Raw genomic sequence first — 115,343 nt, 5'->3', positions numbered from 1 at the left:
TAGGAACCATCATACCCATCCAACAAAATAACACGACAAACAAATAACTGAAGCTTTCCCTCAAATCCAATTTGAAGGCTGCAACAGCAAGAGTGACCAGGAATCCAAATAAGGCAGCAGCCTGCATTGCGCCACCCATCATCGTAGATCCCGATATTGTGGCAACGCCATTGAAAACCGCCCGTACAGCTTCTCCGTTACCAGGGAAAGTAAAGTATTCGACAGCCATCATCTCTCCTTAGAAACGGTTCATCGAATCGAAATTCATGGAGTTATTGGTATCTACAAAGGCTGACCGCCATTGTGTTTCAAACTGCTCCATAGCCCTCATCATGTTTTCTTCGATCTCGATTTTCTTCATTGAATCAATACGTTCTTGATAAATTCTGCTTCGTAATTCACCAAGGTTGGCAAATAATTTTCGAACCGCGTCTCCACTGGCTTCGTCTGTCTTGTTATACATACCCAAGGTTGAGCGTACCTGGCGTTCCGATTGGTCCAAAATATTGGCTACAATATCTACAGCAATGGCATCTAAAACTGCTGTTTTTTTCAGATAGCCAGTTCCAAGGAAGGCATCGGATACAGCCATTTTTAATATAGGTAACTTACTATTATTGACAATGGCTGCGATCTGCTTGCGCGTAGATAAATCCCAACCTTGGTTATTCCTTATTGAAGTCGGAAGTGTTTCAAGGCGTTTATGAATCATGTACCGTAACGAAGGTACTTCAACATTATTCTTCTCAGAACAGTTCTCCATTAATTTCTTTGAACCGTTTCTACATGTCCACATGTCCAGTACGATCTTTTCACGAATTTCACCGCCTGCATTATTTTTACCGTTCAATAAATCTTGGATACTTAAGATTCGAGGTTCAAAACTTTGAATACCTACCCTGTACTTATCTTTGTCTTCATCCTCTCTCGACAGAGGAGTAAAAACAACCGTGCCCAACATGCTGTAGTAGAAGTCCATGTCAAACCCTAATTTAGTACGCTGACCGGTATAATTTTTCATGGCTTCATAAGTCAAATTACCACCGGTAAAGCTGATAGTGTCTTGTGGTTTGCCAGTATTCCGAACTTTATTGGATTCTTTGACTAAATTGTCAGCTGCTTGGCAGTACCATGCTGCTTCGCCACCATCGTCTGCCGAGCCGGAATCAACAGATGCTGCACGGCAGTTTGAGCTGGCCAACGAACCCAATTTCCCCATTACGCCGCCGACAATATCCTGACTCAGTTTGCAACTATTTAAACTGCTTTGATTAACCTGATTGACCAAATCACGAATACCGCCGATTGCGTCTTGAATCATGGGATCAAGGGCTTTAAGTGCTAAGTCGAATGCAACACCGGCCGCATTGTTGCCAAGATTACGGGTAAATTGGATAAACTGTTCTTTACTTGCAAAAGAGAATGAGCCGGCAAAAAAATCTATACCGCCACAACCGGCACTTATTGACGGTAGTTGGATATTGCCGAGACTGACATCAGAGACCGGATTGCGAACATTAATGCTACCACCGGTATAAAGGCTGCCACTTTGACCATGGAATGCGCCTGCCTCAGAATAATTGGCTTCTGCACCCATTGAGTTGAACATGTCAGCCATATTCTTCTCAATGCCGGCACTACTATTAATTGGGAGAGACAGTGATGCCGCTAAACATAGATATTTTGTAGAGGAAACACAAACAGCCAGCACTTTGGCCGGCTTTGGTAATTGAAAGATGTGAAATTTCATAACCGCTCCGATGAAGCGGTTATAGTAGGGGAATCCTTACTATAACCGAGATGAGTTACAGTAAAGACTTGAGATTAAGGAAGCTTTATTTTACCTAAAATATCTGTATTGTCAACCAGTTAATACATTGAAATATAAATATTAAAGGCCCTATATAGGGCCTTTAATTTGATTAATATAATGTTCCGACAGGGCGCGAATACGCTAAAAAACGATCCTCAAGCGTGGTTTGCGCCATTACCCCAAATCCAATAGGTGTAAATTGCTTGGTTTTTGTGTCCATGACGTACATGGCGGGTACAGTAGTAACATTCAACCTTTGTGCAATACCATTGTTCGGTAAAGCACGCGGGAAATGATTAAGGCCACCACCATCAAGACTGACCGGCATAACTTTAATTCCGTATTGGTCGGCAAAGTTTTTCAAGATTGGAGCCATGGTATGACAGTAAGGACAATCTGATTTGAAAACAAACAGAATACCGTTCTCTCCTGCAAGTTTTCTAATTGCCTCAGCCTTTTGTTGCTGACGGTTATGATCATATTGTTGCTGGGCCAGTTGATTGTTCGGACGACCACGTTGGCTGTAATCCAAATTTGGGTTCTGCCAAATTACCCTTTGCCATTGGTCAGTAAACGCCGCAGATTTGTTCATAACGACCTCTTGAAGTTCAATATATCGCTTCAAATTTTGAGGTGTGGGATTCATGACGGCAATTTTACGCGACTCATCCAAATTTTTTTGCAGCATTTCAAATTCTGCAAGTTCATTACGAACCGGAGTGTTTTGAGTCTGGCTTTGTCTAGGCTGTTTGGGCTTTTTGGCATCCGGATACCATAAGAAAGCACGGTTTTCATTTTTCCAAATATCTTGGTCATACCACCCCATACCCTCGGCTGCAGCCTGTAAAAAAGAGGCAGACATGATAATTGAAAGGATAGTTAGGATTAGATTTTTCATGATTTTTATCGCTTATTAGGACAAACTTCCATATCGACTGATTGTGTTGGTGCAAGGCTTTCATATTGCGGTGACGTTTTGAAAGTCAGACGTACTTTATTACAGCCCGGCTTGTTTTTTAATGCCTCTTGCCTGACTGCCTCAATGTAGATAGGCACTTCTTTCTTGAACTGTTTGTGCACCGCAGCAGCAGCCTTCCCACTAAAATGCCCTCTAGCTGAACCATGGCGCATAGCCAAAGCTAGAAGCACGTCCGGCTTTCCATCAGGCAGTGGGATAGACGATTTCACCAACTTCTCGGTTTTGTCTAATGAAATACCGCCATTAAATGTTTCTGCAGCATGCAATGGCCCTACTACCATGCTCATGCAGACTGCAATCAACGTAGTGAGTTTTGATTTATTGATCATAGTAGTTTTTTACCTCGTTTGAACCTTTTTTGATATTTTCAACCGCACCTTCGATAGCATGGTTTGATTGCTTGGAAACATTGGCCATATTTGCGTAAACGTCATCATAAAAACCCGCAAGGTCCATTTGGGAAAAATCGATTTTCTCCAACTCTTGAGCGGTGAAACCTTCACAGCTTGGATTTTCTGGAGTACCCCAGCCTCTTCCTAATTGAGCTTTACCTTGCACGTTTACGATTTTGGTTAATTTGGAGATATAACAGCACTGAGTCTCCATTTTAGTCACACATCCGCCCAGGGCTTTGGAACTACAATATGAACCGATGTAGTGGCACAAATCGGCTTTGCGCTTCATTGCGACCAAGATTTCTTTTTGATCGCATTTCAACCATTGCTGTAATGCCATGATTGCAATGGCAATCGCAAAACTCACCGGGTCGAAAGTAACTACCAACTGACCGCCCTGTATACCGGCTGTAAAACCAAAAGCACTCAGCCCGGTTGGTCCGCCTGCCGCCGCCCCACCTGCTGCTGCCGAAGCACCGGAACCACCAAGACCGGCAGCACTCAATGCAGTCGTCAAAAACTGAGGCGCATTGGTTTGCAACAAAGTATAGGTATAGTGGCTGGCTACGCTGGACAACAGCTGTTTCGCAGCATATTCAGTACCTGCTTGAACAACAAAGTCAATCATTTTTGCTGGGTCAGCGTCTGTTTTACAACAATCACCACCGAAAACACCGTCTAAAGCACCACCTAATTTAATAGAGCATTTATCAGGCTCACCTTTGAAAAACTGCTGTTTCTCTGAATCATAGAACCTTTGGCTTTCCCGAGCCATTTCCATAGCACTTATGGTTCTTGCAAAATCTTGGTCTTTACAGCTTGAGACCTCTCTTGTTGTTTCAGGAGAATCTATACATTCGTACTGTTTATCTCGCGCCTGACATGTACCGTCAGGCAATTTATGCGTACATTTATCTTCAATTAACTTGCAATTTTTATTACGGTCATAAGCACTGCATTCATCGGCATCATCACCGGTCATACATTGCATAGTGCGCTGTTCTTTCCAACATTCGCGTGTGACAGGAACACCATTAATTATTTTGGTGCTTCCGGGCTCTACGCATTCTTTGGATACAACCTTGCATTTTTTATCCTTGGCGTGACAAGATGATTCATCCCATTCTGTCGTTATTGCATGGGTATGCTCCAACTCTTCAACTTTTTCGGGCAGACGGCCATTGTGAAGTGTCTTCAGATTCACATCACAGGAATATTGGTGCGTGTATCGCAAACATTCGCCGGCTTCAGATTTCTCAAGACAGTTCTGACCCTGAACCTCACATTTTGCTTCTGGTTTTTTCAATGGTGCACAATAATCAGCCGGGTCTTTTTCTAAGCACTGATATTCAGCCTTATATTCCCAACAGTCTTTTGTAATCTCTACGCCATTGATATTTTTTGTTGATGGGCCATCCACACAAACATAGGATAGCTTACGACAAACTGCTTCTTCACGAATAGCAGCTGCCGCTGGTGCCGTTACCAACATGAAATGGCTGATAATTACCATAAGAGAAATCAAACGTTTCATCATTTGACCTTCTCCTCATACTCTTTGCAGCCATCCTCCCAAGATTCTGTACAAATCGGATCACAGTATTGATGTACGCTGAAAATCGATGCACTTTCACCACCGCCACCTGCAATAGTACGCGTCCAAATAATGTTATTACCCTCTTTCAGGTATGGACGGATGTCAATGTTCAAGTCTTTCTTCCATGAAGTTTTTCGTTCAGCGATACCAATTTTATTGCCTTTTTCATCATATACAGGGCTGATTGTCCGCCAAATGCCCTGTTTGAAATCTGCATAAAACATCTGATTGTTGTAACTACTATAGACGATAGTGTCATTCACTTTCACAATCAGCCAGTCATCGTATTCAACGCGTCTAAGCGTAAATTCAGAAAGTTTCTTCAGATTTTTGATTTTTACGATGAGTTCGCGGTCATATTGGTTATCTCGAAAATAGTCGTCACCAATCGAACCAAAGGTAAGTTTATGCGTATGCTCGCCCGGAGTTTTGATAAAACTTACTTGCATATCCCCCTGTAAGGTACCTGCTTCAACACCCGCTGTTGTACAATCAGGAGCCTGTTCACACACCACTTTCAATTTTTTACTGCATTGATACTGGTTATTTTGATATTTCGTCTCCAAACATGAGTAATTCCAGTTTGGATCGACTTTAACCTTCAAAGCGGCCTCACATAAGAAGAGTTCTGCACCAGTATATTCACTGCAATGCTTCACGCTTTTAATGGCCGGTACAGTTATTTTCTCTGTCGGACACGCGGTTGATGGAACAGTACCGATACTGCCATCTGCATTGACCGGATATTTCCATTTGTACTTTTCCAGCGTTTCTGCCGGATCGCCGGCGATTTTCTGTGTTCCTGTAACCAGTTTCTCATTTGGAGATACCGTTACATCAGGTCGTTTGGTACGGTTGCCTGCAATCAGGTTTACACCTTCACATTCTTGCCGCAAATACAGATCAGGATTGGCCGGCAGGTTCTTACAGTCATTGAATTTTGCATCGCCGAACTGGGTGGGAAGCGACACCCCCCCGCCATAATATTGCTCGGCCATAGGCACATTGTCCGTATAGCGCGGAGTATATTGGGCAGGTTGCATCATATTATTGACCGTGCCCGAACCCAAACTGCCACCCAACTCACTCGCGTATTGGCCAAAGTCTTCGGCATGGGCCGTTTGATACAAACAGAGCAAGGACAAGATAATTACTGAATACTTCATTTTCTGCCTTCCAGAACGGCTAATTTCGCATTTGCAATATCGGAAAGTTTTTTGTCTTTAGATTCACGGATCAAGTGTTCTAATGCAGCATGTAATGACACATCACCTTTAACGGCAGCATGTTCTGTACACATACCCAATTCTGAATTTACAGCACAACCGTCTAAACCATCTTCGCCATTTCGGGCTATTACCGTAACAGGGACTTCGGTAATACCGTAATGGTCGAAGAGTTCAGGATGAATCAGCATATCGCCTTGTAAAGCCGCAAGTTCTTCAGCCGCCTTAACCGTGGCTTTCAGTGAGTCGTCTTTAAAACCACGGATAACCATTACACCCCCCGCCTTTGCTGTTTCATGGGCAATACGTTTCAAGCTGGCTTCAGGCATTGAAAATGATACGAATACCAACAAATCGGCCTTTTCCGCAGCTTGTCGAGCTTCTTGTGAGGCTGGACGGTATTTTTGTGCAATAGACATCGGATCAGCCTTGATTTTTGCATTACCGTAGTCACGAACATCGGGCACACGGTGCTTGATACCTTCCAACTCCGGGACTTCTGGTTGCTGCCGATTGTCACCGACATTCGGGTTTTGGCCTTGGGTAACTTTACCCATGGTTGTACGCAAACGGTTTCGCGCCGCCTCCACATCAGCATCGGCGTAAGCACTACCCACTCCGGCCAAACCACCTAAAAGACTGAGGACGACACCTCCGGCTACGATTACATTGCGTAAAGACTTGTCCATCACTCTATCTCCTGTCAATCACTCTTAAATTTATATGCACCGCAGCAGTCGCGCTTACGGAAAAGTTGGAAGGCAAACTGATTGCCTTTGTAAGGAAAGGCTTTGCCACTGTCTCTGACTAATGTTGAACGTCCAATAGGGTCGCAACAACGTCCTTTATATTTTCGTGCAGCTACGGGATAGGTCATGGCCATTTTGTAGTTCTGCTTATCCATTACCGGATTGAGTTTGTACCCGCATAAAGCATCCTTTCCTGATGCTCTCCAGGCTACCAAATCCCTGTGCATTTTTGCCTGCATTCTTGCCACCATTAGTTTGGCGGCCTGTACTTCAGAGAAATGGCCGGACATCCATCCTGATAATGGGTAAATCGTTCCGTGGCAACCGGCACACCAATACAATTTACTAAATGGAAAGCCAGTTGCAGCTTTTACACAGTCAGCTGCACAGGCTGCTTGAGCAACCACATTGGCAAAAAGCGCGGAATCAGGAGCTTGATAGACGGCCAATGACGGATATTTCCAAGTAGGATCCAGTTCTGTCATCCAACCAATATCCAAAGTGCCCTCTTCTATACAATCGTTATCCAATAAGGCTTCCAACCAAAACACAACCGGATTCTTGTACCAATGAACTTGGTAAAAGGCATTGTGCTGCTCATGTTGCTCATTCCGGCCACGTTTATGCGCGCCACCAAAAAGTTTTTGAATCTTATTTGATGTATCAGCCTTATCCGCTGTTTCAGACGCATCCACTTTTTGCTTTTTAAGAGAGATACCGCCCAGGCTCACCATACAGAACGGTGTACGCACGACTTCTACCAAGTGTGTCGGCTCCCAAAAGGAAACCGTTACGCCTGCACGGGTAGGCTTACTACACGCACAAAACCAATCATTTGGGGTGGATTTATTGTCTTCCTGATTTGAGTAGTTTAGGTTGATACTTCCGCCAATTTTGATTGGGAACATGCAACTCCAACATATATCGTTTATCGGATTAAGCATCTTCCCTTGGCAGGTTAATTTATTTGAATTTGAAGTAGTAGATACAGCCTCAGCCGCGTGAGACAAAGAGAATGTGGGAAGTAGCAATAATGGAAGCAGTAATTTCAGTGGGGATAAAAAATTTTTCACGGTTTCATGGCCTCTACGCGGAGCCGGTTTCCTTCTTGGGAAACCAAACTTGGGACTTCAGACAGCTGAAAACTTTTGGACATACGTCCTTGTTGGTCGTAATAAACTGCCTGGTCCATTTCTGCTGATAATTCATACCAATCGCCTGCAGTCAGAATAGGCATAAATGATTCACCATATTCCGCTGCAAGTTTCTTGGCTAGATCGATTTGATCGGGTTCTCGGCCATCAAAGAAAAACATTTTGAATGGGATCGGGGCTACTTCCAAAGGTTTAACCACGGTACCGACAGGAGCAATAATTTGGCCGTCTTGGTCATAAATTGTTTCAGTCAGGGTATAACTTGGGTCAAAGTAACGAACAGAGCCTTTGGTTGCCTTCGTTAAACCTTCTACCGGCGGTAAATTTAAGGCAGATCGATTTGTTCTTTCTTGAACTTCTTTCTGCATTGCAGCCAATTGACCACTGTCTTGTTTAGCCTTTAAACGTGCTTCAATTTCGCGAATTGCATGTTTTTCCGCTATTGGGTATGTTGGGCCAATTTTGGCACCGGCTTGTTCACCGGAGTGTGTCGATGCGATTACCCATGATGAAATGCCTGTTGCGAGTATTGCAACCAGTGTTACCGAAGCTATCTTTTTTTTATGGGACATACTCACTCCTAAAAAATGGGGACCGCCTTACCAATAATTTGCCCTGAATGGATTAAACCGGATAACTCGTAGCGACTGTCCAAGCTATCTTTGTGTCCTGTTTTAACCCACATGTACCGTTGGGGAATTTCCCCTTCAAATGGATTGATTGCCAGCTTCATGCCATCTAGGGAGTATTCTTTTGCAGTACCTACCTCTTTACCATCAATGAAAAAAGTACGATTCGTTTTCGTTACATGATTTCCGGGAAGTCCGGCAACCTCTTTGATGACCTGCGTACCGATAGGGTAAAAACCGCCTTGCCATGCAAAGGCCACATAATCGCCCTGCTTCAGATCACTTAGCTTGTTCACATCTTTTTTGATGAGGTAAAGATGATAAGGCAATGAATAGGAAAGATTTAAAGCTAAAGCAAAATGTTGATTGAATACCAACAAGCAGACGACAACGGCTAAAAATGGGGTTGCATATTTTTGACAAAACTCCTGATAAAGACGTTTCAGAACTGCTTTGTTGCTTTCTTTTTGTGCCATTTCCATCATAATTCCAAATATCAACGCGCCGCTTCTTCTTCGGTGACTGGCGTACCTTTACCCTCTTCCATCATCGGTACAGGGGAAGTCTGTTCAACTTGTGGATGTGCAGGTGCCGCAACTACAGCTGTGGCAGGAATACGTTTATCCAACTCTTTCATGATGTCAGCCGTAATATCAACCACCTCTGTGTTCCGTCCTACCAATGCAGATTTGACAAAGATGTTACAGCCGCACTGAGTTACCTTTTCCTCGATAACCTGTTGCAAGGTATTCATTTTTGCTTGATAGTTTTGGAGGATGGCGGCTCGTTGCTGGTCGGAAATTCCATTCTGCAGCCCTTGGTTTTTTGCCTGTTCCTGGTAAGTCATGGAGATACCGGCCAAATCAACAATATGGACTGGTTTCTCATTGGTTTTCATGAAATTCCATACACCCAAACCCAATGCAGCGATAGAAATTGCGCCGATTACAAGGCTGCCCAATGAAACCTCTACACCGTTATCCTCCGGATTCTTTTCCGGAGCGGTATTTGCTGGGTTTTCTTTCTTTTCTTTTGCTTCAGTCATCTTAAAATCCTATCCTCTGCATAATTAGTGGGTTGCAGCCCGGTCCCTTAAAACTGCTTCAATGGCCTCGGCTGTATTCAATCCCTGATTTCTGTAATGGTTCACGGCTTCAACGTCTTCTGCTTTTGAGCTTGAGGCAAGTACGTTGAATGGATCTGAGTACAACCGTCCTACTCCATAACCTATCGGGGTAGAGACAAATATTTCACTGTAGTAGTCAGTTTTGCTCAAAGTTCGGAGAATCTGCATAATTCCATCATTGATTTCAAAAGGTTCTTTCTCTTGAATGGTTTTGAGCGATTTAGCCCCGGTACGCAATTGGAAAACAAAGTCGGCGTTCTCTAACGCTGCTTCAGCTGCCTTGGTCTTGTAGTAGTCATTTGCACCTTGCGTCAGCGTACCGCATGCGCCTTTGTACTTACGGACTCGGCGGTAGCCTTCCTCAATAAAACGAGCAGCTGTACCTGTATCACCCAACAATGCCCAAGCCTCGTCAATCATCATGATTTTGTACTGACTTCGTGACAGATACATACCCTGCATAATGCGGTACATAATCAGCTGCATGATGATCTGTTGCAGATCCGGCTTGGTTTTTAACTCTTCGAGTTCCAGTACAACCAAGTCATTTTTAAATTCGACATTCAATTTCCCATTGAAGTAACTGCCATAGATACCTTCTGAACAGTATGTGTACAGTTGGTCGGCAACGGCCACCATAGACAGATCTCGTTCGCCGGGTTCTCCTCCTTCATTGCTTCCGGTAATCAAACACCTGAGACAGCGTTCTCTTACATGATCAACCGTGCCTTCTTGTCCAAATTCGTACCATACTTCTTCGATAATTCGTTGAAGCTTGGCTTCCTGCTGTTCAGTTAGGGAGCCTGACGGAGAGGCCATCAATGAAAAGATCAGTTTCAACATTTCAATATCTTCATTGATGTCTGTTACCATTTGGAATGGTGGGAAACACAGCCCTGCTTCATAGGTAAATTCGATATATTGACCGCCAATCATTTGGCAGAATTTTTCATACGAACGGCCAACGTCGATAATCCATACCTGAGTTCCCAGCCCCATGTAATTGCGCACAATTTCATTGGCAAAAAATGATTTACCGGAACCGGAAGCACCAATAATGGCGAAGTTATAGTTACCGGCGGGGTTGGCAAATAAGTCGATTCCCATGGCCTGGCCACGCTTACCAAACAAACCGATGACAGGTCTTCCTAAACCGTGCCACTCACCGATAATGGGAGACATACAGACAGCATTGGTCATGGTTTTGGTTGACCATCTTTTCTTACTGTCCAAATATTTTTCAACCTCTTTGTCGATAGCCATTGGGAGGGCAGTCAAATATGATCCCAGTTGAAGATATTGGTCGCGATAAAGACCAAACCCTTGAGACTGCCAAATAGATACCGCCTGGCTTTCTGCCAAGTTGATGTTTTCAGGTCTTTCCCAAATAACAACTTGGTGCAACAAACTCACCAGACCACCACCGCCTTTACCGAATGCTTCAAGGCAAATGTCGTAATCACGTTTGATTTTTGCAGCCTCCGGCATGACTGCGGCCATCTTGGATTCCGCTGTTTGTTTGGCACGAGCGGCCTTTAGTTTTACGGTATTGCTGGAAGTATCATAATCACGCTTGAACATCGCCATGGAAATCAGAAATGGTGATGTGTAATTCATGTTTGCTTCAATGGCATCACCGATCAATGCACCCATATTGGACAGATGAAACTCTTCCGGGTAACGATTGGCCGAATAGCATTGAGCGATCACGCAATCCCCCGCAGCACGGTTGCCAAATCTCAGCCCCGAACCACTATCAAGAACCTTGATAGATGTGCGGGTCTCAATCATTTGTTCACTCAAGAATTTAGTTTCGTCCCAAACAGGATCGATTTCATCTTGTTGGCCAGTAAACATCCTATTAGGATTGAGTAGGAGTGTTGTCCAACCCAATAAATCATTTGCATCCCAAGTATGGTGATAAATCTTCATGGAGATGAGTGCATCACGCATCCGGGCAAGGAGCGAAACGGCCTTACTGACTTCAACCGCATTGTCAGGCGAAATATTCAAATTTACACTGAGGATACAGCGCAGATTTCGTAAGCGAATGGCCGTATTTTCTACTAAGACCTTCTGTGTACCCTTATTCCAAAATTCAGTACGTTTCTTGGCCAAAGTTTCAAATGTGCTCCGCATCGGGTCGTCGATAGGACGTGATGCTTGGACTTGCTCATATTCATTGAAGTAGTTTCTCAGATCAGGGGAGCCGAAAATCTGAACTTGTATGGGCGTTTTTTCAGGAAGCAGCGCATACAGGTTGCCCCACTTACTGATCAGGTCATCACTGCCACCTAAAAATGGGTTGAGTTCAAAAACAAAGCCCATACCCAACGGTTTGTCGCCTTTAACGGACATCAGAGTAAATAACTCTGTTTTGGTATCGTATGCACCATAATTGAGATAGTCGCTCAAATGGTCAAAGTCAGGATCAACAGGGTTGTTGTGTAAGGCTTCCATCGGTTGATCGACATCATCCGAACCAGCTAACCAATTTTTAAATTTTGACAGGACACCCATTACATACCTCTAGCGAGTGGTACCGGGAATACCCGATGTTTCCTGCAGATTAAGATTCACACCAACATCGGGGATACGGTCATTTGTGTTATTTGAATTGGTTGAAGAAGTATCAACCGCACTGTCTGAAGTTTTAGATCCATTCCCCAATAAGCGGATAGGACGGTACTCGTCTATGATCTGTTGCTGATTGTGGGCTATTAACCAATCACCCTGATTCAGAACGACATATGTGAAACTTTGATCATTTAAATCGCCATCCGTATCAAGATATGGAGCAACCCAAATACGAGCAATTTCACTTTGAGAGCGAATAGGCGTACCGGAGGAATAAGCTTGCGTTAACATCAATGTTCGGGCACTTTGATCTGTGTAAGGTTGTCCAACCTGTCTTTTCATGCCGTCTTGTAAAACACCTGCAACAGATGCTTTATAGTTACTGCTTATGGATGCGCAATAAGGATCATCACTGTTCCAAGCATTTGAGCATCGGAATTTTTCACTACCGCCGATACCGGACATGGTTAAGGTTGAACATCCGCTAAGAATCAAAATTGCCGCAGTAATTGATAAGGCTTTCAAACGCATCATTCCGCTCCATTCAACCATTTTTCCAATTCAGCACGCGGCATAGCACCGGATGTACGCCGACCATCTTTATGAATCATGCTTGGAGTACCGCGAACTTTAAGCTGCTCTGCGAGTGCAATATTTTCTGATACAGGGTTTTTACAGTTACCGGCTGCCGGTTCTTTATCCATCAGCATGTAGTTATTCCATGCTTTTTCACGATCTTTACTGCACCAGATACGTTCTGCTTTTGAAATTGCATCAGGGTGGAGGGATTTAATCGGGAACATGAAAACGTATGCGGTATAGTCTGTCATGCCGGCCAATGTTTCTTCCAAACGACGACAGAACGGGCAATCTGGGTCAGAAAAAAGTGCAAATTCACGTTTGCCTTTACCGCCATTGCCTTTAACGATTTTGATGGCGTTTTTGAATGGCAGTTGGGAATAACTTTTTTGTGTTACCGCTGAACGAGACATCTCGGTCAAGTCTTTCTGCTCTTGCATATCGTACAACGCGCCAAAAATGAAATAGCGACCGTTTTCTTGTACATAGGCTATGTTGTCACCCATTGTCACTTCATAAATTGAAGCCATGGGGGTGGCCTTTACTGAAGAAAAGGTGGTATTGGGGTACAACTTGTGCAGAGTGCTTTCAACAGTTTTGACATCGGCAAAGGCCGTCTGAAAAGCTGTGATTGCTGCAATAGTGGCCAAGATTTTCTTTTTCATTGAATCCATCCTATTTAGTTTCGCCGGTATCAATTTCAATACCTTGAGTCAGTACGACATCCACTTGACGGCCTGCATTGACTTCGACCACAGGGAATACCTTGTCGGCAAGTTTGATATAGTAGTCAGCCAGTCTGTCAGCTGCACCACCGATACCCGAAGCAATTCCTGCACGGTATTGATCACTACCTCGAACGGAGGTCGTGCTTCCAAATGCAGTATCACTTGTCACTTTGAATGCTTCGGATACGCCTTTACCCATACCGCTAATAACGCCCGACATCAGTGCATTCGCCAAGAGTTGGCCTTGTTTCGTTACAAGATTGCCTCTAACACCTGTTTTTCCGTCTTCACCGGCAACGTAACCTTTTACTGGCATATCAATGGCTCGGCCATCGGTACCTACACAGCTGAGATTCTGCAATCTGATGTATGCGCGTTCTGAAGATATATCGCCGTAAGCCTGACCGGTAACGAAGCACTCTCTAAAGTTGTATTTAAACCGGTTGGGCAGTTGCGCAAAATCAGTTACGCGCATTAAAACTGGGTGGGGGCTGGCATTTTGTGCTTCACCCCCGGTCGGTGCATCAACCCCACCTAACAGTACAGATCGGAAAAAAGTACCGCTTGGTATATACGAGTCACGCGCCCGAAACTTGCCTTGAGAGACGGAAACTTTTCCGCCGTCTTCAACTACTTCAATATTCATACGCGGAGTTTTTGATTTAACCCACTCCGCTTCTTTTAATTGTGGGGAAACCCGTACATTTTCATTCGGATTTCCGGTATTTACTGCTCCAGTCGTTCCAGGTTGCAGCTCTGCCTCATTCATACTTCCTGAAACAATTCTTCGTTCAATGGGTCTGTCTGCTGCAGGAGATGCCCCATTTGGCAATGTACCTGCCGGAGGTGCTGGGGGGAGTTGGCCGTTATCGCCAATGCCGCTTATTGCTGGCGGCTTGCCTAAACCATCGGGTCCCAGTCCCTTACTTGAGTCAGGATTGCTACCGTTCTCTTTTGCTTGTAACTGCTGAACCATGGTTTCTAATTCGCTGATTTTTCGATTCGCATCTTCAATCTTCGAACTTTCCGTGTTCATCCATAAAGAGTTGTCTGTAATGCCTGCTTGTGGACTTGTAAAATCAGTTTTGAGGATCTGCTGTTTGTTTTGAACCTGTGTGACTTCGGCTGATTTCTTTTTATTGCCTTCAATGACATAAATCGCACTGCCTACAATTGCTGCCATACCGCCTGCAACCATACCTGCAATGGCCAACTGCCGTTTTCGTGCAGCTGAAAGGTTAAATTTGTTTACTTTCACCCTCATCTCAACCTCCCAGACGGCTGATAATAAATACGTCGGTAATTTCTCCGGGTTGTAGAATCTGTTTCCGTACCGCTACCGCCAAAACGCCTTGTCGGTAAAATTCCTGCTCTCTAATTTCAAGTTGTTTGGAACCCAAATTAGTTAATGTGAAAGAAAAACCCTGCATATCGGCGGCGGTGTAACTTCCGGTTTGAACAAACAGCGTGTTTTCCCACAATGGGATGGTTTGGTATTCACGACTGTGATTGATGCCCATATCGCCGCTAGTGCCACTCATCATGGAGGCCATCATTTTTTTGATAGCTCGCACATATTCGGTACTATTCATCGTCACAGGCATAGGACCGCTTTTCGCAGCCAATACTGCTGCTTCATGACGATTCGCACCTGCCACATCGATTACAATGTTGTCACCCTGTTTCGATGTAGGCTTAAGAACCAGCAAGTAGGTCTTACCCTCCTCGCTTACAACAAAAAGATTTGTAGGATTTGAGGTCAAACTTCGAACAAACAGTTGACCTGTTGTCGTATCTTTCTGAAGCTCAAGATCGCCATCCATAAATTTCCATGAGGCAATTCGACCGCCTTCAATAGCGATTCTGCTCAAGTTGCGTTTACTTACTGAAACAACGTGAGGTGTATTTTCTGTTGCAGCCACACGTTGCTCGGCAAAACTAGTGATGGGTCCAGCTACCAATAAGGCAGTAAAGACAATTTTTTTTAATGGTGAACACATATCAATTACCGCCTTTAAATTCTGATGCCGTTTTACTGATTTCTACATCCTCGGTTTTTACTTCGGATTCTTCCTGATTTGCGGGTTCTGCTTTAGTTACGCGCTTTTGAACTTCTTTAATCGATAGTAATTGCAGCGTTCCATAATTATTTTTGAAAGAAATGAGTAGCTCGCGGTCTTTTTGCTCCACTACTGTATTGTTGCGTTTAACCTCAAAAACGCCACGAATGGAAACTGTATTGTCTGAAGTGTCTGCCGTTGCTTCTGTCGCACTAAAAGTGGTGCTGACATTATTTTTCTTAACCCATAAGGCATTTAAAGACAGTTCCTTTTCCAAGGCATCTTTATAATCAGGAGCAACGATTTTTAATAATTGGCTGTTTTGATAATCAACTGTTTTAGGGGTTACATTTAAGAGAAGATAGGCTGCATAGGGAGCCATTTCTTCAAGATATTCTTTTGAAAAAGCGATGTTTGATACAGTCATTGAACGCCGGATTTCCGGAGGAGTCAGCGTTGTTTGAACAACAGTACCTTTGAAGAGTACCGTCGCAGACAAAAATAGATTGGCAGTTATAGACATACCCAAAACTACCCAAAAAAAGACCTTGATGCCGGTTCTTACCGCTAATTCACTCAACATATACTCAGTCTTCAATTTAGAAACTCCCGTTTATTTGTTTCAGGTATCCGTTTGTTTTTTTCATTAATGGGTAGGTACCAATAAAGAACATGCAAAAAGAACCATTGATGCTTGCCCGACTTCAACTTTCCCCATCGCCATGCGATAAAAAGACTAAGCGACATGGAAATGAAAAAGTGACGAGAGACAATACCTATACCGAATCCGGACATAAATAAGATGAATACGTCCAAATCCCAAATAAATGCTTTCTTGGGATCGTCTATCGATACTGGAACTCGAAAATCTCTCATCACTTCCCTTTTTCGGTTTGATTAAACAATCAAGGTGAACATACCTTTAATGATGCCCGGGCCCAATGTTGCGGCCAGGCCAACACCCAAGCCGACGATACATGGCATGATGGTTTGTTTCATCAGACCTACGGCCAAACCGATCAAGAATGCAGTCAAGCCCAAAGCCATACCCAGATAGCCTTCAGACCAGCCTGATACCATGTCAGCCAAGCCTTTAAATTCAGCGCCGGTTGTAGCGGCCATTGCCAAATTAGTGGTCAAAGCCAATGCAATCACGGCTGCGTATTTTGCTACTTTAGTTTGTTTGATATTCATAAAGAACCTCATATATAGAGCTTGTATCGCCAAGCTTTTGCGTCCGATCATTCTTTACCAAGTGATTACAACAGTTCGTGTGTCATCACTATTGCAGCAGGCAGGGGAACTGGCAGTTCGAATTTTTGCGGAGACATTATGTTTCCTTAGCCATTTACCGATCACTGCTGCCCGTTGTTTAGCCAAACGTCTATTAATTGCAGTATTTCGGCCTCCGATACTGTCAGCCCATCCGCGTAAATAAACCGTCTGAGTTTTTTTCAATTTAGGCAGAACACGTTTGAGCGTTCTCACGCCCTCCGCACCGAGGTGTGAACTACCTAAATTGAAAAACACCCTGATCTCATCTTGTTGAAAACTGCTTTCTGTATGAGCATAAACCGGCTGTTCCGCCAAAACTTTGCGTTCAAATCCTGAACACTCTTCATTACGGCAAAAAACAAATTCGCCCAGTTGATTTTGTTCCACTGTATAAGTTGCGTCTTGAGGCAGCTCGACCACGTCCTGTTTTGGGGCGGCACAGGCTGTCAGAATCATTGTGGAAGCTACGAAGAGCGTGTTTTTAATCGTTTCCAATTTTGATATACCTTATTTGCGTACGTCATTCTTGCGCGATAGCATGCCCGACCTTTAAGTTTGGTACATGCAGCGTTATAAGCACCAACCGCTTCCCAAGATTTGCCATGTTGACGATAACTATTTGCCAATATCCATGCACCAATGTGTACATTTGTGCATGGATTCCATACATCTGCTTCTGTTAAACCGAATTTTTTGTGAAGTACGGGTAGCCATGAACGGTTGATACCCATCAAGCCAATATCGGCTGTATGACTTTCAATATTCGGTCTGAAAGAGCTTTCTGTTAATGCGATCGATTCCAACATATCGGGATCGATACCATATTTGTTGCCGGCTTCCCGATAACAAAAAGCATCTGCTCCTGTAGATGCGAGTACCAAAACACCTGGTACGACGAACTGTAAAAGTATGGCCCTTAATCTCATGTCTTTACTGTCGTTGTATGTAGGCACTGATTTTTACCTAGAATCGACAAGTTTTGTTAAATCAAAAGAAATTAACTAAATTATTTAGAAATATTTTTTTATAAAATAATTGTGATATAATTAAAGTTTACGCTCAAAATAATAGAAACCACCCTACTACAACCTATTGATATTAAAAGGAATGCCACAAGGGTAAAGGCTCTTATCCAAAAGCCAAAAGGCCGTCTGCTAAAAAAATCGCAGACGGCCTTTTTTAAAAGCTGTAACGGTAAAGCAACAGCCTTAATGGTTAAAGAAAAAGGTTTAAGGGAAAAGGATAAAAGTTAAAGGTAAAACAAAGACCTGCATGTCAAAATGCAGGTCTTTGTTTATTAAAAGGGTCGTAATTATACGCTAAAAACTCTGTTTTGTGACAATTCTAATTAAAATAACCTTTTTTACTTTGATTTTTGACATAGTAACTTTTTTTGATTATATGAATGGTTTAACAACTCTGACTTTTTAATCAAAATGAATGAAACAGATCTTTCCAAGCTTCTTGGTGTCGTAAATCGCTTTACAAATATCAATAAAAACTGGTCTTGCGTATTGTTGTTCTGGATGCAGCGTGCTACCGGTTATCTGGAAATGATGACTCTCGATGACGATGAAAATACGGCAACCTTCCTTATCGAGAAGCTGGATAAACTTTTAGATCCATTGCCGGAAGATATAAATGACACGGTTTTTGCAGACGCTTTGGCCGATGACTTTGAAATCTTATTTCTCATGGCTCAATACGGTTCAGAATACTGGAATTCGCTAAAAGAAAGTTTTGGTGAATTTTGTATTAGACATACTACGTTACCCAATCAATTGATTGCTGATATACCACATGCAAAAAAAGAAGAAGTCAGCATGTGGCTAAAATCTTTGCTTAAAGCATCATGAAAACAAGCCTTATCACATTAGCATCCTCGCTAATGCTTATCGGTGGCTCAATGCTATACCTGATAAATACCAAAAAAAGTGCTGAACCCGCATCACATAATGATGAGGGTTCCCATCGCGATCAGAATATAGTCAATGACCGATTTCGCATTTTAAAAGCGCATGAACTGATTCAGGTGCTCGACTTAAGCCCTCAAATTTCCGGTATTAAGATGAATTTAGGGTTGTCGGATGAAAACTGGAGTAAGGATGCCCTTCCCTTTTTGGAAAAATATATAGCCTTTGTTCAAAGGCTTCCCGCCAGTGAGTCTCATCACCATGCAGGTGATGGTGGTTTAGTCCGCCATACACTCGATGTAGCTGCACTGGCCCTAGTCGCATCGACATCTCAATCATGGCCGCCTAATGCCAAAACGGAGGAAATAGCAAAAAAAACCGCGGCCTGGCGTTATGGAATCATGTGCGCAGCCCTACTCCATGATGTTGGTAAAACTGTGACTGGATTTCAAGTTGAGCTGTTTGATTCAGGTACCAGCCTTGAAAAATTGCTATGGTTGCCTGATGCAGGTTCGATGGCTGAAAGCGGTAAGCTTTATTATCGTGTCGAATTTCCTGATGCAAAGTCTGCTTACAGCACACATGCCGAAATCGCTTGGACATTCTTTCAAGCTTTGGTTCCTTCGCATGTCAGACAATGGCTTGCTACAACCGATCCAAATTTAATGATTACCTTGAGAAATTATCTGAGTGGGAAAAAAGATGGTAGTCCTCTTGAACAGTTAATAAAAAATGCTGATATGACTTCGGTTTCACGGGATTTACGAAGTGGCAGCCGTCAACGCTTTTCAACTGCCAAGCGTAAACCATTTATTGAAACGATTATGGAAACATTGAAGGAAATGTTATCCGACAGAGGGGTCCATTTCAGCATCGCAACGACTGCCGGTGGTGACCTGTTCCGCAAGGGTGATCGTATCTATTTGATGTCAAAAAATGTACCTGACTACATCCGGCAGTATTTGAGAAAAAATCAACATCCTGCTGCAGGGTCATTTCCAACTGATAACCAAAGGATATTTGACACATTATTTGAGTACCGTGCCGTCATTCCGCCGGAAAACGATCCTCACAGGGCAATTACCCATATAGAGGTTGAGTTTACCCGCATGGACGGTGAAAAGGTTCGCAATATATTCAGTGTACTTTGTTTCAATGCTAAAACCTTGTATCCGGATGGAGATTATCCGGCTGAGTTCTTAGGCAATCTTTCTGAAGTTGCCGCCAAAAAAGAAATAGCAGATGTTGTAGATTCAGAGGATAAAACATCGATTAAGACACAAGATATTGAAGTTAAGCCAGCCAACACCAAAGACAAAATGGATTTTTTGTCTATTCAACCGGAAATGACAGAACAGCATTCCCTGCCTGAAATAAATCAAACTGAGACAGCAAACTCTGCTTTTGATAGTAGCAAGAACACACCTGCTCCAGAGGAAAATAGATCTAGTGATACAGAAAATGCTGAAAACCCAAATAAACCGGATTACAGCTCAATTGATAACTTAATCGAAAACTTTAACCTGATAGAACCTGATTCAGAACAAACAGAACAAACCAATACGGAAGCTGAGACAGCAGTAAATGCCGATAGCCCGATTCAGGAAAATATAAGCGTGGAAGTTGAAACTGAGACAGTAGCCAAACCTCACACTGAGGTTAAAGAAACTGAGACAGATAAAACTCCAAAAACAATTAAATCGGGTACCAAAGCAGGCCGCAAAAAACTGGCCGACCTTTTCTCAGACGATCGTAAACCTGTTGAGAAAACAGCTGATCCTGAATCAGAACATGGACAGATTAAAACAACTGAGACAGTAACCCATCAAATTGATACTGAAGCAGTTTCATTGCCTGAATCTGAATCAGCACAAAATGGTATGCGTGAACTGGAGCAGCTAAGACTAAAAGAACCTACATCTAGTCCACGTCCAGTTCAAGTCATGGATGACTCTCAAGGTTTAGATAGCCTTGCAAGCGGAGCGAAGAATATGGCCGAACTCGAAGCCTTAGTTTCTGAACGTAATTTGAAAAAGCAATCAGAAACAGAGTCAACCGAAATAGTCGAGGATTCAGTCAAAGCCAAACATATGGAAGCCAGAGACCGTGGTATGCAGTTTTTACGATGGCTGGCAGATGGATTAGGAGACGGCAGCATAGCTGTCAATAGAAGTGGTGCAACAGTCCACTTTATTGAACAGGGAATGCTGTTGGTTACGCCAGCCGTATTTAGAGATTACGCCGGCGGCGTGTTCAATAAATCTGATACGGAAAGCCTAGGCCCTCTTACACAAAAAGGCTTTGAAGCTTTGAGGTTGCATGCAAGGACGAAAAAAAGCTCATTGCATAGGGTTCTAACGACAAATGGTAGCAATCGCAGACTCTTCTATTGCTACCTTATCCCTGAACATAATATCAAACATATCATACAGCCAGGTTCAAGACCTCAGAATAATACCGATATTAAATTGGATGAATCCGACTTATTAGTAATGGAACAAAAATGAGTGCCCACTTCCCTGAAAACGTTTATCGATCACCCTATGAATGGATCAGTGTAGCCGCATACTCCACCACAGCGGTTTCAGTAGCACATTTGCCTGTACCTCCGGTAATTGCTTATGGCAGTTTAGCCATTTTTTCGGTGGTTTCAGTCAAACGCGCGTTATCAGCATTACGCATTATGCGTTTCCGGAAAAATATCCGGAAGTTGCCCTATTATGCCCTTACCGCTGATGAAATTCCTTCTTCTGATAAAGCACTTTTTCTTGGGAAAGGGTTTAGATGGACACAAACACATACCCAACGTCTTTTTATGGTTCGCCAGCCTGAGAATGACGGACTTCGTAATCCCTCTAAACTCTATAAGGCAGCGAGAAAACATGAGATTGAGACAATGGGTACAGACTGGATTTCCCGCATAACTCGGAAATCAGCATGGTGGAATCCGGTTGCTCCCTTACCTCCGGTGGGCGGTTCTCCTGAATTACATGGCATTGAAATTGATGAAGATGATATTTGGGAAGATTTAGGGGAACGCGTTGGCCACAAGGTTGTATTGGGCACAACCCGCGTTGGTAAAACCCGACTATGTGAAACCATGATCGTTCAGGATATTCGGCGGGGTGATGTAACGATCGCCTTTGACCCCAAAGGCGATGCTGACCTGATGACTCGAATGTATGTCGAATCGCAAAAATCAAACAGGCCATTTTATATGTTCCATTTGGGTTTCCCCGAGTACAGTTGCCGGTACAACCCAATCGGGGATTATGGTCGTATTACGGAGGTGGCGACAAGGATTGCGAACCAACTGCCCTCTGAAGGTCAGTCTGCTGCCTTCCGGGATTTTGTTTGGCGTTTCGTCAACGTTTTAACGAAAACCATGGAAGGTTTATCCATTAAACCAAGCTATGAAAATATCTATAAGTCTGCTGCAAATGTAGATGAACTTGCGGGGGATTACTTTAAAAAGATATTGGATAAGCATCACCCTGGTTGGGAGAAAGACTTCGACAATTTTGATATGCCGGAGTCGGAAGCAAAAAGCGCAGTCAAGACAGGGCGCAACTTGGACACAATGAAGCTCGGTTCATTCTTGAAGGCCAAAAAGCACAACGAACCTCTTATTGACGCATTGGGTGGTATTTTGTCCAATGACAGATCCTATTTTGAGAAGCTAGTCAGCTCTCTGTATCCATTACTGGAGAAACTGACGACTGGCGAAGTTGCCAAGCTTATAAGCCCGGATACAGAGGATTTGTCAGATCCAAGAATCATTATGGACTGGCGCAAAGTTATGGAATCGAATGCTGTCGTCTATATTGGATTGGATTCCCTATCTGATGCCGAAGTTGCAGCAGCCGTAGGTAATGCGATGTTTGCTGACTTAACCTCTCTTGCAGGTCAGATCTATAAATTTGGCCATGGGGTTGGACAGAGTGGAAAAACTCAGAAAAGAAAAGTCTCAATTCATGCAGACGAATTCAATGAATTAATCGGTGACGAATTTATTCCGTTATTGAATAAGGCCGGTGGTGCCGGCTATCAAGTGACGGTTTATACACAAACATGGAAAGACGTTGAAGCCAAAATTGGCTCCCCGGCTAAAGCAGGTCAAATTGGTGGCAACTTGAATACGATGATTATGCTTAGGGTGAAAACCGTCGAAACAGCAGAGATGCTGACTAATCAGTTACCGGAAGTCAAAATCATGACCAGCACCTTGGTATCAAGGGCTGGAGATGTTGCTTATCCGGATAGTCACGAAGATTTCAGCAGTGGAAACGAAGACAGGATTGGTGCTGAGACAGTTCCTATGTTAACGCCCGCTGATTTAACCCAATTACCAAAGGGTCAAGCTTTCGCGCTTATTGAAGGTGGCCAGTTATATAAAATTCGGCTTCCCTTACCCAAAAAGGACAAGCTTGAGAAAATTCCAGCACATATTGGTGAAATGGCGGCTGAGATGCGCGAAGTTTACAGACTAAGCCAGCCTTCGGCTGAAGAAAACGCATTTACGGAAGGAAGTAGTTATGCCGTCTAATACAAGCGCATGGTACATGAACTCATTGCCTTTAAAGTTCTTATTCCTCCCGTTTAAAGCTGCTTATACCTTATTTTTGATTGTGTTGCTTATCTTTGGTAGTTCGATGTTGACTCAAAACTATTTTGGTACCGGTAATCTCTTGGAAGATGAAATCAAATGGTCTGAGTCTGTTGGCCATGATGCGTTTCCAGGAAAAGAGGTTGGAGATACTATCAATCTGCAAATTGCCAGACTAAGTTACAAGGGGCTGAAAACCGTATTTTTTGACCTGACATTAGTCAATGAATCTCTGAAGGCTAAGTCAGAGGCGGATTTCGGCTATAAATTCAAAAATTACTTAGCTCCCCGTATGAAATACCTACAACAATTTGATGCTACATTGAAGGTTATATCATTACGTTTGGGGAACTTGGCATTGTTTGTAGGTATTGCGGCAATCTTTGCAATCCCGGTTTTGATAGATGGGTTAGTGATGAGAGCTATCAGACAGGAAAATGCCTCACGGGAGAGTGCCGGAATTTATCACCGGGCAAAATACTGGAGAACAGGAATTATTTGGTTGGGGTGCATGATTTATATGTGTATTCCTATATCAATTTCGCCCTACTTGCTCTCTTTGCCTTTGATAGCGGCAATTTGGATGATTTTCATGCAAGCCAAATATCTTAAAAAGTATCTTTAGGATTCCAGTGGAACCTATGTGGTGCCTTTTTAAGGTCTTTACGTAAGGAACTAATATCATGACTATAGTATTTTTGTATTGAAGAAACATTCTTGTACCCCATCATAGTTTGTACTGCCCTAACATCGTTGGAAGCAATCAAATAATTATATACACAAATTTTTCTCAAAGTTCTTGGAGTAATGGGTTGCCTTAAAACTCCCAGTATTGAGGTTGTGACAACTTTAGAAATTTCATTCCTCGTAACTGCAGTACCATTTCTCTTGGTAAATAATGGGAATTTCGTATTTAAACCATTTGGCATTTCATAGTGATGAGGTAATAATTTGAGATATTTCTCTAAGTAATAGGTACTTACATAATCAAGATACACAATTCTTGGTCTCTTGAACCTGTTATCAAGATGAAGTGCTTGTTCATGCTGAATGAAATTTCGAATTTGTAATCTGGATAATTCACAATTTCTTAAACCTGCATGATATATCAGATCTAAAATGCACCAATTTCTAAGATGCACAACATCATGCTCATTTTTAGGTGTTTGTACAGAAATTTGACACATAGGAATTAAATTTACCATGCTATCAGGCATCTTGAAATATTTTACTTTTTGGGAAGATACCTTTAAATTTCTTGTAAAACAGAACCAATTTCTAAAACAGTGCCAACTTGCAATATACTGATTTAACGATGATACTTCTCTTCGTTTAATTGAACTTTTATTGAGTGAGCGATGATATAAAAATAGCGTCTTTTTAAACACATCAGGGTCACAAAGTACAATTAAATCCCTGTAACCCAATGATTGTAAGATATGCCCGTATATTTGAAGTTTGTGCTGATACAACTTGATTGTTGAAATGGCATATTTTTTAGAACGCAAATATCTCGTAAATTCTGAGAAGATCAAATTATATTGTTTACTGCTTTCAGAGGACATCTACTTTAAACCCTCGTTACCTGTCAAAATTGATGCTCTCTTAGTGTTATAATGTATAAAGAAGTTGCTAAAGTTTGAAAAGTATTTGCAAAATACTTAAATTTCGAGTATTATATGAATGCAATATTTTATGATTAACTACTAGTTAATAAACAGGAATAAACAACAGCGATTGTTAGGTATAGGGAAAAACTACATAATTTATATTATGTTAAATTCATAATGCTAGTATTTCAGCCTGCCAACTCCTGTTTCTCTTAATTCTACAATTACTTACAGAATTCAAAAATAAAAAGGCCGTCTGAAAGGTTTTTCAGACAGCCCGAGACCTTTGAAAATTCCCCAAAATCCCCTAAATTCCCACCAAGACATTTAGGGGATTTCTCATGAGCACCTTCTTCCAGCAAACCGCACAAGCCATGATTGCCAAACACATCGACCGTTTCCCACTATTGAAGTTGGATCAAGTGATTGATTGGCAACCGATCGAACAATACCTGAATCGTCAAAAAACCCGTTACCTCCGAGACCACCGCGGCCGTCCCGCCTATCCCCTGTTGTCCATGTTCAAAGCCGTCCTGCTCGGACAATGGCACAGCCTCTCCGATCCCGAACTCGAACATAGCCTTATCACCCGCATCGACTTCAACCTGTTTTGCCGTTTTGACGAACTGAGCATTACCGATTACAGCACCTTATGCCGCTACCGCAACTGGCTGGCGCAAGACGACCCCCTGTCCGGATTGCTGGAACTGATTAACTGCCAACTGGCCGAAAAAAACCTAAAAGTAGAGAAAGCATCCGCCGCCGTCATTGACGCCACCATTATTCAGACCGCCGGCAGCAAACAGCGTCAGGCCATAGAAGTCGATGAGGAAGGACAAGTCAGCGGCCAAACCACGCCGAGTAAAGATAAAGATGCCCGTTGGATAAAGAAAAACGGCCTCTACAAACTCGGTTACAAACAACATACCTGTACCGACGCGTCACACGTGGTCGTGTTCGCCGCCCGTACCCACGCCGACGACGCTTATCTGACTGAAATTTTGGAAAAAGAAGACCAAGACGGGCCAAATTTAAAGCCGGCGGCGATGGCGCACGCCGCACCTTCTTGGGCATTCACCGCAACCAGTTCCAAGACGAAGCCGAATGGCTCGCCAAACAAGTGCACATCAACATGGGCTTCGCTCTGTTCGCCGCCACCGCGCTGGGCATCGACGCGGTGCCGATGGAGGGCGCGGATATGGCGGTCTTGAACGAAGAATTCGGCTTGACCGAAAAAGGCTATACCACCGTGGCTGTGGTGTCCTTCGGCTACCGCGCGAGCGATGATTTTAATGCGGAACTGCCGAAATCGCGGCTGGCGGTGGACGTGGTTTTTTCTAAGGCGTGAGTTGTAGTAGGAAAGGTCGTCTGAAAGACAAAAGTGCGGTCGGTTTGGCAAACGTTTTTTGCCACCAACCGTGCTTTTGGGTAATGGGAAATAGTGAGAAAGGTCGTCTGAAAATCTGCTTTCAGACGACCTTTTGATTTGTAAATTACTAAAAGTTATACGCTCAATGCCTACACCGCACGGCTAAAATTGCCGAGCTTGACGACTTGGGTAAGGGCGTAGAGATCGTTGAAGTTGCGTTTGGTTATAATAATGCTCTAAATTATGTATATCATTTTGATGTTTTGCTTAAATCTACTGTCTTGCCATCATTTTTAATTAAGGTTCGATGTTGATTTATATGATCTTGTACATATGCCAATGTTTCATCCATTGAATTAATACTAAATGTTGAAACATGGTTAGGAAATGTTTGATATTTTATGTAGTACCCTGCAATAGCAATACATTTTCCATTTACTTCTAAAAATCCATTTGCTAATGAAATGTTATCTTCAATAATTTCAGATGAATCTTTTGATAACTTACCTTCCAGTTCGAGTAAAGAATATTTATCCCCATCAGAAATAATGAATATTTCATTATTCCACCCTGATAGTTCAAAATCGGCTTTAGGCTCTTCAAGAAACTTAGGTATAAACTCCAGTATTTTACAAGGTAACATCATCTTAGAATTAAAAATTATTTCTCTAACAAGTGGTGTACCGTCATCTAACGTCCAATCTCCAATTTCTGGCTTTCTAATGGTTAACAAACCGATTCCATGAACTTTAGCTTGGGTTTCCGCACCACTTTGGTAGCCTGTTTTCGTGGCAAAAATACCCATTAATCCTGGAATACTAGCAACTTTCGTAACAAATGCATCAATCTTATCTATGGATATAGCTGTTGCATAATCTTTACATTCAATAACATTTTTATAGAGTACGCCGCCGTATTTAAATTCCCAATAAATATCAAATTGTCTCTGATTACCAAAACGATCGGTTAGTATTTTATTATGCGTAACTTCTACTGTTTCTCTGCTATCTATATTGACTAAAATTTGTTGTACATCACGAACAAATTTCTCATATTCAACACCTGTATTTTTCATATTTCATTCCTATATATTTGATATTAATTAAAAACCGTTGATACCCCATACAACGGCACATTCACCACCCAATCCTCTGCCCGATAATCCGACATGGAAGCCCGCACCGCCAAGTTCGGCTGATATTGTTCCACATAAGATTTCAAACTTTTCGCCCGCAGGTTTTCTTCGGCTTTCACTTCAATCGGGATCACGTCCTGCCCTCTCTGTACCACAAAATCCACTTCCGCCGTGCCTTTTTCCGTTGCCCAGTAAAAAATCGGGTTGGGCTGTCCGGCTTGCAGTTGTTGAAGCACATATTGCTCGGTCAATGCGCCTTTAAATTCGGTAAACAGGCGGGTCGGTTCAAGCAGCGTGGTAGGGTCAAGTTGGCTTTTTGCGCCAAGCAAGCCCACATCTAGGCAATAGAGTTTGAAGATGTTTTCCTGATAGCCTGACAGCGGCAGATGCGGTTTTTTGATGCGGTAAACGGGGTAAACCAGCCCGCTGTCTTTGAGCCATTGCAGGGCGAGTTCGTAATCTTTGAAGCGCGCGCCTTTTTGCATATCAGAAAGCACGAATTTTTTGTTTTCCTTAGCCAGCTGCTGCGGCAGGGCGTTCCACAGCGCACGCACGCGCATCACAAGGCGCGGATCGTCAATGTGTTTGGAAAAATCATATTCATACGCCAGCAGCAGATTTTGCTGCACCGAGCGCACCGCCTGTACGTCTTGCGTATCGGCAAAAGTCTGCACCGCCTCGGGCATACCGCCGACAAAATAATATTGGCGCAGGCGGTCGATGTATTTGGTTTTCATCGCCGCAATCAACGCCCAATCTTGCGAGCGCAACAGGTCGTACAGCGGCTTCTCGTCCAGCGCCAGCAGAAATTCGCCGAAATCCATCGGATACATCGGCAAAAATTCAACCTTGCCCACAGGGAACGACACGCCCTGATGCAACGCCACGCCGAGCAGCGAACCGGCGGCGATAATCGGCAAGTGCGGTGCTTTTTCGTAAAAATATTTCAGCGCGGTCAGGGCTTGCGGTACTGCCTGAATTTCGTCAAAAATCAACAGGGTATTGTCGGCGTTAATGCTCACACCCGCCTCGATGGACAAGCCGAGCAGCAGGCGGTTGATGTCAAAATCGCCGCCAAACAGGGCTTGCATCTGCGGATTGTTGTCAAAATTGATATAGGCGACTTGTTCAAATTCCGCCGCGCCAAAGGTTTTCATCACCCAAGTTTTGCCCACTTGGCGCGCGCCTTGAATAATCAGCGGCTTGCGATTGGGTTTGCGTTTCCATTGGGAAAGGGATTGAAGAATATGGCGTTGCATAGGCTGCTCCTTTTCGGTTTTTGGTTGGAATTATAGTGAGGGAAGATACATTTTTCCAACGAAAAAATGCTAGATATCACATTTTTACAAAGGAAGTTTGGATTTGAAGTGCGGTTGGTTTAGGAAAAGTTTTTCCGCTGTATCGTGGCAGCCTGAAAAGCGGGGCGACAAAAATGCCCGCAAATCCCACCGCATTTTTTCCCGTTTAACCCTTTGTTTCCATAAATTGTTTTCACCCGATTGGTTGCCGTGTTGCGGTTTTTGGGCTATGGTTTTCCTTATTTTCGGCTTGTCAATGAACGGAGAATCAGGTGATCGAATTCAACAACGTCAGCAAACATTACGTCGGCCGCGCCGCGCTGGATAAGGTGTCGCTGGCGATCGGCTGCGGCGAATTTTTTGTGCTGGTGGGGCGCAGCGGCAGCGGGTGGGGATTCTGCGGGCGATTGCCGCCGAACCGGAAATGTTGCTGATGGACGTGCCGTTTTCCGCGCTCGACCCGATTTCTCGCCGCCAGTTGCAGGAGTTGGTGAAAACCCTGCAGCGGCAGCTTCAACTGACGGTGGTGTTTGTTACCCATGATATGAAGGAAGCGCTACTGCTTGCCGACAAAATCTGTATTTTGAATCAAGGCAAAATCGTGTGTGTCGATACGCCCGAGGCAATCCATACGCATACCGCCGATCCGTTGATTGCCGGTTTGTTTGCCGGGGAGAACGGCGATGAATGAACTATGGCAAACCTTGATGTTGCTGTTGCTGGCTACTTTGAATTTGGCGAGACAGGGACAGTTGTTGGTTAAATGAAAAATCGTGCGGCTTAAAGGCGTGATAAAACGGACATGGTTTCAGGTCGTCTAAAAATTACATTTGGAAATTCAAACTGATGAAGATAAACCCTAAAAACGGCAGCATCAGCCTGCCGGATGGCAACATTATTAGCGCACGAACCACGCTTGATGACTGGATTGCATGCTTCCCAAAATCCAGCCCGAATCATCTGTAAGCGGGAATAACATTTTTCGGTTTGTCATTTACCAAACAGTCCGAACAATACACCCTTACCGCCCAGTTCGAGCAGCAACGGCTGGAGCGCTTATCCATATTCTTCTGCCCGATAGGCGAGGACAACAGCTGGACAGCATGGTCGGAGGAACGTGAATTGCAACGCAGAAAACAATTTGATCGATGGCTGGATAAGCAGCTGGGCGATGCCCCTTGCGCCATTGAAACATCGGCAGCAGGCAAATGCCGTCGATTTGCATGGGGCAATGCGGGTGCGTATTACTACAATAAAGACGGCAGTACAATGATTGTCCTCAGTTATCGCTGAACGCCTTACAAAGGACACCTCATGCACTACCAATCGCTCAACGCCGCGCTGGAACAATACAGCGGCAACCTGACCCCCATCCCGCCTCCCCCAACAGCCTCGCCCTGCATATCGACCGTCAAATGCAAGGTCGTCTGAAACTCCACACCACCCGACGGCATTAGCCTCAGCCTGACTTATCAGAACGAACCCGTGTTCTGGTTGTTCTTCAGCCACGATTTATACGACGTTTACCTCGTCCGCAGCTACGCCGAAAGCTGGCAGGCATACCAGCCCGTCGGGCACATCGGCAGCCGCGTAAACGAACGCATCGCCCTCCAACCCACCGCAGAGCAAGGCCTGCTGTGGAACAAATATTTCATCGAACAACTCGCCGCCCAAAACGCAGGACTGCTCGGCATCGGCGAATGGCACTTCGACTACCGCCCCGCCCAATCTCTGCCGCCGCGATGGGGCGAATGCCGGCACGACACCGCTGTAGTACAACCCGAAACCGATGAAAACTACTTTCAATGGCTGTTTTCAGGCAGCCGTTTCGACGCATTGGACAACAATTTCTACACCCAAGCCGAACGCTTCATCGCCCTGAAAACCCACCACGCCGAAGACGACCGTCTGAAATATTGGCGTAAACGCGCACGGCAAAACCAACTGCCGCCCGTCTTGGTGTACGAACTCACCGCTCTGTCCGACTGCTGGCTGATTTTAGACGGACACCTGCGCCTCGCCGCCGCGCTTGCCGAAGGGCAACTGCCGCCCCTGATTACCATCCAAACCACCACCGCCCGACACAGCCCGCAAACCGCCGCCGAACACGAAACCGCAAAAGCCGCCGCCCTGTCGCAATACGAAAAAATCGCCCAACAAACCGACAACAATCCTCAAGCCTTAAACGCCGTCAGCCAGCACATCGTCCACGCTTTCGATACCCGCCCCTACCTGCTACACACCACTCGCGCCGCCGCCGACATCGCCCCCAAAACCTGGTTGCAGCAACTGCAAACCTACGCCGCGCAACATGGTTTCGCCGAAGAATTTGAACGCATTTGGACAACGGAATCATGGCCGATGAAACGGGTAGGCGCTTTTCAGGTCGTCTGAAACCAAGTTTTACCGCAGCCAAAAGACCGTCAGAAAGCCCAAAAGCAGCCTGCACCCCGCCACTTGCTGTAACCGCATGATATCTCTAAACTACCCCCTCCCCACTCTTAAAGAACCACCCACGAAACCCAAACTATCCACGCTTGCCATCTCCACCCTTCTTGCCGCCTGCTCTGCCGTTCCGCATCATAACGAGCAAGCGAAAGCCCTGCTGGACGAAGGCATTGCCCTGTATCAAAAACAGGATTACCAACACGCCAAGCCCTACTTTGAACAGGCACAGCAGGCGGGGCATATGAAAGCGCCGCGCTATCTGGGCTTGATGTATCTGAACGGCGAAGGCGTCGCCCAAAATGTGCAAACCGCTTTCGCCTACTTCACGCAGGCTGCCTAAGCGGGCGACATTACCGGGCAATACTGGCTGGGCTATTGCTACGAAAACGGCGTCGGCACGGCAAAAGACATGACCCAAGCCGTGCACTGGTATCAAAAATCCGCCGCACGCGGCGACCATAATAGTGTTCGGGATTGTCGCCGAAGACGACTACGTCGCCATGTTGTTCATGCTGTTCGAAGGCATACCAGATACCCTCTTCTTCACACAGACGGTTGATAAAGTTGAAGTCGCTTTCGAGATACTGGGTGACATACTCGCGTACGCTGTAGGTCCGGCTCTTTTGGAAACGGTAGTCGACACCGGAGAAGCCGTGGTGTTTGAAGACGGCGGCAACGATGTCGGGGATGGTTTGGTGTTGAAACAGTCGGGAAGTTTGGAAATGTTTTAAAGCCGCGAAGCGCGGCTCTAAAACAAAGCGGTAAACGGTTTCATCCTTGGATACCGACAACTTCTCGCATGAGGTGATAATGCCCTGCCTTTGCTTCGCCGGCGGGTCGTCTGAAGCAGACCAGAATACCCCGGCTACTTCCGACAGTAAGCCTTCCTACGGACAAATCTCAAATGCTGCGCGCTGATTTAGGTAGGAAGACAGCGGCAGCGAAGAATCGGTCGAGGTGGCAGTAATTTCAACCCGGTAAGCGGTATTGACCGCTTCGGATGCGCTGAAGGAGCGGACTGAAAGTGACGGAGAGAAACGGGCGAAGGTAAGGTGGTAGGATTGACGGGCGGTCATAAGGGTAATATCCGACTGACGATGAACCCTGTATGGTAACGGGGATGATGCCGATGGTAAAGCAAATGGATGAATGGGGAAAAGGCCGCCTGAACGGTTGAAATAAGGGATAAAGAGACATTTTACCCCGCCCTATTCCACCATCCAGGGAAAAAATGGTAAATTAAGCAGCCACATTTCTCTTAAAAACCATTGATTTTATACTAAAAATTGGAGTACTATACGGAATCATTTAAGATTAACTAATAGTAAACAAACAGGAATAAACAACGGCGATTGTTAGGTATAGGGAAAAACTACATAATTTATATTATGTTAAATTCATAATGCTAGTATTTTAGCCTGCTAACTCCTGTTTTGCTCAATAGTTCAATCACTTACAGAATTCAAAAGTAAAAGGTCGTCTGAAATTTTTCAGACGGCCTTTTATTTATATCTCCCAGTCTTTTCTCAGCAAATCCTTTATTGTTTTGATCGGCTGCTAATCAATTACCTACTCCAACTTTAACAATGGAAAGTGAGCAATCTATTCAATCAGTTTATGCCACACCAACGCTATACGTTTCGCCCTTGCTGTCCGCTTGGCCGACAATGGCAGCAACGGCAGCAGCCAAGCCGTTGCGCGTCATGTATTTTTGCGGAATTTCTTGGGCATTTTGTGTCAAGGTATAGGCATTATCTTCGCCATCGGCAAGGCCGCAGGGGCGCAAAATGGTCCAATTCAAACCGCTTTGTTTGAGATAGATTTCGGCTTCTGTTTTTGCACGGACGGCTTCGCCGAGTGCCTGTTTGAACGGCTCGCTCATTATGTCCCATTGTTCGCCGCAGCCCATGCTGGTAATCAGTACAAAGCGGGCTTGCGGATTGGCGGCTTTCGTAGCGGCAATGATGTTGATATTGCCCAGCGCATCACTGCGGATGCCCTCTTCGTTTTTGCCGCCGACAAAACTGATCACGGTATCGGGACGGTATTGTGCCAACGCTTTATCGAGTGCATCGGCATCAAGCGCATCGGCGACGATGGTTTGAATATTGTGTTCGGCAAAAAAGCTGTCTTCAGACGGCTTTCTCAATACGGCGACGATATCGGCTGAATTGGTCAATGTACGGATATAGGCGCGGCCGGATGGGCCGTTGGCTCCGAAGATAAGCTGCATGTTTAGGGCTCCTTTGCATGGTAGATGTTTGTTATTAGAAAATCCGCTCCTCTATGCGGCGAGGAACGGATTATCAGGCCGTCTGAAACTGTTTAAGTAGCATCAAACAGTTTGCGCATGGCTTCGATTTGATGTTGTTTCAACTCGCCTGCCTCATCGCGGCCGACGAAGATTTTGAACATGGCGCCGCCGTTGCGGTTGATAAAGTTGAGCGAGCAAGTGGCTTTACCCATGAACGGACGTTCCAAAAGGTAGATGGATGCGCAGTTTTCATAGTAGATATGACCGTGTACGCCGCCATCGGTTTCGGGATGGTCAAAATTGTAGAAACCGCGGCCGACTTTGCCGTTAGGCAGTTTGCCGCTGACTTCGACGATGGCATCGGGGGTGTGGGCGATGAAGGTAACGGATTCATTCCATGCGGCGATGGCTTGGAGGATTTCGACAATGCGGCTGCCTTCGGTTTGACGCACGTTCTCTTCAGGCAGGCAGCGGATAACGTCTTCAAAACTGCATTGGTTTTGCGCGGCCAGCATTTCCAGCACTTGGCCGGGATTTTTTTCCAATGATTGGCGCAACATGGTTTGTTGTTCGGCTGAAAGTTTTTGCATGGTTTGATCCTTTTCTTGAGTCGGAAGAGTGAGCATGAGTTTGCGGATAAGAGTGGGCGACCAATAACGGCCGCTGGTATTCAAACGGATCAGGCCGTCTGAATCGGGTTCTTTAAAAAGCTGCATTTCCTGCCATTGGGCAATCAGCTTTTGCGCTGCTTTGTTGCCGTCAAACAATGATGGATTCAGACGGCCTGTTTCAATATCGTGCTGGACTTTGCTGAGAAGTGCTTTATTTGGGCTATGACCGCTCATAAATGCGATGTTTTTCTCGCCTTTCGGCGTGGCGAGATAGCTCTCCAAATCGCCCTGCACCTGATAGCTGAAACCGCCGAAGTTACCGCCTGCGCCGGAGCCGAACGCCAAACAGGAAATATCGGATTTGATCAGGGTATTGTAGCGGTTGCGTTCGCCGCGGCCGGGATAGGCGAAGTGGCTGTTACTGACCTGTTCCCAGCCTTTTTCCAGCAGTGTTTCAACCGTGTAGGCATATTGGTCTGCCTGAATATCGAAACCCGGCGGTGTCGGAAATGCGCCTTTTTCAATCATGCGGTTGATGGGCAGCATGGGATAAAGGTTGAACGCATACGTATCCAAACCGGACAGAGGCAGCTCAGCGGCACGGGCAATATCGTTTTGCCAAACTTCATCGGTTTGATTGGGCAGGCCGAACATCAAATCAGCCACAATCACGGCATCGAGTTCGCACAATTTTGCCAAATATTCAAACGCCTCGTCGCCGCTGTGTTTACGGCCGAGACGGCGGCGGATGGCGGTATTGAAGGTTTGCACGCCGATGGAAATGCGGTTGGCCCCTGCTTTGAGACAAGCCTGTGCTTTTTCTAAATCGAAATGGCTCATGCGCCCTTCGATGGTGAACTCGCAGTCTTCGGCAAGCGGCAGATATTGGTAGCAGGCACGAATCAGGCGGACGAGGTCTTCCGTAAGCAACGCGGTCGGCGTACCGCCCCCGAAATAAACGGCTCGGATTTTGCCCTTGCCTGTACGGACTTCGGCTTCAGCGGCCATTTCTTCGATAATTTTGTCGGTGTACACGCTGCTTTGGCTGTCCTTCCACGCATTACGGTAGAAGCCGCAAAAAACGCAATGGTTGGCGCAAAATGGAATATGCAGATAAGCAAGCGCGTCCATATCGGCGGCATGGGGAAGCTTTTTCTTCCAAATGTTCTGCCACTGGGGACGCGGCATTGGAACGCCGCCCCAAACGGGCATTAATGCCTGACGCTCGGGAAATGCCTTGGGTGCGGATTGTCTTGGAGTCCAAACAAGCTGCTGTACCATGATAATGATAAACAAAAGTTATTGGTAAGATTTATATATTAAATAATCATTATCATTTTCTTGTCAATATTTTTTGTAATTAAAAATTAGTATTATTTTAACACATTGTATTCTATAAATAATTAAATGTATTTCTATTTGATGAAAATCGGCATGTTACTTGGGCAATGCACAAAATTTGGTGCTTCAAGTCGGGAATATCGTCCCATCTCGTTTCATTTTCGAGCAATACAATAAATTTTATTTATCGTTTTTCAGACGGCCTTTAGGCGCTCAGCTTCTGAAATAAAACCCTGCTTCATCTTCGCAACGGCGTATCTGCCAACCGTAAACCGATTCAAGCAAATCAGGGCGCATCACTTCGCCCACCTTGCCTGATGCAACGACTTTTCCCTTATTCATCAAAATAATATGTTCCGCATAACGCGCAGCGAGGTTTAAATCGTGTAATACCATTATTGATGAGGCACGGCTTGAATGCCCGACCAAATACTGCATCAGGCGGTGTTGGTGGCGGATATCGAGATGGTTGCACGGTTCGTCCAAAAGCAAGACCGGCGCGTTTTGCAACAGGGCGCGGATGATGTTGGCGCGTTGTTGCTCGCCGCCTGATAGCTTGCCGATGCGCTTATCCGCCAATACCGTCAAATCAAAATAATCGAGCAACTCGTCCGCCCATTCATGGTTCAGACGGCCTTTTTGTACGAATGATGCCAACGCAATGTATTCGCGTACGCTCATCGGCATATTGTAACGGCCATGCTGCCCGACCCATGCCACCTTGCCCGCGCGGATTTGCGGCGCAACGGCTTCATTAAAAAGCGTGATTTCCCCCTGCCCTGTTTGCCTGATTAAGGCCCGCAGCAAAGTGGATTTGCCCGCACCATTCGGACCGATAATGACGGTCATGCCGGAAGGTATATCCAGTTGATCGATTTCAAGCAGGGTTTTGTCTTGGACGCGGACGGAAAGATTACGAATTTGAAATAAGGTGTGCATGGCAAAAGATATGGGGCAATGAAGTTTCAGACGGCCTGTTTAGGCATCAACGGTTTTTCAAAGGCTTGATAAACAAATACATAAAAAACGGTCCGCCCAATAAGGCAATCACGATACCAACCGGCAAATCGACAGGGTATGTCAGCCAGCGCGCCGCGCCGTCCACCACCATTAAAAACACTGCGCCCAACCAAGCCGACAGCGCAATCAGTTTGCGGCGGCTGCCGCCGACGGTTTGCGCCAGCACATTGGGGATCATAATGCCTAGAAAACCGATGATGCCCGAAAGCGATACCGCTGCCCCCGTCATCAATGCTGCACCGATTACGGTTTGCACACGCAATGCCCCAACTGATACACCCATACTGGCAGCCGTGTCTTCGCCCGTCATCAAAACGTCCAGCCGCCTGCCTGCCGACAGCAAAATCAGAAAACCGGGCAACATGACCGCGATTGCCGTTACAGGCGATGAGAAACCGGCTTCAGCAAGGCTGCCCGACAGCCATGTGGTCGCGCTGCGCAATACCAAATCGTCAGATAAAAACAAAATCATGCTGACCACCGCGCCCGAAAACGCGCTCAACACAAAACCCAATACCAGCAATCCCAAAGTACCGCCGCCGAGCAGCTTGTGCACTGCCAAAATCAGCAGGCACACACCCAATGCACCGAGAAAAGCCGCCGCCGGTACACCCATCGCGCCACCGCCCAGAGCCAATAACACAATTACGCCCAAGGCCGCCCCGCCCGACGTCCCGATCAAACTCGGATCAGCCAGCGGGTTTTCAAATAAAGCCTGCAATGCCGCACCCGAAGCAGACAAACCGGCCCCGACCAAAAGCGCGGTATAGATGCGCGGTAAACGGATTTGACGAACGGTTTCATCCATCGCCAGCGGCGACTCCCACGCGCCAAAACCGATGCCGCAGCACAAATAAACGGCGGCGGCAGTAAGCAGCAGGCAGAGGATAAGGATATGCGGTTTCATGACATCATACGGTTTAATCGGATTGAGGAACGGTTTCAGACGGCCTTTTTAAGACAGCCGTTTTGCTCCTCAACAAGAAGGAACACATCAAGGCCGTCTGAAAACAAAAATCGGGTAGGCTTTTCAAAACAGGCGCGTTTATTTCGCCAAACCGTGCAAACGCTGAATCACTTGCGGCGTATCCAGCCCGTAACGGAACATATCGTTGGCCTTCCACAAATAAATCTTGCCGTTTTTTGCGGCAGGCGAGTCGGCGATTTCGGGGCGTGCGGCAAAGGTTTTGACGTTTCCTATCATGGCGGTGTTGTGGTCGGCAATAATGATGATGTCAGGTTTGGCCGCAATCCATGCCTCACGCGTCATCGGTTTGAGGCCGTCAATGGCGGCTGCGGCATTGATACCGCCGGCGCGGCGGATGATTTCGTCGGCGGCAGTATTCTTGCCCGATACGATGCGCCCGTCGTAGCTGAAGAGGTAGCTTTTGCCGCTGGAAGGCTGCTGTTTCATATCCGCCTGCCACTTGCTGGCCAACTTGTCCGCCTGCGCGCTTTTGCCGATAAGCTGACCAATGTTGCGGATACTTTGCGGATAGGCGGCGATGCTATCGTCGGGTGCAACATTGACGGCTTTAATGCCTGCTTTTTGCAGGTGGGCAAAAATATCGGCAGGCTGCGCCATCCATGAACCGATGGCGATGTCGGGTTTGGCGGCCACAATCGGTTCAACCGTCAGACGGCGATGAATGCCGATACTGGGCTTGTTTTTCAACGCCGGATTTTGAACGGTCTGATCGCGGCCGACGATTTCGTCCAATGCGCCAAGCGCGGCAACGATGTCTGCCGTATCGGGGGTTAACACGACGATGCGTTGCGCGTGTGCAGTGCCGGCCAACGAAATAAACGCGGAAAGCAGAAGGAGTTTGAGTTTCATTGTTTTTCCTTGTCGAATGCTTTCAGACGGCCTGCTCGCTTTCTCAGGCCGTCTGAAAACGGTTGAATCACATTAGAACTTCAGTTGTACGGTCGCGGCGAAATTGCGGCCGCTTTCGGTGTACAAGTCCATCACACTGGTACGGCTTATGCCGGCAACGTCGGCGTGCTGCCAGTATTTTTTATTGCCGACGTTGTAGATGTTTGCGCCTATTTCAAGGTTTTTAAACGGCTTGTACCACGCGCCGACATCCCATACGCCATAACCCGGCGCTTGGAAAACAGTCTCGCTGCTGACGCGGCTGTGTTTTTTCGACCAACGCAGCTTGGTGCCGACACCCCATTTTTCCTGCGTGTAATCCAAACCTAAAACGCCGTTGAGCGGATAAGCAGAATCCAGCGGCGTGCCGTCCTGCTGCTTGCCGCGCATCCAAGCGATGCTGCCGGATACCTGCCAGCCCGGCAGGAATTTGTAGGCGGCAGAGGCTTCTGCGCCGTAGGTTTTGACCCTATCCAGGTTTTGATATTGGTACTGGATAATCGGGCGGCCGCCTATGATGGAAGTGCCGACTTCAGTGCGGTCGATGAAGTTGCGGTAACGGTTGTAGAACGCGGTAACTTGCGCGCGGGCGCGTTCGTTTTTGAACTTCATCCCCAGTTCGAAGCTGTTGGAGCGTTCAGATTTGAGATTCGCATTCGGGATGACGGCATAGCCGTAGGTCGTGTTGGCAAACGCCATGGTCGCGCTGTCAAACGGCGGCGTGCGGAAGCCTTGGGAATAAGTAGCAAAACCGGTGAACTGCTCACCCATCGGTACGCTCAGACGCAGACTGGGCGTGAGTGCGGAATCGCTGAAACGTGTCGCTGTTCCGCTGGGGTTGGCATTGAGATAGGCTTGGTCGGTCGAAGTGTTCAGCTTGTCTTTTTCGTAACGCAGGGCCGGGGTCAGGACGATGCCGTTACCGAAAGTCAGGCTGTCTTGTGCGTAAACGCTAAACGTTTTGCGCTTACTATCGGGGAAAGTTTTATTCGGATAGGTGCTGCCTGCATAGATTTTGCTGACGGCGCCGGTCAGGTTGTCCACTGTCAGGCTGTCACGCGGACGGGCGGTCTCGGCGTGTTTATATTCTGCGCCGGCAACGACGGTTTGTTTGACCGCGCCATCAAATTCCCACACGCCTCGCCCGTTCAGTCCGCGTATGGTCTGATTGAAACCGTAGTCGGAATAACGGGTCGAGTTACCTAATAGACGCGCGCCCATGCGCGTCATGCTGACATCGACGGCATCGTCTTCTGTACGCAGTTTTTGCTGATAGGCAGTCAGGTTGGCTTCTTTCAGACGGCCTTCGCCAGTGTAGCGGTAGCCTGCTTCGATACGTTGACGGCGGATGCGGTCTCGGGCGTTGCTCTCAGATGTTGCGATGGATACCGGCCCGCGTGATTGCGAACCCAAGCCGTTTGCCAATACTGTATCGTTGGCGTGGTAATACTGTTCGTACAAAGTTTCAAAGCGGTGGTGTTCGTTGCCGATATTGCCTTTCGCCAAGATATTGTAGGCATTGTTTTTCTGCGGGTTGGTAGCAGTACGTGCAGTCGAGTAGCTGGTATCGCTGCCCATGTTTTCGGTTTCATGACCTTGACGGCGCGTCAGCATCAGCAGACCTTCGGCGTTTTCATGGAAACCTGCCACAGTCGCAGTAACCCCATGGCTGCGGTCGCGGCTTCGGTAACCGTGTTTCAACCCAAAATAACCGCGTTTGCCTTCATCGACGAAATCACTTGGAGAAAGCGTCACCATGTTCACCACGCCGCCGAGCGCATCGCTGCCGTAGAGCACGGAATAAGGTCCTTTGACAATATCGACCTGCTTGAGCGTGTCGCTTTCGACCATATCGCGTCCCGAAATCGCACCATTGGAGCCGCCGCCTGCATAAGATTCGGGAATGCGCACACCGTCCACCATCATCAAAATGCGGTTGCCGTCTATGCCTCGGATATTGATACCGGCATGACCGCGGCGGTTGTTGTCAGACGGCACGCTGACGCCGGATTCATACATTACAATATCGTCCAAATTCTGCGCCGAGGCTTGATTCAAGGTTTTGCGTCCAATAACCGACACATTCGGCGCGGCTTTATCCAAGGTTTGCGCATTGCGGTCGGCCGTAACCACCACAGGCTCTATTTCTGCCTGAGCCACCGGCATCTGAGCCGCATATAACTGTCCGGAAAAAACCGCCCCTACTACACAGGCAATCGCTTTCTTTTTCATTACATAACCTTATTATTCGAATAAAAATGGTTTTCATTTATAAAACAAATAGGCGGTTTTTGCAAGTTTAGAAACCGTAAGACAGCACTAACAACCATTTCGAATCGCAAAATATAGTATGACGCAGCTAAATCAGTAATTCATGAACCAGGGGCAAAGTGCCCGACCTCGTCAGCGTAGAAAACCCATCCGCCGTCTTTGACCAAAAATCTCACATCGGCAATTGGGAAGCCGACACCTTCATCGGCAAAAATCAGAAAAGCGCATCGCCGAAAAAACATTTAGCTTATGAAACGCCAAGTATTTTATTTTTAAATCTGTTCCAACCACTGGTGCCCGAGTGTTGCATTTGAAATCCGAATCAAAAGCTATCTGAAATTTTCAAACAAGTTTTTATTTGTCCCTCTTATCCCTCATCCTTCTATCTACTTCAAACTCAAAAAACATTTCCATATTATTAAAAATTAGTTAGAATTTCACAAAATTATAAATAATAATCAAACTTATTTGTATTATTTTAGTCAGAGTGTAATCGCATCTATTCGGTCTGTCTTGTTCAGACGACCTTACCAATCAAGTTATATGGATACATTCTATGCAACCGATCAAAGTTACCACCCTCTCCGCCTGCATCGCCGCCATTGGTTTTGCACCTACCGTTTATGCTGCAGATAATTCGACAGTTATTCTCGATACCATCACTGTCAAAGGCACGCGCAATAAAGACGAAATCGGTAAAAACCGGGTTTATACCCGCGAAATCGTCAATCTTTACAAAGGCAAAAACGAAGTTGAAACCTTCAAAGGCAACACCGTATCCGACCTTTTAAGCGGTATGTCCGGCGTGTACAGCGGCGACGCGCGCAACAGCGGCGCGCTGGATCCCAATATACGCGGCGTGCAGGGGCAGGGACGGATTCCCGTTACCATCGACGGCACCGAGCAGGCGATTACCGTCTGGCGCGGCTACGCAGGCGCAAACAACCGCAACTACGTCGACCCCAACATCATCAGCAGCGTTTCCATCGAAAAAGGCCCTTCGTTCAGCCGTGATATGAAAAGCGGCATAGGCGGCTCCGTCGCCCTGAAAACCATCGATGCCGACGATATTGTCCCCGAAGGGCAGAAATACGGATTTGAAGTGAAGGCGGAAGCTGCCAACAATTCCATCAAAAGGCGTGAGAATGCTTATGAACATTCAGTCGATTATCGAACCTTGCCTGTTCCCGCAGTAGCGACGGGCGGTATTTGGCGTTCGTTTTTTGACGATACCGACCGAATCGACCAGCGTTTCAACGGACGCAATAAATTTGGTGAGGATAAAGCCTACCGCATCGCCGCTGCCACCAAGCAGGACAATTTCGATGCCATGCTCGCCTATGCCTACCGCAGTAAAGGCAATTATTTTTCCGGCAAAAAAGGGGCGGAACGCTACGGCTATATCGGTCCTTGGACACAAGAAACTTTAGACGAATTGAAACGTCGTCAAGAAGAAGCCGCTGCCAAGGGTGAGAAATTTTTCGGCAGTGAAAACATGCTGGGCGCACCCGATATTTCAAAAATCGGACTTTTTTATCATCCGGGCGGGGAAGTCAGCAATACCTCGCTCGAAACCAAATCATGGGTAGGTAAAACCACCTTCCGTCTGCCGAACCGCCAAACGCTCAAATTCGGCCTGCGCCATACCGATTCCACGTTCGGCGAAATCATGCCTTCGCGCATTATCGGCCCCATCAGTTGGGATGCGTCCGTCCTCAACAAAATCGCTGAATGGCCGCAGGCATGGGTAAAACAGCGTTCCTACAATATCGACTATTCGTGGAAGCCCGAGGGCAGCCGTTGGATAGATTTCGATGCCACGCTTTGGACAACGCGCACCAAATCCAAAACCAATACCGCAGGCGGCTCACCCGGCGATACCGTTTATGAGGACAACAAATTTCAAATAGCATGGGACGAATACGACAGATGGCAGAAATACACTCCCGCAGAGCGGCAGGAATTGCTGGATGCAGGAATAGAAGCCCCCAAACCGCCCAAACCTGAAACGCCCAATACCAACGGCAGGTTCAACACTATCGAAGGCAACGCCTATTACGCCCGTAACAACCGGACAGGCTTTCAATTCTCCAACCGTATGAAATTGAGCGACAAACTGTCGTTGACCTTGATGGGCGATTTTCAAAATGAAAAACTGACGTCGCGCAATGATTTTTCAGACGAGCTGGAGCGGGGAGGATACGACAAATATCGTGAAGAACTCGAAAACAGCACCATCAGGGCAAATTATGAATTGAACCAATATGGCGTACCTCGAAACGGCAAGCGGCGAGAATACAATCTGGGCTTCAATTTCCACTACGAACCGTTCCGCTGGCTGACGTTGACGGCGGGCGGACGGTACACGAATTTCCAGCTTCAGGACAAAAGCAAACGCTTGGAAAGCGGTAAGAACAAATATGGTCACCCGCTGGAAATGAACAGGGGGATAAAATATTCGGTCGGCAGGGTTGCCACGCCGCAAGAATACGCGGATTACAAGGCAATTGACGATGCTTTGGCAAATGGCAGTCTTGATTATGCTTTATATATGGCGGATGAATATTCAGAACAAAGAAAAAAACATGAACAAATTAGCCTGTCTTCGTTTCAAGTCAATTCACAATTTATTCCGACTTTGACAGTTGATCGCGAAAAATGGGTCAATCCTAATGAAAAGGTGGATTTCTATTGGTTGAAAGACGATAAAGGCCGTCTGAATATGCAGGATCATCCCCTTACCAACGGCAGCATTCCTGATTTGCACACCAAAGTCCCCAATCCTGTATATGACCCGTCTATTCCGGACAGTCCGCAATTTGTACCTAAATACTACGCAGCCAGTGCAAGTGTTTACACAACGCCAATGACCGAAGCCGAAAGGCAGAGGGCAATGAAGCAGAAAGGCAGCGGTTGGGTACCCGCATTTTCTGCCACTGTCAATTTTACTGATTACAGCCGCGCCTATTTGCGCTATACCGAAACCCTGCGCTACCCCAGCATTTTTGAAGGGACTTACGGCTTTTCTACCGCCGCCGGCTCATTCAACCGCATGGGCTATGGCTGGCGGCCCGAACACGCCAAAAACTGGGAAGTCGGCTACATCCATGATTTGACGGGGCTGTTACCGAAAATGAAAAAAGCGGATTTCCGCATTAACTACTTCCATAACAAGACCAAAAACGTTATCGACAGGGACGACAATCTCGAATTCGAACAATTCGACAGACAAATCCGCAGTGGTGTCGAGCTGTCCACCCGCTTCGATACCGGACGCGTCTTCGGCAGCCTGAACGTATTCCGCAGCCTGAAAAACAAAATGTGCGACGAAAATTTCCCTTGGACATCCGCAACAGAGGGCATGGTTGATTCAAGCTATTTTGTGCAAAACGGTAAGACTATGAATCGTCCTGTCTGCAACCACGGCGGCTTGACCGATTCGGGCTATCTGGCAAGCGCGCTTCAACCTCGTTGGTCGATTGATGCCGAATTGGGCAGCCGTTTCCTTGCCAACAGGCTGGAAACAGGTGTGCGCCTTCATTACCACAGCCGTGTCTATGAAAACCGCAATGATGCATGGCAAGCCTTCTATGACACATTCAACCAATATATGGGAAGTAACCACAAGCCCCAGCATAACGATATGCGCTGGCAGCCTGTTGCGGTATGGGATGCCTACCTGCGTTATAAAATCGGCAAGAACCTGACTGCCGAGCTTGTGGGCAGCAACCTGACCAACCGCTACTACCTCGACCCGATGAGCCGTTCTTACCTGCCTGCACCGGGCAGAACCATCAGGATAGGGATTACGGGCAAGTTCTAAAATAGTTTCTAAATACAATTATCAAAACTCTGATATTGGTGAAGTGCAAATTTTCAGAAATGATAATAATTCATGTTTCTATTTCCTAAAAATAGGAATATACTTACCTTACTTTTCCAAGAGGGCGGATTTGTAAGTTCGATTCAGATTCTTCTTGAGAAAGTTCGTTGATTTTGTAAAACTTTATTTTGGAGTGAATTATGAAACTCGTAAAAACCGTTGCGGTATTGAGTGTTGCGTTTGCCGCTTCTTCTGTGTTTGCACTGCCTGAAGGTTTTCAAGCCAACCCGACTGGTGCGACGACCAAATCGATTCAAGTCGAAGGGGTAAAGCATATTGGTGTTACTCTTGAAAACGAAGGCGATCATAAAGGTAAAGCTGCAATTTTTGTCAGTGATACCAAGGCTGTTCCATCAAATCCCAAGAAAGGACTTGCCAATAACAAGCCCGTCTCTTTTGCCAAAATCGATGAAACGGCAAATAAATTCTTTGTCAAAACGTTCGCTCACGGCATTTTGGGTAAAGACAAAAACGACGTTACCGTTGCCAACCTTTATCAGATGAAAGGTATTCTTTGGGACAATATTCCAAGAATGCCCGACCATTCCCATTTAGGCCGTTTATCTTATTCCAAAGTCGGTAATATGGATGTTTACTTCGGCGACTGGTCTGCCGTTCCTTCCGGTGCGGCTGTCGGTACCAAAGGCACGAATTACACCGCCTTCTACAGCGGCACGGGTCGAACCACCAATCTGCCGACCACGGGTACTGCCACTTATACAGTTAAGGGTATCAACCAATATCATACGCAAAATACAGCCCTCTTAAACGGTACGCTGAAAGCCGATTTCGGTAAGCGGACGCTGAACGGCGAAATGAATCGTACAGGTTTGAATGTCGCCATCAACAATGCCACGATTAATACGGCGCAGGCTTCATTTGAAGGTAAAGCTACGGCAAACAAAGTGGCCGGTACGACCCGTGGTCATTTCTTCGGCAACCAAGGCGCAGCGATTGCGGGTGTGGCTGAGTTTGATCGAAACCCTGCCTATAACACTGCCTTTGGCGGTACGAAAACCGGCAAATAATGAATCATAATGCGATAAGGTGGACGGTTTTTGTCGTTTCCCATTCCGTCCGCCTATAAAACACAAATCATCGACACACAATGCACATCGTACAGGGCCGTTCGGAAATATCGGGCTTCGCAATGCGTTTAAGCCGGTATTTTCCGAACGGCCCGTGAGCTTGAAGGCGTGATGTTTCGATGGGCTTGAGAAGCTCATTTTCAGACGACCCGTCATTCAAATAAAAAATGCTCTTGCCCGGTAAAGATGAAATGTCAGTTTTTCTTTGAAAAGGTCGTCTGAAAAACAAAGCCGTCCGACACACAGGAAAGAATTTTATGAAACGTCTTTTATTCCTTCCCCTTTTTATCAGCCTGCTGCCCCACGCGTTTGCCGACGACAGGGAAGACCGCTTCATGCAGCTCAAACAGGGAACGGAACTCCGCCGCGCGCAGCAGGAAAGGAACGAAGCGGACAATACGGCGGTTGAGTTCGGCGCGGGAGAAGTGCAGGACGGCAAAGATTTGGCGTTGTCGCTGATGAAGGCGGTCAACGCGCAAAACGAAGAGGAAACGGCGCGGCTGTTGGACATTTACCGCCGTCAGGATGATTACGACCCCGATATAGTGCTGTTTGCCGAGGCCAATCAGGCGGTGTTCCGCGACGATTTGAAGGCCGCGCTGGCGAAATACCGCGAGCTTTACCGCAAGAATCCCGAATTTCTGCGCGGCCGCCTGGATTTGGCGCGGCTGCTGTTTATAGACAAACAAAACAAAGAATCGACGGCATTGTTTGACGGCATCGATATTCCCGAAGTGCCCGCCGTCAATGAGAAAATCAAAGTGTTTGCCGACGCTTTGAAGAAACGCGATGCGTGGAGCGGCTCGGTTTCGTTCGGCGCGGGTTACGACACCAACTTAAACCAGTCGTCGGGCGCGACGGTTGTCCGCAATCAGACAAGCTGCGGTTTCGATTCGAACGGGCAGCCGATTCTGGACGATGCCGGAATGCTGTCCTGCCGCAACGAACAGCTTGACGCCTACGCGCCCGATGCGTTGAAAAACCGGATGTGGGTATATGAAGCCAACTTGAGCAGACGCATTTCACTCAACGGCCACCACGGTCTGCAACTGGGCGGCTACGCATGGGGCCGGCTCTATCCCGGCAACAAAGAATACGGCGAACACAATATCAACGTCAGCCCCGCCTACAGTTTTCAGAACAAAGACCATTCCTTCAGTGTCGGCCCGCAGGTGCAATACGAATGGTCGGGCGGCAAACTGCGCGACAGCAGCGCCGGCATCAGCACGGCATACAGCCGCACCTTTTCTGACCAAGCCTCGCTGGGCGTGCAGCTCGACCACAAATACGACCGCTACCGCGGCGAATTAAAACATTTCAACGGCCCGCAGACGCTTCTGTTCACCACCGCCATCTACGCCCTGCCGAAAGACTGGCTGATATTCGGCGGCTACGACTATCTACGCAAAAACAGCCGCGAAAAAGTGGATTCCTACCGTCGACACGGCCTGCGCGCGGGTATCAACAAACGTTTTGAATCCGGTATCGACGCTACCTTTCAGGCAATCTGGCGCAAAACAGCCTATCAGGACTACCATGCCTGGCTGGAAACCCGCCGTCATGATTTCGAACGCACCTATCAGTTGGACATCAAATTCGATCGCCCTTTCCTTCGCGGCATCACGCCCGTTTTCAGCATCAAACACACCGACAACAAAAGCTCGTCCTGGCTAAATCGTTATAAACGGAATGAATTTCTAATTAAAATAGAACATAGGTTTTGAAATTAAAGGTCGGCCAGATGAGATCTTGTAAGATTATTATTTTATATTCATAATGTAATTAACTTGCAAATTTCTTACAGTTTAACTTATCAGCTTGCCAAAAAAAATTTGCAAAATAGGCCGTCTGGACTTAATGTTTCAGACGGCCTTTGCAGTATAGATTAGCTATCCCCTACGCTTTCTTGTTTCACAAGAGTTTGATGGTACTTGGTATTCTTATACCTCCCCCTATTCCACTACTCAATAAGTTAGGTAGTAGAGGTAAGGTAAAATTAAGTGGCCAAATTTCTCTTAAAACATATTGATTTGATACTAAAAATTGGAGTACTATGAGCACACTCTCTAGAGTATCATTAATTCTTATTTGACATATAGGAACAAAACAGCGGAATTTGTAGAAGAATAGGGAAAAGGAAATTAATTTATATTATGTTAAATTAATAATGCTAGTATTTTAGTCTATCAATTCCTGTTTTTCTTAATTCTACAATCACTTACAATATTCAAAAACAAAAAGGCCGTCTGAAAGGTTTTTCTGTTTTCAGACGGCCTCTTAGCTCAAACCTTGAAAACCGCATGCGTGCGTTCCGCACACATCCTACTTGTTGAGTTTAAATTTCATATAGGCTACGGCTTGCTGCGCCGCTTCAAAACCACCCGCCGCACCCTGTACAACCAAGCGTGGCAAACCGCCGAAACACAAGGCGCATTCGACAGCCTGTTTTTCAATTCAGACGGCATCCTGTTCGAAGGCGGCAGAAGCAACGTGTTCGTCAAATACCAAGGGCAATGGCTCACCCCGTCTCTGGATTTGGACATCCTCAACGGCGTCATGCGCCAAGCCGTGTTGCAGCATCCGCAAACCTACTTGGGCGCGGACACCGTCATCGAAACGCACATCACCCGCGACATACTGGAACACGCCGAAGAAATCCGCCTCTCCAACGCCTTAAGGAGCGTGTTTGAGGCGGATTTGGTCGTTAAAGAATAAAATTATTTCCTGAAAACGGATAAAGCCGACAGGCGGAGTATTCGTGAAACGGGTTATATGTCTGAAACTTGAGTGTTCACAAACATGCGCACGACTTTACCCTCATAACGCTGGTTCAACCACGCCTGTAAACGTTCGCGATCTTTGGCAGGCAAAGGCTCCTTAAATTCGAGCGAAACCACGACAATATCGTCATGTTCGCCTGTCCCCGGTTTAGTGTTTTTGCCGCTTTCAGACTGCTCGGAAACAGGGGTTGCTTGCGCTTTCTCCCAAACCAAGCCGCGTCCGACAACGATTTTTTCCGCTTCGGGATATTGGGCTTTTATTTCCTTAAGTACCGCAGCATCGTCAGCACCGGCGGTATCGGCAGTTTTGCCCGCAAGCACGGTATCGATGTAGGCTTGCTGCTCTTTCAGCTCGTTTTGCAACTGCACCGGGTTGTTTCGGTTTGCCAGCAATTCTTCGATTTTGGCATCGTCCCCTCCCGCATAGACCACGTTGACCTTCGGCTCTTTCACCCCCGACGCGTTAAGGCTTTTCACCAGCAAGACGGAAATTTTCTCGGCATTGCCCGTTCCATTGACAATCAGACCGACTTTATTTTCTCTGTGGTTCAACACCTTACGCAGCACGAAAAAACCTTCCTGTTGCTGCGCAGTGGCAATGGCGGCATTGGCTTTGGTGTTGAAGATCTCCTGACGCACCAGTCCTGATGCCATATAGCCGCTCGGAATCATCACAGCCAACACGACGGTGGTAATAATGATGCTTTGCAACCGGCGTTTGGATTCCGTTACCAACCCCCTGCGCGGCAGCTTGAGCAGCTTGGTAAACAACAAGGTCGCAAAAGCGATGAACACGCAGTTGATGGCAAAAAGATATGAAGCACCGAGAAAGTAGTGCCAGTTGCCATGTGCCAGTCCGTAGCCCGCAGTACACAGGGGCGGCATCAATGCGGTAGCAATCGCCACTCCCGGTATGGCATTGCCTCCCTCTTTTCGGGTCAGCGCCACAATACCCGCACTACCGCCGAAGAAGGCAATCAACACATCCCAAAGGGTCGGCTGAGTACGCGCCAAAAGCTCGCTTTGCGCCTCTTTAAGCGGGGTTAACAGGAAATACAACGTAGCGGTAATCAAGCTGATGACGACGAATATAATAATATTGCGCACGGCTTGACGGATCAGCGCAGTATCCCCTACCGCCAAACCGTAACCCATACCTACAATCGGTCCCATCAACGGCGAAATCAACATCGCGCCGATCACTACCGCCGTGCTGTTCATATTCAGACCGATACTCGCCACGGCAATGGCAAACATCAATACCCACATATTGGTTCCGGACACCCGAGTATTGGCGCGGATGACGGCATCAATTTTATCGGGATGGGCCTGGTCATGCGAAAGATTGAACACATCTTGCAGCCTGGTCATGGCCCCACTGTCTTCTTTTGGCTGGTTTTCTTGTTCTTCTTGGTTTTTAATGTTTTCTTGGTCTTGCACTTTCATCCTTAAATCAATCTTAACGATTATCTCTGAATATTTAATTAACTGGGATTTCGAATACTGATAATTATGCTTGATAACTAAGTTCAAATCTGATTAAACAGATACCTTGCAGAATATTAAATATTAGCAGATACTTTGCAGAAAATATTAGCATATATCCGAAAACGCTGACAACGCCTAGCCTGAGACCTTTGCAAAATTCCCCCAAATCCCCTAAATTCCTACTAAGACATTTAGGGGATTTTTCATGAGCACCTTCTTCCGGCAAACCGCACAAGCCATGATTGCCAAACACATCGACCGTTTCCCACTATTGAAGTTGAATCAGGTGATTGATTGGCAACCGATCGAACAATACCTGAATCGTCAAAAAAACCGTTACCTTCGAGACCACCGCGGCCGTCCCGCCTATCCCCTGTTGTCCATGTTCAAAGCCGTCCTGCTCGGACAATGACACAGCCTCTCCGATCCCGAACTCGAACACAGCCTCATCACCCGCATCGATTTCAACCTGTTTTGCCGTTTTGACGAACTGAGCATCCCCGATTACAGCACCTTATGCCGCTACCGCAACTGGCTGGCGCAAGACAACACCCTGTCCGAACTGCTGGAACTGATCAACCGCCAACTGACCGAAAAAGGCTTAAAAGTAGAGAAAGCATCCGCCGCCGTCATTGATGCCACCATTATTCAGACTGCCGGCAGCAAACAGCGTCAGGCCATAGAAGTCGATGAAGAAGGACAAGTCAGTGGCCAAACCACACCGAGTAAAGATAAAGATGCCCACTGGACAAAGAAAAACGGCCTCTACAAACTTGGTTACAAACAACATACCCGCACCGATTCTGAAATCGCTTTCAGACGGCCTTACCGCATTCGGATGTTCGTCGTTTGCATTATTTGCAATGTTGTTTTATCATCAATAATACATTGATTATGTTGCGTATTTTAGTAATTTATTGTTTTTAAAAGGTATTTAAATGAAGAAAAAAATGCTGCTTTTAACCTTGCTGGTCTCGGCAACAGTGGTGGCGAAGCCGGTAAATAGTGGAAAAATAGCCCATCATCAAACCGTGTCGTGCGGCAATCAGGTTTATGTACAATCATCAGGCGGCGCAGTGTTAAAGGAAAAGCCCGATGCCCGTTCGAAAACGGTAATGCAGTTAAGAAACACCCAATATCTCTGTGTGGTTGGCAATGTGGCTGAATCAAACGGCTGGACGCTGGTGAAAAAAGTGCCTCCGGCAGCGGGTGCGGGCTGTGAAGATGCAGGCGCGAAAGAATGCTTGAAAATGGCAGATTTTCCAAGCAAATGGCAGGTAAAGAAACCGTCAGGCAGCCAATGCCGTCTGACGACTTCGTTTGACGAGGGCGGGCAGCTTGTTGTAACCGCCAGCGGTGTATGTGCAACCGGCTGGGTTAAAACAAAGGCTGTCCGTTTTTTTGCAGATTAATTTTTTAACACTGCATAAAAGGAATTGAAATGTCTGAAATTCAAGAACGGCAGAATCAACGGATTATTGATTATGCTGATTTTTGGATCTCAAACATCAACAGGGCCTGCTGAAGTAGTGATGACAGGAAATTCTTATTGGGATTAAAAAAACTATTTTTCACGGTGCATTACGGCCTAAAGAAAACTTTATTAAACCTGAGATGGCGCCGGATGTTGGAAAAAATGAATCAGAATCCCAATCTGAATATGAAAAAATTCGTTCGATGATCAATGGGTTAATGAATGATAAGGATGGTTCGTACACCAAGCAGCTTTTAGCAGAAAACCAAGATATTGTTGATAAATTCAACAAACGTGTACAGGAGGGTTTGGCACAACAGACACCATCGTTTTCGAACCAAGAGACTCAAATTGCACAACAGGAAACGGAATACCAGAGTTATTCGCGTAGCTGATGAAGATCTGATTTTGAATAACTATATTTGATTCAACACAAATGCAAAAAAGGCCGTCTGAACCCGCTTTCAGACGGCCTTTAACCCAACACAAGGAGCCAAAAAATGAACCCGCGTTACGCCCCGATGTTTGCGCCGTATACCCTGAACAACGGCGTGGCAATCAAAAACCGCTTTGTCGTCGCGCCGCTGACGATTTACGAATCCGATGCCAACGGTGGGCTGACCGACGCCGCCCGTAATTTCTGGCGCGACCGTTTTCGCGGCTTCGGGCTGTTTGTGATGCCGTTTACCAATGTGCATCCGACCGGCATCTCGGTTTTCCGTCGCTCAACGCTTTTGACGCAAGCCACCTACCCACCCTGCGCGAATACACAGCCATTTCGCACGAACAAGGCGCGAAAATCGTCGCCCAAATCGCCCACGCGGGCAGCCGTGCCAATCCGCTGATGACGCGCGGACTCGGCGCCGTCGCCCCCAGCGCTTACGGGCGCGTGCGCGAAATGAGCAGCGACGAAGTGGCGCAAATGGTGCAGCACTTTGCCCATGCCGCCGAACTCGCGCTCGACGCAGGCTTGGACGGCGTAGAAATCCACGGCGATGCCTTCGGCCTGCAAAGCAGTAACGGCTTCATTTTTTGTTGGAACGGATTGATTTCAATCTGATTGGCTTGCGGCATGACCTTATTGAATAGCCCCAAATCCACCGCGCGCACGGGCGAAAAATTGCTCACGCCGATGGCGCGGATTTTGCCGGCCGCCTGATATTCTTCCAGCGCGCGCCATGTGCCGTAGCTGTCGCCATAAGGCTGGTGAATCAGCACCATATCGATGTAATCCAAATTCAGACGACCCAATGAACGATCCAGCGACGCTTTGGCGGCTTCATAGCCGAAATTTTCCACCCAAATTTTGGTGGTAATGAACAATTCCTCGCGCGCCACGCCGCTGTTTTTTATTCCCAAACCGACTTCGGTTTCATTCATATAAGCCTGCGCAGTGTCGATATGGCGGTAGCCTGCTTTAATAGCCGCAATCACGGCTTGTTCGGTTTCTGCGGGTGGAATCTGGAATACGCCGAAACCGAGTGCGGGAATTTGTACGCCGTTGTTTAATGTGATGTTTTGCATGATGTCGTCTCCTGTTTGTTCTCATGAAGGGTTGCCATTTTAGTCCATGTTTTTATTGAAATAAATTAGGTTTGGTTTTATGATGTAGTGAATTAAATTCACTAATCAACCAAAACGGGGCGGAAAATGCAGAACTTTAACGAGCTGAATTATTTTTTGACGCTGGCGCAAACACAGAGCTTTATGAAAGCGGGGCAACTTTTGGGAATTTCTTCTTCGGCATTGAGCCACAGCATGAAAAATTTGGAAACACGGCTGAACCTGCGCCTGCTCAACCGCACCACACGCAATGTGTCGCTGACTGAAGCAGGACAGCAGCTTTTTGAGCAGCTTTCCCCGCTGTATCAAGCGATTAACAACGAAGTTGATGCGTTGAACGATTTTCTGAGCACGCCATCGGGACTGATTCGTATCAATGCCCCTGCGGTGGCAGCGGAAGCGGTGTTGTATCCGAAATTAAAGCCGATTTTGAACCGATACCCGAAAATCCGTTTGGAAATCGTGGTGGACAACCGCTGGGCGGACATTGTGAAAGAAGGGTTTGATATGGGCGTGCGGCTGGGCAACGATGTGGCGAAAGAAATGATTGCCGTGCCGATTTCTGAGCCGCTTAAAATGGTGCTGGTTGCCTCACCCGATTATCTAGCACAACACGGTTCGCCGAAAAATATTGACGATTTGCAGCAGCACCGCCTGATTGGCACGAAGCTCTCCGCCGCACACGGCATAGAGATGCAATGGAAATTCAAAGACAAAAAAGAGCGGATGACGTTCACGCCCAAATCGCAGTTTTCCATCAATAACCATCTGCGCCTGCAAGCCGTTTCAGACGGCCTCGGCATCGCGTGGGTGCCGTACCTCAACGTGGCGGACGCAGTTCAGTCGGGGCGATTGGTCGAGCTGCTGCCCGAATACGCGATGACTTACGATCCGCTTTACCTCTATTACCCTAGCCGTCGTGGGCATTCTAATGTATTTAAGTTGATCATGGATGCGCTAAAAGTAAAAGCCGCCTAATAATGGAGGCAGCATTTGCATCACAAATTAGCCCCCCTACCCTTACCTATTTCAAAAGTTGAAGGTACTGGGTATGTTAGCCTATTCCACTCTTTGGCAATTAAGTGGTAGAGTTGCAGTATTATTAAGCAACCAAAATTCTCTTAAAACCTATTGATTATATACTAAAAATTGGAGTACTATGAGCATACTCTCTAGAGTATCATTAATTCTCATTTGACATATAGGAACAATAAGCGGAATTTGTAGAAGAATAGGGAAAAGGAAATTAATTTATATTATGTTAAATTAATAATAGTGATATTTAATCCTAGCTTACCAATCTAATTTGTATCTTTTAATTTTTTATTTCTAGTCTCTACCAAAGAATATACAAGTCAGTTTTTATGCGGCTCAACTGGCGTGCAGCGAAAAAACGCTGGGGACACTCTGCCTTGCCCAAAGCGGGCTGTCTGCCAAAACCGTCATCACTGACCGCCTGCTGCTGGAAGCCAAACGTTTATTGATTCATACGCCGCAATCCGTCAAACAAATCGCCTTGCAACTGGGTTTTGAAGAAGCCACGCACTTCAATAAATTTTTTAAGAAACAACAACACATCACACCAAAAGTATTTCGGGAAAATTATTTGGCAACCTATGGTACAACTTAAATGAAGATTTGATGAAAAAGGCCGTCTGAAATGATCGTTTCAGACGGCCTTTTTTATGGCAAAGAGCGGTCAAATTTCAAAGCATTTTTAATTTGCCCGCCTGTTTTATCTAAACTCAGCAGTTTTCTCCAGCAAAAACTCAATCACCGCCTGCACTTTTCTCGCTCGTTGGCTATGTTGCAAATAATAAAGATAAATCGGTGGATACTGTCGCCAATGTTTTTGTAGCACGGGGATGAAATCTGCTTGGTCTGGTTGCTGTTTCATATTATGGGTAAAAATTCTACCTATTCCCAAACCTTGGCGGGTGGCATCTAGTAACACTTCCGGATCGTTACAAAGCAACGGCGCATCCATTTCTATGGCGATATCTTGACCATTTTGTGTGATAACCATAGGCTCAATTTTGTTGGATGAGATAAAACGATAGCCGATAAGTTTATGAGCTGACAAATCTCTAGGCGTTTTGGGTATGCCATATTGTTTTTCATAGCTTTGGCTGATGTACAAGCCTTCTTTCACTTCATTTACCAACTTACGTGCAACCATCCCTTCATCCAATTGATTGCCGAAGCGAATACCCAAATCGATGCCATCCTCAATCAGGTGCGAAAGTCCGTCATTAAGTGAAATTTCCAATTGAATTTGTGGATAGCGTTGATGAAATTCTCTCAAATGTGGTCGCAATAGTAATTGATACATCACTCGCGCCATGGTAATCCGCACGGTGCCGCTCACTTGCTCACCAAAATTCTGCACTTCTTCAAATGCTTGGTGCAACGTTGCCATAGCTTGCTCGGTACGCTCCAGTAGCTGCCTACCTGCATCTGTCAATTGAATATTACGCGTTGTGCGGTGGAACAGCGGCACACCGATTTTCTGTTCCAGCAGTTTCAAAGACTGGCTCGCCGAAGGCACCGCAATTTCCAATTTGCGTGCTGCCACTGAAATACTGCCTTCTTGGGCGATGGTTTGGAAAACGTTGAGCTGACCGTAGAATGAATTATCAATCATTAGATTTTACCTAAAAGTTATTTAGAGATTATGCGTCTAATCATAACAATTTTTCTACGTATAATACACCTCATCAACAAGCGGTAAGGTTTCTTACCAATTTTACAAAACCATTATCCCAGTATTTATAAAGAGGTAAAACAACATGAAAAACGTATTAATTGTTTCAGGTCATCCGGAGTTGAACACATCTATTGCTAACCAAACCATTTTGAGCGAAGTGGCACAAGCTTTGCCCGAAGCTGAAATCCGCCGTTTGGATACGCTGTATCCCAATTATCAATTTGATATCGAAGCAGAACAATCTGCGATTTTAAAAGCCGATGTGATTGTGTTCCAATTTCCATTTTCTTGGTATTCCGTGCCAGGCTTGATGAAATTGTGGATTGATAAAGTGTTCGTTCACGGTTTTGCGCACGGCTCGACTGCAAAAATCGGCGGTAAAAAATTGATTATTTCATTCACGACTGGCGCACCAGAAGCAGTGTATCAAAAAGACGGTTTCTTCAAACACACTGTTGAAGATTACCTACCACAGTTTGAAACCTTTGCGACTTTATGTGGTTTAGATTATCAAACGCCTATTTACACTTGTGGCATCAGTTATGTCGGTCGTGATGAAGCCGCGATCAAAGCCCAACAGGAACAAGCCCGTGAACATGCAGCGCGTTTGATTGCTCAAATTAAAGCCATTGCAGCCTAATTGTTAACCCTTTTATTTATTATCAAGGAGAAATTATGTACATCATCGACATTACTGTAAACGAAGACATTACCCCCGAACAACACGAGGAACTATTTCCAAAACATGCCGCATGGTTTGCCAAATACCATCAAGCCGGCAATTTTCTGATTATTGGTCCATTTACTGAACGTGAACGTGCCGGTGTGATTATCGCACAAACGCAAGATCGCGCAGAGTTAGAGCATATTTTGGCGGAAGACTCGTACTATCCAAACTTGGCGACTTATGTGATTAGTGAATTTACACCGAAAATGGTGGCTACAAATATTGAGCAATTCAAAGCCTAAGCGAAAAAGATGAAAAAATTGACCGCACTTTTAGGAGTTATCATGGCATTAAACACACAAGCTGCCTATCAGGCTCATCGCGAAACCCCACATTTTAAAGACTATTTGAAACAAACCGACAAGATGATTGCCGATAAACACTAGACCGCTATTCAGATAGCCTATTTAGGCAATCAAGGTCAATTACACTTTATCCGTTAATTAAGGAGGATATTATGCAAAACATAGCAAACAAAGTTGTCATCATCACTGGCGCATCTAGCGGACTGGGTGCTGAAACCGCTCGCCATTTGGTACAAGCTGGGGCAAAAGTCATCTTAGGGGCGCGCAGTCTAGATCGTTTGCATGCCCTTGCCGATGAGTTAAGTCTTTCCCACGATCATTGTGTACAAATGGATGTCACCAAATTAGACGAGGTACAAACCTTGGCGCAGCGAGCATTAGATCTATACGGGCGTATTGATGTATTGCTCAACAACGCCGGCGTCATGCCACTTTCCTTGTTGGAAGAATTGAAAGTGGATGAATGGAATCAAATGATCAACATCAATATCAAGGGCGTCTTACATGGCATTGCAGCTGTTTTACCGACCATGAAAACACAAAAGAGCGGTCAGATCATCAATGTTTCTTCCGTAGCCGGACACGTTTGGGGGCCATTATGTGCTGTTTATTCTGCGACCAAAACCGCGGTACGCGCTATTTCGGAAAGCCTACGCAAGGAAGTTAAACCTTACAATTTGCGCACTACTATTCTCTGCCCGGGTGCAGTTGAAAGCGAATTAAAACATGGCAGCAGCTCTGAAATGGCTAGCGGCGCAATGGAGAACTTCTATGCTCACAATGAGATTCCTGCATCTAGCTTTGCCCGAACAGTCCTGTTCGCAATCAGTCAACCTGAAGAAGTGGACATAAATGAAATCATCTTCCGCCCTACTCGCCAGGAAGTTTGATAACTGTTTGAAATAAAAAAGGTGAGCAAGAATGCTCACCTTCTAAACTAATATTCCCCCAATTAACCGAATACTTTTTCCAAGTGTGCTTGGTAATCGGCTAAGTATTGTTCTACTTGTGGGTTTTTAATCACATCGTTACATCAGCTTGATTACTGTTTTCAGCTACTGGGTTCCCTACTCTTCGTTGGCATTTGTTTGCTCCTCACTCTATTTAACTATATTGACAAACTTCTTCTCAAAGAAGGTGAAGGTACTTGAGACAGTAAAAGCTCTATCCCCTATTCCAATCTTTGACAATTAAGTGGTAGTATCGAGAAACTGTACATCACTCCCGCCAACACCCATGAGTGCAAACACCTGTCGCCTTTGTTGGAAGGCATTACCGAACGACCATCTATTCCGACAAAGGTTATGACAGTGAGGAAAACCGGCAACATCTGAAAGAGCATCAGCTGTTAGACGGCATTATGCGCAAAGCCCACCGCAACCGTCCGCTGACGGAAGCGCAAACCAAACGTAACCGATATTTGTCGAAGACCCGTTATGTGGTCGAACAAAGCTTCGGTACGCTGTACCGTAAATTCCGCTACGCCCGGGCAGCCTATTTTGGTCTGCTCAAAGTGAGTGCGCAAAGCCATCTGAAGGCGATGTGTTTAAACCTGTTGAAAGCGGCTAACAGGCTAAGTGTGCCTGTTGCCGCCTAAAAGGCGGCCCGGATGTCTGATTATCAGGTATCCGGGGAGGATTAAGGGGGTATTTGGGTAGAATCAGTGGATACTTGGAACGAAAATAGCCGAAAAACCTGTGTTTGGATTTCGGCCGTCGGGGAAAAAGAATTTTGCAAAGATCTCAAGCTGTTTATAAAAAAATCTCCTAAATATTCTCAATGATAATTTAGGAGACTCTTATAAAGGTTTTAGGCCAAAAATATATATTTTTAAACCCTTTATCAAGTTTTGATAGGGTTAAAATCAATACCCGTGATATAACGTTGTCCAGAATGAGCCTTAATATGTACTACAATATCAATGGTTTGCCTGAGTAGATTCTTAATAACTTCAAACTCTAAACCACTTCCTTCAGGTGATGCCTTCACCATTAGTGCCAGCTGATCCCAAGTCTGTTCAGTACTACCAGCATGACAACTTGTAATAGATCCTGGGTGTCCAGATGCACAATTTCGAATAAAATAAAACGATTCGTCTCCTCGTAACTCGGCCAGAATAATTCTATCTGGTTTCATACGTAAACAGGACTCCATGCAACTTTTTGCTGTGATATTTGAACTACCTTGTCCACCTTTTGAGTAAAGTAAATGAACTACATTCTCATGTGGAATAAATAGCTCCCTAGCATCTTCAATACTGATTAGTCTCTCGCTTAAAGGAATGTGGTTAACTAACGCTTTCATGAAAGTAGTCTTACCACTACCAGTTGCACCTGAAACAACTATATTTTTTTTATACTCAACGGCTTTTTTAAAAAATTCCTCGTAATTCCGATTATTTTTCAGTTCAACTAATTCCTTATCTTGAGGCGACAATTCTCTATTTAATTCAATAATCTGACTAAAGAAACCATCTTTGCTATACTGGCTTAAGCTCTTAGTATGTTTTGATGGTAGACGGATTGTAATTGAAGCTTTTCCTGCATCACAGGCAGGAGGAATCACAAATTGAGCCCGTTGGCCTGTTGGAAATGTTAATGACACCATTGGCTCTGCTTCTGTAATTCGTTGACCAGTATTACTTTCATTAACAACAGCTGTACAGAACTGACGTGCCCTATCAAAGTTTAGCGTATCTACTTCTACCTTTTTCCAACCTTGAGAAGTCTCAAGAAATACCTCTCCCGGCCTATTAATACAAATTTCCGTAACATCAGGATCTTTCAGGAAAGAGGTAATTCCCAATACTTCGTATTGATAATCTAAGAAATCTGCTGAAATTGTTGAGTTTAATTCATCCATGTTTAAAATAAGTTTATTCAAAAATTTAATTACAATATATTTGAACCTTAGGTGTGTTTTTCATTTTAGCCTAAGAAATACTCAGCCCTCTGGCTTGTGTTAACTGCTTTTGTTGTGTTTCTAATTCAAATTGCTGAGCTGTTACCTGTACCTTTATAAGACTTTCTTCTATCGGTGTAACTGCAGCTTTTTGCATATCCACAGAAGCAGTTCTTAATTCAGGAGCCTTATCACCAATAAGAATATGCCCATTTTCTTTAATATTTTAGAGATGCACCTCTCATCTTGTTTGCGTACCCTTCAGCAGCCAGTGCCATAGCAATATTATCTAAGCTTCTTTCATCGTAGATAATATCTTTTTTATTACAGAATTCAGTAAAAATTTTTTTACTCTGCTGATAGATATTTTGGGCATTTTGTGGGATTGCTTCCAAATTCAAAGGCTGATTAGTGTACATATCATCCCCATTGCTAGGAGCTGGAGCATGAGCCATGTTGGTATTCCGAGGTTGACGCAAAATCTTAATACCATCTATTCCCGTAGCAGAATGTACTCTAATAACATCATTATATTGGCCTGTTTTTTGTTCTTTTAAATGAATTCCTAAATCACCATTTTTGAAATTTTCAATTTTAAGACCATTTACATCTAATGTCCCTGTATTTCTATCCCATTCATATACCATTCTAGCACTACGGTAAACGAAACGGTTTGGTTGAGATAAATCACGTACACCACCCTGTAATATATGGCCATTTAATAACACTTCACCCTTGCCGTCTGAATCTCGGATAATATCTAAATTATCAGCACGATATTTGTCATGTCCTTTACCACCAAATAATTTATCTCTTCCGGAATTACCGGCTAAAACATCATTACCATTACCACCAATTAATACATCATTACCACTACCGCCTAATAAAATGTCATTTTGATTAGTACCTTTTAGAATATCATCACCGGCATCTCCATACATATATGCACCACTTTTTAAATAAGTCTTAGATCTGCCTATTAATAAACTATCACGACTATATGATCCATCAGCAACGACTTTATTGTTACCCTTATTTCCAAAAGTGTCATAATTTGCCATATGTTTAACAAATACTTGTTTATCTTCCGGCCTTAAGAATGCCTCAGAAAAGTCTTTGGCAAAATTGGTACGGGTATTCAGAAAGTAATAAATATCCTTTTCATAATAACTCAATCCAATCGATTCATTTTCTTCTGAATTTGGACGCATACCATACATATTTTGGCGAGCAATCAAATCCTTAACTTGCTCAAAAGATTTACCCTTGATATAAGGATAAAGATCACCGCTAATTTTAGTACTATAGGCACTTCCATTATTTCGCTCTTCATAAGCAATCATACGTGCTTCATTAAAGATTGCCTCTGCTTCTCCATAGCCTCGTGCTTGAGCATAAGCTTTAGCAGTATTATAATAACTCGCTGATTTAGCCTGATATTTACCCAATGCATGTCCTATTTCATGGGCTACTGCTGTAGCAGTAGTATACTTTGAACCTGGAAAATAGATATTTCTATCTTTAGAGTTATAGTATGCATTACTCTTGCTATCTTTAGCTTCGAAAAAACCTTGTCCGTTACTGCTAAACTGATTAATCTGTCTAACCAGCTCATAATCTGCCTTTATCCTGTCCAATTCTGACATAGTGGAGTTGAACCGTTTATTATGAAAACCTAATATTCTTAATTGAGTTTCTGCTTTTTCGTTTAATTTAGTCATTATATATTAGTCTCTGTATCAATAACCCATCGGACTCATTTCTGTATTACTATAAAAAGTAAATGCTGTAATTGCTCCAGAACCGTTGTTTGCTGCAATTATTTCACGACCATTTTCACGCCAGTAGTAATCAACCAGCTCTTTAATCGGGTCAGTTTCACGTCGTGGATAATAATCTCCATACTCAGGAGGCATTTCTTTCTCCTTAGGCTTTGGTAAAAAATCAGGAAATCTATTTTCAGGAAAAATACTTATTTTTTCTTTGAAATATTGTTTGGTCGGTAAAATAATGAAACTGGTTTTATATGAGGTATGACGTACTGCCACATATAATCCAATAGGGGAAGTAAAATTTTCGAAATGATTATTAACATGTCCTTCAACAACTGGAATTTGCCAAATATCTTCTAATTCTAGCGCATACATTGCATACAGGCAGTCATCTTTAAAAGCCGTATCATACATCTGCTTGATTAGATCATCCCGATTTTCCACTTTGTGCAACATACTTCGGCAACGATTGCGCACTTGTTCCATAGTTATTTCTTTTTGTATATTCTGCATCTTGGAAGAATCCTTAATATTTTTATTACTAATCTGCGGAGTACAAGAAGTTACCAAGCATACAGTTAATATGGCTGTAATCGCTGATAGTTTCATATAAATTCCTTTTTTGTCATTCTGCACATTTCATTTTCAGACGGCCTTGGACTTTGATTACTATTACCGTTTTTCTTTTAACGAGGCAACTTTCACTGCCCCCATCAGCCGTTTAGTAAATGTTCCATCTTGGTAATAACGGATTTTCCCCACTTGCGCTGGATGTGACATACCTTCGTAAAGGATAATTTCCTTATCTTGGCTCATTGCCTTTAACTCTTGCGGCAACATCAATGCGCGACGTTCTTCGCTTTCCGATACACTACGTTCGCGTCCGCGGCTGACATTTTTTCTTTTCACTGTGGTATAACCCAGCATTTCGGAGTACTCGTTTGCATCCTGCTGTTCTCTAGGAGTATAGATGATTTGCAAAGCATGGTTAGTGATAATGGTACGTGCATATTCTTTGCCATAGACAGCATCCAGCTGGGCAACTGATTGGATAATCGGAAATAGGCGAATGTTGTAACCTGCCATATAGCTGACGGAATGGGCAATAATTTCAACTTTACCAATACTTGTGAATTCATCCATCAGCAGCATACATTGATGTTTCAAATCTGGGTTGTCCTGAGGCAGCTCTTTCGTATTCTGGTTGATAAGTTGAGAGAAAAATAGGTTGACAATGACCCTTGATTCAGCAAGTTTATTGGGAAGAATGCCGATATAGATGGTCATTTTCTTTTTACGTACGTCAGTCAACAGAAAATCATCAGCTGAAGTAGCGGAATCAATGACGGGATTAATCCATGGGTTTAAAGGTTCTTTAAACGTACCCATGATAGAACCAAAGGTTTCTTTTTCCTGAGAGATTAAACCGGAAAAAGCAGTTTTTGTAGCCTCACTGAGATATGGTTGTTGTGATAAAGATGTAAAATACTCCTTAAGCTCTGTTCCATTACCTGATGAAAGGCGATATATTTTCCCTAATGTACAAGCTGGCTCATTTTCTTTGCCCTCCACAGAAAAGTCAGCCATTGCTTCATGCTCATCAAAACAATAAAGTGAAAACGCCAAAAACGCATTTCTTGCCTGCGCTACCCAGAACTTATCACGGCTATCTCCATCAGGATATAGCATTGCAGCTATCGACATTAAATCCGATACTCGCTGGTCAGGATCAGAAGAAACATAGGTAAACGGATTCCAACGGTGTGTCCTTCCATCTTCGGCAAACGGGTTGAACAAATAGACTTCCTGACCTAATACTTCTTTGCGGTAGCCGCTAGTCAAATTGAAGTTCTCCTGTTTGATGTCCAAAACAACTACCGATCCTTTATAACTTAACAGGTTCGGAATAACGATACCGACACCTTTACCCGAACGTGTTGGAGCCGCTAATAAGGCGAATTGCTGGCCATTGTAATGTAATAATTTACCGTTGTATTTACCAACAACAATTGAGGTATCCGTCTGTTTAAAAAATCCAGCTTTTGACAAATCAGCCATTCCGGCAAATCGTGCCTCCCCATGAAGACTCTGAGAGGCAGTACGCCAAATAGGAATTAAACCAATCAGACCAATCAAAAAGGTTAAACCAAATCCAACAATTCCTGAAGTTTTAATCTGTAACGAGTATTTGGCAACTTGAGGAATATCTAATGTATTATAGTATTTAAACCATGTTGTGAGCAGCAAAGGGGTTTTATCTAAGCCTAACCATTGTAGTAGGATAAAACCTGATAAATAACAACCCAATAACAAAGAGATTAATAATAGAAATACCGTGACAATAGATTTGTTTTTTAGAGTCATTATAATACCTATAAGTTAAATAATTGAATTATTTTGAATTTTTATTTGAGATGTAAATCTTCAGATAGTTTTTAGTATCTTGCATTTAAGAAAGACTATTCTTAGATCACCGACCGAATTCTTATGCTATCTTCTCTATACAAACTCTTAGATTCTCATTTAATCATAGAGAGTTATCGACAGCAGCATGATGAAGATTTTCCATAATTCCTCCTTATTATGAGGCCTAATAATTAGGCCGTCTGAAAAAATAGACGGCCTTTTATGGTTACTGCATTACCGAACTGAAATCAATATCCTGGGCAGTATAAATATTAATCAAAGTACCTTGATTTATTGTTACTGTATTAGGACGAGCATTATTTCGTTCAAGTTGATTGATAGCCTGTTGTTTCAATGTATTGGCTGTCTCACTTTCAAAAGGATTAGTACTAGTTGATGTCATAGTTGTAACCGTTTGTCCTTGTGGACCATATTCAGTAGCAGTATATTTAAAAGCATCTGAAATCATACTAATCAATAAAGCCGATGCTAAACGTGATCCCCAGTGAGACTTAAATTTACCGACATGACCTGCTGCACCAAGATTATCTACTCCAGGAGATTCCAGTGTTACATCGATACCATCGGGTGTTATAACTCGATTCCAGATAATCTCCATCCGTGGACCAGTAGGGTTACTGGAGCCATATTGCCCCATTACTTTTGAACCTTTCGGCAATAAGAGATATTTTCCACTTGCAGAATATACAGGTTCAGTAATGATACAAGATGTAAATCCTTTTACCTCAGAAATAATTTTAGTTTCTAATACACAACGCAAATAAGTCCCTTGTTGAAGCAACTTATCCCTATTATGCATATAACGGACAGCATTAGCCTGAGCTGTACTTACTCCTGACTCTTTTTGAGCAGCCTCCCCGTCCTGAACAAATGCAGAATTCATATTAGCATACATATCTCCTGCTGGAATAATCGGCTGTATAGGAACATTAGGAGTTGTTGGAGTTGATGGAGTTATAGGTGGCAAGGTCTCCACTACTGGTGGAGTAGTTACATCTATTGTTTTTGTATTCGATGTATTATCCGTTTCTAATTCGGGATTTTTGTCTTCTGCTAAATCAATTGAAGGGGGTTCCGTCACTTGAGGATCTGGAGCAGGTAAATCTGGTACAGTAACTACCTGAGGGCGTTCTGGAGGGGGAGCTTCATCAGGACCACTAAATTGATGATAGGCAAATGCCCCTAGTCCAGCTAACCCAAAACCTGCAGCTACAATAAACGCAATAGCTTTTTTGTTGACTGTACGGTCAACAGGAGCATTTAGCTGAGGAGCATTCTCCTCAAGTCCCGCCAATTGTTCTTGTTCGTATTGGCTTGAATATAAATTTTGTGATGATTCACTATCTTTGTGATGTTCATTATTTAGCTTATCAGACATTCTTAATTCCTTTTTAATCCAACTACATCATTTCCATGTCTCAAAACTAAGAATGGATAAGTCCCATGGACAATAACTACATTACCTTCAACATTACTGTTTAAGACAAACTCAGCTCCTTTCTCTGATTTTCTGCCATAAACAGCAGGAAAATCACCTGTGAACTTGCCCTTATTCAAATGGACATAGGTAAATCTGCCATCATCATAGACTTTTAAAGGAACTAGCCAACGAGATTTTTCATTTGCAGCCACATCATAATTAGTATTATAGATTTTAGAAGAATCATATTTCAGGCTATAGCCAGCCAAAGTACTAGCACGAAGACTGAAATCCGTAGAATCGGGATATCTGAATTTAACTTGATAATTTACCCCTTTGTCTGAAGCTTCTGACAAATTGCCAACAACATTCTTCAAAACCTTAAGCTCAAAAATATATTGGTGAGCCTGAGTACGAACAATAAGATTAGTATCAACTGCATCAGCCTTTGGACGCAGATAAAATACATTTTCTCTACGTACCAAATCCCATCCACCACTTAGGCCTGCACCAAAATCTTTAACCTTTTCACGAGAATCAAGTTCAATTTGTGTGACTACGCCTTGTGCCGTATGAACGGGATAAGTTGTATTTTCTTGAAACGTATACTCTTGAATAGCTGCAGCATAGACGCTTCCTTGCAACAAACACGATGCTGCCGTTGCTAAAAATATTTTTCTTAACATTATTGATTTCCACTTTCAACAGATATAGGAGAAGCATTAGGAACATCATTATCTACAGATGTAGGAGCTTCTAACTGGGGCTGGGGTACACTTTGTACTTGTTGCTGAGCCTGGCTTTCAGATGATGTTCCTGCAGAAAGATAATCCGAAGATAAATCTTGAACAGGTGATTCACTAGCATCAGGATCAACACGATAAGACAATACCTGAAATCCCAGGGGATTTTTTAACCTATACTTTTCATCCATCTTCAAATTGCTATTATAAGTATAGGTCAGAGTAGCAACATTGCTATCCATAAATCTTGATATGCCAGTACTCTTATTTAATAAAAATCTTTGGAATCTTACTGTTGCGCTAGCATCGCGACCATCGGCCTTTCCACTATTATTAAGGACGATACTCAAAATCTTAACGCGAATTGACTGAGCAGACCCATAAAGATTAAATGGGCTATTCGGATTACTTTTATTCATCAGATTGCGATAGCTGTCAGATACCCCTGCAACCGACATAGAATAAACTGTAGCCCAGTCATTATCATAAATAATCTGACTATCAAAAGATTCTCTAGCAATAATAAAGTGAGAAATATTACTCTTATTTACTGCTTCATTTTTAGTAATATCTAAATTATTCCAATCACCGGCTAGTTTAGCAACAGTAGCTTGTCCCGTATAGACATCAGCCATAACAAGATAAGGTTCTTTTTCTTTCAGCGGCAAAATATAAAATAATCCGCCAAGTAGACACAAAGAAGAGAAGGTAGAAATACCGGCAACAATCCATGCCCTTTTCTCACTTTTTTTGCGGATATCGACCAAGGTCGTTTCAAAATCCAAAGATCTTTTTACAGCCTTTTGGATATTGCCATCAGTAGTATTTTTACTTGATTTGAACATATATTTCCATTTTAATCTTGAGTTTTTACATCAGCTTTTGCTGATCTCTCATGTTTTTTCTTCCCACTGTTTTTCACAGCAACATCCATTTTCTTATGCGCCATAATGACACCATTTTGAACATAGAAAACCATCCCTTTATCTTCATAAAGTTTAGATAATTCACTCAAAGCATTATCAAGCTCGGTATTTCGTATTGTTGATACTTTCTTATACAAAGTAAAATCAAGCGTATGGTCATAAACAACAGGCATCTTTGCCTCTTCTCCCCAACGCTCCAACAAACCTTTTACAGTTGTATCAAGTTGTGTTACTTGATAAACATGAGGTTTGACAAGCAGAATCTCAGTTACCTGATCAGGTAGTTCATTTAATGGCTTCCATGAACTTGGGAAATCTGGAGCAGACTGATTTGCACAACCTGCCATTAGCGCGCCCACACTAGCAGACAGCAACAGCGTTCTTAAAAGAAACATACATAGCACCTTATAAAACAACTTAAGTTACAACCAAAGCGTCTTAATTAAAAATGAAGAAAAGACAATTCATGTTTGGTTATTTTTATTGGTTAAAATCTTGTTAATTATTTTAATCTGTGCTAAATTTCACGTCAATACAAATTCATATTTTCATCTCAACATCATGTTTTTTTCCTGCGCCGACTTAGCTGTTCCGCATGATATTATGCATCATGTCGTGAGAGTTGAATCCTCAGGCAACCCATACGCCATAGGTGTTGTAGGCGGACGCTTACAAAGACAGCCTAAAAATTTGGCTGAAGCAGTCGCTACTGCTAAAATGTTGGAACAAAAGGGATTTAACTTCTCCTTAGGATTAGCTCAAGTTAACCGATACAATTTAAAAAAATACGGGTTGCATTCCTACGAACATGCATTCCAGGTGTGCCCAAACGTCAAAGCAGGCTCGCACATATTGCGAGAATGCTACAATCGTGCAAAAGACTGGGGTAAATCTTTCAGCTGTTATTATTCCGGTAACTTTGTAACCGGTTATAAGCATGGCTATGTGCAAAAAATTTTTTCATCCATGGGGAAAGGGAGAGCAATCCCACAAAATGCCATTCCAGTCATCAGCAATACTGTGAATACCTCTCGCCCTATGGGACAAATGACAGCGCAACAAACTAACCGCCCAAATTTGACAGTTACCGCTAATCCACAACCATACTCGGCCACTGTCTCTAAAAACCAACATTCCTTACAAGATAATAGTACTGCACAAGCGAAAAGCAATACTTATAAAGATAGCGCAGCAGTCTTTTAGATAGTTTTTTTTCCACATCAACCTGTAATAAACATAGGAAATTTCAAATGAAAAACACTCAGATTCAAAAAAAATCCCGCTTTACCGCTGAAAACGTTGCTACAGCAGCATTTGTTGCTGCAGCATTTTTAGCACCAACTGTAGGTATGGCAGCCGATGATTTTACTTCAGCTTCCGGTGGCGCCTGTAAATTCATTAAAAACATCCATACCGTATTGAACTTAATGTCCGTTGCTGTTGTAACCATCGCCATTATCTTTGCCGGTTACCAAATTGCTTTTGCACACAAACGCATTTCTGACGTCGCTCCTATTTTAATTGGTGGCGTACTGATTGGTGCGGCCGGCCAAATCGCAAAAATGCTGGTTGGCAATGCAGACTCTTGCTCTGCCGGTACAACATCAGCAATGCTCCAAGTATTGCAATTTTTTGCCTAATTAACACCATGCAGAAAAACATCGTTTTTCGAGGATGTACGCGTCCGGCAACCTTTCTCGGTGTACCTTATATACCTTTCTTTATAGGAGCCGGCTCAGGATTATTGATGGGAATGTACTTCAATATGTTTTTTTTATTGACCATTCCCTTCATCATCCTGATTATGAGGCAGATGGCCAAGCGGGATGATATGATTTTTCGTTTTCTCGGTTTACGTCTGAAATTTAGACTTAAAGCCAGAAACCGAGAGGAGTTTCCTGATACGTGGTGCTTCTCGCCTAATGAATACCGTAACAATCCTCCCAAACAATGACAACAAAACATCCGGCAGACATCTTTGTCTGTCGGACGATTTCAACACAAAAAACAAATAAAATGTTTACTCCTGACGCATCAATCAGTCAATTCGTATCCCTCTCCACCCATGTTTCCCCAACCATTGTTAAAACCACTGGTGGGGACTACCTGACAACATGGCATCTATCCGGCCTTCCTTTTGTGGGTCGAGAAGAATGGGAGCTCGAACACAAACACAACACATTTAATCGTTTACTCCAATCCTTACGCGCTCCGGACTATGTCAATGTTGCCTTCTGGGTACATGACATTCGCCGCCACCGCGGCATCGATTTGCGCCCAAAATTCCAAGAGTCTTTTAATCAAAGCCTCTCCGACCGCTATTTTTCCCGACTTTCTAAAGAAAAGCTCATGAACAACGAGCTTTACTTGACCATGATTTACCGCCCCGTTGTTGACGGCAAAAAGTTTGTTGATAAATCAGGCAATATCGATCGTCTGAAGGCCGAACAGGAACAAGCTATCGGTACGCTAAATGAATTAGCAACCAACCTTGAAGCCGTCCTCAAAGACTACCACCCCTACCGACTCGGTATGTACGAAGGCAAAAACGGTACTGTATTCTCAGAAACACTCGAACTTTTCGGTTACATCCTTAACCGTGTAAACGAGCCGGTTCCCGTACTGCCCGCTCCTGTTTACAACTACTTACCCCTTAGCAGACATCTTTTCTCTGCCAAAACCGGTGACTATATCGTCCGTACCCCTGAAGGTAAAAATCACTACGGTGCCATACTCAACCTTAAAGAATACCCTGACGGTACCTATCCCGGCGTGCTTAACGGGCTCAAATATTTGGATGTCGAATACGTTATCACTCATAGTTTCAGCCCCATGAGCCGATACGACGCCATGAAAACCCTTGAGCGTACCCGTGGCATGATGATCTCTTCCGGCGATAAATCCTTTACCCAAATTGCAGAACTTGATCATGCAATGGACCAACTCGCATCCGGCAATTTCGTTCTTGGAGGCTACCACTTCAGTCTTGCTATCTATGCCGACAGCCAAGAGCAGCTTTCCCAAAACATTGCCGCCGCCCGAGCAGAGCTTTCCAATGCAGGTTTTGTAACAACAAAAGAGGACTTGGCCGTCTGCGCCGCATATTATGCCCAGCTTCCGGGTAACTGGAACTACCGCACCCGCATCGCCAATCTCTCATCGTTAAATTTCTTGGGTCTCTGCCCACTACACAATTTTGCCGCCGGCAAACGTGAGGGCAACCCATGGGGGCAATGCGTTACCGTTCTTCAGACGACCAATGGCCAGCCCTACTACTTCAACTTCCATGCAACCCTCGAAGGCGAAGATTCCGAAGGAGAAAAAGCCATTGCCAATACTATGGTTATTGGTAAGTCCGGTACAGGTAAAACAGCCCTTATCAACTTCCTCCTTAGCCAGGTACAAAAATACGATCCCAAACCCACTATCTTTTTCTTCGATAAAGACCGTGGTGCCGAAATTTTTGTCAGAGCCTGCGGCGGTGCCTATATGGCACTGGAAAGCGGCCAACCTACCGGCTTTAACCCTTTCCAATGCGAAAATACAGAGGCAAATGTCCAATTCCTTTGCGGCCTTATGAAACAACTGGGAGGCAAAGCGCACTACTCTGCCGCAGAAGACGACGACGTCCTGCGCGCCGTTCGAGCCATGCTCGATACTCCGCTGGCGCTGCGCAGCATTTCCAACTTCCAAAAATCTCTGCCCAATACAGGCGATGACTCCCTCTATGCCAATATCCGCAAATGGACCCGTGGAAACAGCCTTGGCTGGGTTTTTGATAACCCTCAGGACAAAATCGACTTCAGCGGAGCCAATATTATCGGCTTCGACTACACCGATGTGATTGAAAACCCACAGGTACGCGATCCAGTCATCGGCTACCTTATCCATCGAATGGAAGAGCTTATCGATGGCCGCCGCTTCATCTACATCATGGACGAATTCTGGAAAATCCTTGATGGCGAAGGCGGTTTGAAAGAGTTTGCCAAAAACAAACAAAAAACCATCCGTAAGCAAAACGGTATGGGTATCTTCGCTACCCAGTCACCGGAAGACGCCCTCAAAAGCGATATTTCCGCCGCACTGATTGAGCAGACAGCTACCATGATACTGCTGCCGAATCCGAATGCAGATAAAAAAGACTATATCGACGGCTTGAAACTGACCGACTCAGAGTTTCAAGTAGTCAAAGGCCTGGATGAGCGTAGCCGCTGCTTCTTGGTCAAACAAGGTCATGCGTCAGCTGTTTGCCAGCTTAATCTGCGCGGATTTGACGACGAATTGGCTGTCATCTCCGCCAGTACCGACAACATCGACATCATGGACGGCATTATCAAGAAAACAGCCGAACGCCTTGGCATTAGCATCGATGCAGTGAAGCCAGAAGATTGGTTGCAGACCTTCTACGATGAGCGTAAGGGTTCCGGCAAGAAGTCGGCTGCTAATGTGATGCGTAATGCAGATTAGACCGCTTTGAAATGAATACAAAGCAAATAGGGGCATCTGAAAATAATAGATTTTCTAACAACCCTTAATACGAAAAACTTGGATATTCGAAATTAATTGAATCAAAGAAAGATAAAAAATGAAAATTGGAATGAAAAAACTGGCAGCTGTTCTAGTGTGCGCCGGAATGTTGGGAAGTTCGCCTGCGATGGCCGGCGGCTTTCCCGTATTTGATGGGGCAGCCTTAGGTCAAATGATCAAAGACGGTATAGAAAAGTTTATTCACTATAAAAAAATCTATGATCACTATAATAAGGAATACGAACAATGGAAAGAGCAATTTGACAGCCAAATTCGTGGTCCACTTTCTTCTGTTCAGCAAATAGATTCGATCAAAGAAATGTCAAATGAGGAAATTTTGCAGATTTTGAATAAACGCATCCAACAGTGTAATAGTCTAGTCAATGAAAAATCCAAAAATCTGTGTATTACCTCCATTCAAATCGACAATCAGAAGATCAAACTTTATTTTGCTACCGAAGACCGTATCTCGCAAAATATGAAAAGACTAGATGCAACATTAAAGAATTATGAAAGAGTCAGTTCAAAAAACAATAACGGTAAAAATTCAGGTGTTCTCCAAACCATAGAGTCCGACATTCGCAACCAAATGTTGAACATCAACAATATCGTCAAAATCAACGAGCATCAGATCAAATTGTTGGATGCTAAACAAGAAATGATTCAGAAGGCTCGCACTGCCGTAACACAAGAGCAACTCCAAGGTTCTTTTTCAGTAAGAGGGATGGCAGCAAAAGCCGTTGTTCATGCTGCTATTGTCACTACACTAAAAAGCCAGGCAGGAGACTATAAAACTAAAGCTGAAGGTCTTCGAAAAGGATCCTCAAATTCTTCAAATAAAGCATTTTACCGATAACAGAAAAAGATTAACACTATGGATCAATTTATCAGTGGCGTTGGCGAATTAGCCATCTATACCAGTATCCGCGACTACATCTATGCTCGCATAGAATTTTTAACAGAACACCTACTTTCCAAAAACCTCAGTATGGCTTTGTCTTTGGTCTTAGCTCTACTTACCCTTTGGATCATGGTTCAAGGTTATCTGATTGCAACCGGTAGAAGCCAAGAAGGGCTTAAAGGGTTTGCATTTGGTTTGGGTAAAGCCTATTTTATTGTCTTTGTCGCCTTGGGCGTTGCCTCAAGCAGTAATTTTGCCATAAGAACACTGACCGATACGACAGCAGATACCCTATCTGAAATTATGCGTGGCGACAATAAAATTGGGGCAGCCTGTCTGACTCAATCGACCGACAGCTTTGTTGGCTGTAAAATCGACCAAAACCTTACTGTTGCCCAATCCATTATGGGCATGTTGAGCAGAATCGATACCGCAGGTGATCCAAACATTTTCACCCAACTCAATCAGGCAAAATGGTTTGCCGGTGTCGGTACGGCCGGACCTGGCGTAGTAGCAGGAACCATGCTGATCGTATTCCGCATCGCCATGGCTCTCTTTATCGGCTTTGCGCCTATCTTTATTTTATGCCTTCTGTTCAAAAAAACAGCACCCCTGTTTCAAAAATGGCTATACTATGGGCTGGCAACCATCTTTTCAGGGGTTATGCTCGGTGTAATGTCAGATATTGCCATGGACTTAGTTTCCAATGTCGGTACCAGTCTTTTTCTCTCAAAAGAGGCTATGCAGTTTGTGACTACTAAAGAAACCCTTGTGGGCCTTGCCGATACAGCTACCCAGCAGTTGGGTTTGGGACTGATTCTCTCGACTTTGTTGATTGTGGTGCCGCCTATGGCGGGGATGTGGTTTAATGGCGTGATGGGCAGCTTCAGTGGTTATAACCCGGCAGAACGTTGGAATAACCCAAATAATGGACAACCGAGTACGATGCCAGGGCATAATGCACCTCCTCAGATTAATTCTACTCAGCAGCAAATAGGAAATAATACTGACTTAAATACTAGTATACCTCAGGGTAACTGGCAATCTGGTAACACAGTCTCAAATACAAATGTAGTTAAGACACAAGGACAATCTACATTAGGAATAGCCACTGGTAGCAAAGATCCGAAGAATCCAATAAATTGAGGAACAAATATATCATGAAGAAAGCAATTTTTATTCTTTGTATGGGCTTGTTTCCCATGTTTTCTTTTGCCTGTTCTCCAGGTGTAGGCGGTGGCCCCTCTGGAGATCCCCACTGTATGGCTCCCATTTTGGCAAATGACCCATACTACAACGGTTCCATGAATCAACAACAAACTCCAGTTATTGTTCATATCCCTTCTAAATATGGTGCCGTGGCAATGAATATGGATACTGGCTATGCAAGCGGTGTATTAAATCAGGACTCTTTGTCTAAAGCAAAGAAAGCGGCTTTGACTCAATGTAGACAAGGAAACCCAAAGGCTTCTTGCAGAGTAGCTTCTTGGGTTAGAAACGGTTGTATTGCTGCTGCGAGAGGCCAGATAATTAATAACCCAACTCAATGGACGTCTTTTTTTGCAGGAAAAGACAAGGGATTGGCGGAAGCTGCTGCATTGGCCAAATGTAAAGCTGATCCCAAAGTAAGAGATTGTCAAGTTTATTTACCTGAAGGCTGCTCGCTTCCCTAATATCTAAAATCTCAAGGGCCGTCTGAAATTCCGGACGGCTCGTATTAGAATATTGAATTTTACCCATTTCCACTTAAAGAAAATATTATGAAAACCCCATTCTCCTTATTGCTTGCAGTGGCATTGGTACCTTCCTTTGCCTTTGCGGAATTCTCTGCCGATTCTTTTAACCCCGTAAAAATCAACAGCGATGAAGAACGCCTGGCCTGCGAAGCTATTATGTGCTTATCTTCGCCAAATAGCTCTCCCAGCCAATGCGAACCTTCTCTCCGCAAATACTATTCGATCAAGTTTAAACACGGGCATGATACTTTGACCGCCCGTCGCAACTTCCTCAAAAAATGTCCGGTTTCCAATAATCAGGATGTTTCTAAAATGATTAATACATTGGTAAGATAATTACTTTATATTTTAAAGGCCGTCTGTTATTCAGACGGCCTTTTCTCTTACAAAGAGATTTTGTAAGTTACCTTCAAACCTACTCCCTATTTTGCTCAATTATTTACATTCAAAACTTACAGGCTTAATCTGATCTTTGTCGATATCAAGGCTTTTATGTAGATATAAAATGCCGTCTGAAACAACTTGGCACCATCTGCAAAGTGGATCGAACAAATGCTTTGTTCTGATTTTTCTCTTTTTACCCCACCAAAACCGACGTCATACTAAGCGAGCCTGCAATCAGCTTATCGTTGAAAAACGTAATGTCATCTTGCGGTTCGCGCAATGCCATGATGTACAGCAAGGGCAAGTAATGATCCGGTGTTGGCACGGAAAGCTCGGCTTTTTCTCCTAGCTGCTGATAATGCACCAAGGTTTCATCATCTCGTGTTGCAATCGCTTGATTGACCGTTTCTCGAAATGCAAACGCCCATTCATACCCCGCACCGATTTGATCGATATGTTCCCAGCTTATCGCCCTTAGATTATGCACAATATTGCCGCTGCCGATAATCAGCACACCTTGTTCGCGCAAGGCAGATAATTTTTTCGCCAAATTGAAATGCCATTCTGCCGACTGCAAACGGTTAAGGCTAAGTTGCACCACAGGAATATCGGCATTGGGATAAAGAAATTTCAATACTGCCCAAGCGCCATGATCAAAGCCACGCGTTGGGTTCAACTCGACCTTTTCCGGCTGTAATAACGACCGCACTTGCGCCGCCAGCTCAGGCGAACCGGGCGCAGGATATTGCACTTGACTGAGTTCATCTGGAAAGCCGTAGAAATCGTAAATCATTTTAGGATGCGCGCCTGAAGTTACCTGCAAACGGCTGCTGTACCAATGCGCTGAAATCATCAAAATAGCTTTTGGTTTGGCAAACCTTTGCGTAATTAGGCTGAAATTCTGATTGAACAGGTTTTCTTTATCCAACACATTCATCGGGCTGCCATGCCCGACAAACAATACAGGCATTTTTTTCATGATTTACTCCTCGCTATCTAATACGGCAGATTGTACGGATAAATTTTTATTCAAAAAATACCGGTTTACGAACAACATCTTTTCCTCATAAGAAATCATGACTGATAAGGTCTAGAGATTCTGAGAGGATATATAGAAAAAAGGTTGATTCAAAAGGCCGTCTGAACATTTTTACTTCATACGCTAAAATTTCTTTATTTCTGTATTGACAGAAATAAAAGATAAAAATAGAATACCATCACTATGAAACTAAATCCGACCACTGAAAAATTTATCCTCCATTGGGGCGAAATGGGTACCAAATGGGGGGTCAACCGTACCGTTGCGCAAATCCATGCCCTGCTCTATATCTTGGGCAGGCCGATGAATGCCGAGGAAATTACCGAAACGCTCGGCGTAGCGCGCTCCAATGTCAGCAACAGTATTAAAGAGTTGCAAAACCTGAGACTGGTACATACCGTGCATATCTTGGGCGATAGGCGCGATCATTTTGAAACTTCGGATGATGTCTGGACTTTGTTCCGCACCATTGCTGAAGTGCGTATGCAGCGCGAAATCGAACCGACGCGGCAATTTTTGCAAAGCCTGATCGACAGCCCTGAATTTAGCCAGGAAAATGAAACCGCCAAGCAGCGAATCCGACAAACCCATGATTTCATCAATACGCTGACCATATGGGCAAATGAAATGCTGAAGCTATCCACTTCAACCATGGTAAAAATCTTGAAAGTCGGCGCAGGAATACAAAAATTTTTCCGTTGATGGTGATGGGCATCTGCTCAAAAAATACTGCCTATGCTATTTAGAAATATGAAAACATGCTCATGTCAGTTTTACATGGGCATGTATAAATAAAATTTTTTACCCTACTATTTCTCTTTTGACAGAAATTTTAGAAATAAAAGATTAAATAGGCTTAACTGATGAAATAGGAACTCGGTATGCTCGATAACATTAAACGCCCTCCTCCTGCCTACTTGTCTTACTCGATGGGGCTGCTATGGCTCTGGAGCGGTACCCAACCTCTGTTTTTCATGCCTGAAATGTCATTGGATTTGCTGCATTCGGTCGGTATTCCCAATCCGTTGCAATGGCCTACATTAATCGCCGCTTCTCTGCTGGACATTGGTTTTGCTTTTTTATGCTTCAGCCGCCTTCGTTCCCATTCCTCAGTATGGCTGCTGCAATTGATAACCGTCGCGGCATACAGCCTGATTATTGCCTTCAGGCTGCCCGAAATGTGGGCGCATCCGTTTGCACCCTTGGTAAAAAACCTGCCGATTATGGCTACTTTGTTTTTTCTGTATCAATCCGTAGGAGATAAAAAATGAACACCTATTTAATCGTTAAAACCCTGCACATCATCTCGGCTACCTTAATGGTCGGCACCGGTTTTGGTACAGCGTTTTACCTCTTTTGGGCAAACCGCAGCGGTTCGGTCGCCGCGCAGTCGGTGGTCTCGCATTGGGTCATCAAAGCGGATTGGTGGTTTACGACACCCGCCGTCATTTTCCAACCCTTGTCCGGTTTATGGATGCTGTACGAACGCGGCTATACTGTTTCCACCATGCTGGAACAAAATTGGGTATGGATGACGCTCGGTTTATACATCCTTGCAGGCATTTGCTGGCTGCCCGTTGTCTGGCTGCAAGTCCGTATGGCAAAGATTGCCGAAAAAGCGCATAAAGAAAACACAGACACCATTCCTGAGCCCTATTGGCGTTATGCCAGACGTTGGGAATTGCTGGGCTATCCCGCCTTTTGCGCCACTATCGTGATCTACTTCCTGATGGTGATGAAACCGATTTAAAGATTTTCAGACGACCTCAACAACATAAAGAAAAAACCATGAATATCATTATTTTCGGAGGCAGCGGCTTCATCGGCAGGCGTACCATTCAAATTCTCAAAGAACAAGGTTATCAAGTTTGCACGCCCGACCGCCGCGCCTTCGACTTTCTTCATCCCAATGAAACAGCCGCCCGCCGTTTATTAGAGGGGCAAGACGTCCTTATCAACTGCATCGGCATCATGAGCCGTCATGCCGAAATACTCGAAACCGTACACCACCACACGCCCAAACAGCTCGCCGTATGGGCGAAAGCAGCAGGAGTAAAACGCTGGGGGCAACTATCCGCACTGAGTGCCGACCCATCTCAATCCATCAACTTTGTCGGCAGCAAAGGACGTGGAGATGATGCCGTTGCCCAAAGCGGCATACCGATTGCCATAGCCAGACCATCCGTCGTTTACGGGCGCGGAGGAACCAGCTGCGAACTGTTCATCAAATTAGCCCGCCTCCCTTTGCTTCCCCTGCCGGAAGGCGGCCGCTTTCATTTGCAGCCCGTCCATCTTGCCGATGTTGCCGAAGGCTTGGCAAAACTTGCCGCCCAAACCGACACTGACCACAGCATCATCAATATGACAGGCAGCCAAACCCTGACCTTGGCGGAATACCTGACCACCCTCCGCCAAACCCTGCACCACAAACCGCCGCAACACATCCTACCCGTTCCCCTGCGCCTGATTAACCCAGCATTGCCGTTGGCCAATCTCCTCAGCAACGGCATCATCAGCCGCGACAGCTTTTCCCTGCTCAAGCAGGGTTCATGCGCCGATTATTCTGATTTTGCAGCTTTATTGGGAAGAGAACCTTTGGCGGCTGAAAACTTTGCCGACTGCCTATAAATCGGCTGATAACTGTTTAACCTTAAAATCAAGAAAGAAAGGCCGTCTGTTGTTCAGACGGCCTATTCAGACATTGCTATTGACAGGTTTTAGCATTAATAAAGGTATGTTATAAGTTTCCATTTAGGAATTTGGCACATCGGCAAAAACACTATGCCGTTTCGTGCAAACTTGATTGTCTTTAGACACACAGTAAGCATAAACAAAAAATGAAAAAAGGTGGGCAAATGCCCACCTTCCAAACCCATATTCTGCAATTAGCCAAACACTTTTTCCAAGTGGGCTTGGTAGTCTGCCAAGTATTTTTCAACTTGTGGATTTTTAATCACATCATTACATAAGAATGTCGGCAGACGGGTCAGGCCGATGAACTCGTTGAGTTTGTGGAAATGCATGTATAACACATCCACGCCTTTTCCTTCGAAGAAGTCGCCTTCGCGGGTAAACGCTTCAATCGGCGCATTCCAAGTAAGTGAAAGCATGTGTTTTTTGCCTTGTAACAAACCGCCAGTGCCATAGCCTTCGGTTGGATTGACACGATGACGACCATCACTATGGTAAAGTTTGCCGTGTCCGGCGGTTAATACTTCGTCTATGTATTTTTTCACTGTCCAAGGTTCGTGCATCCACCAACCTGGCATCTGCCAAATCACAGCGTCCATCCACAAGAATTTTTCGATTTCTGCTTCAACGTCATAGCCAGCATCAATCACAGTTTCTTTTACATTGTGTCCAAGCGCTGTCAAAACTTCTTTCGCTTTTTTATGAAGTGTATGATTTAACTCACCATGCGAATGTCCGAAATCTTTACCGCCGTCTAGTAATAAAATATTCATTTGACTCTCCTAAACCAGGCAATTCTAACAAAGGGGGGGCTGCTATTATGCCGTTTTAGCCTTTATTTTGAAAGTGTGGCCGTCTGAACATCTTAAGCCATGCAACGTAAAATCAGAATATCCCGTGAATTTTTTCGGTCAACTGTTTTACGAGGATTTGTTCGTAGATAATTTGGACTTAGGCAGAATAAATGACCTAAAAGAAACAGCCGATAGGGAAAAGCCAAAGTTTATTTTAACGAGAAACGTATCATTCTTCCGAATACACGGATTGAATAATTTATAAGGGGACTGATTACTAGATAGTTATTACCTATTGAAAGATTTTAACCATCATCAAGTGGCGTATTCCTATCTGAATATTAGTCCCCTTACTGACCCAACTACAAAGGCTGAGCCAAATCGTTTTCCGTGTTGTAGCTGATAAAATCCTGCTCATGAGGGAAAGGAACGACCCGTGCGCGTTGCTGCTGCAACCAGCCGCGTATGCTGCGCATTCCTGAATAAAGGTATGGCACGGTACTTTGCAGGATTTGCGGACGGATAAACATCACGCTGTAATGCGGTCTGGCCGGGGTTTCAACGTAAAATGCATTGCACAACGGCGTGCGTTTGGCGATGGTCTCAAACTGGGAAACCAAGTTTTCAGGCAGGCGGGGCATATCGCAGGAGACGATAAGCAGCCAGTCTGCAGTAGCAATTTGCAAATCGTTGGCGGCGGTACACAAGGCGGCTAAAGGGCCGTAATGTTGCCATTGGCGCGCATCGGAGAAAACGTGTGCGCTGCGTTGGGCGTAGGATTCGAGATTGCGGTTGGCACTGATGGCGATATGGCTGACTTGCGGGCGGATTTTTTCGATAACGTGGTCTATCAAGGCTTTGTTGTGCCACTGCACCAACCCTTTATCGACACCTCCCATCCGGCTTCCCTGCCCGCCGGCCAATATCAGTGCAAAAATTTTCATTTTGGTAGTCCTTTGCAAAGCAGAGTGTGTAAGTGTTATTCGCGATGTTGTTTTATGGAATAAGTTTTTAAGGCTTCAGGCCGTCTGAAACCTGATTTTGTGATTTAATTCACTTAAGATGAATTTTATCATAACATGATTTTACATTAAACCCCTGTTTTTTCTTATCATAACCATACAATTATTTTAGACAGGTTGTTTATAGGCCGAAAGAATGATATTTTTATAAGATTATCGGATTAGTCTTCCTGCGTGCTTTATGCGTTTATTCTCCGGATCTTCAGACGGCCTGAGTTTGTCCTCGCGTTTAAAACTACTGACCGTGTTATGGGTCGGCTCGGCTTTTTTATCGATTGCCTTTACCCTGCTGCTTTCTTGGCGTTTGGAAAGCGCGGCCAAAACGATTGAAGATGCGGGCAGCTTGAAAATGCAGGTGTATCGTTTGGCTTATATGGCAAGCGTCCGTACGCCCAATGCGCAAATTGACAACCAAATCAAAGAATTTGAACGTACGCTGGCCAATGTAACGCAAAGCGATGCCATTCATCCGCTGATTCCGTCACAAATGCCGTTGGCTTACGATTTGATCCAATCGATGCTGTTGATCGATTGGGAATCCAACATCAAGCCTTCTTTGCAACATTACGAGCGGCCGACCCAAATCGGCCTGTACCGTTTTGCCGGCAATATCGAGCTGTTTTTACAGGCAATGGAAAACGCCAACGAGCAAAATACTTTGTGGCTGCGCCGTTTTCAAATGGCGATGATGCTGATGATTTTAGTGGCTGCCGGCTTGATGATTGTTTGGCATTATTCGTGGATCATCCGGCCGCTGGAAAAACTGCGCGACGGAGTGGAAACCATCAGCGAAGGCCGTTTCGGGGTTCAAATCGATACAGACCAAATTCGTGAATTCGCCCAAGTCAGCAAGGGTTTCAACCAAATGAGCCGCCGTCTGAAAACGCTTTATACGGATTTGGAAGGACAGGTTGCCCAACAAACCCAAGACTTGGCCCGGCAAAACCGTGACTTGACCCTGCTCTACCAGACTACGCGCAACCTGCACCAAACCTTTACGCCGCAACAGGCCGCAGAAGAATTTTTGGCTCAGATTCTTCCGGCGTTTTCCGCCTTGGGCGGTACGGTATATCTTTCCGATGAAGAACGCAAACGCTCTGACTTGGCGGCAAGTGTCGGTGAAACCAAAGAGGGAAATCGTGTAGAATTCCCAATCGTTTACCAAGACGAACAGCTCGGCGTATTGGCCCTGTATTTTTCAGACGGCCAGATGCCCAATGAGCAAGATGAAAAATTGTTGCAGACTTTAAGCGGGCAGCTGGGGATTTCCATCGCCAACAACCGCATGGAACAAGAACGCCGCCTGCTTGCCGTCTTGCAGGAACGCAACTTGATTGCACAAGGTTTGCATGACAGCATTGCACAAGCCCTGACCTTTTTGAATTTGCAGGTGCAAATGCTGGAAAGCGCGTTTGCTTCAAACCAACGCGAGCAGGCTGAAGAAAACATCAGCTTCATTAAAGACGGCGTGCAGGAATGCTATGAAGACGTCCGCGAGCTGCTGATGAATTTCCGCACCAAAATCAGCAATAAAGATTTTCCTGAAGCGGTAGAATCGCTGCTGGCGCGTTTTGAACGGCAAACCGGTATCCCGGTTGATTTAAAATGGCAGGACGACGGACAGGCATTGAATTATGATGAACACTTACAAATCATCTTCATCTTGCAGGAAAGCCTGTCCAACATCCGGAAACACGCGCGTGCGCAGCATGTCAGTGTCGAAATTGCCAACCACGGCGATTTTGTCATGAAGATTCAGGACGACGGCGCAGGCTTTAATCAAGAACACTTATCAAACCGGCCTTCAGGCGAACATGTCGGCTTGGGCATTATGCAGGAACGTGCCCAACGGATTAACGCACAATTGGCCATTACATCGCAGATTGGGCAAGGTACGGCAGTGATGCTGACTTTGCCGCAACAAATGAGAACAGCATCATGACAATTAAAATTACTCTTATTGACGACCACACCCTGTTTCGCAGCGGCATCAAAGCCCTGCTCTCCCGCCAGCCCGATTTTGAAGTCGTCGGCGAAGCTTCAGACGGCCTGGCCGGCGTAAAAATGGTCGAACAGCTCAAGCCTGATGTAGTTTTGCTGGACTTGGATATGCCGGTTATGAACGGACGCGAAGCCCTGGCTCAAATTTTGAGCATCAATCCGCAGCTGACAGTCATCATGCTGACTGTTTCCGAAGACAGCGACGACTTGACCGAATGTATGCGTATGGGTGCAAAAGGCTTTTTGCTGAAAAACATCAACGCCGACTTCCTCTTGGAAAGCATCCGAAAAGCTGTCGACGGAGACAATGTATTCTCCCCTGAAATGACCAGCCGCTTGGTGCAATCGCTGATTTCCCCTTCTCCTTCCCGCTCCGACCACCTGCTGGCGCAGCTGACCCCGCGCGAAATGGAAATCTTGGGCTACCTTGCCGCCGGACACAGCAATAAAATCATTGCCCGCCATTTAAACTTGGCTGAATCTACCGTCAAAGTGCATGTTCAAAACCTATTGCGCAAGCTGAATCTAAGCAGCCGCGTTCAAGCTGCGGTTTATGCGGTGCAACATAAAGTACCGCAACCGGAATTGTCTTAAAAAGGCCGTCTGAAACTGAAACCTTGTTGTAGAAAGGTTTCAGATAAAGCGTTTATTCGCTATAATCACGCCGGTTTGTAAGCAGGGTTGTCTGATTTTTTCAGACGGCCTTTTTATTTGATTTCTCACTGATTTAAAACGATATGTCCGAAAACATTCCAGAAAATACGCCTGAAAATACCGTTCCTGAAGAACACAAACGCAGCATCCGCAGTTTCGTTTTGCGCCAAGGCCATATGACCGCAGCCCAACAGCGCGCCATCGATACGATGTGGCCGCAATTCGGTGTGGACTTCCAAGAAGCCCCTTTGGATTTGAACCGCACTTTTGGACGGGACAACCCTAAAGTTTTGGAAATCGGTTTCGGTATGGGTGTCGCAACGGTGGAAATCGCCAAACGTCTGCCTGATACCGACTTTTTAGCGATTGATGTTCACGGCCCGGGCGTCGGTAATATCTTGAAGCTGATTGAGGAAGAACACATTTCCAATATCCGCGTGATGCGTCATGATGCGGTGGAAGTGGTGGAAAAAATGCTGGAAGACAATTCTTTAGACGGTATTCATATTTTCTTCCCCGACCCTTGGCACAAAAAACGCCACAATAAACGCCGCTTGGTACAAGTGCCGTTTGTTGAAAAGCTGCTGCCCAAACTCAAAAGCGGCGGCTATGTCCATATGGCGACCGATTGGGAAGAATACGCCGTGCAAATGCTGGAGGTTTTGAGCAGTTTCGATACTTTGCAAAACACGGCTGCCGATTACGCCCCTACGCCTGATTATCGTCCTGAAACCAAGTTTGAAGCCCGAGGCAAGCGATTGGGTCATGGCGTTTGGGACTTGGTGTTCCGCAAAAAATAATCCAAAACTTAAAACACAAGGCCGTCTGAAAAATTTCAGACGGCCTTTTATCTTACCGATTAAGCCAAGAAAAGTTTATAGGCCGGATTGTCGGTTTCTTCTTTATAGACATAACCCAAGCTATCTAAGAAGTCGGCAAAAGCCTCATTGTCGCTTTCCGGCACATCGATACCGACCAAAATACGGCCATAGTCTGCGCCATGGTTGCGGTAATGGAACAAAGTAATATTCCACTCGGCACGCATATGGTTCAAGAAACGGGACAACGCACCCGGGCGCTCAGGAAATTCAAAGCTGACCAAACGTTCGTTGGCTACTTTTTCCGTACGGCCGCCGACCATGTAACGGATATGGATTTTGGCGATTTCATCATTGGTCAAATCGACATTGGGCAGGCCTGCTTCAGTCAGTTGTGCGCTGATGACGGCTAAGTCTTGCGCACCGGCGGTTTGCAAGCCGACAAAAATATGCGCATTTTTATCGCTGCCGTAGCGATAGTTAAACTCAGTAATGTTCCGGCTTCCCAACAAATTGATAAACTTCAGGAAGCTGCCCTTTTCTTCGGGAATGGTAACGGCGAAAATGCCTTCGTTGCCCTCGCCCAGCTCACTGCGCTCCGAAACGTGGCGTAAGCGGTGGAAGTTCATATTGGCGCCGCTGGTGACGGCAACCAGGTTTTGACCTTGGATATTGTTTTTCGCAACGTAAGCCTTCAGACCGGCAAGTGCCAATGCGCCAGCAGGCTCGGTAATGCTGCGCGTATCGTCAAAAATATCTTTAATTGCGCCGCACAACATATCCGTATTAACCGTAATAATCTCGTCCAGCAGCTCTTTACACAGGCGGAAGGTTTCATCACCGACAACCTTGACCGCCGTGCCGTCTGAAAACAGGCCGACATCTTTCAAATGTACGATTTCCCCTGCTTCTACCGATTGCTTCATACAGCAAGAGTCATCGGTTTGCACGCCAATCACTTTAATCTCAGGGCAAACCTGTTTGATAAATGCCGCTACGCCTGCTGCCAAACCGCCGCCGCCAATCGGAACAAAAATTGCATTGATATTGCGGTGTTGACGGAGGATTTCCATACCGATGGTTCCCTGGCCGGCAATCACATCCGGATCATCAAACGGCGCGATATAAGTCAGCTTTTCCTTTTCAGCCAACTCCATCGCATAATCATAGGCATCATTGTAAGACACGCCTTTCAATACCACTTCGCCACCGCGGCTCTTGACCGCGTCAATTTTAATTTTGGGCGTTGTTTCCGGCATCACGATGACGGCGCGGCAACCTAAATATTGCGCCGACAAAGCCACACCCTGCGCATGGTTGCCCGCGCTGGCAGCAATCACGCCGCAATCCAAGGCTTCTTTAGGCAGCTTCGCCATTTTGTTGTACGCACCACGGATTTTGAACGAAAACACCGGCTGCAAATCTTCGCGCTTGAGCAAAACCTGATTGTTCAGACGGCCTGACAGACTGCGCGCCAAGTCCAAAGGCGTTTCTATGGCTACATCATAAACGGAAGCGGTCAAAATACGGGTCAGATAATCGGAAAGAGGAAGAGGATGGTTCATGGTATTCAGTGTTTGAAAATAAATTGTCATTCGGCCGAATCGGCCTAAGGAAAAAGTTAAAACCATACCCCTGAGGCCGTCTGAAGGCAAGAAAAATCTTAGCAAATCCTGAATGAAACGGTATAATGTCCGCTTACTATCTATTTAGTATGCCAAACTGTTTACTCAATAACAGTATCCACCCATATTCAAATCTACAAACAATGATGAAAAAAACGCTACTTAGCTTAATTTTTGCTGCCCTCCTGAATACCCACGCCCTTGCCGCCGACCCGGTTGCCTCCGCACCTGCCGTACAAGGCGAGGCACAGCCGCAGCCATTGTTGCACAGCATCAACAGTCCGACAACGCCTCCGGAAATCGCGGCGACTGCCTACATCGTTACCGACCTGCACAGCAAGCAAACCTTGGCATCCAACAATGCTGACGCGCCTATCGAACCTGCCGCGTTGACGCAAATGATGACTGCCTACCTTGCCTTTAAAGCATTAGAAAACGGTACACTTGAAGCAAGCCAAATGCTGACAGTTTCAAACGTCGGCTGGAAAGTCGAAGGTTCGCGCATGTTCCTCGATCCTAAAGTTCCTGTCAGCGTCAGCTCCTTGATTAAGGGTACAACCATCCAATCGGCCAACGATGCCGCCATTACTCTTGCCGAAGCCATTGGCAACGGCTCTATCGACGAATTCGTCAAACAAATGAACGAAGAAGCCAAACGCTTGGGCATGAAGCACACCCACTTCAACAATCCGACCGGCATTTCTTCTAACGGCCATGTTTCAACCGTTGGCGACCTAGCCATTTTGGCAGCCGCACTGATCAACGACTATCCGAAATACTATCCTTTGTTTGCAAACAAATCTTTCAAATACAATAATATCGAGCAGCCTAACCGCAATCTTCTGCTCTATCGCGACAGCAGTATCGACGGTTTGAAAACCGGCTATTCTGAAGGCGCAGGCTATCACCTTGCCGCTTCCAGCAAACGCAACAACCGCCGCATCGTTTCCATCCTTGCCGGTGCCGAATCCACCGAAGCGCGCGCCAGTGAAAGCAGCAAACTGCTCAACTGGGCGTTGCAGGCATTTGATACGCCCAAACTTTATAACGGCGGAGAAGTAATTTCCCAAGTCAAAGTTTACAAAGGCAGCACCAAAGCCGTAGACATCGGCTTCTTGGACGATGTTTACATTACCATCCCCCACGATACCGGCAAAAACGTCAAACCAATCTTAGAAACACTTCAGCCCGTTCTCGCCCCAATTGAAAAAGGCCAAGTATTGGGCAAACTGAAAGTCATGAAAGACGGCAAAGTCATTGCCGAAAAAGACGTCGTCGCCCTGACCGGCGTGGAAGAAGGCAGCTGGTTGCGCCGTATGTGGGACGCGATTGTGTTGTGGTTTAAAGGTTTATTCAGTTAATCCTTCCTAAACAATCAACCATAACAAGATAAGCCACAAAAAGGCCGTCTGAAATCTGTTTTCCAGTTTTCAGACGGCCTTTATTTAGCCTAAAAAACAGCTAATTAAATGATTCCAGCGTTGGCGACAGATGCTGCGTCATCGTGAACATCAGCCGTATTGACAGACGAGTAGCTCATGCGCTCAGTGTGCGTATTGACAGCTGACAAATTACTGATATTGCCGTTGCCTGACAATCTACCCATCAAATCTTGCAGGCTCAATGTACCTTCATCGAAACGGAAGGTGTCAATCACAGCATCAGTTTTACCGGAAACGAATTGGTCATTGATGGTAATGCTGTCCCCTTCTGATCCCTTGATGGTAATTTTCCAATCAGTATTGCCTCGAACATCGGTGGTAACATCAATGTGCAGGTCATTAACAGAGATATTTTGGCCGAATTGCAACGCATTATGTTCGCCCACATTATCGACAATCGTATCCTTACCTTCTCCAAGGCTGAAAACATAAGTATCGGCACCCTTGCCACCTACCAAGTAATCGGTTCCTTGTCCGCCGAATAAAACATCGTCGCCATCACCCCCATTCAAACGGTCATCGCCACTTTCTCCCCATAAGGTATCGTTGCCATTACCTCCATGTACAGAATCATTGCCCATACCACCATTAAGACGATCGTCTCCATCATAGCCGAAAATGACATCATCACCTGAATCACCGTTAATCGTATCATGGCCCAAACCGCCTCTGATCCGGTCATTACCATCGCCGCCGCTGACAAGAGCATGGCTGCTGTCCGTAATGGTTATGATGTTATCCTCCCCTAAATGAAGCGAGGCTTGGGTATGACTGTGATCATCTACTTCCGCTACATTTTTTGCAGAATTATTTTCTGCTACCGAAAGGCTGTGATTATTTTCGATGGTCAATGTAGTCTCGTTTACAGACTCCGGAATATTACCTTCTTTAGGATTACGGGTTTTGGTAATTTCTTGCTCGGAAAGATTATTCACAATAGTGTTATTTTCAATTTTGATATTGTTGAGTTCTCCCAAAATATCTTTTTTGGGAGTAGCATAATCCCTACCTTCTTCCAAATCGATAGAACCTTTAACACGGCCATATGTGTCGGCATTAGTCCCGTTGTTTACCAGTAAGTTATCGTGAACGGAAATACCCGTATCATTGAAATCAAAATTATGGCTGTTTTTGAATACAGTGTTTAAGCGTACGCCACCCCAATTGGCATTATCTTTGATAAGGTTATTGGCTACTTCATGACCTTTACCGCCAAAGATACCAATACCGGCCGCACGCCAGCCTAATTCAACGGTATTATTCAAAAAGCGGTTATTTTCAGCAACATGGGCATTGGTATTCTCATGATGACTTGACCATGTTGCTAAGCCATCATCACCATTACCGCGGATATTGGAATTGATAACAGTGGAATTGCTGGTACCTTGTGCAAAGTTAACGCCGTCTGCAAAGTTATTGCGAATAGTAGCATTGGAGATAGTCAAACCATCAGTGTAATTTAAAGGTTTGTTTTTAGAATAATCCCCAATCCATACGCCAGCTTCAAAATGTTCGATTTTGATATCGTGAATAGAAGAGCCAGTACCTAAAGTGCCGGATATCCCTTTATAATTGGCTTTCTCATCATGTCTTGAATTTAGATTTGAATCCATAGAGAGATTGCCCAAATCTATATCTTTACTACCAGGTTCAAAAGTAATACCACCGCCACCGCTCGCATAACCCTTATCATCGTATTTAGCAGCTTCTGTATTCAAAAAATGTAACTTAGTGTGCCATTGCCCTGCACCGGTAATCTTAATGCCATCAGGAACATAAAGAGAAATCGGTCGTGAAAAATCAAATTGACCTTCAGGAATGTAAACAGATTTTTTAGACGCTTTTGCAGATTCAATCGCAGCCATAAATGCTTGGTAATCATCCGAGCCGTCATTGGCGACTGCGCCGAAATCAGTAATGCTGACACTGTTTTCAGGCTGTCTAATGGCGTCCGGTGCCTTTTCCAAGTCAACCAAGTCAATGCCTACAGGCGTGCTGTCGATATTAGTGATGGTAACCTTATCCCCTACCTTGATATTGGCCTCTTTAAATAATTGGCTGACTTCGTCAAATTGGAAGCGGGCAAGCCTATCTGCCGCGGGTGTATCATGAACTTTAATATCGTCATTCGGATGATATGTATAGTTATCCAAATATTGCCAGTTAGATTTGGAAGACAAATCCAAAGTACCGATCACTGTATTATTGACTTTAACTTCTACTTTACCGCTTTCACCGTCAGGAACGGTATAACGGACGGTTACGGCATTGGCATCTGCTTGTGCAATAAATGAAACAGATGCATTAGTCGGCAAATCAACATATGCCTGACCGCTTGCTTCACGGGCAGTTGCGTGTTCTGCCTCTGAAGAAGGGGCATTTTTAACAACACCGTTTTTCAGTTCACCTTGTTCTGCCTCATAAGTCGTATAGCCAAGTTTGGCACCATATTGAGAAGCATTGGGTACTGCTGTTTTAATGTTTACCATTTAATATATTCCTTCAAAAATATCATAATATTGAGTTATTATTTTGCAAAAAAGCTTTTATTAGTCATAATTTTGGCATAAAAGTTCAATATACTATTGTTTAATTTTGAAAAGAAAATGCCGTCTGAAAATATAGAAATTTTCAGACGGCATCTCAATGCCTCATTAGATTGTGGGTAAAGATTTAAGCCAAACCTTTTTTCTCCAGATAGCTTTCGTAATCGCCCAAGTAGTGTTCATATCCGCCTTTGCCATCCAATTCAATGATTTGGGTAGCCAGTGAAGATACAAACTGACGGTCGTGCGATACGAAAATCAGCGTGCCGTTGTATTTTTCCAGCGCCATGTTCAAGGATTCGATGCTTTCCATGTCCATGTGGTTGGTCGGTTCGTCCATGACCAAGACATTGGGTTTCAACAGCAACAGTTTGCCGTAAAGCATACGGCCTTTTTCACCGCCGGAGAGAACCTTCACTTTTTTCACGACATCGTTGCTGCCGAAGAGCAAGCGGCCCAAAGTGCCGCGGATGACTTGTTCGTCATCGCCTTCCTGGCCCCATTGACGCATCCATTCAGTCAAATCCATATCAACGTCGAAGTCGTTTTCATGGTCTTGCGGATAGTAGCCGACACTGGCTTTTTCCGCCCATTTGATGGTGCCTTCGTCCGGCAACAGGCCGTCTGAATATTCGGGGTTGTACGCGCCGGCCAAAAGTTTCAGCAAGGTAGATTTACCTGCGCCGTTCGGGCCGATGATGGCGAGGCGTTGGCCTGCTTCAAGGATAAAGTTCAGGTTTTTAAACAACTGGGTTTCAAAACGTTTGGCCAGTTTTTCAACTTCCACAGCCTGACGGTGCAACTTGGCTTTTTCATCGGCTTCAAAACGGATATACGGGTTTTGACGGGTAGAAGGTTTGACTTCGACCATTTCCGATTTGATTTTGTCTGCTTGTTTCAGACGGCTGGTTGCCTGACGGGCTTTGGATTTGTTCGCAGAGAAGCGGGCGACAAACTCTTGCAGCTCTTGCAGTTTCTCTTTGGCTTTGGCGTTGTCTTTCAGGGCGCGCTCACGCGATTGGGCGGAAGCGAGCATATAGTCGTCGTAGTTGCCCGGATAGATGGTGATGGTGTTGTAGTCCAAATCCGCCATGTGGGTGCAGACTTCGTTCAAAAAGTGACGGTCGTGCGAAATAATAATCATGGTGGAATCGTATTGGTTCAACACGCCTTCCAACCAGCGGATGGTATTGATGTCCAAGTTATTGGTCGGTTCGTCCAAGAGCAATACATCAGGTTTGGAGAACAGGGCTTGCGCCAGTAATACACGCAGCTTGAAGCCCGGGGCAACTTCCGCCATGGTCGCATTGTGCAAATCTTCGGAAATACCCACGCCGCTCAACAATTCGGCAGCGCGCGCTTCGGCGGTGTAGCCGTCGTATTCGGCGAACTTGGCTTCCAGTTCGGCGGCTTTCATGTAGTCGTCTTCGGTAGCTTCGGGATTGGCGTAAATCGCATCGCGCTCGGTCATCGCCGCCCACATTTCCGTATGACCCATCATCACCACGTCCAGCACGCGCATGTCTTCGTAGGCAAACTGGTCTTGGCGCAATTTACCCAAACGCACGCCGTTTTCAATCGCGACTTCGCCGGCAGTCTGTTCCAAATCGCCACCGAGGATTTTCATGAAGGTGGATTTGCCTGAGCCGTTGGCGCCGATCAAGCCGTAACGGTTGCCTTCGCCGAATTTGACGGATACGTTTTCAAACAGCGGCTTTGCGCCGAACTGCATGGTGATGCCGTTGGTAGAAATCATTATTCGTAAAACCTTTATAAATAGAATGTTATAATCGGACGCGATTGTAGCATATTTTTGCAAAGACCTCAGGATTGAGGCCATGGCAAATGTGCCCAATACCCGATGCAAGATGAAAACAGGCAACGCTTCACGCAAAAATGCGTTGTAGGCAGCCTTTCAGGCCGTCTGAAACGGAGAAACGATATGGAAACGCACAAAATCTATTACGCCGTGATTATTTTGGTATGCGCCGCCTCCATGCTGCTCAGCCCGTTTTTCTATATCCGCCGCACGCGTTCTGGCACTGAATTGCGGCGCGCGCCCAGACAGTGGAAACCCATACTCTTCGCCAACATCCTCATGATTGCAGCTTTGTTTGTTTGGTGGAAATGGTTTTAAGGAAAAATAAAAAATGAACAAAATTTGGATCAGCACATTACTGCTCGCTTTGACAACTGCGGTTTCTGCCGCGCCTATTTTTGAATGTACCGATTCTGCCGGCCGCAAAGTCTATACCCAAGCCGGCGGCAAAAACTGCAAAGCCAGCAATATCGGCAAACCGTCCGTATATACTTCTGCGCCTGTTTCAACACCGGCAACGCCGACTTCCCCAAGCGAAGCCGAGCAGGCGGAAGAAGCTGTCGCCCCGGTCAATCCGGCTGATGTCGGTGCGGCCAAGCGTGCTTTGGATACCGCCAAGAAAAATTTGGAAGAAGGCAAAAAAGTGCGTTATGGCAATGAACGCAACTATGCCCGCTATCTCGAACGGATCAAGGGTTTGGAAAAAGCCGTCCGCTCGGCTCAGGAAAACTATGACGCAGCACAACGCCAGCCTGCATATCAAGATCCTGTTGCCTATTGATATTTACCACACCAGCAAGGCCGTCTGAAATTTGGTTTTCAGACGGCCTTTTCATCTTTTCAATATAACAAAATCGTCTTTATACCTAACAAAGCATTCTTTCCAGTTTTCAGACGGCCTTGTTAAAGTAAGCGTGTATTAAATTCTGACGGTTGCCATTATGTTGTTACTCAAAACGCCTTCTGTATTGCCAGGTTTCAAACTCAGCCTGGGTTTGACGGTTTTATGCCTGTCGCTTTTGGTGGTTTTGCCGTTTGCCATGATGGCGGCCAAAGCGGCAGAAATCGGCTGGAGCGGATTTTGGAACACGATTACCGAACCCAATGTCTTGGCGGCCGTCTGGCTGAGCTTGCGGATGTCGTTTTATGCAATGTTGACCAATATCGTGTTCGGTACATTGGTTGCTTGGGTATTGGTGCGCTATGAATTTCCGGGCAAAGGGTTGGTAAACGCTTTGGTCGATTTGCCGTTTGCGCTGCCAACAGCGGTAACAGGCATTGCGTTGGCAACCCTATATGCGCCCAATGGCTGGATAGGTCGTTTTTTCGAGCCTTTGGGCATCAAAATCGCCTTTACGCCTACCGGCATCTGGATTGCGCTGATCGTCGTCAGCCTGCCCTTTATCGTCCGCGCCGTGCAGCCGGTATTGGAAGAATTGTCGGGCGAGTATGAAGAAGCGGCGGCAACTTTGGGCGCAAGCCGTTGGACTACGTTCCGCCACGTCCTTTTGCCTGAAATCACACCGGCCCTGTTGACCGGTGCAGGCATGATGTTTGCCCGCTCTACCGGCGAATACGGCTCGGTCATCTTTATCGCAGGCAATATTCCGATGGTGTCTGAAATCCTGCCCTTGATTATTACCGGCAAACTGGAGCAATACGATGCTCAGGGCGCGTCTGCCGTTGCTCTGTTTATGCTGATGATTTCGTTTGTCATCCTGCTGATTTTAAACATTATACAATGGACTTTAAGCCGCCGCGCCGGAGCGAGGGTTTAACAAACAACAGGCCGTCAGAAACATCAAGCAAACATTTTTCAGACGGCCAAAACAGATACAAGAATAAATCGAGACTACCCTACCATGAAAACCCATTCCACCAATCCAAACTTGAGCGAACCGCGTTGGCTGCGCGCATTGCTGACCGCTACCGCCTTGGGCTTTCTGCTGCTGATGCTGGTCGTGCCTTTGGTTGCCGTATTCTATGAAGCCTTAAAAGGCGGTTGGGATTTATACCTGCAATCTCTGACCGATCCCGAAGCATGGTCTGCCATCAAATTAACGCTGATTACCGCGCTGATTGTCGTTCCCGTCAATGCCGTATTGGGCGTGGCGATGGCGTGGCTGCTGACCCGTTTCGACTTCCGCGGTAAGCAGTTGCTGACCACCCTGCTCGATTTGCCGTTTTCCGTATCGCCCGTGGTGGCCGGTTTGATGTTCGTCCTATTGTTCGGTGCGCACACGGCATTGGGCGGCTGGCTCGAAGCGCAAGGCATACAGATTATCTTCGCCATTCCCGGCATTATTTTGGCGACGTTGTTCGTTACCTTCCCCTTTGTTGCGCGCGAAATCATTCCGTTAATGCAGGCGCAGGGCGACAGTGAAGAACAGGCTGCCTTGATACTCGGCGCAAACGGCTGGCAGATGTTTTGGCGCGTTACCCTGCCCAACATTAAATGGGCGCTGCTCTACGGCATCATCCTCACCAACGCCCGCGCGATGGGCGAGTTTGGCGCGGTCAGCGTGGTATCGGGGCACATTCGCGGCGAAACCAACACCATCCCGCTTTTGGTCGAAATCTTCTACAACGAATACAACTTCACCGGCGCATTCGCCCTCTCCGGCGTATTGGCACTTTTAGCCTTGGCCACCTTGCTGGTGCAAAACATCATTACCAAATTACAAGATAAAAAACTCGCCGCCGCCGAAAGGAACGCAGCATGAGCATCACTATTCAAAACTTAAACAAACACTTCGGCAGTTTCCACGCGCTGAAAAACATCAACCTCAACGTCCCCACCGGCAAACTCGTTTCCCTGCTCGGCCCTTCCGGCTGCGGCAAAACCACGCTCCTGCGCATCATCGCCGGACTGGAAAACGCCGATGACGGCAACATCCTCTTTGACGGCCAAGACGTCACCGCCAAGCATGTGCGCGAGCGCAAAGTCGGTTTCGTGTTCCAACACTACGCCCTCTTCCGCCACATGAACGTGTTTGACAACGTCGCCTTCGGTTTGACCGTATTGCCCAAGTCCGAACGTCCGTCCAAAGAACAAATCCGCACCAAAGTCGAAGAATTGCTCAAACTCGTGCAGCTCTCCCACCTCGCCAAATCCTATCCGCACCAGCTCTCCGGCGGCCAACGCCAACGCATCGCCCTCGCCCGCGCCCTTGCGGTCGAACCCAAACTCCTGCTCTTGGACGAACCCTTCGGTGCGCTGGATGCCAAAGTGCGCAAAGAATTGCGTACCTGGCTGCGCGACATTCATCACAACTTAGGCGTAACCAGCATTCTGGTGACGCACGACCAAGAAGAAGCCCTCGAAGTTTCCGATGAAATCGTCGTCATGAACCACGGCCAAATCGAACAAACCGGCAGCGCCGAAGCCATTTACCGCAAACCAGAAAACGCCTTTGTTACCGAGTTCCTCGGCGAAACCGATGCATTTGAAGGACGCATCGAAAAAGGCATTTGGCATTACCACGGTTTCGAATGGAAATTGGACGCACAATACAAATGGCAGGAACAAACCGCCATCGGCTATATCCGCCCGCACGAATGGCAGCTTGCCGCCGAAAACGAAACGCCGATGATTCGTGCCAAAATCGAAAAAATCCACGCCGTCGGGGCATTGACGCATATTCTGGTGAAACACGACAAACAAGACGTGCATATCACGCTGGCAGGCAGCGATGCCGCGCATTACCAAATCGCCGAAGGCAAAGAATTAAATCTGATTCCGAAACAGGTTTATGTCTTTTCTCAAAACGAGCTGATTGAATATTCGATTTGAGACCAAATCATAAGGCCGTCTGAAAATCTGCTTTCAGACGGCCTTTCAGCTTATTTAAACCTGCCAATCAATCGGCTCTAAACCATTTGCCTGCAAATAAGCGTTTGCCTGCGAAAAATGTTTGCAGCCAAAAAAGCCGTGATATGCCGACAAGGGCGAAGGATGCGGCGCGGTCAGCACCAAATGACGGTTGCGGTCGATAAACGCGCCTTTCTTCTGCGCATGGCTGCCCCACAGCATAAAGACCAAATGCTCGCGCTCCTTATCCAATTGTCGGATGACTTCATCGGTAAATGCCTCCCAACCGAAGGTCGCATGAGAATGCGCCACACCGGCACGGACAGTCAACACCGTGTTCAACAGCAACACGCCCTGTTCCGCCCAATGCTGCAAATAGCCGTGTTGCGGAATCTGAAAACCTTCAATATCCGTCGCCAGCTCTTTATAAATATTGACCAGCGACGGCGGCACCGCAATTTCAGGCTGGACGGAAAACGCCAAACCATGCGCCTGCCCCGCGCCGTGATACGGGTCTTGCCCCAAAATCACTACTTTTACATTTCCGAATTCAGTCGTCCGAAAGGCATTGAATACATCACGCTCAGGCGGATAAACGGTTATCCCCGCCTGCCTTTCATGGCGCACCTTCTCCAAAATCGTTTGAAAATACGCCTTTTCTTTTTCCGCACCAATCGCCTCGTGCCAAGTTTGCATTATTTGCCGCTCCGTATTTGAATGGGCTTATTATAAAGGATATGCCGCATAACGATATGGTTTGTTGCCGCCACCGGACTGAAGATTATCGACAGCAACAAGCCTAAAGCGTCATAATAGCATTCTGAATCAGGCCGTCTGAAAACCCAATACGGCTTTTCAGACGGCCTTTTTATATCGTTCGATTTTTATATGAATACACAAACCATCCAAACCTATCTTGTCGGCGGCGCCGTCCGCGACCATCTTTTAGGCCTGCCCGTCAAAGACCGCGATTGGGTAGTCGTCGGTGCAGATGCGCAAACCATGTTGGCTCAAGGCTATCAACCTGTCGGCAAGGATTTTCCCGTCTTTCTCCATCCAGACAGCCATGAAGAATACGCCCTCGCCCGTACCGAGCGCAAAACCGCCAAAGGCTATGCCGGATTCAGTTTTCATGCCGATAAAGACGTTACGCTGGAACAAGACCTGATGCGCCGCGACCTGACCATCAATGCCATGGCTCAGGATTCAGACGGCACGATCATCGATCCCTTTGGCGGACAACAAGACTTGGCGGCCGGTATCCTGCGCCACGTTTCGCCTGCCTTTGCCGAAGACCCCGTGCGGATTTTGCGTATTGCCCGTTTTGCTGCGCGTTATGGTTTTCAAATTGCCGATGAAACCATGTCGCTGATGCGGAAAATGGTAGAAAATGGCGAAGCGGATGCCTTGATTGCCGAACGCGTCTGGCAGGAATTGGCCAAAGGTTTAATGGAGAAAAACCCGCGCAAAATGATTGAAGTTTTGCGCGAATGCGGCGCACTCAAAGTCTTGCTGCCCGAGCTTGACGCCCTTTTCGGCGTACCGCAACGCGCCGACTATCATCCCGAAATCGACAGCGGTATCCATACGCTGATGGTTGTACAACGGGCCGCCGAAATGAATCTGTCCCTCGCCGAACGCTATGCCGCCCTATTACACGACTTGGGCAAGGCAAAAACACCGGCCGATATCCTGCCGAAACACTACGAACACGACATCAACGGCGTCGAACCCGTCCGCGAAGTCAATCAACGCCTGCGCGCGCCCAAACACTGCGCCGAGCTTGCCGAACTCGTCTGCCGCTGGCACATCATGTTCCACCAAGTCGGGCAGTTCAAAAGCAAAACCATTTTGAATGTTTTGAAAAAAACCGACGCATTCCGCCGCCCCGAACGTTTTCAGACGGCCTTAAACGTCTGCGTGGCCGACAAACAAGGCCGTCTGAATCTTGAAGATACCCCCTATCCGCAACGCGAACACTGGCTGGCTTTACTTGAGGCCGCCAGCAAAGTAGATGCAGGCAAAATTGCCGCCGAGTGCCGCGCGCAAGGAAAAGCGCACCTTATCGCCGAACAAATTGATCATGCCCGCTTAGCGCAAATTACACCGCTGCAAAAAGCGTATCAGGCTGAAAAAATAGGAAGCTATTGATGGTATCTTCGCGTTATAAAATCAAACAAACACCAAGTAAAATTACCTTGTTAGCAAAAATTATACGAAACCGACTCAAACTTCTATTAACTTGTAGAGACCTTGTAATCTTACTATTGATATTGGCAAACATTCCAAATTTAAACTTTGAATCAGCATTTAATATCATACTCCTTATATTTTTGGGTCTGCTTTTTTGCCAAGGTGTTTATGACTTACTGTGGCAACTTTTTGGACAAGAACATATTCATGTTCATGTTCAAAATGGGATACTTTCACATCAATTCACGCTATTTGGATTGGGAAAAGGTAAAAAATTTTCACTCGTAGAAATATCGCAATGGCAGCCACATGAGAACTATGCAAATACAGAAAACACTAAAATCACACTACGTAATTATTTGAGCCAGAGAAGAAATAAATCCACCATCTCCAGCCCCTTACGAAAACCAAATAGCAAACAAGGTGCATGGTCATTTGTTTATCATGGAGAAACCATACACATCGGTGAATTTTTTTATAGCGAAGACTACCAAGCAATTAACTCGAAATTAAACAGCTTAATGCCAAAAAAAGCCAAAACAGAGACACTTTTCAAACCAGAAAACGACCTTTAAAACAATCACCACAATATCCGCTATAATCCTCATCTTGACCATCTTATTTCAACAATAAAAATCATGACCATCCAGACCGATTTACTTCACAAAAAAATCAGCAATGAAGATTATCAACGCCTCATTGTCAAACACAGCGAATCTTTCAGCGACGGCGAAATCCGCCTATTGAATGAGATTTTGGAGAAATTTGAATTCGATGTCGTACAGGAACAAGCATTGGCGCAAGCGGTGATGCAGCAGGTGCGCTTTGACCCCAACGCCTACCATATCGACAGCGACGACGAAGACACCACAGGCATCTGCCCCCACTGCATCAATCCGCCCATGCCGCCCCTGCGCGATTATCTGGTTTGGCGCGAAACACGCGGCTAAAAATTTTCCTAATCGATTTTGATAAGTTACTAACCATTCGCTATCGAATAAGGCCGTCTGAACAGGTGTCATCGTTACATCTGTTCAGACGGCCTTTTGTAAATAAATGTTCACAATTAGGATAAATCAGTATAATCTGCGCCGTTTGAATTTTCTTCGGAGCTTTTATGAATCAGCTTAAAACGGCGGTAGCCGGTGCGCAGATTTTGTTTGTCGCATTCGGTGCTATGGTGCTTGTGCCGCTTCTGACGGGACTGAACCCGGCTTTGGCGTTATTGGGTGCAGGCTTGGGCACTTTGTTGTTCCAATTGGTTACCAAACGTAAAGTGCCGATTTTCCTCGGCTCTTCTTTTGCCTTTATTGCACCGATTATCTACTCCATCGGCGAATGGGGCCTGCCTTCTACCATGTTCGGCCTGTTTGCGGCCGGCTTCATGTACTTCGTCTTTGCCGCGCTGATTAGATGGCGCGGTCTGGATGCGGTACACAAGCTGTTGCCACCCGTGGTTATCGGCCCGGTGATTATGGTAATCGGCTTGTCCGTGGCCGCCGCAGCCAGCAGCATGGCAATGGGTCAATCAGGCGGCAAGCAGATCATCGACTATATCGATTCGCTGATTCTGTCCGGCTTTACCTTTGCGGTAACCGTCATCGTTTCTGTCTTCGGCAGCAAAATGATGAAGCTGATTCCGATTCTGATCGGCGTGGCTTCCGGCTATGTGTTGGCTTTAATCATGGGCTTGGTCGATACCGGCGCCATCATCAACGCTCCTTGGTTTGCCGTCCCTCATTTTGAAACGCCTCAAGTCAACTGGCAGGCTGCCTTGTTTATGCTGCCCGTTGCTATCGCCCCAGCCATCGAACACATCGGCGGCATCATGGCCATCGGCAATGTAACTGGCAAAAACTACACCAAAGACCCGGGCTTAGATAAAACCCTCGCCGGCGACGGCTTGGGCGTATGCGTGGCCGGTTTGATCGGCGGCCCTCCTGTAACCACTTACGGCGAAGTAACCGGCGCGGTGATGATTACCAAAAACAGCAACCCCGTCATCATGACTTGGGCGGCAATTTTTGCGATTTGCATGGCGTTTTTCGGTAAATTCAACGCGTTTTTGGCTTCGATCCCCATGCCGGTTATGGGCGGTATTATGTTGCTGCTGTTCGGTACTATCGCTTCTTTGGGCATCAAAACATTGATTGATGCGAAAGTCGATTTGATGCAGCCGAAAAACCTGGTTATCGTCAGCTCCGTATTGACGACTGGCATCGGCGGCATGATTATCAAAGTAGGTACTTTGAGCTTCGCCGGTGTAGGTTTATGCGCCGTATTGGCCATTATCCTGAACTGTGTTTTGCCCAATACAAAATCAGAAGAAGCATAAATAGTTTGCTCATAAACTCAAAGGCCGTCTGAAAATGAGATTTCAGACGGCCTTTTGATCATTACGCTTTATACAATGAAAAATGCCGGAGACTCAATCATCTCCGGCATTTTTGAATAAGGTGGCGAGCCGAACCCCCGGCACTGGCTCATCAGAGTGGGCTGCTGGCTTCCGCCCCTGACCCGGTGTTCCGAATTACCATGCGGGGAGACCCGCCATAGAAGAAACGCATTATAGCGGTTTTACAGAAAAACTCAAGCGATAAAATCTGTCAGGCCGTCTGAAAACCAGTTACACGTCAAGATTGTAAACAATATGTTTCAATTAGAAATCATTCCCATTGAAATGTTTATTGTCTTTTGCATTGAAAAATATCGAAAATTACACTACATTAACACTTCATGCCATCAAGAAGAAATCGTATTTTTCAGACGGCCTTTAATATAAAAACATTATACCTATCAACGGAACTCAACCATGACCACGACTACCGCCCCGCAGCGTATTCGGGAAATTCCCTACAACTATACTTCCTACACCGACCGCGAAATCATCATCCGACTTTTAGGCAACGAAGCATGGCAAATTTTACAAGACCTGCGAGGCCAACGTAAAACAGGACGTTCGGCGCGGATGTTGTTTGAAGTGTTGGGTGATATTTGGGTGGTCGTGCGCAATCCGTATCTGGTCGATGATTTGCTGGAGCACCCGAAACGCCGCGCCGCGCTGGTGCGGGAAATGCGCCACCGGTTGAACGAAATCCGCAAACGCCGCGACGACAATCCGCAAGTCGATGTCTTGGTGGCGGAGGCGGAAAAGGCGGTCGAGCGTTTTGACGGCAGCTTTGACGAAACGCGCCAAAAGCGGCGGCAGATTTTGGAACGTTTGAGCAAAATCACCAAGCCGCACAATATTATGTTTGACGGATTGGCTCGCGTAACGCACGTTACCGATGCGACCGACTGGCGCGTGGAGTATCCGTTTGTCGTCGTCAATCCTGATACCGAGGCAGAAATTGCGCCTTTGGTGCGCGCCTTAATCGAGCTGGATTTGGTCATTATCCCGCGCGGCGGCGGCACGGGTTATACCGGCGGCGCCGTACCTCTGGATGCAAACAGCGCGGTCATCAATACGGAAAAACTGGACAAGCATCGCGGCGTGGAATTTGTCGAACTAGCGGGTTTAAACGGCAAACATCCGATTATCCATTGCGGCGCGGGCGTGGTAACGCGGCGGGTGGAAGAAACCGCGCATCAGGCGGGTTTGGTGTTCGCCGTCGATCCGACTTCGGCCGATGCGTCCTGCGTGGGCGGCAATGTGGCGATGAACGCGGGCGGCAAAAAAGCCGTGCTGTGGGGGACGGCGCTGGACAACCTTGCCTACTGGCAGATGGTCAACCCGCAGGGCGAATGGCTGCGCATCGAGCGCGTGCGCCACAATTTTGGCAAAATCCACGACGAAGAAACTGCCGTATTCGACGTGCACACGTTAGATTCAGACGGCCTCAATATCGTTAAAACCGAACGCTTGGAAATCCCCGGCCACAAATTCCGTAAAGTCGGTTTGGGCAAAGACGTTACCGACAAATTCTTGAGCGGCCTGCCCGGCGTGCAGAAAGAAGGCACGGACGGCATCATCACCAGCGTCGCCTTCGTGTTGCATAAAATGCCGAAATACACGCGCACCGTGTGTATGGAGTTTTTCGGCACGGTCGCCACCGCTACACCTTCTATCGTTGAAATCCGCGATTTCCTGCTCGCCCACGACAGCGTGCGGCTGGCGGGTTTGGAGCATCTGGACTGGCGTTATGTCCGCGCCGTCGGTTACGCCACCAAAGCGGCGGGCAAAGGGCGGCCGAAAATGGTCTTGCTGGCGGACGTGGTTTCAGACGACGAAGCCGCCGTAGAGGCAGCCGCCGAACACATCTGCGAACTTGCCCGCGCCCGCGACGGCGAAGGCTTTATCGCCGTGTCGCCCGAAGCGCGCAAAACCTTCTGGCTCGACCGCAGCCGCACCGCCGCCATCGCCAAACACACCAACGCCTTTAAAATCAACGAAGACGTGGTGATTCCGCTGGAGCTGCTGGGCGAGTATTCGGACGGTATCGAACGCATCAACATCGAGCTTTCCATCCAAAACAAACTCACCCTGTGCGCCGCATTGGAGCAATATCTTTCCGGCAAACTCCCCATCGACAAGATGGGTACGGACCTGCCGACCGCCGAACTTTTGGGCGAACGCGGCAAACACGCCCTTGCCCACGTTTCCGCTGTCAAAGAACGTTGGGACTGGTTGCTCGCCCATCTGGACACGCCGCTTGCCGACTACAAAGCCCGCTACGGCGCAACCGTCCATGCCGCGCCCGAAGCCAAAGACGACGAGAGCTGTTTCACCGCATTCCGCGACTTCCGCCTGCGCGTGTCCGTCAAAGAAGACGTAATGAAACCGCTCGCCGAAATCTTCAGCGGCAAAACCGACACCAAAATCATCGAAGGCTTGGGCAAGATCCACGCCAAAACCGTGCGCGGGCGTGTCTTCGTCGCCCTGCACATGCACGCCGGCGACGGCAACGTCCACACCAACATCCCCGTCAATTCAGACGACGCCCAAATGCTTCAGACGGCCTACCGTTCGGTCGAACGCATTATGAAGCTCGCCCGCTCGCTCGGCGGCGTGATTTCCGGCGAACACGGCATCGGCATCACCAAGCTCGAATTTCTGACCGATGAGGATTTGCAGCCGTTTTGGAACTACAAAAACCAAGTCGACCCCAAACACACCTTCAACCGTCACAAACTGATGAAAGGTTCGGACTTACGCAACGCCTACACGCCGTCTTTCGAGCTGTTGGGCGCGGAATCGCTGATTATGGAGAAATCAGACCTCGGCACCATCGCCGATTCCGTCAAAGACTGCCTGCGCTGCGGCAAATGCAAACCCGTCTGCTCCACCCACGTTCCGCGTGCCAACCTGCTGTACAGCCCGCGCAACAAAATCCTCGGCGTGGGGCTCTTGACCGAAGCCTTCTTATACGAAGAGCAAACCCGCCGCGGCGTTTCCATCAAACACTTTGAAGAACTCATGGACATCGGCGACCACTGCACCGTGTGCCACCGCTGTGTCAAACCCTGCCCCGTCAACATCGACTTCGGCGACGTAACCGTAGCCATCCGCAATTACCTTGCCGATTCCGGCCACAAACGCTTCTCACCCGCCGCATCGATGGGCATGGCATTTTTGAACGCCACCGGTCCCAAAACCATCAAAGCCCTGCGCGCCGCCATGATACAGACCGGTTTCCCCGCGCAGAACTTTGCCTACAAAATCGGCAAGCTTCTTCCGATCGGCACTAAAAAGCAAAAAGCCGAACCCAAAGCCACCATCGGTACCGCCTCAATCAAAGAACAGGTTATCCATTTCATCAACCGCCCTTTGCCCAAAAGCGTACCTGCCAAAACTCCGCGCTCCATGCTGGGCATAGAAGATGACAAGAGCATCCCCATCATCCGCAATCCAGCTGCGCCGGAAGATGCCGAAGCCGTGTTCTACTTCCCAGGTTGCGGCTCTGAGCGCCTGTTCAGCCAAATCGGACTCGCCGTCCAAGCCATGCTTTGGCATGTCGGTGTACAAACCGTCCTGCCGCCGGGCTATATGTGTTGCGGCTATCCGCAGGATGCGGGTGGTAACAAGGCAAAAGCCGAGCAGATGAGCACCAACAACCGCGTCGCCTTCCACCGCATGGCGAACACCCTCAACTACCTCGACATCAAAACTGTCGTCGTCAGTTGCGGCACCTGCTACGACCAGCTCGAAAAATACCGCTTCGAAGAAATCTTCCCCGGCTGCCGCATCATCGACATCCACGAATACCTGCTCGAAAAAGGTGTGAAACTGAACGGCGTGAAAGGTCAGCAATACCTCTACCACGACCCCTGTCACACGCCCATCAAAACCATGAACGCCACCCAAATGGCAAGCAGCCTCATGGGGCAGAAAATCGTCTTAAGCGACCGCTGCTGCGGCGAATCCGGCATGTTCGCCGTCAAACGACCCGACATCGCCACCCAAGTCAAATTCCGCAAACAGGAAGAAATCGAGAAAAACCTCAAAGAGCTGCCGCAGGGCGAACCCGTCAAAATGCTCACCTCCTGCCCCGCCTGCCTGCAAGGCTTGAGCCGCTACGCCGACGATAACGATATGCCCGCCGACTATATCGTCATCGAAATGGCGAAACACATCCTCGGCGAAAACTGGCTGGACGAGTTTGTAAAAAAAGCCAATAACGGTGGCGTGGAGAAAGTGTTGCTTTAAACTTTGTGCTGCAATAAAGGCCGTCTGAAATTCATTTTCAGACGGCCTCTTATTTAATAGAAATAAGCTAATGAAATTAATTACTATCAGTCATTCAACACCAGTAATATTCAATAAAAAATAAAACCTGAAGCTTTTATCCCCCAGGTTTTATTTTCAAGTCTTATGCTTTTTCTTGCTGACGTTTTCTTTCTGCCATCATCTCATGCAATGTTTGCTTGGCAGGTTTCATCGGAACATGGTTATTGGTCCAGCTTAACTGCTTGCTTGGCGTCAATGCACGGAATTTGGTAGCAGCCCAGCCGAATGCTCGATAAGTTTTACTGCCACTGAAAATACCGTTAAACGTACGCCATGCCATTTGTTCGCCGAAAGTATGCGATGCACCTTGACCACGGATAGGATGTGGAACGGTTTCTGTTGGCGAACGTTGTGCTTCAACGCGCAGACGTTGCATTTGTTCGGTAATCGGAATGCGTACCGGGCAAACTTCGACACAGGCGCCGCACATGGTACACGCAGTCGGCAGATCGCGTGTCGCATCCAAGCCCAACAAATGCGGAGAGATAATCTCGCCAATCGGGCCGGGATAGGTTGTGCCATATGCCGCGCCACCGATACGGGTATAAACCGGACAGTGGTTCATACACGCTCCGCAACGGATACATTGCAAGGTGCGACGCATTTGGTCTTCGGCATAGGCTTGGCTACGGCCGTTGTCGAGCAGAACCAAGTGCATTTCTTGAGGACCGTCCAGTTCTTCGCTGCGGCGAGGTCCGGTAATCATATTGAAATAAGTGGTAATGTTCTGACCAATGGCGGAGCGTGGCAACAGGCTATACAAAGGCGGTACATCCGACAGCTTCGCAACCACTTTTTCAATACCGGTAATGGCGATGTGCACGGGCGGCACGGTGGTACTCAAGCGGCCGTTGCCTTCGTTTTCGACCAGACACAAAGTACCTGTTTCCGCGACGGCAAAGTTCACACCGCTCAAACCGACATCGGCAGTGCTGTAAATATCGCGCAGTGCTTTACGGGCAAAGCCGGTCAGCTGGTCTACGTCGTCAGTTAACGGCGTGCCGAGGTTTTGATGGAAAAGTTCGCTCACCTGCTCTTTGGTCTTGTGAATGGCAGGCATCACGATATGGGTTGGTTTCTCGCCGGCCATTTGTACGATAAACTCGCCCAAGTCGCTTTCAATCGCTTTGATGCCCCGATCTTGCAGATAATGGTTCAGCTCGATTTCTTCGCTGACCATAGATTTGCCTTTTACCATCAGCTTGCCGTTTTTATCGGTAATGATGTTATGAATGATTTGGCAGGCTTCGGCCGGTGTTTCCGCCCAGTGGACTTTAACGCCCAACTTGGTCAGGTTTGCTTCTAATTGTTCCAATAATGCAGGCAATTTGGACAACGAACGTTGACGGACGTGTTCACACAAATCCCGCAGGCTTTGCAGCTCTTCTTCATCTGTCAAAACGGCTTTACGCTTGGTCATCAGCATATCCATCGCCGTACGCAAGCTTTTACGCAAAGGCTTGTCTTGCAAAGAAATCGCAGCGTTTTGCTTGAACGTTTCCGGCTTCATATGGAATTTAATGGTTTGGGAACTCATGCTTTTTCCTCCAAATCGGCAGGGGAAATATGATCAGGCAGGACGGCCAAAACCACCAAATCACGCGGGCCGTGTGCACCATAGGCCAAAGTCAATTGAATATCGGCAGTCTTAGACGGGCCGGAAATCAAAATAACGTTGGTAGGCATACCTTTTTCTACCAGTTTTTCGCCTTCAACAGCATTATGGAATTCGTTGTACATTTTGCTGGTGTCAAACAGGCAGAAATGCACAGGCGGAACCAAACTCAAACTGCGTGGCTCCAGAGGACTAGACTCCAGCATAATCGTGCCGGTACGGGCAATACCGCATTTAGAGCCGCTAAATCCGGCCTCAATATCGGCAAAGAATTCGTTTTTCCAGTCGTCGATTTTTCGCTCAAAACCGCGCGGTTCGATATCGGTATCGGCCAAAGCTGCACGAGCCAGCTGGCCGTGTTCTGTTTCCAATGGCAGCAGAATGTTTTTCAAGCCTTTGCCTTCGGCTGCTTGACGGAATACTTGCGGCCAATTGGTTTTGGTAACCCAATAGATTTCCGTTTTGACGGCACGCATGGCAGCCGCCCAATGTTTCAAGCGTTCGACATCGTTAGCCCAAGAAACACCCATTTCACGGTAATAATCGAAAACCGGCGGCTCTTCCATCGGTAAGGCATCGGCTTTTTTCAATTTCGCCAAAATATTTTCGCGCGCGCTCATGCTTTACCTCCGGTGCGTTCCAACAGGAAAGATGCAATATGTTTCGGACGTGGCATATTAGGTTCGTCTTTGGCAATTTTGCCGCCGATATTCATCATGCAGCCGCAGTCCGCGCTAATGATTTCAGTTGCGCCGGTTTCTTTCAGGGCTGCGACTTTGTCGGTTACCATCGCGCCGGAAATATCGGCTTGTTTGACAGAGAATGTACCGCCAAAACCGCAACACTCGCTTTCATGATCATGAACGATACGCTCGACATTTTCCATGCCGTCAATCAGCTGCCAGCCTGACAAATGGACATTCATCTCACGACGTGCCGCGCAAGAAGTATGGACGGCCACTTTAACCGGCTCGCCTTTATCTTCAGGCTTGTAGCCGATGGCCAGCAGGAAGTGGGTAAATTCAATGATACGGTTGGCGCAATCAATGGCTTTTTGTTCGTACTCGGTGCCTTTGAACAAAGTCGGCCAGTGGTGTTTCATCATGCCGCCGCAAGAACCGGACGGTACGACAATCGGCCAATTTTCCGGGAATAAATCCAATTGGGCTTTGGCCACATCAAAAGCTTCTTTCGGATGGCCGGACGAATAGGCAGGTTGGCCGCAGCAGCTTTGCTCCATTGGATAGTGGACGCGGATGCCTTGTTGCTCGATTAAGGTGATGGCATCCATACCCGCTTCCGGCATAAAGATATCAAGAACGCAAGTACCGAAGAAATAAATATCGGTCGGCTTGCTGTCGTATACAGTGATTTGTGGTGGTTTGATTGCGCTCATTTTTTTGGAACGGGACAACCCGTTTTCTTGTGTAAAAATTAAGATGGGTACTTTAAGTAATTGCTTGTAACGGGTCAAGTCTAATTTTAAAAAATAATATTAAACAAGCATGACAAATCAGACAAACACCTTTCCCTTATTAACTTGATAATCTACATAATAACCACTATCAATAAGATAAATCATGGATTCATTCAATAATAAACAAGCATCTTCTTGAGTTTCTTCTTTGCAATAAGATACCCTACCAACCATACAATCTTGATTTACATCAGAAGTCATGAAAATAATCGATATTTCCCAAATTTCGAGAAGACAGATGACCCTCTATGCCGTGCTTATGTTTCAGACGGCCATATGAGAAAAAAGGATATCTAAGGCAATAAAAATAAAAGTTTTTCTTAAAAGTTCAGGCCGTCTGAAACATGACTGCGGCTAAAGGCCATATTCTTTTTATTCAACCTTACTTTCAATCAAAATCAAACACTTGAAAAATCCTGTTCAATAACCTTGAAAACCCTAGGCACACTCAAGCACTTCCAGTATCATTGAGGCAGTTTCTTGACGCAAAATTACAGTCTTGGCCGCCCACGATCGGCATGGATTTGCAAAAGAAGTGAAACCAAGCTTCAAAACAATTTCACCTTAACTTCGGAGTAGGTATTATGTTGACCCAGACTCAACAGGTTGATTTGACCTTGCATCACCTTAAAGAACGCACCCTATCGATTTATACCCCCGAACAGCGTGCAAGTATCGAGACATCTGAAGACTGGAAACAGTTTGACAGACGACTTGAGGAACACTTCCCAAAACTGATGCACGAGCTGGACAATGTTTACAACAACAACGAAGCCGTCCTCCCCATGCTGGAGCAACTGATTGCCCAAGCATGGCAAAGCTATTCCCAACGCAACTCATCCTTAAAAGATATCGATATCGCGCGCGAAAACGATCCTGACTGGATTTTGTCCAACAAACAGGTTGGCGGCGTGTGCTACGTCGATTTGTTCGCAGGCGATCTGCAAGGCTTGAAAGCCAAAATCCCTTATTTCCAAGAATTGGGCCTGACCTATCTGCACCTGATGCCCCTGTTTAAATGTCCTGAAGGCAAAAGCGACGGCGGCTATGCAGTCAGCAGCTACCGCGATGTCAATCCGGCTTTGGGCACAATAGACGACTTGCGCGATGTCATTGCCGCACTGCACGAAGCAGGTATTTCCGCCGTTGTCGATTTCATCTTTAACCACACTTCCAATGAACACGAATGGGCAAAACGCTGCGCCGCCGGCGATCCGCTCTATGACAATTTCTACTACATTTTCCCTGACCGTTGGATGCCCGACCAATACGACCGCACCCTGCGTGAAATCTTCCCCGACCAACACCCGGGCGGCTTTTCCCAACTGGAAGACGGACGCTGGGTATGGACAACGTTCAATTCCTTCCAATGGGACTTGAATTACAGCAACCCATGGGTGTTCCGCGCTATGGCAGGCGAAATGATGTTCCTTGCCAACTTGGGCATTGATATTCTGCGCATGGATGCCGTTGCCTTTATTTGGAAACAAATGGGCACAAGCTGCGAAAACCTGCCGCAAGCCCATGCCTTAATTCGCGCGTTTAACTCTGTGATGCGTATTGCCGCCCCGGCCGTGTTCTTCAAATCCGAAGCCATCGTCCACCCCGACCAAGTTGTCCAATACATCAGCCAAGACGAATGCCAAATCGGTTACAACCCGCTGCAAATGGCATTGTTGTGGAACACGCTTGCCACGCGCGAAGTCAACCTGCTCCATCAGGCACTGACCTACCGCCACAACCTGCCCGACCACACTGCATGGGTCAACTACGTCCGCAGCCATGACGACATCGGCTGGACATTTGCCGATGAGGACGCATGGCAGTTCGGCATCCACGGCTACGACCACCGACAATTCCTCAACCGCTTCTTCGTCAACCATTTTGACGGCAGCTTCGCGCGCGGTGTACCGTTCCAATACAACCCAAACACAGGCGACTGCCGTGTCAGCGGTACAGCCGCAGCATTGGTCGGTTTGGCTCAAAATGACCCATATGCCGTTGACCGCATCAAACTTTTGTACAGCATCGCCCTGAGTACCGGCGGTCTGCCGCTGATTTACTTGGGTGACGAAGTGGGTACGCTCAATGATGACGACTGGTCGCAAGACAGCAATAAGAGCGACGACAGCCGCTGGGCACACCGTCCTCGTTATAATGAAGAGTTGTACAACCAACGCCATGACAGCTCGACCACTGCCGGTCAAATCTTCCAAGGTTTGCGCCATATGATTGCCATCCGCCAAAGCAATCCGCGCTTTGACGGTGGCAAGTTGGTTACCTTCAATACCAACAACAAACATATCATCGGCTATATGCGCAACAACGCACTATTGGCATTCGGCAACTTCAGCGAACATCCGCAAACCATCAGTGCGCATACGCTGCAAGCCATGCCGTTTAAAGCGCACGATTTGATCAGCGGTCAAACCGTTTCCCTGAATCAGGATTTGGTACTGCAACCCTATCAAGTCATGTGGCTTGAAATTGCATAAGCCGAAATTTTGATACACCACTCAAGGCCGTCTGAACAAATCAGCGTTCAGACGGCCTTTTAAGAAATAAGATGTATTTTGTATTTTGGGCAGTTTCGCTTAGAATGCATGCTTTAATACCAGATGACACACTAAAAAATCAGGAGTAAAAATCCATGTTGAAAAAATTCGTACTCGGCACCATCGCTGCAGTAGTTTTGGCTGCTTGCGGCGGCGAAGGCAGCAACTCAGCTTCTTCTGCACCGGCCCAATCCGGCGCGGCCTCCGGCTCACTGATTGAGCGTATCAACAACAAAGGTACCATCACAGTCGGTACGGAAGGTACTTACGCACCCTTCACCTACCACGACAAAGACGGCAAATTGACCGGCTACGATGTCGAAGTTACCCGCGCCGTTGCCGACAAACTGGGCGTAAAAGTCGAATTTAAAGAAACACAATGGGACTCCATGATGGCGGGTTTGAAAGCCGGCCGTTTCGACGTGGTTGCCAACCAAGTCGGCCTGACCAGCCCTGAACGTCAAGCAACTTTTGACAAATCCGAGCCTTACAGCTGGAGCGGTGCTGTATTAGTTGCGCGCAAAGACAGCAACATCAAATCCATCGACGACATCAAAGGCGTGAAAACCGCACAATCCCTGACCAGCAACTATGGCGAAAAAGCCAAAGCTGCAGGCGCAGAACTCGTACCGGTAGACGGCTTGGCTCAATCCCTGACCTTGATTGAACAAAAACGTGCCGATGCAACCCTGAACGACGAATTGGCGGTATTGGACTATCTGAAGAAAAATCCGAACGCCGGTGTAAAAATCGTTTGGTCTGCCCCGGCTGATGAAAAAGTCGGCTCCGGCTTGATTGTCAATAAAGGCAACGATGAAGCATTGGCTAAATTCAGCACAGCCATGAACGAACTGAAAGCCGACGGCACGCTGAAAAAACTGGGCGAACAATTCTTCGGAAAAGACATCAGTGTTAAATAATTTCCTTGCCTCTCTGCCGTTTATGACGGAAACACGCGCTGATATGCTCATCAGCGCGTTTTGGCCCATGGTCAAAGCCGGCTTCGCAGTGTCTTTGCCTTTGGCGATCGCTTCTTTCGTTATCGGCATGATTATTGCCGTAGCCGTTGCTTTGGTGCGAATCATGCCCTCCGGCGGTATTTTCCAAAAATGCTTGCTGAAGCTGGTGGAATTTTATATTTCGGTCATTCGCGGTACGCCGCTTTTGGTGCAGTTGGTCATCGTATTCTACGGTTTACCTTCCGTCGGCATCTATATCGACCCGATTCCTGCCGCCATCATCGGCTTTTCGCTCAATGTCGGCGCATACGCTTCCGAAACCATACGCGCGGCAATCTTGTCCGTACCTAAAGGCCAATGGGAAGCCGGTTTCTCCATCGGTATGACCTATATGCAGACGTTCCGCCGCATTATCGCGCCACAGGCATTCCGCGTTGCCGTACCGCCTTTGAGCAACGAGTTTATCGGCTTGTTCAAAAATACCTCGCTTGCCGCCGTAGTGACGGTAACAGAGCTTTTCCGTGTTGCCCAAGAGACAGCAAACCGTACTTATGACTTTTTGCCCGTTTATATCGAAGCCGCTTTGGTTTATTGGTGTTTCTGCAAAGTGCTGTTTTTGATTCAGGCGCGCTTGGAAAAACGCTTTGACCGATATGTCGCCAAATAAGGAGTTGTCATGATTAAAATCCGCAATATCCATAAGACCTTTGGCGAAAATACCATTTTGCGCGGCATCGATTTGGATGTCGGCAAAGGACAAGTGGTCGTTATCCTAGGCCCTTCCGGCTCGGGCAAAACCACTTTTTTACGCTGTTTAAACGCTTTGGAAATGCCTGAACAAGGTCAAATCGAGTTTGACAACGCGCAGCCGTTAAGCATCGATTTTTCCAAAAAACCAAGCAAACACGATATTTTGGCACTGCGCCGCAAATCCGGCATGGTGTTCCAACAATACAACCTCTTTCCGCATAAAACTGCGTTGGAAAACGTCATGGAAGGACCGGTTGCCGTACAAGGCAAGCCTGTCGCCCAAGCGCGTGAAGAGGCTGTCAAATTGCTTAAAAAAGTCGGTTTGGGCGACAAGATCGACCTCTATCCCTACCAACTTTCCGGCGGTCAACAGCAGCGCGTCGGTATTGCCCGAGCATTGGCGATTCAGCCTGAACTGATGCTGTTTGACGAACCGACTTCCGCGCTCGATCCTGAATTGGTGCAAGATGTTTTGGATACCATGAAGGAATTGGCACAAGAAGGCTGGACCATGGTTGTCGTTACGCATGAAATCAAATTTGCCTTGGAAGTGGCAACCACCGTCGTCGTGATGGACGGCGGCGTTATTGTCGAACAAGGCAGCCCGCAAGATTTGTTCAATCATCCCAAACATGAGCGGACACAAAAATTCCTGCGCCAGATCCGTGCGGACAATGCCGACCTTTAAATTTAATTGAAACGACAGAAAATTTGAAAGCATTTCCGACTGTCATTTCATAAAGGCCGTCTGAATAAGTGAAATAGAAATCGCTGATTTCATTTTCATACTTGTTCAGACGGCCTTTTATATGTCTTTTCAGGTAAAATAACGCCTTTCGTTTTACTTATCCCCTACCCGCCATCATGATAGAAATCAAAAAACTCACCCTGCAACGCGGTTTGAAAGTCCTGCTCGACAAAGCCGATGCCGTAATCAACCCCGGCCAACGCGTTGGTTTAATCGGTAAAAACGGTACGGGAAAATCCAGCCTGTTTGCGCTGATAAAAGGTGAAATCACTCAAGATGGCGGCGAAATTCTGATTCCCAAAACATGGCGCCTGGCTTCCGTCTCTCAAGAAACGCCCGATTTAGATATCTCCGCTTTAGACTACGTTTTGCAAGGCGATGCCGAATTGCAGGCTTTTCAGACGGCCTTAGCCCAAGCAGAAGCGCAAAACGACGGCATGAAACAAGCCGAATATCACGCCAAACTTGAAGAAATCGATGCCTATACCGCTCCGGCACGCGCTGCCAAACTGCTTAACGGCTTGGGTTTTGCACAAGAAGAACATATCCGCCCCGTCAAATCCTTCTCCGGCGGCTGGCGTATGCGTCTCAACCTTGCCCAAGCACTGATTTGCCGTGCCGATTTGCTGCTTTTGGACGAACCGACCAACCACTTGGATTTAGAAACCGTATTGTGGCTGGAAAACCATCTCGCCTCCCTGCCCTGTACGCAAATCATCATTTCCCATGACCGCGACTTCTTAAATGCCACTACAACACAAACCATCGAACTGTCGCAACAAAAACTGACCCAATACGGCGGCAATTACGATTTCTACCAAGCGGAGCGTGCCCAACGTCTGGCGCAACAACAAGCCGCCTACGTCAAACAGCAGGCGCAAATCAAACATCTGCAATCCTTTATCGACCGTTTCAAAGCCAAAGCCACAAAGGCCGTACAAGCCCAAAGCCGCATGAAGGCATTAGCCAAGCTCGAGCGCATCGCTCCTGCGCATTTGGATAGCGAATTTTCCTTTGAGTTTGCCAATCCGACCCACCTACCCAATCCATTATTGAAACTCGACCATGCCGACTTAGGTTATGGCGACAATACCGTTTTGCACGATATCACCTTGTCTTTGGAAAGCGGCGCACGTTACGGCCTGTTGGGCGTTAACGGTAGCGGTAAATCCACATTTATCAAAGCATTGGCAGGAAAAATCGATTTACTTTCCGGCAGCATCGTACGCTCTGAAAAGCTTAATATCGGCTATTTTGCCCAACACCAACTGGACACATTGCGCGCAGACCAAAGTCCGGTTTGGCATATCCAGCAGCTTTCGCCCGAAGTCCGAGAACAGGAAATCCGCAACTTTTTAGGCGGTTTCAACTTTGTCGGCGATATGGCGGTTCAAAAGACCGAGCCGTTCTCCGGAGGGGAAAAAGCGCGGCTCGCCCTTGCCATGATTATCTGGCAAAAACCTAATCTGCTGCTGCTTGACGAACCGACCAACCACCTAGACTTGGATATGCGCCACGCCCTAACACTTGCCCTGCAAAGTTTCCAAGGCGCATTGATTGTCGTTTCGCATGACCGCAGCCTGCTTGAAGCGACTACCGACAGCTTCCTCCTTATCGACAAAGGCCGTCTGAACAACTTCGACGGCGATTTAAACGACTACCGTCAATGGCGGTTGGCACAAGAAAACGCCGCAGCGGCCCCCGCCGCATCTGCACAAAGCCAAAGTCGCAAAGACACCAAGCGCATAGAAGCACAAATCCGTCAGGAAAAAGCCAAACGCAGCAAACCGATTCAGCAGAAGATCGACAAAGCCGAAAAAGAAATCGCACGATTGACTGATATTCAGACGGCCTGTGAAGCATTTTTGGCACAAGAATCTGCTTATTCAGAAGAAAATAAACCCAAATTGCAAGAGACACTCGCACAATTAACAGAAACTAAAGTAAAATTAACGCAACTGGAAGAAAACTGGCTGCAATGGCAGGAAGAGCTTGAGCAAATCCAAGTTGATGTCGAAGCCGAGTTTTCCCAATAAAAATAGAGCCATCAGGCCGTCTGAAATAAAACACAATACGGAAAAACATGACTTCAACCATCAAACAAGCCGGATACTTCCTCGTATCCTCTTTCGTCTTGGGCATTTCTCTTCACGCAGCCGCCGCAGTTTATTCCTGCGGCAACGGCAGCTATACTTCCGAACCCAAATCCTCCTGCGCACAGGCCGAATTGCCTAAAATCAGCGGCCATCAAGGCAGCGGTTACCACCTCAACATCCGCAGCCTCAATGCCTCTGATGAACGCGCAAGTGCAAAGCCTAAGAAAAAGGCACGCGCGGAAAAATCCGATAAACAAGAGAAAAAAGCCGACAAACCGAGCAAAAACAAAAACGGTGCAAAAGCTAAGAAACAGCAGCCCATGCCGTCTGAACAAGAATAAAATGCTCAACTGCAACGAATCAGCCCTACCTAAATCATGAAAAAATATCTACTTACCCTATCCCTGCTGCCGCTTGCCGTTTTCAATAGCCAAGCCCACGCCGCAAAAATCTACACCTGTGAAGTCAACGGCTCGATTGTCTATACCTCGCGTCCAAGCGGCAACTGCCAAGCCGTTAACGATTTGCCGATTGTCGGTAAATACAGCAGCAGCCGATACGATGCCCCGGTCAGCGATGCGCCTACACTCAACGCGCCGACATCACAAACGGCTCCGGCAAAAAGCAAAAACACAGTGGCAAAATCCAACCATAAGGCAACGCCCAAACCTGCCCCTGTCCGCACCGCTTCTGAAACAGCTCCTCCTCCGGTTCCCAAGTCCTCCGGCGTCAACAGCCGCCGCTCTATTTTAGAAACCGAGTTATCCAATGAACGCGCGGCTTTGGCCGATGCCAAAAAGCAACTGAGCCAAGCGCGGACAGCCAAAGGTGGCAGCGTCAATCAACAGGCCATCAGTACGCTGCAAGGTGCGGTTCTGGATAGAGAGAAAAACATTCAAGCCCTACAACGCGAACTGGGCAGAATGTAAGTCCAAATCAATCAAAACATCAGGCCGTCTGAATAGGTGGAAACGAAATCCAAAATTTTCGTCACGCCAAACAGACGGCCTGAATCCCATAATGATTACGCCCGTTTCAATTTCTTGTGCCTAGTAAATACGGTATAATTTGCTCTTTACGCACATTACCTCCGGTCTTTTCAGACGGCCTTTATCTCATGACTGCAAAATCTTCTAAAACCCAAACAAAAAAACGCGTCTCTACCAAACCGGCAGCCAAACCGACCACACGCAAATCCACCAAAGCACAAACTCAAGCCGACAATAAGGTCTCCCAACGCCTGAAAGCCGCCAAAGAGCTGCAAAGAAATGAAGAAAAAAAAGCGCGTCCCGAGCATGTCGTCAACTTAATTAATGATGCTTTATGGCTGTTTGGCTTGGTTATCACCATTTATCTGGCCATTTCCCTGGCCAGCTTCAGCATGGACGACCCTGCATGGTCGCGCAGCGTTCCCAAAAGCAACGATGTTGCCAACCTCGGCGGCCTCTTTGGCTCCTATCTTTCCGATGTCGGATATTATTTGTTCGGCCTATCGTTTTGGTGGTGGATAGCCGCCTCTTGCGTTTTCCTCTACAAAAACTTCCGCCCCATGAAAAAGCAGGAAAACCAT

107 protein-coding genes, 1 other RNA gene and 8 pseudogenes (2 of these 116 cut by a window edge) are annotated in these 115,343 nt (G+C 46.2%); 62 read left to right on the top strand and 54 right to left on the bottom strand.

Features of this window, described 5'->3' with window-relative positions; genetic code table 11:
• The 21 genes from ACTHRY_RS07105 to ACTHRY_RS07005 all read right to left on the bottom strand — a co-directional run.
• On the bottom strand, window positions 1-232 hold the 5' portion of the coding sequence (locus tag ACTHRY_RS07105; RefSeq protein ID WP_440374141.1) for a conjugal transfer protein TraG N-terminal domain-containing protein. 2,879 nt of this gene lie to the left of the window's left edge; 232 of the gene's 3,111 nt are visible here — the first part of the coding sequence; it begins with the start codon at window positions 230-232; its stop codon lies off the left edge, out of view.
• A 6-nt stretch (window positions 233-238) separates the two neighbouring features.
• A complete protein-coding gene (locus ACTHRY_RS07100; protein WP_440374140.1) occupies window positions 239-1,750 on the bottom strand; it encodes a conjugal transfer protein TraH in 1,512 nt (503 codons plus the stop codon).
• Between the two features lie 172 nt (window positions 1,751-1,922).
• A complete protein-coding gene (locus ACTHRY_RS07095) occupies window positions 1,923-2,711 on the bottom strand; it encodes a thioredoxin family protein (RefSeq protein ID WP_070765318.1) in 789 nt (262 codons plus the stop codon).
• 5 nt (window positions 2,712-2,716) lie between these two features.
• The gene (locus ACTHRY_RS07090; protein WP_440374139.1) at window positions 2,717-3,079 is read right to left on the bottom strand and encodes a hypothetical protein; all 363 of its coding nucleotides are present in this window, start codon (window positions 3,077-3,079) and stop codon (window positions 2,717-2,719) included.
• 31 nt (window positions 3,080-3,110) lie between these two features.
• The gene (gene traN, locus ACTHRY_RS07085; RefSeq protein WP_440374138.1) at window positions 3,111-4,724 is read right to left on the bottom strand and encodes a conjugal transfer protein TraN; all 1,614 of its coding nucleotides are present in this window, start codon (window positions 4,722-4,724) and stop codon (window positions 3,111-3,113) included.
• Window positions 4,721-5,950 carry a hypothetical protein gene (locus ACTHRY_RS07080; protein ID WP_049359986.1) on the bottom strand — a complete coding sequence of 410 codons (1,230 nt, stop codon included), beginning with the start codon at window positions 5,948-5,950 and terminating at the stop codon, window positions 4,721-4,723. The genes traN and ACTHRY_RS07080 overlap by 4 nt, the downstream gene beginning before the upstream one ends.
• Window positions 5,947-6,699 carry a type-F conjugative transfer system pilin assembly protein TrbC gene (trbC, locus tag ACTHRY_RS07075; protein WP_049323351.1) on the bottom strand — a complete coding sequence of 251 codons (753 nt, stop codon included), beginning with the start codon at window positions 6,697-6,699 and terminating at the stop codon, window positions 5,947-5,949. Before trbC ends, ACTHRY_RS07080 begins: the two co-directional genes overlap by 4 nt.
• A gap of 14 nt (window positions 6,700-6,713) precedes the next feature.
• Entirely contained in the window at window positions 6,714-7,832 is a 1,119-nt protein-coding gene (locus tag ACTHRY_RS07070; RefSeq protein ID WP_440374137.1) for a TraU family protein, read from the bottom strand.
• A complete protein-coding gene (locus ACTHRY_RS07065; RefSeq protein ID WP_440374136.1) occupies window positions 7,829-8,485 on the bottom strand; it encodes a conjugal transfer protein TraW in 657 nt (218 codons plus the stop codon). The genes ACTHRY_RS07070 and ACTHRY_RS07065 overlap by 4 nt, the downstream gene beginning before the upstream one ends.
• A gap of 8 nt (window positions 8,486-8,493) precedes the next feature.
• Window positions 8,494-9,018 (bottom strand): S26 family signal peptidase, encoded by a 525-nt coding sequence (locus tag ACTHRY_RS07060; RefSeq protein WP_440374135.1) that lies wholly within the window; start codon window positions 9,016-9,018, stop codon window positions 8,494-8,496.
• A gap of 20 nt (window positions 9,019-9,038) precedes the next feature.
• A complete protein-coding gene (locus ACTHRY_RS07055) occupies window positions 9,039-9,587 on the bottom strand; it encodes a hypothetical protein (protein ID WP_440374134.1) in 549 nt (182 codons plus the stop codon).
• 24 nt (window positions 9,588-9,611) lie between these two features.
• Window positions 9,612-12,188 carry a type IV secretion system protein TraC gene (traC, locus tag ACTHRY_RS07050; RefSeq protein WP_440374133.1) on the bottom strand — a complete coding sequence of 859 codons (2,577 nt, stop codon included), beginning with the start codon at window positions 12,186-12,188 and terminating at the stop codon, window positions 9,612-9,614.
• Window positions 12,189-12,197: 9 nt separating this feature from the next.
• A complete protein-coding gene (locus ACTHRY_RS07045; RefSeq protein ID WP_440374132.1) occupies window positions 12,198-12,779 on the bottom strand; it encodes a TraV family lipoprotein in 582 nt (193 codons plus the stop codon).
• The gene (locus tag ACTHRY_RS07040) at window positions 12,776-13,489 is read right to left on the bottom strand and encodes a DsbC family protein (protein ID WP_070765327.1); all 714 of its coding nucleotides are present in this window, start codon (window positions 13,487-13,489) and stop codon (window positions 12,776-12,778) included. Before ACTHRY_RS07040 ends, ACTHRY_RS07045 begins: the two co-directional genes overlap by 4 nt.
• Window positions 13,490-13,499: 10 nt before the next feature.
• A complete protein-coding gene (locus ACTHRY_RS07035) occupies window positions 13,500-14,816 on the bottom strand; it encodes a TrbI/VirB10 family protein (protein WP_440374131.1) in 1,317 nt (438 codons plus the stop codon).
• 1 nt (window position 14,817) lies between these two features.
• Window positions 14,818-15,552: a TraK domain-containing protein gene (locus tag ACTHRY_RS07030; protein WP_049323363.1), complete on the bottom strand. Its 735-nt coding sequence runs from the start codon at window positions 15,550-15,552 to the stop codon at window positions 14,818-14,820.
• 1 nt (window position 15,553) lies between these two features.
• Complete coding sequence (locus ACTHRY_RS07025) at window positions 15,554-16,195, bottom strand: TraE/TraK family type IV conjugative transfer system protein (protein ID WP_070822242.1); 642 nt, start codon at window positions 16,193-16,195, stop codon at window positions 15,554-15,556.
• A gap of 11 nt (window positions 16,196-16,206) precedes the next feature.
• On the bottom strand, window positions 16,207-16,488 hold the full coding sequence (traL, locus tag ACTHRY_RS07020; protein WP_049323364.1) for a type IV conjugative transfer system protein TraL: 282 nt from the start codon (window positions 16,486-16,488) through the stop codon (window positions 16,207-16,209).
• 21 nt (window positions 16,489-16,509) lie between these two features.
• Window positions 16,510-16,806 (bottom strand): TraA family conjugative transfer protein, encoded by a 297-nt coding sequence (traA, locus tag ACTHRY_RS07015; RefSeq protein ID WP_440374130.1) that lies wholly within the window; start codon window positions 16,804-16,806, stop codon window positions 16,510-16,512.
• Between the two features lie 54 nt (window positions 16,807-16,860).
• Window positions 16,861-17,382 carry an OmpA family protein gene (locus ACTHRY_RS07010; protein WP_440374129.1) on the bottom strand — a complete coding sequence of 174 codons (522 nt, stop codon included), beginning with the start codon at window positions 17,380-17,382 and terminating at the stop codon, window positions 16,861-16,863.
• Window positions 17,352-17,840: a lytic transglycosylase domain-containing protein gene (locus tag ACTHRY_RS07005; RefSeq protein WP_440374128.1), complete on the bottom strand. Its 489-nt coding sequence runs from the start codon at window positions 17,838-17,840 to the stop codon at window positions 17,352-17,354. Before ACTHRY_RS07005 ends, ACTHRY_RS07010 begins: the two co-directional genes overlap by 31 nt.
• Before the next feature lie 483 nt (window positions 17,841-18,323).
• Here ACTHRY_RS07005 and ACTHRY_RS07000 point away from each other — a divergent pair, with 483 nt between their 5' ends.
• From ACTHRY_RS07000 to ACTHRY_RS06985, 4 genes are read left to right on the top strand one after another with little or no spacing between them, the layout of a single operon-like run.
• Window positions 18,324-18,743: a hypothetical protein gene (locus ACTHRY_RS07000; RefSeq protein ID WP_440374127.1), complete on the top strand. Its 420-nt coding sequence runs from the start codon at window positions 18,324-18,326 to the stop codon at window positions 18,741-18,743.
• The gene (gene mobH / locus ACTHRY_RS06995) at window positions 18,740-21,307 is read left to right on the top strand and encodes a MobH family relaxase (RefSeq protein WP_440374126.1); all 2,568 of its coding nucleotides are present in this window, start codon (window positions 18,740-18,742) and stop codon (window positions 21,305-21,307) included. Before ACTHRY_RS07000 ends, mobH begins: the two co-directional genes overlap by 4 nt.
• Complete coding sequence (traD, locus tag ACTHRY_RS06990) at window positions 21,304-23,346, top strand: type IV conjugative transfer system coupling protein TraD (protein WP_070822207.1); 2,043 nt, start codon at window positions 21,304-21,306, stop codon at window positions 23,344-23,346. The genes mobH and traD overlap by 4 nt, the downstream gene beginning before the upstream one ends.
• Window positions 23,336-24,031, top strand: coding sequence for a DUF4400 domain-containing protein (locus ACTHRY_RS06985; RefSeq protein ID WP_049360037.1), 696 nt, complete (start codon window positions 23,336-23,338; stop codon window positions 24,029-24,031). The genes traD and ACTHRY_RS06985 overlap by 11 nt, the downstream gene beginning before the upstream one ends.
• On the opposite strand, the gene ACTHRY_RS06980 is transcribed toward ACTHRY_RS06985, so the two are convergent.
• Window positions 24,015-24,971, bottom strand: a complete 957-nt coding sequence (locus tag ACTHRY_RS06980) for a tyrosine-type recombinase/integrase (protein WP_440374125.1) — start codon at window positions 24,969-24,971, stop codon at window positions 24,015-24,017. The two genes, ACTHRY_RS06985 and ACTHRY_RS06980, sit on opposite strands and share 17 nt — an antisense overlap.
• Before the next feature lie 386 nt (window positions 24,972-25,357).
• On the opposite strand from ACTHRY_RS06980, the pseudogene ACTHRY_RS06975 reads away from it, so the two are divergent.
• Window positions 25,358-25,957: pseudogene (locus ACTHRY_RS06975) on the top strand (IS5/IS1182 family transposase); the annotation flags it as partial.
• A gap of 191 nt (window positions 25,958-26,148) precedes the next feature.
• Window positions 26,149-26,364, top strand: coding sequence for a nitroreductase family protein (locus tag ACTHRY_RS06970; RefSeq protein ID WP_198400587.1), 216 nt, complete (start codon window positions 26,149-26,151; stop codon window positions 26,362-26,364).
• A 271-nt stretch (window positions 26,365-26,635) separates the two neighbouring features.
• Here ACTHRY_RS06970 and ACTHRY_RS06965 read toward each other — a convergent pair whose 3' ends face one another.
• Both ACTHRY_RS06965 and ACTHRY_RS06960 read right to left on the bottom strand, forming a co-directional pair.
• Window positions 26,636-27,460 carry a hypothetical protein gene (locus ACTHRY_RS06965; RefSeq protein WP_004520386.1) on the bottom strand — a complete coding sequence of 275 codons (825 nt, stop codon included), beginning with the start codon at window positions 27,458-27,460 and terminating at the stop codon, window positions 26,636-26,638.
• A gap of 23 nt (window positions 27,461-27,483) precedes the next feature.
• Window positions 27,484-28,779 carry an ATP-binding protein gene (locus ACTHRY_RS06960; RefSeq protein ID WP_004520387.1) on the bottom strand — a complete coding sequence of 432 codons (1,296 nt, stop codon included), beginning with the start codon at window positions 28,777-28,779 and terminating at the stop codon, window positions 27,484-27,486.
• 311 nt (window positions 28,780-29,090) lie between these two features.
• On the opposite strand from ACTHRY_RS06960, the gene ACTHRY_RS06955 reads away from it, so the two are divergent.
• The 6 genes from ACTHRY_RS06955 (at window position 29,091) to ACTHRY_RS06930 (ending at window position 31,825) form a co-directional block, all read left to right on the top strand.
• Window positions 29,091-29,252, top strand: a complete 162-nt coding sequence (locus ACTHRY_RS06955; RefSeq protein ID WP_004520388.1) for a hypothetical protein — start codon at window positions 29,091-29,093, stop codon at window positions 29,250-29,252.
• Entirely contained in the window at window positions 29,243-29,509 is a 267-nt protein-coding gene (locus tag ACTHRY_RS06950; RefSeq protein ID WP_050767752.1) for a hypothetical protein, read from the top strand. Before ACTHRY_RS06955 ends, ACTHRY_RS06950 begins: the two co-directional genes overlap by 10 nt.
• 296 nt (window positions 29,510-29,805) lie before the next feature.
• Window positions 29,806-30,111, top strand: coding sequence for a hypothetical protein (locus tag ACTHRY_RS06945; RefSeq protein ID WP_004520391.1), 306 nt, complete (start codon window positions 29,806-29,808; stop codon window positions 30,109-30,111).
• A 192-nt stretch (window positions 30,112-30,303) separates the two neighbouring features.
• Complete coding sequence (locus ACTHRY_RS06940) at window positions 30,304-31,212, top strand: hypothetical protein (protein ID WP_004520393.1); 909 nt, start codon at window positions 30,304-30,306, stop codon at window positions 31,210-31,212.
• Window positions 31,213-31,288: 76 nt separating this feature from the next.
• Window positions 31,289-31,606, top strand: a complete 318-nt coding sequence (locus ACTHRY_RS06935) for a sel1 repeat family protein (RefSeq protein WP_004520394.1) — start codon at window positions 31,289-31,291, stop codon at window positions 31,604-31,606.
• Between the two features lie 9 nt (window positions 31,607-31,615).
• On the top strand, window positions 31,616-31,825 hold the full coding sequence (locus ACTHRY_RS06930; RefSeq protein ID WP_440374151.1) for an SEL1-like repeat protein: 210 nt from the start codon (window positions 31,616-31,618) through the stop codon (window positions 31,823-31,825).
• Here the strand turns inward: ACTHRY_RS06930 and ACTHRY_RS06925 are convergent.
• The 7 genes and pseudogenes from ACTHRY_RS06925 to ACTHRY_RS06895 all read right to left on the bottom strand — a co-directional run.
• Window positions 31,788-32,057, bottom strand: a pseudogene (locus ACTHRY_RS06925) (contractile injection system protein, VgrG/Pvc8 family); the annotation flags it as partial. The gene ACTHRY_RS06930 and the pseudogene ACTHRY_RS06925 overlap by 38 nt on opposite strands.
• 824 nt (window positions 32,058-32,881) lie before the next feature.
• Window positions 32,882-33,499, bottom strand: coding sequence for an NAD(P)H-binding protein (locus tag ACTHRY_RS06920; RefSeq protein WP_036490885.1), 618 nt, complete (start codon window positions 33,497-33,499; stop codon window positions 32,882-32,884).
• A gap of 92 nt (window positions 33,500-33,591) precedes the next feature.
• Window positions 33,592-35,412, bottom strand: a complete 1,821-nt coding sequence (hutW, locus tag ACTHRY_RS06915) for a heme anaerobic degradation radical SAM methyltransferase ChuW/HutW (RefSeq protein WP_036491262.1) — start codon at window positions 35,410-35,412, stop codon at window positions 33,592-33,594.
• Window positions 35,413-35,685: 273 nt separating this feature from the next.
• Complete coding sequence (locus ACTHRY_RS06910; RefSeq protein ID WP_315116359.1) at window positions 35,686-36,411, bottom strand: ABC transporter ATP-binding protein; 726 nt, start codon at window positions 36,409-36,411, stop codon at window positions 35,686-35,688.
• 46 nt (window positions 36,412-36,457) lie between these two features.
• The gene (locus ACTHRY_RS06905; protein WP_036490882.1) at window positions 36,458-37,399 is read right to left on the bottom strand and encodes a FecCD family ABC transporter permease; all 942 of its coding nucleotides are present in this window, start codon (window positions 37,397-37,399) and stop codon (window positions 36,458-36,460) included.
• Window positions 37,400-37,537: 138 nt separating this feature from the next.
• On the bottom strand, window positions 37,538-38,329 hold the full coding sequence (locus ACTHRY_RS06900) for a heme/hemin ABC transporter substrate-binding protein (protein WP_107831913.1): 792 nt from the start codon (window positions 38,327-38,329) through the stop codon (window positions 37,538-37,540).
• 72 nt (window positions 38,330-38,401) lie between these two features.
• On the bottom strand, window positions 38,402-40,600 hold the full coding sequence (locus ACTHRY_RS06895) for a TonB-dependent hemoglobin/transferrin/lactoferrin family receptor (protein WP_315116365.1): 2,199 nt from the start codon (window positions 40,598-40,600) through the stop codon (window positions 38,402-38,404).
• Between the two features lie 146 nt (window positions 40,601-40,746).
• On the opposite strand from ACTHRY_RS06895, the pseudogene ACTHRY_RS06890 reads away from it, so the two are divergent.
• From ACTHRY_RS06890 to ACTHRY_RS06870, 5 genes and pseudogenes are all read left to right on the top strand, one after another.
• Window positions 40,747-40,866 (top strand): annotated as a pseudogene (locus ACTHRY_RS06890) (IS30 family transposase); the annotation flags it as partial.
• A 329-nt stretch (window positions 40,867-41,195) separates the two neighbouring features.
• A complete protein-coding gene (locus ACTHRY_RS06885) occupies window positions 41,196-44,462 on the top strand; it encodes a TonB-dependent receptor domain-containing protein (RefSeq protein WP_036490875.1) in 3,267 nt (1,088 codons plus the stop codon).
• A gap of 200 nt (window positions 44,463-44,662) precedes the next feature.
• Window positions 44,663-45,550, top strand: a complete 888-nt coding sequence (locus ACTHRY_RS06880) for a Slam-dependent surface lipoprotein (RefSeq protein WP_036490872.1) — start codon at window positions 44,663-44,665, stop codon at window positions 45,548-45,550.
• 317 nt (window positions 45,551-45,867) lie between these two features.
• Complete coding sequence (locus ACTHRY_RS06875; protein WP_049360054.1) at window positions 45,868-47,334, top strand: surface lipoprotein assembly modifier; 1,467 nt, start codon at window positions 45,868-45,870, stop codon at window positions 47,332-47,334.
• Between the two features lie 634 nt (window positions 47,335-47,968).
• Window positions 47,969-48,325 (top strand): annotated as a pseudogene (locus ACTHRY_RS06870) (aminotransferase class IV); the annotation flags it as partial.
• A 53-nt stretch (window positions 48,326-48,378) separates the two neighbouring features.
• Here ACTHRY_RS06870 and ACTHRY_RS06865 read toward each other — a convergent pair.
• On the bottom strand, window positions 48,379-49,830 hold the full coding sequence (locus tag ACTHRY_RS06865; RefSeq protein ID WP_440374124.1) for a DUF389 domain-containing protein: 1,452 nt from the start codon (window positions 49,828-49,830) through the stop codon (window positions 48,379-48,381).
• 253 nt (window positions 49,831-50,083) lie between these two features.
• Between ACTHRY_RS06865 and ACTHRY_RS06860 the strand changes: the two are divergent.
• The 5 genes and pseudogenes from ACTHRY_RS06860 to ACTHRY_RS06840 form a co-directional block, all read left to right on the top strand.
• Window positions 50,084-50,686 (top strand): annotated as a pseudogene (locus ACTHRY_RS06860) (transposase); the annotation flags it as partial.
• Between the two features lie 130 nt (window positions 50,687-50,816).
• Window positions 50,817-51,290, top strand: a complete 474-nt coding sequence (locus ACTHRY_RS06855) for a hypothetical protein (RefSeq protein ID WP_003746683.1) — start codon at window positions 50,817-50,819, stop codon at window positions 51,288-51,290.
• A gap of 202 nt (window positions 51,291-51,492) precedes the next feature.
• Window positions 51,493-51,747: a hypothetical protein gene (locus tag ACTHRY_RS06850; RefSeq protein ID WP_049322815.1), complete on the top strand. Its 255-nt coding sequence runs from the start codon at window positions 51,493-51,495 to the stop codon at window positions 51,745-51,747.
• 105 nt (window positions 51,748-51,852) lie between these two features.
• A complete protein-coding gene (locus ACTHRY_RS06845) occupies window positions 51,853-52,197 on the top strand; it encodes an oxidoreductase (RefSeq protein WP_283123635.1) in 345 nt (114 codons plus the stop codon).
• Entirely contained in the window at window positions 52,110-52,412 is a 303-nt protein-coding gene (locus tag ACTHRY_RS06840; protein ID WP_284675781.1) for an oxidoreductase, read from the top strand. The genes ACTHRY_RS06845 and ACTHRY_RS06840 overlap by 88 nt, the downstream gene beginning before the upstream one ends.
• Window positions 52,413-52,441: 29 nt before the next feature.
• Here ACTHRY_RS06840 and ACTHRY_RS06835 read toward each other — a convergent pair.
• Window positions 52,442-52,876, bottom strand: a pseudogene (locus ACTHRY_RS06835) (aldo/keto reductase); the annotation flags it as partial.
• A gap of 126 nt (window positions 52,877-53,002) precedes the next feature.
• Between ACTHRY_RS06835 and ACTHRY_RS06830 the strand changes: the two are divergent.
• Both ACTHRY_RS06830 and ACTHRY_RS06825 read left to right on the top strand, forming a co-directional pair.
• Window positions 53,003-53,893 carry a LysR family transcriptional regulator gene (locus tag ACTHRY_RS06830; protein WP_049322816.1) on the top strand — a complete coding sequence of 297 codons (891 nt, stop codon included), beginning with the start codon at window positions 53,003-53,005 and terminating at the stop codon, window positions 53,891-53,893.
• A 370-nt stretch (window positions 53,894-54,263) separates the two neighbouring features.
• On the top strand, window positions 54,264-54,545 hold the full coding sequence (locus ACTHRY_RS06825; RefSeq protein ID WP_079453808.1) for a helix-turn-helix domain-containing protein: 282 nt from the start codon (window positions 54,264-54,266) through the stop codon (window positions 54,543-54,545).
• 105 nt (window positions 54,546-54,650) lie between these two features.
• Here ACTHRY_RS06825 and ACTHRY_RS06820 read toward each other — a convergent pair whose 3' ends face one another.
• Entirely contained in the window at window positions 54,651-55,559 is a 909-nt protein-coding gene (locus tag ACTHRY_RS06820) for a LysR family transcriptional regulator (RefSeq protein ID WP_440374123.1), read from the bottom strand.
• Window positions 55,560-55,704: 145 nt separating this feature from the next.
• Between ACTHRY_RS06820 and ACTHRY_RS06815 the strand changes: the two genes are divergently transcribed.
• From ACTHRY_RS06815 to ACTHRY_RS06800, 4 genes and pseudogenes are all read left to right on the top strand, one after another.
• Entirely contained in the window at window positions 55,705-56,262 is a 558-nt protein-coding gene (locus ACTHRY_RS06815; protein ID WP_049323297.1) for an NAD(P)H-dependent oxidoreductase, read from the top strand.
• 35 nt (window positions 56,263-56,297) lie between these two features.
• Entirely contained in the window at window positions 56,298-56,591 is a 294-nt protein-coding gene (locus tag ACTHRY_RS06810) for a YciI family protein (RefSeq protein ID WP_049323299.1), read from the top strand.
• Window positions 56,592-56,806: 215 nt separating this feature from the next.
• Complete coding sequence (locus tag ACTHRY_RS06805; RefSeq protein WP_234398626.1) at window positions 56,807-57,544, top strand: SDR family oxidoreductase; 738 nt, start codon at window positions 56,807-56,809, stop codon at window positions 57,542-57,544.
• Window positions 57,545-57,850: 306 nt separating this feature from the next.
• Window positions 57,851-58,251 (top strand): annotated as a pseudogene (locus tag ACTHRY_RS06800) (transposase); the annotation flags it as partial.
• 245 nt (window positions 58,252-58,496) lie between these two features.
• Here ACTHRY_RS06800 and virB11 read toward each other — a convergent pair.
• From virB11 to ACTHRY_RS06760, 8 genes are all read right to left on the bottom strand, one after another.
• On the bottom strand, window positions 58,497-59,516 hold the full coding sequence (virB11, locus tag ACTHRY_RS06795; protein ID WP_440374122.1) for a P-type DNA transfer ATPase VirB11: 1,020 nt from the start codon (window positions 59,514-59,516) through the stop codon (window positions 58,497-58,499).
• Window positions 59,517-59,773: 257 nt separating this feature from the next.
• Entirely contained in the window at window positions 59,774-61,276 is a 1,503-nt protein-coding gene (locus ACTHRY_RS06790; RefSeq protein ID WP_053088391.1) for a calcium-binding protein, read from the bottom strand.
• Window positions 61,277-61,294: 18 nt separating this feature from the next.
• Window positions 61,295-61,936, bottom strand: a complete 642-nt coding sequence (locus ACTHRY_RS06785; RefSeq protein ID WP_234398625.1) for a hypothetical protein — start codon at window positions 61,934-61,936, stop codon at window positions 61,295-61,297.
• Between the two features lie 63 nt (window positions 61,937-61,999).
• On the bottom strand, window positions 62,000-63,691 hold the full coding sequence (locus ACTHRY_RS06780) for a type IV secretory system conjugative DNA transfer family protein (protein WP_049323272.1): 1,692 nt from the start codon (window positions 63,689-63,691) through the stop codon (window positions 62,000-62,002).
• 268 nt (window positions 63,692-63,959) lie between these two features.
• Entirely contained in the window at window positions 63,960-65,132 is a 1,173-nt protein-coding gene (locus tag ACTHRY_RS06775) for a TrbI/VirB10 family protein (RefSeq protein WP_049323271.1), read from the bottom strand.
• 2 nt (window positions 65,133-65,134) lie between these two features.
• Complete coding sequence (locus ACTHRY_RS06770; protein WP_049323269.1) at window positions 65,135-65,860, bottom strand: TrbG/VirB9 family P-type conjugative transfer protein; 726 nt, start codon at window positions 65,858-65,860, stop codon at window positions 65,135-65,137.
• Complete coding sequence (locus ACTHRY_RS06765) at window positions 65,860-66,762, bottom strand: virB8 family protein (protein ID WP_049323267.1); 903 nt, start codon at window positions 66,760-66,762, stop codon at window positions 65,860-65,862. The genes ACTHRY_RS06770 and ACTHRY_RS06765 overlap by 1 nt, the downstream gene beginning before the upstream one ends.
• Before the next feature lie 11 nt (window positions 66,763-66,773).
• Complete coding sequence (locus tag ACTHRY_RS06760) at window positions 66,774-67,238, bottom strand: hypothetical protein (RefSeq protein ID WP_049323266.1); 465 nt, start codon at window positions 67,236-67,238, stop codon at window positions 66,774-66,776.
• A gap of 100 nt (window positions 67,239-67,338) precedes the next feature.
• On the opposite strand from ACTHRY_RS06760, the gene ACTHRY_RS06755 reads away from it, so the two are divergent.
• From ACTHRY_RS06755 to ACTHRY_RS06720, 8 genes are all read left to right on the top strand, one after another.
• Window positions 67,339-68,046, top strand: coding sequence for a lytic transglycosylase domain-containing protein (locus ACTHRY_RS06755; RefSeq protein WP_349267277.1), 708 nt, complete (start codon window positions 67,339-67,341; stop codon window positions 68,044-68,046).
• A 47-nt stretch (window positions 68,047-68,093) separates the two neighbouring features.
• On the top strand, window positions 68,094-68,483 hold the full coding sequence (locus ACTHRY_RS06750) for a TrbC/VirB2 family protein (RefSeq protein ID WP_049323264.1): 390 nt from the start codon (window positions 68,094-68,096) through the stop codon (window positions 68,481-68,483).
• An 8-nt stretch (window positions 68,484-68,491) separates the two neighbouring features.
• On the top strand, window positions 68,492-68,797 hold the full coding sequence (locus ACTHRY_RS06745) for a type IV secretion system protein VirB3 (RefSeq protein ID WP_036490852.1): 306 nt from the start codon (window positions 68,492-68,494) through the stop codon (window positions 68,795-68,797).
• 62 nt (window positions 68,798-68,859) lie between these two features.
• A complete protein-coding gene (locus tag ACTHRY_RS06740) occupies window positions 68,860-71,310 on the top strand; it encodes a VirB4 family type IV secretion/conjugal transfer ATPase (RefSeq protein ID WP_049359282.1) in 2,451 nt (816 codons plus the stop codon).
• Between the two features lie 130 nt (window positions 71,311-71,440).
• Window positions 71,441-72,226 carry a hypothetical protein gene (locus ACTHRY_RS06735; RefSeq protein WP_141759999.1) on the top strand — a complete coding sequence of 262 codons (786 nt, stop codon included), beginning with the start codon at window positions 71,441-71,443 and terminating at the stop codon, window positions 72,224-72,226.
• 18 nt (window positions 72,227-72,244) lie between these two features.
• On the top strand, window positions 72,245-73,417 hold the full coding sequence (locus tag ACTHRY_RS06730) for a type IV secretion system protein (protein ID WP_053088390.1): 1,173 nt from the start codon (window positions 72,245-72,247) through the stop codon (window positions 73,415-73,417).
• Window positions 73,418-73,431: 14 nt separating this feature from the next.
• Window positions 73,432-73,944, top strand: coding sequence for a DUF4189 domain-containing protein (locus ACTHRY_RS06725; protein WP_079453774.1), 513 nt, complete (start codon window positions 73,432-73,434; stop codon window positions 73,942-73,944).
• Window positions 73,945-74,031: 87 nt separating this feature from the next.
• The gene (locus ACTHRY_RS06720) at window positions 74,032-74,343 is read left to right on the top strand and encodes a TrbM/KikA/MpfK family conjugal transfer protein (RefSeq protein ID WP_053088389.1); all 312 of its coding nucleotides are present in this window, start codon (window positions 74,032-74,034) and stop codon (window positions 74,341-74,343) included.
• 241 nt (window positions 74,344-74,584) lie between these two features.
• On the opposite strand, the gene ygiD is transcribed toward ACTHRY_RS06720, so the two are convergent.
• Window positions 74,585-75,370, bottom strand: coding sequence for a 4,5-DOPA dioxygenase extradiol (gene ygiD, locus ACTHRY_RS06715; RefSeq protein WP_049323256.1), 786 nt, complete (start codon window positions 75,368-75,370; stop codon window positions 74,585-74,587).
• Window positions 75,371-75,613: 243 nt separating this feature from the next.
• Between ygiD and ACTHRY_RS06710 the strand changes: the two genes are divergently transcribed.
• The 4 genes from ACTHRY_RS06710 (at window position 75,614) to ACTHRY_RS06695 (ending at window position 78,058) form a co-directional block, all read left to right on the top strand.
• The gene (locus tag ACTHRY_RS06710) at window positions 75,614-76,132 is read left to right on the top strand and encodes a GbsR/MarR family transcriptional regulator (RefSeq protein ID WP_049323254.1); all 519 of its coding nucleotides are present in this window, start codon (window positions 75,614-75,616) and stop codon (window positions 76,130-76,132) included.
• A 179-nt stretch (window positions 76,133-76,311) separates the two neighbouring features.
• A complete protein-coding gene (locus ACTHRY_RS06705; RefSeq protein ID WP_049323253.1) occupies window positions 76,312-76,701 on the top strand; it encodes a DoxX-like family protein in 390 nt (129 codons plus the stop codon).
• On the top strand, window positions 76,698-77,180 hold the full coding sequence (locus ACTHRY_RS06700) for a DUF2269 domain-containing protein (RefSeq protein WP_049323252.1): 483 nt from the start codon (window positions 76,698-76,700) through the stop codon (window positions 77,178-77,180). Before ACTHRY_RS06705 ends, ACTHRY_RS06700 begins: the two co-directional genes overlap by 4 nt.
• 38 nt (window positions 77,181-77,218) lie before the next feature.
• The gene (locus tag ACTHRY_RS06695; RefSeq protein ID WP_049323249.1) at window positions 77,219-78,058 is read left to right on the top strand and encodes an NAD-dependent epimerase/dehydratase family protein; all 840 of its coding nucleotides are present in this window, start codon (window positions 77,219-77,221) and stop codon (window positions 78,056-78,058) included.
• 257 nt (window positions 78,059-78,315) lie between these two features.
• Here ACTHRY_RS06695 and ACTHRY_RS06690 read toward each other — a convergent pair whose 3' ends face one another.
• Together ACTHRY_RS06690 and mobA are read right to left on the bottom strand one after the other, a co-directional pair.
• Window positions 78,316-78,894, bottom strand: coding sequence for an NAD(P)H-dependent oxidoreductase (locus ACTHRY_RS06690; RefSeq protein WP_049323248.1), 579 nt, complete (start codon window positions 78,892-78,894; stop codon window positions 78,316-78,318).
• Window positions 78,895-79,277: 383 nt separating this feature from the next.
• Window positions 79,278-79,859, bottom strand: coding sequence for a molybdenum cofactor guanylyltransferase MobA (gene mobA / locus ACTHRY_RS06685; protein WP_049323245.1), 582 nt, complete (start codon window positions 79,857-79,859; stop codon window positions 79,278-79,280).
• Between the two features lie 259 nt (window positions 79,860-80,118).
• On the opposite strand from mobA, the gene ACTHRY_RS06680 reads away from it, so the two are divergent.
• The 3 genes from ACTHRY_RS06680 (at window position 80,119) to trmB (ending at window position 83,392) form a co-directional block, all read left to right on the top strand.
• Window positions 80,119-81,879, top strand: a complete 1,761-nt coding sequence (locus tag ACTHRY_RS06680) for a histidine kinase (protein ID WP_049323243.1) — start codon at window positions 80,119-80,121, stop codon at window positions 81,877-81,879.
• Window positions 81,876-82,532: a response regulator gene (locus ACTHRY_RS06675; RefSeq protein ID WP_003746785.1), complete on the top strand. Its 657-nt coding sequence runs from the start codon at window positions 81,876-81,878 to the stop codon at window positions 82,530-82,532. The genes ACTHRY_RS06680 and ACTHRY_RS06675 overlap by 4 nt, the downstream gene beginning before the upstream one ends.
• A 143-nt stretch (window positions 82,533-82,675) precedes the next feature.
• Window positions 82,676-83,392 carry a tRNA (guanosine(46)-N7)-methyltransferase TrmB gene (trmB, locus tag ACTHRY_RS06670; protein ID WP_049323241.1) on the top strand — a complete coding sequence of 239 codons (717 nt, stop codon included), beginning with the start codon at window positions 82,676-82,678 and terminating at the stop codon, window positions 83,390-83,392.
• A 59-nt stretch (window positions 83,393-83,451) separates the two neighbouring features.
• Here the strand turns inward: trmB and ilvA are convergent, their stop codons facing one another.
• Window positions 83,452-84,975: a threonine ammonia-lyase, biosynthetic gene (gene ilvA / locus ACTHRY_RS06665; RefSeq protein ID WP_049323279.1), complete on the bottom strand. Its 1,524-nt coding sequence runs from the start codon at window positions 84,973-84,975 to the stop codon at window positions 83,452-83,454.
• A gap of 203 nt (window positions 84,976-85,178) precedes the next feature.
• Between ilvA and ACTHRY_RS06660 the strand changes: the two genes are divergently transcribed.
• On the top strand, window positions 85,179-86,396 hold the full coding sequence (locus ACTHRY_RS06660) for a D-alanyl-D-alanine carboxypeptidase family protein (protein WP_049323240.1): 1,218 nt from the start codon (window positions 85,179-85,181) through the stop codon (window positions 86,394-86,396).
• 104 nt (window positions 86,397-86,500) lie between these two features.
• Here ACTHRY_RS06660 and ACTHRY_RS06655 read toward each other — a convergent pair whose 3' ends face one another.
• Window positions 86,501-88,966 (bottom strand): calcium-binding protein, encoded by a 2,466-nt coding sequence (locus ACTHRY_RS06655; protein ID WP_049323239.1) that lies wholly within the window; start codon window positions 88,964-88,966, stop codon window positions 86,501-86,503.
• Between the two features lie 184 nt (window positions 88,967-89,150).
• Window positions 89,151-90,779: an ABC-F family ATPase gene (locus ACTHRY_RS06650; RefSeq protein WP_049323238.1), complete on the bottom strand. Its 1,629-nt coding sequence runs from the start codon at window positions 90,777-90,779 to the stop codon at window positions 89,151-89,153.
• Window positions 90,780-90,965: 186 nt separating this feature from the next.
• On the opposite strand from ACTHRY_RS06650, the gene ACTHRY_RS06645 reads away from it, so the two are divergent.
• From ACTHRY_RS06645 to ACTHRY_RS06625, 5 genes are all read left to right on the top strand, one after another.
• Window positions 90,966-91,160 (top strand): hypothetical protein, encoded by a 195-nt coding sequence (locus ACTHRY_RS06645; RefSeq protein ID WP_049323277.1) that lies wholly within the window; start codon window positions 90,966-90,968, stop codon window positions 91,158-91,160.
• Window positions 91,161-91,173: 13 nt separating this feature from the next.
• Window positions 91,174-91,623 carry a DUF4124 domain-containing protein gene (locus ACTHRY_RS06640; RefSeq protein WP_049323237.1) on the top strand — a complete coding sequence of 150 codons (450 nt, stop codon included), beginning with the start codon at window positions 91,174-91,176 and terminating at the stop codon, window positions 91,621-91,623.
• A 160-nt stretch (window positions 91,624-91,783) separates the two neighbouring features.
• A complete protein-coding gene (cysT, locus tag ACTHRY_RS06635) occupies window positions 91,784-92,620 on the top strand; it encodes a sulfate ABC transporter permease subunit CysT (RefSeq protein ID WP_440374121.1) in 837 nt (278 codons plus the stop codon).
• Window positions 92,621-92,704: 84 nt separating this feature from the next.
• Window positions 92,705-93,565: a sulfate ABC transporter permease subunit CysW gene (gene cysW / locus ACTHRY_RS06630; protein WP_049323234.1), complete on the top strand. Its 861-nt coding sequence runs from the start codon at window positions 92,705-92,707 to the stop codon at window positions 93,563-93,565.
• Window positions 93,562-94,635, top strand: a complete 1,074-nt coding sequence (locus ACTHRY_RS06625; protein ID WP_049323233.1) for a sulfate/molybdate ABC transporter ATP-binding protein — start codon at window positions 93,562-93,564, stop codon at window positions 94,633-94,635. The genes cysW and ACTHRY_RS06625 overlap by 4 nt, the downstream gene beginning before the upstream one ends.
• Window positions 94,636-94,689: 54 nt before the next feature.
• Here the strand turns inward: ACTHRY_RS06625 and ung are convergent, their stop codons facing one another.
• Window positions 94,690-95,349: a uracil-DNA glycosylase gene (ung, locus tag ACTHRY_RS06620; protein WP_440374120.1), complete on the bottom strand. Its 660-nt coding sequence runs from the start codon at window positions 95,347-95,349 to the stop codon at window positions 94,690-94,692.
• Window positions 95,350-95,556: 207 nt separating this feature from the next.
• On the opposite strand from ung, the gene ACTHRY_RS06615 reads away from it, so the two are divergent.
• The 4 genes from ACTHRY_RS06615 (at window position 95,557) to ACTHRY_RS06600 (ending at window position 99,181) form a co-directional block, all read left to right on the top strand.
• On the top strand, window positions 95,557-96,804 hold the full coding sequence (locus ACTHRY_RS06615; protein ID WP_049323276.1) for a multifunctional CCA addition/repair protein: 1,248 nt from the start codon (window positions 95,557-95,559) through the stop codon (window positions 96,802-96,804).
• Window positions 96,804-97,421, top strand: a complete 618-nt coding sequence (locus tag ACTHRY_RS06610) for a hypothetical protein (RefSeq protein ID WP_049323231.1) — start codon at window positions 96,804-96,806, stop codon at window positions 97,419-97,421. The genes ACTHRY_RS06615 and ACTHRY_RS06610 overlap by 1 nt, the downstream gene beginning before the upstream one ends.
• A 63-nt stretch (window positions 97,422-97,484) precedes the next feature.
• The gene (locus tag ACTHRY_RS06605; RefSeq protein ID WP_049323230.1) at window positions 97,485-97,796 is read left to right on the top strand and encodes a hypothetical protein; all 312 of its coding nucleotides are present in this window, start codon (window positions 97,485-97,487) and stop codon (window positions 97,794-97,796) included.
• 167 nt (window positions 97,797-97,963) lie between these two features.
• On the top strand, window positions 97,964-99,181 hold the full coding sequence (locus tag ACTHRY_RS06600) for a uracil-xanthine permease family protein (RefSeq protein ID WP_049323229.1): 1,218 nt from the start codon (window positions 97,964-97,966) through the stop codon (window positions 99,179-99,181).
• Window positions 99,182-99,301: 120 nt separating this feature from the next.
• Here the strand turns inward: ACTHRY_RS06600 and ffs are convergent.
• Window positions 99,302-99,398: signal recognition particle sRNA small type (ffs, locus tag ACTHRY_RS06595), an RNA gene on the bottom strand.
• A 260-nt stretch (window positions 99,399-99,658) separates the two neighbouring features.
• On the opposite strand from ffs, the gene ACTHRY_RS06590 reads away from it, so the two are divergent.
• The gene (locus ACTHRY_RS06590) at window positions 99,659-103,492 is read left to right on the top strand and encodes an FAD/FMN-binding oxidoreductase (protein WP_049323228.1); all 3,834 of its coding nucleotides are present in this window, start codon (window positions 99,659-99,661) and stop codon (window positions 103,490-103,492) included.
• Window positions 103,493-103,655: 163 nt separating this feature from the next.
• Here the strand turns inward: ACTHRY_RS06590 and ACTHRY_RS06585 are convergent, their stop codons facing one another.
• The 4 genes from ACTHRY_RS06585 to ACTHRY_RS06570 all read right to left on the bottom strand — a co-directional run bounded on the left by ACTHRY_RS06585 (window position 103,656) and on the right by ACTHRY_RS06570 (window position 106,866).
• Window positions 103,656-105,110 carry a LutB/LldF family L-lactate oxidation iron-sulfur protein gene (locus tag ACTHRY_RS06585; protein WP_049359076.1) on the bottom strand — a complete coding sequence of 485 codons (1,455 nt, stop codon included), beginning with the start codon at window positions 105,108-105,110 and terminating at the stop codon, window positions 103,656-103,658.
• Entirely contained in the window at window positions 105,107-105,808 is a 702-nt protein-coding gene (locus ACTHRY_RS06580) for a LutC/YkgG family protein (protein ID WP_049323226.1), read from the bottom strand. The genes ACTHRY_RS06585 and ACTHRY_RS06580 overlap by 4 nt, the downstream gene beginning before the upstream one ends.
• Window positions 105,805-106,584: a (Fe-S)-binding protein gene (locus tag ACTHRY_RS06575; RefSeq protein ID WP_188213991.1), complete on the bottom strand. Its 780-nt coding sequence runs from the start codon at window positions 106,582-106,584 to the stop codon at window positions 105,805-105,807. The genes ACTHRY_RS06580 and ACTHRY_RS06575 overlap by 4 nt, the downstream gene beginning before the upstream one ends.
• 117 nt (window positions 106,585-106,701) lie before the next feature.
• Window positions 106,702-106,866, bottom strand: a complete 165-nt coding sequence (locus ACTHRY_RS06570; RefSeq protein WP_440374119.1) for a hypothetical protein — start codon at window positions 106,864-106,866, stop codon at window positions 106,702-106,704.
• Between the two features lie 383 nt (window positions 106,867-107,249).
• Here ACTHRY_RS06570 and ACTHRY_RS06565 point away from each other — a divergent pair, with 383 nt between their 5' ends.
• The 8 genes and pseudogenes from ACTHRY_RS06565 to ACTHRY_RS06530 all read left to right on the top strand — a co-directional run.
• On the top strand, window positions 107,250-109,160 hold the full coding sequence (locus ACTHRY_RS06565) for an alpha-amylase family protein (protein WP_440374118.1): 1,911 nt from the start codon (window positions 107,250-107,252) through the stop codon (window positions 109,158-109,160).
• A 155-nt stretch (window positions 109,161-109,315) separates the two neighbouring features.
• Complete coding sequence (locus tag ACTHRY_RS06560; RefSeq protein ID WP_049323223.1) at window positions 109,316-110,140, top strand: amino acid ABC transporter substrate-binding protein; 825 nt, start codon at window positions 109,316-109,318, stop codon at window positions 110,138-110,140.
• A complete protein-coding gene (locus ACTHRY_RS06555; protein ID WP_049323221.1) occupies window positions 110,130-110,846 on the top strand; it encodes an amino acid ABC transporter permease in 717 nt (238 codons plus the stop codon). Before ACTHRY_RS06560 ends, ACTHRY_RS06555 begins: the two co-directional genes overlap by 11 nt.
• A gap of 9 nt (window positions 110,847-110,855) precedes the next feature.
• A complete protein-coding gene (locus ACTHRY_RS06550; RefSeq protein WP_036490792.1) occupies window positions 110,856-111,617 on the top strand; it encodes an amino acid ABC transporter ATP-binding protein in 762 nt (253 codons plus the stop codon).
• Between the two features lie 176 nt (window positions 111,618-111,793).
• Window positions 111,794-113,713, top strand: a complete 1,920-nt coding sequence (locus ACTHRY_RS06545; RefSeq protein ID WP_049359069.1) for an ATP-binding cassette domain-containing protein — start codon at window positions 111,794-111,796, stop codon at window positions 113,711-113,713.
• 47 nt (window positions 113,714-113,760) lie between these two features.
• Complete coding sequence (locus tag ACTHRY_RS06540) at window positions 113,761-114,114, top strand: hypothetical protein (RefSeq protein ID WP_049323219.1); 354 nt, start codon at window positions 113,761-113,763, stop codon at window positions 114,112-114,114.
• Window positions 114,115-114,150: 36 nt separating this feature from the next.
• Window positions 114,151-114,702, top strand: a complete 552-nt coding sequence (locus ACTHRY_RS06535) for a hypothetical protein (RefSeq protein WP_049323218.1) — start codon at window positions 114,151-114,153, stop codon at window positions 114,700-114,702.
• Window positions 114,703-114,890: 188 nt separating this feature from the next.
• A pseudogene (locus tag ACTHRY_RS06530) lies at window positions 114,891-115,343 on the top strand (DNA translocase FtsK 4TM domain-containing protein); its annotated part runs 250 nt beyond the window's last position; the annotation flags it as partial.

Source organism: Neisseria sp. P0004.S004, assembly GCF_051963335.1.
Classification (GTDB): Bacteria; Pseudomonadota; Gammaproteobacteria; order Burkholderiales; family Neisseriaceae; genus Neisseria.
The sequence above is the reverse complement of the archived record's forward strand: the minus strand, read 5'-3'. Positions and strand labels throughout refer to the sequence as shown.

Coding starts and splice junctions, on each gene's coding strand:
- ACTHRY_RS07100 (WP_440374140.1), bottom strand. CDS start 1,750: ATGAAATTTCACATCTTTCAATTACCAAAGCCGGCCAAAGTGCTGGCT.
- ACTHRY_RS07095 (WP_070765318.1), bottom strand. CDS start 2,711: ATGAAAAATCTAATCCTAACTATCCTTTCAATTATCATGTCTGCCTCT.
- ACTHRY_RS07090 (WP_440374139.1), bottom strand. CDS start 3,079: ATGAGCATGGTAGTAGGGCCATTGCATGCTGCAGAAACATTTAATGGC.
- traN (WP_440374138.1), bottom strand. CDS start 4,724: ATGATGAAACGTTTGATTTCTCTTATGGTAATTATCAGCCATTTCATG.
- ACTHRY_RS07080 (WP_049359986.1), bottom strand. CDS start 5,950: ATGAAGTATTCAGTAATTATCTTGTCCTTGCTCTGTTTGTATCAAACG.
- trbC (WP_049323351.1), bottom strand. CDS start 6,699: ATGGACAAGTCTTTACGCAATGTAATCGTAGCCGGAGGTGTCGTCCTC.
- ACTHRY_RS07065 (WP_440374136.1), bottom strand. CDS start 8,485: ATGTCCCATAAAAAAAAGATAGCTTCGGTAACACTGGTTGCAATACTC.
- ACTHRY_RS07060 (WP_440374135.1), bottom strand. CDS start 9,018: ATGGCACAAAAAGAAAGCAACAAAGCAGTTCTGAAACGTCTTTATCAG.
- ACTHRY_RS07055 (WP_440374134.1), bottom strand. CDS start 9,587: ATGACTGAAGCAAAAGAAAAGAAAGAAAACCCAGCAAATACCGCTCCG.
- traC (WP_440374133.1), bottom strand. CDS start 12,188: ATGGGTGTCCTGTCAAAATTTAAAAATTGGTTAGCTGGTTCGGATGAT.
- ACTHRY_RS07045 (WP_440374132.1), bottom strand. CDS start 12,779: ATGATGCGTTTGAAAGCCTTATCAATTACTGCGGCAATTTTGATTCTT.
- ACTHRY_RS07040 (WP_070765327.1), bottom strand. CDS start 13,489: ATGAAAAAGAAAATCTTGGCCACTATTGCAGCAATCACAGCTTTTCAG.
- ACTHRY_RS07035 (WP_440374131.1), bottom strand. CDS start 14,816: ATGAGGGTGAAAGTAAACAAATTTAACCTTTCAGCTGCACGAAAACGG.
- ACTHRY_RS07030 (WP_049323363.1), bottom strand. CDS start 15,552: ATGTGTTCACCATTAAAAAAAATTGTCTTTACTGCCTTATTGGTAGCT.
- ACTHRY_RS07025 (WP_070822242.1), bottom strand. CDS start 16,195: ATGTTGAGTGAATTAGCGGTAAGAACCGGCATCAAGGTCTTTTTTTGG.
- traL (WP_049323364.1), bottom strand. CDS start 16,488: ATGAGAGATTTTCGAGTTCCAGTATCGATAGACGATCCCAAGAAAGCA.
- traA (WP_440374130.1), bottom strand. CDS start 16,806: ATGAATATCAAACAAACTAAAGTAGCAAAATACGCAGCCGTGATTGCA.
- ACTHRY_RS07000 (WP_440374127.1), top strand. CDS start 18,324: ATGAATGAAACAGATCTTTCCAAGCTTCTTGGTGTCGTAAATCGCTTT.
- mobH (WP_440374126.1), top strand. CDS start 18,740: ATGAAAACAAGCCTTATCACATTAGCATCCTCGCTAATGCTTATCGGT.
- traD (WP_070822207.1), top strand. CDS start 21,304: ATGAGTGCCCACTTCCCTGAAAACGTTTATCGATCACCCTATGAATGG.
- ACTHRY_RS06985 (WP_049360037.1), top strand. CDS start 23,336: ATGCCGTCTAATACAAGCGCATGGTACATGAACTCATTGCCTTTAAAG.
- ACTHRY_RS06980 (WP_440374125.1), bottom strand. CDS start 24,971: ATGTCCTCTGAAAGCAGTAAACAATATAATTTGATCTTCTCAGAATTT.
- ACTHRY_RS06970 (WP_198400587.1), top strand. CDS start 26,149: ATGGGCTTCGCTCTGTTCGCCGCCACCGCGCTGGGCATCGACGCGGTG.
- ACTHRY_RS06965 (WP_004520386.1), bottom strand. CDS start 27,460: ATGAAAAATACAGGTGTTGAATATGAGAAATTTGTTCGTGATGTACAA.
- ACTHRY_RS06960 (WP_004520387.1), bottom strand. CDS start 28,779: ATGCAACGCCATATTCTTCAATCCCTTTCCCAATGGAAACGCAAACCC.
- ACTHRY_RS06950 (WP_050767752.1), top strand. CDS start 29,243: ATGTTGCTGATGGACGTGCCGTTTTCCGCGCTCGACCCGATTTCTCGC.
- ACTHRY_RS06935 (WP_004520394.1), top strand. CDS start 31,289: ATGATATCTCTAAACTACCCCCTCCCCACTCTTAAAGAACCACCCACG.
- ACTHRY_RS06920 (WP_036490885.1), bottom strand. CDS start 33,499: ATGCAGCTTATCTTCGGAGCCAACGGCCCATCCGGCCGCGCCTATATC.
- hutW (WP_036491262.1), bottom strand. CDS start 35,412: ATGGTACAGCAGCTTGTTTGGACTCCAAGACAATCCGCACCCAAGGCA.
- ACTHRY_RS06910 (WP_315116359.1), bottom strand. CDS start 36,411: ATGCACACCTTATTTCAAATTCGTAATCTTTCCGTCCGCGTCCAAGAC.
- ACTHRY_RS06905 (WP_036490882.1), bottom strand. CDS start 37,399: ATGAAACCGCATATCCTTATCCTCTGCCTGCTGCTTACTGCCGCCGCC.
- ACTHRY_RS06900 (WP_107831913.1), bottom strand. CDS start 38,329: ATGAAACTCAAACTCCTTCTGCTTTCCGCGTTTATTTCGTTGGCCGGC.
- ACTHRY_RS06895 (WP_315116365.1), bottom strand. CDS start 40,600: ATGAAAAAGAAAGCGATTGCCTGTGTAGTAGGGGCGGTTTTTTCCGGA.
- ACTHRY_RS06885 (WP_036490875.1), top strand. CDS start 41,196: ATGCAACCGATCAAAGTTACCACCCTCTCCGCCTGCATCGCCGCCATT.
- ACTHRY_RS06880 (WP_036490872.1), top strand. CDS start 44,663: ATGAAACTCGTAAAAACCGTTGCGGTATTGAGTGTTGCGTTTGCCGCT.
- ACTHRY_RS06875 (WP_049360054.1), top strand. CDS start 45,868: ATGAAACGTCTTTTATTCCTTCCCCTTTTTATCAGCCTGCTGCCCCAC.
- ACTHRY_RS06855 (WP_003746683.1), top strand. CDS start 50,817: ATGAAGAAAAAAATGCTGCTTTTAACCTTGCTGGTCTCGGCAACAGTG.
- ACTHRY_RS06850 (WP_049322815.1), top strand. CDS start 51,493: ATGGCGCCGGATGTTGGAAAAAATGAATCAGAATCCCAATCTGAATAT.
- ACTHRY_RS06845 (WP_283123635.1), top strand. CDS start 51,853: ATGAACCCGCGTTACGCCCCGATGTTTGCGCCGTATACCCTGAACAAC.
- ACTHRY_RS06830 (WP_049322816.1), top strand. CDS start 53,003: ATGCAGAACTTTAACGAGCTGAATTATTTTTTGACGCTGGCGCAAACA.
- ACTHRY_RS06820 (WP_440374123.1), bottom strand. CDS start 55,559: ATGATTGATAATTCATTCTACGGTCAGCTCAACGTTTTCCAAACCATC.
- ACTHRY_RS06815 (WP_049323297.1), top strand. CDS start 55,705: ATGAAAAACGTATTAATTGTTTCAGGTCATCCGGAGTTGAACACATCT.
- ACTHRY_RS06810 (WP_049323299.1), top strand. CDS start 56,298: ATGTACATCATCGACATTACTGTAAACGAAGACATTACCCCCGAACAA.
- ACTHRY_RS06805 (WP_234398626.1), top strand. CDS start 56,807: ATGCAAAACATAGCAAACAAAGTTGTCATCATCACTGGCGCATCTAGC.
- virB11 (WP_440374122.1), bottom strand. CDS start 59,516: ATGGATGAATTAAACTCAACAATTTCAGCAGATTTCTTAGATTATCAA.
- ACTHRY_RS06790 (WP_053088391.1), bottom strand. CDS start 61,276: ATGACTAAATTAAACGAAAAAGCAGAAACTCAATTAAGAATATTAGGT.
- ACTHRY_RS06785 (WP_234398625.1), bottom strand. CDS start 61,936: ATGAAACTATCAGCGATTACAGCCATATTAACTGTATGCTTGGTAACT.
- ACTHRY_RS06780 (WP_049323272.1), bottom strand. CDS start 63,691: ATGACTCTAAAAAACAAATCTATTGTCACGGTATTTCTATTATTAATC.
- ACTHRY_RS06775 (WP_049323271.1), bottom strand. CDS start 65,132: ATGTCTGATAAGCTAAATAATGAACATCACAAAGATAGTGAATCATCA.
- ACTHRY_RS06770 (WP_049323269.1), bottom strand. CDS start 65,860: ATGTTAAGAAAAATATTTTTAGCAACGGCAGCATCGTGTTTGTTGCAA.
- ACTHRY_RS06765 (WP_049323267.1), bottom strand. CDS start 66,762: ATGTTCAAATCAAGTAAAAATACTACTGATGGCAATATCCAAAAGGCT.
- ACTHRY_RS06760 (WP_049323266.1), bottom strand. CDS start 67,238: ATGTTTCTTTTAAGAACGCTGTTGCTGTCTGCTAGTGTGGGCGCGCTA.
- ACTHRY_RS06750 (WP_049323264.1), top strand. CDS start 68,094: ATGAAAAACACTCAGATTCAAAAAAAATCCCGCTTTACCGCTGAAAAC.
- ACTHRY_RS06745 (WP_036490852.1), top strand. CDS start 68,492: ATGCAGAAAAACATCGTTTTTCGAGGATGTACGCGTCCGGCAACCTTT.
- ACTHRY_RS06740 (WP_049359282.1), top strand. CDS start 68,860: ATGTTTACTCCTGACGCATCAATCAGTCAATTCGTATCCCTCTCCACC.
- ACTHRY_RS06735 (WP_141759999.1), top strand. CDS start 71,441: ATGAAAAAACTGGCAGCTGTTCTAGTGTGCGCCGGAATGTTGGGAAGT.
- ACTHRY_RS06730 (WP_053088390.1), top strand. CDS start 72,245: ATGGATCAATTTATCAGTGGCGTTGGCGAATTAGCCATCTATACCAGT.
- ACTHRY_RS06725 (WP_079453774.1), top strand. CDS start 73,432: ATGAAGAAAGCAATTTTTATTCTTTGTATGGGCTTGTTTCCCATGTTT.
- ACTHRY_RS06720 (WP_053088389.1), top strand. CDS start 74,032: ATGAAAACCCCATTCTCCTTATTGCTTGCAGTGGCATTGGTACCTTCC.
- ygiD (WP_049323256.1), bottom strand. CDS start 75,370: ATGAAAAAAATGCCTGTATTGTTTGTCGGGCATGGCAGCCCGATGAAT.
- ACTHRY_RS06710 (WP_049323254.1), top strand. CDS start 75,614: ATGAAACTAAATCCGACCACTGAAAAATTTATCCTCCATTGGGGCGAA.
- ACTHRY_RS06705 (WP_049323253.1), top strand. CDS start 76,312: ATGCTCGATAACATTAAACGCCCTCCTCCTGCCTACTTGTCTTACTCG.
- ACTHRY_RS06700 (WP_049323252.1), top strand. CDS start 76,698: ATGAACACCTATTTAATCGTTAAAACCCTGCACATCATCTCGGCTACC.
- ACTHRY_RS06695 (WP_049323249.1), top strand. CDS start 77,219: ATGAATATCATTATTTTCGGAGGCAGCGGCTTCATCGGCAGGCGTACC.
- ACTHRY_RS06690 (WP_049323248.1), bottom strand. CDS start 78,894: ATGAATATTTTATTACTAGACGGCGGTAAAGATTTCGGACATTCGCAT.
- mobA (WP_049323245.1), bottom strand. CDS start 79,859: ATGAAAATTTTTGCACTGATATTGGCCGGCGGGCAGGGAAGCCGGATG.
- ACTHRY_RS06680 (WP_049323243.1), top strand. CDS start 80,119: ATGCGTTTATTCTCCGGATCTTCAGACGGCCTGAGTTTGTCCTCGCGT.
- ACTHRY_RS06675 (WP_003746785.1), top strand. CDS start 81,876: ATGACAATTAAAATTACTCTTATTGACGACCACACCCTGTTTCGCAGC.
- trmB (WP_049323241.1), top strand. CDS start 82,676: ATGTCCGAAAACATTCCAGAAAATACGCCTGAAAATACCGTTCCTGAA.
- ilvA (WP_049323279.1), bottom strand. CDS start 84,975: ATGAACCATCCTCTTCCTCTTTCCGATTATCTGACCCGTATTTTGACC.
- ACTHRY_RS06660 (WP_049323240.1), top strand. CDS start 85,179: ATGATGAAAAAAACGCTACTTAGCTTAATTTTTGCTGCCCTCCTGAAT.
- ACTHRY_RS06655 (WP_049323239.1), bottom strand. CDS start 88,966: ATGGTAAACATTAAAACAGCAGTACCCAATGCTTCTCAATATGGTGCC.
- ACTHRY_RS06650 (WP_049323238.1), bottom strand. CDS start 90,779: ATGATTTCTACCAACGGCATCACCATGCAGTTCGGCGCAAAGCCGCTG.
- ACTHRY_RS06645 (WP_049323277.1), top strand. CDS start 90,966: ATGGAAACGCACAAAATCTATTACGCCGTGATTATTTTGGTATGCGCC.
- ACTHRY_RS06640 (WP_049323237.1), top strand. CDS start 91,174: ATGAACAAAATTTGGATCAGCACATTACTGCTCGCTTTGACAACTGCG.
- cysT (WP_440374121.1), top strand. CDS start 91,784: ATGTTGTTACTCAAAACGCCTTCTGTATTGCCAGGTTTCAAACTCAGC.
- cysW (WP_049323234.1), top strand. CDS start 92,705: ATGAAAACCCATTCCACCAATCCAAACTTGAGCGAACCGCGTTGGCTG.
- ACTHRY_RS06625 (WP_049323233.1), top strand. CDS start 93,562: ATGAGCATCACTATTCAAAACTTAAACAAACACTTCGGCAGTTTCCAC.
- ung (WP_440374120.1), bottom strand. CDS start 95,349: ATGCAAACTTGGCACGAGGCGATTGGTGCGGAAAAAGAAAAGGCGTAT.
- ACTHRY_RS06610 (WP_049323231.1), top strand. CDS start 96,804: ATGGTATCTTCGCGTTATAAAATCAAACAAACACCAAGTAAAATTACC.
- ACTHRY_RS06605 (WP_049323230.1), top strand. CDS start 97,485: ATGACCATCCAGACCGATTTACTTCACAAAAAAATCAGCAATGAAGAT.
- ACTHRY_RS06600 (WP_049323229.1), top strand. CDS start 97,964: ATGAATCAGCTTAAAACGGCGGTAGCCGGTGCGCAGATTTTGTTTGTC.
- ACTHRY_RS06590 (WP_049323228.1), top strand. CDS start 99,659: ATGACCACGACTACCGCCCCGCAGCGTATTCGGGAAATTCCCTACAAC.
- ACTHRY_RS06585 (WP_049359076.1), bottom strand. CDS start 105,110: ATGAGTTCCCAAACCATTAAATTCCATATGAAGCCGGAAACGTTCAAG.
- ACTHRY_RS06580 (WP_049323226.1), bottom strand. CDS start 105,808: ATGAGCGCGCGCGAAAATATTTTGGCGAAATTGAAAAAAGCCGATGCC.
- ACTHRY_RS06575 (WP_188213991.1), bottom strand. CDS start 106,584: ATGAGCGCAATCAAACCACCACAAATCACTGTATACGACAGCAAGCCG.
- ACTHRY_RS06570 (WP_440374119.1), bottom strand. CDS start 106,866: ATGACTTCTGATGTAAATCAAGATTGTATGGTTGGTAGGGTATCTTAT.
- ACTHRY_RS06565 (WP_440374118.1), top strand. CDS start 107,250: ATGTTGACCCAGACTCAACAGGTTGATTTGACCTTGCATCACCTTAAA.
- ACTHRY_RS06560 (WP_049323223.1), top strand. CDS start 109,316: ATGTTGAAAAAATTCGTACTCGGCACCATCGCTGCAGTAGTTTTGGCT.
- ACTHRY_RS06550 (WP_036490792.1), top strand. CDS start 110,856: ATGATTAAAATCCGCAATATCCATAAGACCTTTGGCGAAAATACCATT.
- ACTHRY_RS06545 (WP_049359069.1), top strand. CDS start 111,794: ATGATAGAAATCAAAAAACTCACCCTGCAACGCGGTTTGAAAGTCCTG.
- ACTHRY_RS06540 (WP_049323219.1), top strand. CDS start 113,761: ATGACTTCAACCATCAAACAAGCCGGATACTTCCTCGTATCCTCTTTC.
- ACTHRY_RS06535 (WP_049323218.1), top strand. CDS start 114,151: ATGAAAAAATATCTACTTACCCTATCCCTGCTGCCGCTTGCCGTTTTC.